This is a genomic window from Nocardioides flavus (ex Wang et al. 2016), from assembly GCF_014653115.1.
Taxonomy (GTDB): domain Bacteria; phylum Actinomycetota; class Actinomycetes; order Propionibacteriales; family Nocardioidaceae; genus Nocardioides; species Nocardioides flavus.
In genome coordinates this window covers 1-111,785 of record NZ_BNAD01000011.1, presented here as the reverse complement: position 1 = coordinate 111,785, position 111,785 = coordinate 1, and the positions used below count along the sequence as shown (strand labels likewise).

The 111,785-nt window shown below is 71.9% G+C and carries 106 protein-coding genes, 6 tRNA genes and 1 pseudogene (1 of these 113 running past the window's edge); 47 read left to right on the top strand and 66 right to left on the bottom strand.

What is annotated here, in order from left to right:
* The 3 genes in view from IE200_RS16165 to IE200_RS16155 are tightly spaced (at most 50 nt apart) and all read left to right on the top strand, a layout consistent with a single transcriptional unit that may run on beyond the window.
* Positions 1-312, top strand: partial view of a TetR/AcrR family transcriptional regulator gene (locus IE200_RS16165; RefSeq protein ID WP_229856663.1) — the 3' portion only. 291 nt of this gene lie to the left of the window's left edge; the window shows 312 of its 603 coding nt (coding positions 292-603); its start codon lies off the left edge, out of view; it ends in the stop codon at positions 310-312.
* 28 nt (positions 313-340) lie between these two features.
* Positions 341-1,960 carry an MFS transporter gene (locus IE200_RS16160; RefSeq protein ID WP_191280501.1) on the top strand — a complete coding sequence of 540 codons (1,620 nt, stop codon included), beginning with the start codon at positions 341-343 and terminating at the stop codon, positions 1,958-1,960.
* 50 nt (positions 1,961-2,010) lie between these two features.
* Positions 2,011-2,652, top strand: a complete 642-nt coding sequence (locus tag IE200_RS16155; protein ID WP_191280500.1) for an alpha/beta hydrolase — start codon at positions 2,011-2,013, stop codon at positions 2,650-2,652.
* A gap of 9 nt (positions 2,653-2,661) precedes the next feature.
* On the opposite strand, the gene IE200_RS16150 is transcribed toward IE200_RS16155, so the two are convergent.
* The 3 genes from IE200_RS16150 to IE200_RS16140 are packed head-to-tail and all read right to left on the bottom strand — an operon-like array spanning position 2,662 to position 5,944.
* The gene (locus IE200_RS16150) at positions 2,662-3,651 is read right to left on the bottom strand and encodes a uroporphyrinogen decarboxylase/cobalamine-independent methonine synthase family protein (RefSeq protein ID WP_191280499.1); all 990 of its coding nucleotides are present in this window, start codon (positions 3,649-3,651) and stop codon (positions 2,662-2,664) included.
* Positions 3,648-4,751 carry a tRNA 2-thiouridine(34) synthase MnmA gene (gene mnmA / locus IE200_RS16145; protein WP_191280498.1) on the bottom strand — a complete coding sequence of 368 codons (1,104 nt, stop codon included), beginning with the start codon at positions 4,749-4,751 and terminating at the stop codon, positions 3,648-3,650. The genes IE200_RS16150 and mnmA overlap by 4 nt, the downstream gene beginning before the upstream one ends.
* An 11-nt stretch (positions 4,752-4,762) precedes the next feature.
* Positions 4,763-5,944, bottom strand: a complete 1,182-nt coding sequence (locus tag IE200_RS16140) for a cysteine desulfurase family protein (protein WP_191280497.1) — start codon at positions 5,942-5,944, stop codon at positions 4,763-4,765.
* A gap of 72 nt (positions 5,945-6,016) precedes the next feature.
* Between IE200_RS16140 and IE200_RS16135 the strand changes: the two genes are divergently transcribed.
* The 3 genes from IE200_RS16135 to IE200_RS16125 are packed head-to-tail and all read left to right on the top strand — an operon-like array spanning position 6,017 to position 8,836.
* Positions 6,017-7,264: a gluzincin family metallopeptidase gene (locus IE200_RS16135; protein WP_191280496.1), complete on the top strand. Its 1,248-nt coding sequence runs from the start codon at positions 6,017-6,019 to the stop codon at positions 7,262-7,264.
* A 55-nt stretch (positions 7,265-7,319) separates the two neighbouring features.
* Entirely contained in the window at positions 7,320-7,637 is a 318-nt protein-coding gene (locus IE200_RS16130; protein ID WP_229856660.1) for a nucleoside triphosphate pyrophosphohydrolase family protein, read from the top strand.
* Positions 7,638-7,684: 47 nt separating this feature from the next.
* Positions 7,685-8,836: a hypothetical protein gene (locus tag IE200_RS16125; protein WP_191280495.1), complete on the top strand. Its 1,152-nt coding sequence runs from the start codon at positions 7,685-7,687 to the stop codon at positions 8,834-8,836.
* A 22-nt stretch (positions 8,837-8,858) separates the two neighbouring features.
* Here IE200_RS16125 and proB read toward each other — a convergent pair whose 3' ends face one another.
* From proB to IE200_RS16095, 6 genes and pseudogenes are all read right to left on the bottom strand, one after another.
* The gene (proB, locus tag IE200_RS16120) at positions 8,859-9,992 is read right to left on the bottom strand and encodes a glutamate 5-kinase (RefSeq protein WP_229856658.1); all 1,134 of its coding nucleotides are present in this window, start codon (positions 9,990-9,992) and stop codon (positions 8,859-8,861) included.
* Positions 9,982-11,547, bottom strand: coding sequence for a GTPase ObgE (gene obgE, locus IE200_RS16115; protein WP_191280494.1), 1,566 nt, complete (start codon positions 11,545-11,547; stop codon positions 9,982-9,984). Before obgE ends, proB begins: the two co-directional genes overlap by 11 nt.
* A gap of 87 nt (positions 11,548-11,634) precedes the next feature.
* Positions 11,635-11,889 carry a 50S ribosomal protein L27 gene (rpmA, locus tag IE200_RS16110; protein WP_056602771.1) on the bottom strand — a complete coding sequence of 85 codons (255 nt, stop codon included), beginning with the start codon at positions 11,887-11,889 and terminating at the stop codon, positions 11,635-11,637.
* 44 nt (positions 11,890-11,933) lie between these two features.
* Positions 11,934-12,233 carry a 50S ribosomal protein L21 gene (gene rplU, locus IE200_RS16105; RefSeq protein ID WP_056908626.1) on the bottom strand — a complete coding sequence of 100 codons (300 nt, stop codon included), beginning with the start codon at positions 12,231-12,233 and terminating at the stop codon, positions 11,934-11,936.
* A gap of 761 nt (positions 12,234-12,994) precedes the next feature.
* Positions 12,995-15,169: pseudogene (locus IE200_RS16100) on the bottom strand (Rne/Rng family ribonuclease); the annotation flags it as partial.
* Between the two features lie 819 nt (positions 15,170-15,988).
* Positions 15,989-16,717: a TIGR03936 family radical SAM-associated protein gene (locus IE200_RS16095; protein ID WP_191280492.1), complete on the bottom strand. Its 729-nt coding sequence runs from the start codon at positions 16,715-16,717 to the stop codon at positions 15,989-15,991.
* An 82-nt stretch (positions 16,718-16,799) separates the two neighbouring features.
* Here IE200_RS16095 and IE200_RS16090 point away from each other — a divergent pair, with 82 nt between their 5' ends.
* From IE200_RS16090 to IE200_RS16080, 3 genes are read left to right on the top strand one after another with little or no spacing between them, the layout of a single operon-like run.
* Positions 16,800-17,480 carry a glycosyltransferase family 2 protein gene (locus tag IE200_RS16090; protein ID WP_191280491.1) on the top strand — a complete coding sequence of 227 codons (681 nt, stop codon included), beginning with the start codon at positions 16,800-16,802 and terminating at the stop codon, positions 17,478-17,480.
* Positions 17,477-17,857 carry a DUF2304 domain-containing protein gene (locus tag IE200_RS16085; RefSeq protein ID WP_191280490.1) on the top strand — a complete coding sequence of 127 codons (381 nt, stop codon included), beginning with the start codon at positions 17,477-17,479 and terminating at the stop codon, positions 17,855-17,857. The genes IE200_RS16090 and IE200_RS16085 overlap by 4 nt, the downstream gene beginning before the upstream one ends.
* Positions 17,850-18,743, top strand: a complete 894-nt coding sequence (locus tag IE200_RS16080; RefSeq protein ID WP_191280489.1) for a glycosyltransferase family 2 protein — start codon at positions 17,850-17,852, stop codon at positions 18,741-18,743. Before IE200_RS16085 ends, IE200_RS16080 begins: the two co-directional genes overlap by 8 nt.
* Here the strand turns inward: IE200_RS16080 and IE200_RS16075 are convergent.
* Complete coding sequence (locus IE200_RS16075) at positions 18,719-19,492, bottom strand: glycosyltransferase (protein ID WP_229856656.1); 774 nt, start codon at positions 19,490-19,492, stop codon at positions 18,719-18,721. The genes IE200_RS16080 and IE200_RS16075 overlap by 25 nt on opposite strands.
* Complete coding sequence (locus IE200_RS16070; RefSeq protein ID WP_191280488.1) at positions 19,485-20,765, bottom strand: hypothetical protein; 1,281 nt, start codon at positions 20,763-20,765, stop codon at positions 19,485-19,487. Before IE200_RS16070 ends, IE200_RS16075 begins: the two co-directional genes overlap by 8 nt.
* Before the next feature lie 20 nt (positions 20,766-20,785).
* Between IE200_RS16070 and IE200_RS16065 the strand changes: the two genes are divergently transcribed.
* The 5 genes from IE200_RS16065 (at position 20,786) to IE200_RS16045 (ending at position 28,231) form a co-directional block, all read left to right on the top strand.
* Positions 20,786-21,724: a glycosyltransferase gene (locus IE200_RS16065; RefSeq protein WP_191280487.1), complete on the top strand. Its 939-nt coding sequence runs from the start codon at positions 20,786-20,788 to the stop codon at positions 21,722-21,724.
* A 69-nt stretch (positions 21,725-21,793) separates the two neighbouring features.
* Positions 21,794-23,131, top strand: coding sequence for a hypothetical protein (locus IE200_RS16060; protein ID WP_191280486.1), 1,338 nt, complete (start codon positions 21,794-21,796; stop codon positions 23,129-23,131).
* Entirely contained in the window at positions 23,113-25,221 is a 2,109-nt protein-coding gene (locus IE200_RS16055) for an acyltransferase family protein (RefSeq protein ID WP_191280485.1), read from the top strand. Before IE200_RS16060 ends, IE200_RS16055 begins: the two co-directional genes overlap by 19 nt.
* Positions 25,222-25,266: 45 nt before the next feature.
* A complete protein-coding gene (locus IE200_RS16050; RefSeq protein ID WP_191280484.1) occupies positions 25,267-27,051 on the top strand; it encodes a rhamnosyltransferase WsaF family glycosyltransferase in 1,785 nt (594 codons plus the stop codon).
* Positions 27,041-28,231, top strand: coding sequence for a glycosyltransferase (locus IE200_RS16045; protein WP_191280483.1), 1,191 nt, complete (start codon positions 27,041-27,043; stop codon positions 28,229-28,231). The genes IE200_RS16050 and IE200_RS16045 overlap by 11 nt, the downstream gene beginning before the upstream one ends.
* Before the next feature lie 5 nt (positions 28,232-28,236).
* Here the strand turns inward: IE200_RS16045 and IE200_RS16040 are convergent, their stop codons facing one another.
* From IE200_RS16040 to IE200_RS15975, 14 genes are all read right to left on the bottom strand, one after another.
* The gene (locus IE200_RS16040; RefSeq protein WP_191280482.1) at positions 28,237-29,865 is read right to left on the bottom strand and encodes a glycosyltransferase; all 1,629 of its coding nucleotides are present in this window, start codon (positions 29,863-29,865) and stop codon (positions 28,237-28,239) included.
* Complete coding sequence (locus IE200_RS16035) at positions 29,862-30,911, bottom strand: class I SAM-dependent methyltransferase (RefSeq protein WP_191280481.1); 1,050 nt, start codon at positions 30,909-30,911, stop codon at positions 29,862-29,864. The genes IE200_RS16040 and IE200_RS16035 overlap by 4 nt, the downstream gene beginning before the upstream one ends.
* Before the next feature lie 77 nt (positions 30,912-30,988).
* Positions 30,989-32,038 (bottom strand): glycosyltransferase domain-containing protein, encoded by a 1,050-nt coding sequence (locus IE200_RS16030; protein WP_191280480.1) that lies wholly within the window; start codon positions 32,036-32,038, stop codon positions 30,989-30,991.
* Entirely contained in the window at positions 32,035-32,808 is a 774-nt protein-coding gene (locus tag IE200_RS16025; protein WP_191280479.1) for an FkbM family methyltransferase, read from the bottom strand. The genes IE200_RS16030 and IE200_RS16025 overlap by 4 nt, the downstream gene beginning before the upstream one ends.
* Positions 32,809-32,849: 41 nt before the next feature.
* Positions 32,850-34,823 (bottom strand): TIGR03960 family B12-binding radical SAM protein, encoded by a 1,974-nt coding sequence (locus IE200_RS16020; protein WP_191280526.1) that lies wholly within the window; start codon positions 34,821-34,823, stop codon positions 32,850-32,852.
* 112 nt (positions 34,824-34,935) lie between these two features.
* Positions 34,936-36,144 (bottom strand): rod shape-determining protein RodA, encoded by a 1,209-nt coding sequence (rodA, locus tag IE200_RS16015; protein ID WP_191280478.1) that lies wholly within the window; start codon positions 36,142-36,144, stop codon positions 34,936-34,938.
* Positions 36,141-38,282 (bottom strand): penicillin-binding protein 2, encoded by a 2,142-nt coding sequence (mrdA, locus tag IE200_RS16010; RefSeq protein WP_229856654.1) that lies wholly within the window; start codon positions 38,280-38,282, stop codon positions 36,141-36,143. Before mrdA ends, rodA begins: the two co-directional genes overlap by 4 nt.
* Positions 38,267-38,779: a rod shape-determining protein MreD gene (gene mreD / locus IE200_RS16005; protein WP_191280477.1), complete on the bottom strand. Its 513-nt coding sequence runs from the start codon at positions 38,777-38,779 to the stop codon at positions 38,267-38,269. Before mreD ends, mrdA begins: the two co-directional genes overlap by 16 nt.
* Complete coding sequence (gene mreC / locus IE200_RS16000; protein ID WP_191280476.1) at positions 38,776-39,714, bottom strand: rod shape-determining protein MreC; 939 nt, start codon at positions 39,712-39,714, stop codon at positions 38,776-38,778. Before mreC ends, mreD begins: the two co-directional genes overlap by 4 nt.
* The gene (locus IE200_RS15995; RefSeq protein WP_407941016.1) at positions 39,714-40,757 is read right to left on the bottom strand and encodes a rod shape-determining protein; all 1,044 of its coding nucleotides are present in this window, start codon (positions 40,755-40,757) and stop codon (positions 39,714-39,716) included. Before IE200_RS15995 ends, mreC begins: the two co-directional genes overlap by 1 nt.
* A 288-nt stretch (positions 40,758-41,045) precedes the next feature.
* Positions 41,046-41,477 (bottom strand): nucleoside-diphosphate kinase, encoded by a 432-nt coding sequence (gene ndk / locus IE200_RS15990; RefSeq protein ID WP_191280474.1) that lies wholly within the window; start codon positions 41,475-41,477, stop codon positions 41,046-41,048.
* A gap of 22 nt (positions 41,478-41,499) precedes the next feature.
* Positions 41,500-41,904: a DUF4233 domain-containing protein gene (locus IE200_RS15985; RefSeq protein ID WP_229856652.1), complete on the bottom strand. Its 405-nt coding sequence runs from the start codon at positions 41,902-41,904 to the stop codon at positions 41,500-41,502.
* Positions 41,901-43,271 carry a bifunctional folylpolyglutamate synthase/dihydrofolate synthase gene (locus IE200_RS15980; protein ID WP_191280473.1) on the bottom strand — a complete coding sequence of 457 codons (1,371 nt, stop codon included), beginning with the start codon at positions 43,269-43,271 and terminating at the stop codon, positions 41,901-41,903. Before IE200_RS15980 ends, IE200_RS15985 begins: the two co-directional genes overlap by 4 nt.
* Positions 43,272-43,296: 25 nt before the next feature.
* Entirely contained in the window at positions 43,297-44,226 is a 930-nt protein-coding gene (locus IE200_RS15975) for a GNAT family N-acetyltransferase (RefSeq protein ID WP_191280472.1), read from the bottom strand.
* A 77-nt stretch (positions 44,227-44,303) separates the two neighbouring features.
* On the opposite strand from IE200_RS15975, the gene valS reads away from it, so the two are divergent.
* Entirely contained in the window at positions 44,304-46,937 is a 2,634-nt protein-coding gene (valS, locus tag IE200_RS15970) for a valine--tRNA ligase (protein ID WP_191280471.1), read from the top strand.
* A gap of 180 nt (positions 46,938-47,117) precedes the next feature.
* On the opposite strand, the gene IE200_RS15965 is transcribed toward valS, so the two are convergent.
* The 13 genes from IE200_RS15965 to metG form a co-directional block, all read right to left on the bottom strand.
* The gene (locus IE200_RS15965) at positions 47,118-47,768 is read right to left on the bottom strand and encodes a hypothetical protein (protein WP_191280470.1); all 651 of its coding nucleotides are present in this window, start codon (positions 47,766-47,768) and stop codon (positions 47,118-47,120) included.
* Between the two features lie 122 nt (positions 47,769-47,890).
* Positions 47,891-49,171, bottom strand: coding sequence for an ATP-dependent Clp protease ATP-binding subunit ClpX (gene clpX, locus IE200_RS15960; protein WP_191280469.1), 1,281 nt, complete (start codon positions 49,169-49,171; stop codon positions 47,891-47,893).
* 170 nt (positions 49,172-49,341) lie between these two features.
* Positions 49,342-49,950 (bottom strand): ATP-dependent Clp protease proteolytic subunit, encoded by a 609-nt coding sequence (locus IE200_RS15955; protein WP_191280468.1) that lies wholly within the window; start codon positions 49,948-49,950, stop codon positions 49,342-49,344.
* Positions 49,951-49,952: 2 nt separating this feature from the next.
* Positions 49,953-50,558: an ATP-dependent Clp protease proteolytic subunit gene (locus IE200_RS15950; RefSeq protein WP_191280523.1), complete on the bottom strand. Its 606-nt coding sequence runs from the start codon at positions 50,556-50,558 to the stop codon at positions 49,953-49,955.
* 173 nt (positions 50,559-50,731) lie between these two features.
* Entirely contained in the window at positions 50,732-52,144 is a 1,413-nt protein-coding gene (tig, locus tag IE200_RS15945; RefSeq protein ID WP_191280467.1) for a trigger factor, read from the bottom strand.
* 199 nt (positions 52,145-52,343) lie between these two features.
* Positions 52,344-52,416: transfer RNA gene (locus IE200_RS15940), tRNA-Pro, on the bottom strand.
* Positions 52,417-52,463: 47 nt separating this feature from the next.
* Positions 52,464-52,537, bottom strand: a tRNA-Gly gene (locus IE200_RS15935).
* 94 nt (positions 52,538-52,631) lie between these two features.
* Positions 52,632-53,687 (bottom strand): PP2C family protein-serine/threonine phosphatase, encoded by a 1,056-nt coding sequence (locus IE200_RS15930; protein WP_191280466.1) that lies wholly within the window; start codon positions 53,685-53,687, stop codon positions 52,632-52,634.
* Positions 53,684-54,583 (bottom strand): Fpg/Nei family DNA glycosylase, encoded by a 900-nt coding sequence (locus IE200_RS15925; protein WP_191280465.1) that lies wholly within the window; start codon positions 54,581-54,583, stop codon positions 53,684-53,686. Before IE200_RS15925 ends, IE200_RS15930 begins: the two co-directional genes overlap by 4 nt.
* Positions 54,576-55,082, bottom strand: a complete 507-nt coding sequence (locus IE200_RS15920) for a ribose-5-phosphate isomerase (RefSeq protein WP_191280464.1) — start codon at positions 55,080-55,082, stop codon at positions 54,576-54,578. Before IE200_RS15920 ends, IE200_RS15925 begins: the two co-directional genes overlap by 8 nt.
* Before the next feature lie 67 nt (positions 55,083-55,149).
* The gene (locus IE200_RS15915) at positions 55,150-56,043 is read right to left on the bottom strand and encodes an alpha/beta hydrolase (protein WP_191280522.1); all 894 of its coding nucleotides are present in this window, start codon (positions 56,041-56,043) and stop codon (positions 55,150-55,152) included.
* A 7-nt stretch (positions 56,044-56,050) separates the two neighbouring features.
* A complete protein-coding gene (locus IE200_RS15910; protein WP_229856649.1) occupies positions 56,051-56,632 on the bottom strand; it encodes an LURP-one-related/scramblase family protein in 582 nt (193 codons plus the stop codon).
* Positions 56,629-58,422 carry a methionine--tRNA ligase gene (gene metG, locus IE200_RS15905; protein WP_191280463.1) on the bottom strand — a complete coding sequence of 598 codons (1,794 nt, stop codon included), beginning with the start codon at positions 58,420-58,422 and terminating at the stop codon, positions 56,629-56,631. Before metG ends, IE200_RS15910 begins: the two co-directional genes overlap by 4 nt.
* A 103-nt stretch (positions 58,423-58,525) precedes the next feature.
* On the opposite strand from metG, the gene IE200_RS15900 reads away from it, so the two are divergent.
* Positions 58,526-60,103, top strand: a complete 1,578-nt coding sequence (locus IE200_RS15900) for a cation:proton antiporter domain-containing protein (protein WP_229856647.1) — start codon at positions 58,526-58,528, stop codon at positions 60,101-60,103.
* Here the strand turns inward: IE200_RS15900 and IE200_RS15895 are convergent.
* On the bottom strand, positions 60,096-60,695 hold the full coding sequence (locus tag IE200_RS15895) for a mycothiol-dependent nitroreductase Rv2466c family protein (protein ID WP_191280462.1): 600 nt from the start codon (positions 60,693-60,695) through the stop codon (positions 60,096-60,098). The two genes, IE200_RS15900 and IE200_RS15895, sit on opposite strands and share 8 nt — an antisense overlap.
* Before the next feature lie 79 nt (positions 60,696-60,774).
* On the opposite strand from IE200_RS15895, the gene pepN reads away from it, so the two are divergent.
* Positions 60,775-63,327, top strand: a complete 2,553-nt coding sequence (pepN, locus tag IE200_RS15890) for an aminopeptidase N (RefSeq protein ID WP_191280461.1) — start codon at positions 60,775-60,777, stop codon at positions 63,325-63,327.
* Positions 63,328-63,412: 85 nt separating this feature from the next.
* Here pepN and IE200_RS15885 read toward each other — a convergent pair whose 3' ends face one another.
* Positions 63,413-63,793 (bottom strand): DUF5130 family protein, encoded by a 381-nt coding sequence (locus IE200_RS15885; protein ID WP_191280460.1) that lies wholly within the window; start codon positions 63,791-63,793, stop codon positions 63,413-63,415.
* A complete protein-coding gene (locus IE200_RS15880; protein ID WP_191280459.1) occupies positions 63,780-64,181 on the bottom strand; it encodes a hypothetical protein in 402 nt (133 codons plus the stop codon). Before IE200_RS15880 ends, IE200_RS15885 begins: the two co-directional genes overlap by 14 nt.
* A gap of 30 nt (positions 64,182-64,211) precedes the next feature.
* Here IE200_RS15880 and IE200_RS15875 point away from each other — a divergent pair, with 30 nt between their 5' ends.
* Positions 64,212-65,348 (top strand): mechanosensitive ion channel family protein, encoded by a 1,137-nt coding sequence (locus tag IE200_RS15875; protein WP_229856645.1) that lies wholly within the window; start codon positions 64,212-64,214, stop codon positions 65,346-65,348.
* Positions 65,349-65,380: 32 nt separating this feature from the next.
* Positions 65,381-65,755 (top strand): globin, encoded by a 375-nt coding sequence (locus tag IE200_RS15870; protein ID WP_191280458.1) that lies wholly within the window; start codon positions 65,381-65,383, stop codon positions 65,753-65,755.
* Here the strand turns inward: IE200_RS15870 and IE200_RS15865 are convergent.
* Entirely contained in the window at positions 65,739-66,599 is an 861-nt protein-coding gene (locus IE200_RS15865) for an acyl-CoA thioesterase (RefSeq protein WP_191280457.1), read from the bottom strand. The two genes, IE200_RS15870 and IE200_RS15865, sit on opposite strands and share 17 nt — an antisense overlap.
* A 248-nt stretch (positions 66,600-66,847) precedes the next feature.
* Between IE200_RS15865 and IE200_RS15860 the strand changes: the two genes are divergently transcribed.
* A complete protein-coding gene (locus tag IE200_RS15860) occupies positions 66,848-68,062 on the top strand; it encodes an acetyl-CoA C-acetyltransferase (RefSeq protein ID WP_191280456.1) in 1,215 nt (404 codons plus the stop codon).
* Positions 68,063-68,114: 52 nt separating this feature from the next.
* On the top strand, positions 68,115-68,615 hold the full coding sequence (locus IE200_RS15855; RefSeq protein ID WP_191280455.1) for a MarR family winged helix-turn-helix transcriptional regulator: 501 nt from the start codon (positions 68,115-68,117) through the stop codon (positions 68,613-68,615).
* A gap of 51 nt (positions 68,616-68,666) precedes the next feature.
* Here the strand turns inward: IE200_RS15855 and ettA are convergent, their stop codons facing one another.
* The 5 genes from ettA to IE200_RS15830 form a co-directional block, all read right to left on the bottom strand.
* On the bottom strand, positions 68,667-70,349 hold the full coding sequence (ettA, locus tag IE200_RS15850; protein ID WP_191280454.1) for an energy-dependent translational throttle protein EttA: 1,683 nt from the start codon (positions 70,347-70,349) through the stop codon (positions 68,667-68,669).
* Positions 70,350-70,426: 77 nt separating this feature from the next.
* Positions 70,427-70,882, bottom strand: coding sequence for a single-stranded DNA-binding protein (locus IE200_RS15845; RefSeq protein WP_191280453.1), 456 nt, complete (start codon positions 70,880-70,882; stop codon positions 70,427-70,429).
* A gap of 170 nt (positions 70,883-71,052) precedes the next feature.
* Positions 71,053-72,708 (bottom strand): YfjP family GTPase, encoded by a 1,656-nt coding sequence (locus tag IE200_RS15840; protein WP_191280452.1) that lies wholly within the window; start codon positions 72,706-72,708, stop codon positions 71,053-71,055.
* A 40-nt stretch (positions 72,709-72,748) separates the two neighbouring features.
* Positions 72,749-74,539 carry a dynamin family protein gene (locus IE200_RS15835; RefSeq protein ID WP_229856643.1) on the bottom strand — a complete coding sequence of 597 codons (1,791 nt, stop codon included), beginning with the start codon at positions 74,537-74,539 and terminating at the stop codon, positions 72,749-72,751.
* The gene (locus tag IE200_RS15830; protein ID WP_191280451.1) at positions 74,536-75,654 is read right to left on the bottom strand and encodes a PrsW family intramembrane metalloprotease; all 1,119 of its coding nucleotides are present in this window, start codon (positions 75,652-75,654) and stop codon (positions 74,536-74,538) included. Before IE200_RS15830 ends, IE200_RS15835 begins: the two co-directional genes overlap by 4 nt.
* A 60-nt stretch (positions 75,655-75,714) precedes the next feature.
* Between IE200_RS15830 and IE200_RS15825 the strand changes: the two genes are divergently transcribed.
* From IE200_RS15825 to IE200_RS15810, 4 genes are all read left to right on the top strand, one after another.
* A complete protein-coding gene (locus tag IE200_RS15825; protein WP_229856641.1) occupies positions 75,715-77,085 on the top strand; it encodes an aminopeptidase P family protein in 1,371 nt (456 codons plus the stop codon).
* Position 77,086: 1 nt separating this feature from the next.
* Positions 77,087-78,202 carry a 23S rRNA (uracil(747)-C(5))-methyltransferase RlmC gene (gene rlmC / locus IE200_RS15820; protein ID WP_191280450.1) on the top strand — a complete coding sequence of 372 codons (1,116 nt, stop codon included), beginning with the start codon at positions 77,087-77,089 and terminating at the stop codon, positions 78,200-78,202.
* Positions 78,203-78,452: 250 nt separating this feature from the next.
* Complete coding sequence (locus IE200_RS15815; RefSeq protein ID WP_191280449.1) at positions 78,453-79,844, top strand: dicarboxylate/amino acid:cation symporter; 1,392 nt, start codon at positions 78,453-78,455, stop codon at positions 79,842-79,844.
* An 87-nt stretch (positions 79,845-79,931) separates the two neighbouring features.
* Positions 79,932-80,004, top strand: a tRNA-Arg gene (locus IE200_RS15810).
* Positions 80,005-80,280: 276 nt separating this feature from the next.
* On the opposite strand, the gene IE200_RS15805 is transcribed toward IE200_RS15810, so the two are convergent.
* Complete coding sequence (locus IE200_RS15805; RefSeq protein WP_191280448.1) at positions 80,281-80,898, bottom strand: ABC transporter substrate-binding protein; 618 nt, start codon at positions 80,896-80,898, stop codon at positions 80,281-80,283.
* Between the two features lie 236 nt (positions 80,899-81,134).
* Between IE200_RS15805 and IE200_RS20820 the strand changes: the two genes are divergently transcribed.
* Positions 81,135-81,281 carry a hypothetical protein gene (locus IE200_RS20820; protein ID WP_229856639.1) on the top strand — a complete coding sequence of 49 codons (147 nt, stop codon included), beginning with the start codon at positions 81,135-81,137 and terminating at the stop codon, positions 81,279-81,281.
* Between the two features lie 16 nt (positions 81,282-81,297).
* On the opposite strand, the gene add is transcribed toward IE200_RS20820, so the two are convergent.
* On the bottom strand, positions 81,298-82,410 hold the full coding sequence (add, locus tag IE200_RS15800) for an adenosine deaminase (RefSeq protein ID WP_308433015.1): 1,113 nt from the start codon (positions 82,408-82,410) through the stop codon (positions 81,298-81,300).
* Positions 82,352-83,134 (bottom strand): DsbA family protein, encoded by a 783-nt coding sequence (locus tag IE200_RS15795; RefSeq protein ID WP_191280447.1) that lies wholly within the window; start codon positions 83,132-83,134, stop codon positions 82,352-82,354. Before IE200_RS15795 ends, add begins: the two co-directional genes overlap by 59 nt.
* Before the next feature lie 107 nt (positions 83,135-83,241).
* On the opposite strand from IE200_RS15795, the gene orn reads away from it, so the two are divergent.
* Entirely contained in the window at positions 83,242-83,886 is a 645-nt protein-coding gene (orn, locus tag IE200_RS15790; RefSeq protein WP_191280446.1) for an oligoribonuclease, read from the top strand.
* Between the two features lie 47 nt (positions 83,887-83,933).
* Positions 83,934-84,006 (top strand) — tRNA-His (locus IE200_RS15785).
* A 48-nt stretch (positions 84,007-84,054) separates the two neighbouring features.
* Here IE200_RS15785 and IE200_RS15780 read toward each other — a convergent pair.
* From IE200_RS15780 to IE200_RS15770, 3 genes are all read right to left on the bottom strand, one after another.
* Complete coding sequence (locus IE200_RS15780; protein WP_191280445.1) at positions 84,055-85,173, bottom strand: FUSC family protein; 1,119 nt, start codon at positions 85,171-85,173, stop codon at positions 84,055-84,057.
* Between the two features lie 78 nt (positions 85,174-85,251).
* A complete protein-coding gene (locus IE200_RS15775) occupies positions 85,252-85,518 on the bottom strand; it encodes a metal-sensitive transcriptional regulator (protein WP_191280444.1) in 267 nt (88 codons plus the stop codon).
* Positions 85,518-85,937, bottom strand: coding sequence for a DUF302 domain-containing protein (locus IE200_RS15770; RefSeq protein WP_191280443.1), 420 nt, complete (start codon positions 85,935-85,937; stop codon positions 85,518-85,520). The genes IE200_RS15775 and IE200_RS15770 overlap by 1 nt, the downstream gene beginning before the upstream one ends.
* A gap of 99 nt (positions 85,938-86,036) precedes the next feature.
* Here IE200_RS15770 and IE200_RS15765 point away from each other — a divergent pair, with 99 nt between their 5' ends.
* From IE200_RS15765 to IE200_RS15750, 4 genes are read left to right on the top strand one after another with little or no spacing between them, the layout of a single operon-like run.
* On the top strand, positions 86,037-86,354 hold the full coding sequence (locus IE200_RS15765; RefSeq protein ID WP_191280442.1) for a rhodanese-like domain-containing protein: 318 nt from the start codon (positions 86,037-86,039) through the stop codon (positions 86,352-86,354).
* Positions 86,354-87,733: an MBL fold metallo-hydrolase gene (locus IE200_RS15760; protein ID WP_191280441.1), complete on the top strand. Its 1,380-nt coding sequence runs from the start codon at positions 86,354-86,356 to the stop codon at positions 87,731-87,733. Before IE200_RS15765 ends, IE200_RS15760 begins: the two co-directional genes overlap by 1 nt.
* A complete protein-coding gene (locus tag IE200_RS15755) occupies positions 87,730-88,566 on the top strand; it encodes a sulfite exporter TauE/SafE family protein (protein WP_191280440.1) in 837 nt (278 codons plus the stop codon). The genes IE200_RS15760 and IE200_RS15755 overlap by 4 nt, the downstream gene beginning before the upstream one ends.
* 33 nt (positions 88,567-88,599) lie before the next feature.
* Positions 88,600-88,785, top strand: a complete 186-nt coding sequence (locus tag IE200_RS15750; RefSeq protein ID WP_191280439.1) for a hypothetical protein — start codon at positions 88,600-88,602, stop codon at positions 88,783-88,785.
* Positions 88,786-88,801: 16 nt separating this feature from the next.
* Here the strand turns inward: IE200_RS15750 and IE200_RS15745 are convergent, their stop codons facing one another.
* Positions 88,802-89,707, bottom strand: a complete 906-nt coding sequence (locus tag IE200_RS15745; protein WP_191280438.1) for a universal stress protein — start codon at positions 89,705-89,707, stop codon at positions 88,802-88,804.
* A gap of 149 nt (positions 89,708-89,856) precedes the next feature.
* Here IE200_RS15745 and IE200_RS15740 point away from each other — a divergent pair, with 149 nt between their 5' ends.
* From IE200_RS15740 to IE200_RS15700, 9 genes are all read left to right on the top strand, one after another.
* Positions 89,857-90,921, top strand: a complete 1,065-nt coding sequence (locus IE200_RS15740; RefSeq protein WP_191280437.1) for an NAD(P)-dependent alcohol dehydrogenase — start codon at positions 89,857-89,859, stop codon at positions 90,919-90,921.
* Positions 90,922-90,972: 51 nt separating this feature from the next.
* Entirely contained in the window at positions 90,973-92,541 is a 1,569-nt protein-coding gene (locus IE200_RS15735) for a phytoene desaturase family protein (protein ID WP_191280436.1), read from the top strand.
* A 59-nt stretch (positions 92,542-92,600) separates the two neighbouring features.
* A tRNA-Lys gene (locus IE200_RS15730) sits at positions 92,601-92,676 on the top strand.
* 72 nt (positions 92,677-92,748) lie between these two features.
* A complete protein-coding gene (locus tag IE200_RS15725; RefSeq protein ID WP_191280435.1) occupies positions 92,749-93,708 on the top strand; it encodes a sugar-binding transcriptional regulator in 960 nt (319 codons plus the stop codon).
* A 144-nt stretch (positions 93,709-93,852) separates the two neighbouring features.
* Positions 93,853-94,635, top strand: a complete 783-nt coding sequence (locus tag IE200_RS15720; protein WP_191280434.1) for a nucleoside/nucleotide kinase family protein — start codon at positions 93,853-93,855, stop codon at positions 94,633-94,635.
* Entirely contained in the window at positions 94,635-96,128 is a 1,494-nt protein-coding gene (locus IE200_RS15715) for a PTS mannitol transporter subunit IICB (protein ID WP_191280433.1), read from the top strand. Before IE200_RS15720 ends, IE200_RS15715 begins: the two co-directional genes overlap by 1 nt.
* On the top strand, positions 96,115-97,413 hold the full coding sequence (locus IE200_RS15710) for a zinc-binding dehydrogenase (RefSeq protein WP_191280432.1): 1,299 nt from the start codon (positions 96,115-96,117) through the stop codon (positions 97,411-97,413). Before IE200_RS15715 ends, IE200_RS15710 begins: the two co-directional genes overlap by 14 nt.
* Positions 97,410-98,207, top strand: coding sequence for a PTS sugar transporter subunit IIA (locus IE200_RS15705; RefSeq protein ID WP_191280431.1), 798 nt, complete (start codon positions 97,410-97,412; stop codon positions 98,205-98,207). The genes IE200_RS15710 and IE200_RS15705 overlap by 4 nt, the downstream gene beginning before the upstream one ends.
* Before the next feature lie 45 nt (positions 98,208-98,252).
* On the top strand, positions 98,253-99,803 hold the full coding sequence (locus IE200_RS15700) for a PTS ascorbate transporter subunit IIC (RefSeq protein WP_191280430.1): 1,551 nt from the start codon (positions 98,253-98,255) through the stop codon (positions 99,801-99,803).
* 91 nt (positions 99,804-99,894) lie between these two features.
* Here IE200_RS15700 and IE200_RS15695 read toward each other — a convergent pair whose 3' ends face one another.
* From IE200_RS15695 to IE200_RS15655, 9 genes are all read right to left on the bottom strand, one after another.
* Positions 99,895-100,041, bottom strand: a complete 147-nt coding sequence (locus IE200_RS15695) for a GPGG-motif small membrane protein (RefSeq protein ID WP_191280429.1) — start codon at positions 100,039-100,041, stop codon at positions 99,895-99,897.
* A gap of 83 nt (positions 100,042-100,124) precedes the next feature.
* Complete coding sequence (locus IE200_RS15690; protein ID WP_229856637.1) at positions 100,125-100,685, bottom strand: 1-acyl-sn-glycerol-3-phosphate acyltransferase; 561 nt, start codon at positions 100,683-100,685, stop codon at positions 100,125-100,127.
* Positions 100,672-102,045: a flavin-containing monooxygenase gene (locus tag IE200_RS15685; RefSeq protein WP_191280428.1), complete on the bottom strand. Its 1,374-nt coding sequence runs from the start codon at positions 102,043-102,045 to the stop codon at positions 100,672-100,674. The genes IE200_RS15690 and IE200_RS15685 overlap by 14 nt, the downstream gene beginning before the upstream one ends.
* Before the next feature lie 17 nt (positions 102,046-102,062).
* On the bottom strand, positions 102,063-102,362 hold the full coding sequence (locus IE200_RS15680; RefSeq protein WP_191280515.1) for a GroES family chaperonin: 300 nt from the start codon (positions 102,360-102,362) through the stop codon (positions 102,063-102,065).
* 32 nt (positions 102,363-102,394) lie between these two features.
* Positions 102,395-102,643 (bottom strand): DUF3618 domain-containing protein, encoded by a 249-nt coding sequence (locus IE200_RS15675; protein ID WP_191280427.1) that lies wholly within the window; start codon positions 102,641-102,643, stop codon positions 102,395-102,397.
* Positions 102,640-103,395, bottom strand: coding sequence for an energy-coupling factor ABC transporter ATP-binding protein (locus IE200_RS15670; RefSeq protein WP_191280426.1), 756 nt, complete (start codon positions 103,393-103,395; stop codon positions 102,640-102,642). The genes IE200_RS15675 and IE200_RS15670 overlap by 4 nt, the downstream gene beginning before the upstream one ends.
* A complete protein-coding gene (gene cbiQ / locus IE200_RS15665) occupies positions 103,392-104,075 on the bottom strand; it encodes a cobalt ECF transporter T component CbiQ (RefSeq protein WP_191280425.1) in 684 nt (227 codons plus the stop codon). Before cbiQ ends, IE200_RS15670 begins: the two co-directional genes overlap by 4 nt.
* Positions 104,075-104,383, bottom strand: a complete 309-nt coding sequence (locus tag IE200_RS15660; RefSeq protein WP_191280424.1) for a PDGLE domain-containing protein — start codon at positions 104,381-104,383, stop codon at positions 104,075-104,077. Before IE200_RS15660 ends, cbiQ begins: the two co-directional genes overlap by 1 nt.
* Positions 104,380-105,069, bottom strand: coding sequence for an energy-coupling factor ABC transporter permease (locus IE200_RS15655; RefSeq protein WP_191280423.1), 690 nt, complete (start codon positions 105,067-105,069; stop codon positions 104,380-104,382). Before IE200_RS15655 ends, IE200_RS15660 begins: the two co-directional genes overlap by 4 nt.
* 153 nt (positions 105,070-105,222) lie before the next feature.
* On the opposite strand from IE200_RS15655, the gene bcp reads away from it, so the two are divergent.
* The 5 genes from bcp to IE200_RS15630 all read left to right on the top strand — a co-directional run bounded on the left by bcp (position 105,223) and on the right by IE200_RS15630 (position 107,776).
* Positions 105,223-105,696: a thioredoxin-dependent thiol peroxidase gene (gene bcp / locus IE200_RS15650; protein WP_191280422.1), complete on the top strand. Its 474-nt coding sequence runs from the start codon at positions 105,223-105,225 to the stop codon at positions 105,694-105,696.
* A gap of 10 nt (positions 105,697-105,706) precedes the next feature.
* Positions 105,707-105,779: transfer RNA gene (locus IE200_RS15645), tRNA-Leu, on the top strand.
* Between the two features lie 57 nt (positions 105,780-105,836).
* Positions 105,837-106,712 (top strand): bile acid:sodium symporter family protein, encoded by an 876-nt coding sequence (locus IE200_RS15640; protein ID WP_191280421.1) that lies wholly within the window; start codon positions 105,837-105,839, stop codon positions 106,710-106,712.
* Between the two features lie 75 nt (positions 106,713-106,787).
* A complete protein-coding gene (locus tag IE200_RS15635; RefSeq protein WP_191280420.1) occupies positions 106,788-107,123 on the top strand; it encodes a PadR family transcriptional regulator in 336 nt (111 codons plus the stop codon).
* The gene (locus tag IE200_RS15630) at positions 107,123-107,776 is read left to right on the top strand and encodes an HAAS signaling domain-containing protein (protein ID WP_191280419.1); all 654 of its coding nucleotides are present in this window, start codon (positions 107,123-107,125) and stop codon (positions 107,774-107,776) included. Before IE200_RS15635 ends, IE200_RS15630 begins: the two co-directional genes overlap by 1 nt.
* Here the strand turns inward: IE200_RS15630 and rdgB are convergent.
* Genes rdgB through IE200_RS15615 form a run of 3 tightly spaced genes read right to left on the bottom strand, consistent with a single transcriptional unit; the run spans position 107,760 to position 109,846 of the window.
* Positions 107,760-108,392: an RdgB/HAM1 family non-canonical purine NTP pyrophosphatase gene (gene rdgB / locus IE200_RS15625; protein WP_191280418.1), complete on the bottom strand. Its 633-nt coding sequence runs from the start codon at positions 108,390-108,392 to the stop codon at positions 107,760-107,762. The genes IE200_RS15630 and rdgB overlap by 17 nt on opposite strands.
* Positions 108,389-109,117, bottom strand: a complete 729-nt coding sequence (gene rph / locus IE200_RS15620; protein WP_191280417.1) for a ribonuclease PH — start codon at positions 109,115-109,117, stop codon at positions 108,389-108,391. The genes rdgB and rph overlap by 4 nt, the downstream gene beginning before the upstream one ends.
* 21 nt (positions 109,118-109,138) lie before the next feature.
* Positions 109,139-109,846 (bottom strand): helix-turn-helix domain-containing protein, encoded by a 708-nt coding sequence (locus IE200_RS15615; protein ID WP_191280416.1) that lies wholly within the window; start codon positions 109,844-109,846, stop codon positions 109,139-109,141.
* A gap of 85 nt (positions 109,847-109,931) precedes the next feature.
* Here IE200_RS15615 and IE200_RS15610 point away from each other — a divergent pair, with 85 nt between their 5' ends.
* The gene (locus IE200_RS15610) at positions 109,932-111,635 is read left to right on the top strand and encodes a hypothetical protein (protein ID WP_191280415.1); all 1,704 of its coding nucleotides are present in this window, start codon (positions 109,932-109,934) and stop codon (positions 111,633-111,635) included.
* Positions 111,636-111,785: the final 150 nt, after the last annotated feature.

The window sequence follows — 111,785 nt, the reverse complement described above, 5'->3', positions numbered from 1 at the left end:
GACCCGCTGGCGCAGTCCGTGCTCAGCGCGGTCGTCACCGCGATGGGCCGCGACCCCGAGTTCGCCGAGGTCTACCGGCGCGACTTCATCGGACCCAAGATCGCCTCCTCGCGCGCCATCTACGAGCGTGCCCGCGAGCGCGGCGAGGTCCACCCCGACGCGGACATCGACATGCTCGCCCCCTCGCTGGCCGGGATCGTCCTGCACCGGGCGTTCCTCCTCGGCGAGGCGGTCACCCCCGACCTCCTCGCTCGCGTCCTCGACGAGGTCGTCCTCCCGGCCGCCCTGCACGGCCCCGCCCGACCTGCCTGACCCAGCCCACACTCCTGAAGGAAGTCCCATGACCGACCTGGCCCCGGTTGCCGACGAGGTGACCCCCGAGCAGCACAGGCGCCTGCGCTGGGCGCTCGTGCTCATCTCGCTGGCCCAGCTGATGGTGGTGCTCGACAGCACCATCGCCAACATCGCCCTGCCCTACATCGGCACCGACCTCGACATCGACCAGGCCAACCTGTCCTGGATCGTGACCGGCTACGCGCTCACCTTCGGCGGCTTCCTGCTGCTCGGCGGGCGCCTGGCCGACCTCTACGGCCGCCGGCGCATCTTCATCGCGGGCGTGCTGGTCTTCGCGGTCGCCTCGCTGGTCGGCGGCTTCGCGCAGAACGAGGTGATGCTCCTCGGTGCCCGCGGCCTGCAGGGCCTCGGTGCGGCGATGGCCTCCCCCGCGGCGCTGGCGCTGATCACGACGACCTTCCCGGCCGGGCGCGAGCGCAACCGCGCGTTCGCGGTGTACGCCGCGATGGCGGGCGTCGGCGCCGCCGTCGGCCTCATCCTCGGTGGCTGGCTCACCGGCCTCGATCCCATCCTGGGGCTCGAGGGCTGGCGCTACACCTTCCTCATCGTGGTGCCGATCGGGCTCGCCGCCGCGTTCTTCGCGCCGCGCTTCTTCAACGAGTCCGAGCGGCACACCGGGTGGCTCGACGTCCCCGGCGCGATCACCGGGACCGGCGGCCTGCTGGCCATCGTCTACGGCCTCTCCCGCGCGGGCGACGAGCGCTACGGCTGGGGTGACACGACGACGGTCGCCAGCCTGGTCGTGGGCGTGGCCCTCCTCGGCCTCTTCCTGCTCGTGGAGTCCCGCGTCGAGCACCCCTTGATGCCGTTCCGGATCTTCCGCAGCCGGAACCGCGCGACCGCGTTCGCCGTGATGATGATCGTGCCGGCGGCGATGTTCGCGATGTTCTTCTTCCTCTCGCTGTTCATCCAGCTGGTCGTCGGCTACAGCCCGCTGGGCACGGGCGTGGCGTTCCTCCCGTTCTCCGTCGCGATGATCGTCTCGGCGACCCTCGCCTCGCGGCTCATCAGCCACGTGGACCCGCGCTACCTCTCCGGGGTGGGCACGCTGCTGTCCGCCACCGCGCTCTACGGCTTCAGCCGGATCACGGTGCCCGAGGACCCGGCGTCGATCCTGGCGTCGCTGCCGGAGGCCATGGGCGGCCAGGGCGTCGCCCTCGGCGACGGGGTGAGCTACTGGACGCAGGTCCTGCCGTTCGTGGTCCTCATGGCGTTCGGCATGGGTCTCAACTTCGTGCCGCTGACGCTGGTCGCCGTGCACCACCTCCGGATCCAGGACACGGGCATCGGCTCCGGCGTCCTCAACACCATGCAGCAGGTCGGCGGAGCGCTCGGTCTCGCGACCCTCAGCACGGTGTCGCTGCACTTCGCGCAGACCCGGGCCGACGAGCTCGCGCCGGCGATCGCGGCTGCCGCGCCCGAGCTCGACCCGGCCGCGCTCGGCCAGCTGGCGTCGCTCGGCGCGTTCACCGAGGGCGCCACGACGGCGTTCTTCGTGGGCTCGCTGATGATGCTCGCGGCCTCCGCGATCGTGTGGCTCTTCCTCGACGTCGAGCACGAGGAGCTCGCCAGCGAGTCCGCGCCCGAGGGAGTCGGGGTCCACTGACCTCCCCCGTCCGGCCCATCCGGGCACGCCGTCGCCTCCGAAGGAGAGCTGTGACCGACCCGCTCCTGACCCGCCACGACCCCGTGGCCGGACCCGCCCGCGCGCTGGTCCTGGTGCTCCACGGCGGCAAGCCGCGCTCCACCCAGTCGGTCGACGGCCGCAGCGCCTCCTGGCGCCGCGCCCTGTGGCTGCAGCGCGAGATCACCGACGAGGCGCACGCCGCGGGTGTCGGCGTGTGGTCGGCCCGCTACCGCACGCGCGGGTGGAACGGCGGCGGCGCTCCGACCGCGGATGCCCGGTGGGCCCTCGAGCAGGTGCGCACCGAGCTCGGTGAGGTTCCGGTGGTGCTGCTCGGCCACTCGATGGGCGCACGGGTCGCGGTGCACGTCGCCGACGACCCGTCCGTGGTGGGCGTGGTCGGGCTCGCGCCGTGGTGGTCCTCCGACGACCCGGTGCACACCCTCGCCGGCCGGACCCTCCGCGCGGCGCACGGTCGTCGCGACCGGATCACCTCGTTCCGCGAGACCGCCCGCTACGTCGATCGGGCCCGCGAGGTCGCCGACAGCGCCGACCTGCGCGACATGGGCGGGCTGGGCCACTACATGCTCGCCGGCTCGCGGCGCTGGCACGACGTGGCGATCTCCTCGTGCCTCGAGGTGCTGGATGCGCACGTCCCCCACCACCGCAGGTGAGACGGGACCTCAGAGGTTGCGCGCGACCGTCGCGGACAGGCGTACGGCGCGCGCCGCCCACTGCGGGGTCGCTCCCGCGAGTCCGCACGACGGGGTGACGGCCAGCCGAGCCCCCACGAGCTCCGGGTCGAGGCCGAGCATTTCGAGCCACCGCTGCACACGCTCGGTGAGCCGTGCGTCCGACACGTCAGTGGCCGGGTCGAGGGACGGTACGACGCCGAGCGCCGCGGTGCGACCGGCCTCCAGTGCCTCGGCGAAGACGTCGAGGTCGGCCGGGCCGAGCACGTCGAGGTCCGCCGAGAGGCCGTGCGCGCCGGTGCCTGCCACGAGCGACCAGGGCGTGCGCGGGGCGCAGGAGTGCACCCAGGCCTCGCCGCCGGCCTCGCTGATCGCGGTCACCACCCACTCCAGGTGGGCCGATGCCTCGGGAAGGTCGACGCTGCGGTGCCGCCCGTAGCCGCTCGCCGTGGGCACCTGCCCGTCGACGACGGCGGCGAGGGCCGGCTCGTCGACCTGGACGATCCAGCGGTCCACCCCGCCGAGCCGGCGGCGGAGGTCGGCGAGGTGCACCCGTACGCCCTCGGCCAGGGCCTGGGCCAGCTCGCGGCGGGCCCCGTGGTCGCTGAGGACCTTGTCGCCGCGCGGCTTCTCCACCGTGGCGGCCAGCGTCCACGGCCCGGCCACCTGGGTCTTGAAGGTGCCCGCGTATCCCTGCGCGAGCTCCTCCACCGTGTCGAGGTCCTGCGCGAGCAGCGACCTCGCGCGGCGGTGGTCGACGCCACTGACGTCGGTGAGCCGCCACCCGGCCGGCTGCAGGTCCGCCGCGAGCCCGTCGAGGACAGCCAGGCCCCGAGCCGTCATGGAGGCCCAGGCGCCACGCCCGGGCACCTCGGGGACGTGGGGCAGGTCGGGGAGCTCGCCGAGGACGAGCCGGACCGCCTCGGCGTGCGCGGCGTCGGTGTCGCCCGGCATCGAGCCGATGCCCGTCCCGGCGGTCATGCGCGGACCCCGGCCGGCCGGGTCGCCGAGATCGTCGCCGAGCCGACGACGCGGGTGCCGTCGTAGATCACCGCTGCCTGTCCGGGCGCGATGCCCTCGGCGGGGTCGAGCAGGTCGATCTCGACCCGGTCACCCGCCACCTCCACGACGGCTCGGTGCTCGGCGCCGTGCGCGCGCAGCTGGACGGTGCCCTCGACCCGCTCGGGCACCGTGCCGCACCAGCGCGGCCGGATCCCGGAGACGTGGTCGACCGCGAGCCGCTCGCGCGGGCCGACGGTGACGGTGCCGCTGACGGGCTCGATGTCCAGGACGAAGCGCGGCTTGCCGTCGGCCGCCGGCACCCCGAGCCGCAGGCCCCGACGCTGCCCGATGGTGAAGCCGTAGGTGCCGCCGTGGCTGCCGACCTTCTCCCCCGTCGTGACGTCGACGATGTCACCGCCGTGGTTGGGGGCGCGGTCGCCCAGCTTCTCGCGGAGCCAGCCGGCGTTGTCGCCGTCGGCGACGAAGCAGATGTCGTGCGAGTCGGGCTTGTCGGCGACCAGCAGCCCGCGGGCCTCGGCCTCGCGACGGACGGCCGGCTTGTCGGTGTCACCCAGGGGGAAGAGCGAGTGGCGCAGCTGCTCCTGGTCGAGGACGCCGAGGACGTAGGACTGGTCCTTGGCGTGGTCGGCGGCACGGTGCATCTCGATGAGGCCGTCGGCGCCGGTGCGCAGCTGCGCGTAGTGGCCCGTGGCGACGGCGTCGAAGCCGAGCGCCAGCGCGCGGTCGAGCACCGCGGCGAACTTGATCTTCTCGTTGCAGCGCAGGCACGGGTTCGGCGTGCGCCCGGCGGCGTACTCGTCCATGAAGTCCTCCACGACGTCCTCGTGGAAGCGGTCGGAGAGGTCCCACACGTAGAACGGGATGCCGATGACGTCGGCGGCGCGACGCGCGTCGTTGCTGTCCTCGATCGTGCAGCAGCCGCGGGCGCCGGAGCGGTACGACGCGGGGTTGCGGCTGAGCGCGAGGTGCACGCCGGTCACCTCGTGACCGGCCTCCACGGCACGGGCGGCGGCGACGGCGGAGTCCACCCCGCCGGACATGGCGGCGACCACCCTCATCGGGCGTCCCATCAGCGGGCCCGCGCGGCCCGGGCCCGCTCGACGACCGGTCCGATCGCCTCGACGAGGCGGTCGACGTCACCGGACGTGCTGGAGTGGCCGAGGGAGAACCTGAGCGAGTGGCGGGCCTGGTCGTCGTCGCAGCCCATGGCGAGCAGGACGTGGGAGGGCTGGGGCACCCCCGCCGAGCAGGCGGAGCCGGTCGAGCACTCGATGCCGCGTGCGTCGAGCAGCATCAGCAGCGAGTCGCCCTCGCAGCCGGGGAAGCCGAGGTGGGCGTTGCCGGGCAGCCGCAGCGGACCGGACGGCGTGCCGTGGAGGTGGGCGTCCGGGACGACCTCGACCACCCGGCGCACCAGGTCGTCGCGCAGCGCCGCCACCCGCACGGCGTGCTCGTGCTGGTGCTTGACCGACTCCTCGACCGCCGCCGCGAGGCTGGCGATCGCCGGGACGTCGAGGGTGCCGCTGCGGATGTCGCGCTCCTGGCCGCCGCCGTGGACGAGGGCGCTGACCGGCACGTCGCGGCGTACGACGAGGGCGCCCACGCCGTAGGGGCCGCCGACCTTGTGCCCGGTGAAGGTCAGGGCGTCGACGCCCGACGCGGCGAAGTCGACGGGCACCTGGCCGAGCGCCTGCACCGCGTCGGTGTGCACCGGGATCGCGTGCTCGGCGGCGATCGCGACGACCTCGTCGATCGGCTGCAGCGAGCCGACCTCGTTGTTGGCCCACATCACCGAGATCAGGGCCACCGAACCCGGGTCCCGGGACACCGCGTCCCTCAGCGACGCGACGTCCAGGACCCCCTCGGACGTGACCGGGAGCAGCTCGACGTCGGCACCGTCGCTCTCGGCCAGCCAGTGCAGCGGGTCGAGCACCGCGTGGTGCTCGACGGCCGTCGACAGGATGCGCGTACGGCGTGGGTCCTCCGCGCGCCGGGACCAGAAGATCCCCTTGACCGCGAGGTTGTCGGACTCGGTGCCGCCGGAGGTGAAGACCACGTCGCCCGGCCGGGCGCCGATGACACCGGCGATCGTCTCGCGCGACTCCTCCACCACCCGGCGCGCCGCGCGCCCGGAGGCGTGCAGCGAGCTCGCGTTGCCGACGCCGGCGAGGTGTCGCGTCATCGCGTCGACGGCGACCGGCAGCATCGGCGTGGTCGCGGCGTGGTCGAGGTAGACGAGCGGCTGGGTCATGACCTGCCAAGCCTACGCGGGCGCCCCGGCGAATCCGCCTCGCGGGCCGCGACGACCACCTAGGGTCGCGGCATGCGTGTGTCCCGGGCCTGGTTCGCCTGCCTCCTGCTGCTGCCGACCGCGTCGTGCTCGGGCGGCTCGGCTCCGTCGGGCGCGGCGCCGCAGCCGACCCTGCCCGAGCGCTCCGGACCCCCGGCCGGCATGGACGAGTCGCTCCGCGACGCCGCCCTCGAGCTGGTCGAGAAGCGCGAGGACGCGCTCGTGGCCGGCGACCGGGACGCGTTCCTGGCGACCGTCGACCCCGACGCGCTCACCTTCGCCGCGACCCAGGCCCGCTGGTTCGACAACATGGCGCAGCTGCCCCTCACCGACGTGTCCTACGAGCTCGGCGACGAGAGCTTCATGACGCAGGTCGCCGGCGCGGGCGACCTGCAGCTGCCCGTCGACTTCACGATGCGGCTGGAGGGCTTCGACGAACGACCCGTGACGCAGCAGATGGTGTGGACGTTCGCCCGCGACGGCGAGGACGCGCTGCTCGCCGACGACCGCAACGTCCAGGTCGAGGCCAGGTCCGGGTGGACGCCGGCGCCGTGGGACCTCGGGCACATCGAGGTGCGCCGCTCGGACGGCATCCTCGGGGTCTTCGACGAGGAGACCGTCGACCACGCCGACTACGTCATGCGCGACCTGGCCGACGCCCGCGCGGCGGTGCGTGCGCGGCTTCCACGCTGGTCCGGCAGGTTCGTGACCTACGGCACCTCGGACACGGCCGTGATGGACGAGATGAGCGCGATGAGCGTCGACGACACGGCCGCGGTGGCGTTCCCGGTGCTCTCGCGACCTCGAGGTCCGGTCGCTGCGTACCGCTTCATGGTCAACCCCGAGGTGGTCTCCGACGTGCTGTCGCGCGACCTGGTCTTCCGGCACGAGCTGGTCCACGTCGCGTTCGGCACCTCGGACGACCGCTCCCCCACGTGGCTCGCCGAAGGGATCGCCGAGTACGTCGCCCGCACGCCGTTCTCCGTGGACGAGCGCCGGCGGATCGCGTCCGCGCAGCTCGTGGCGGCACGGGCCCGCACGCTCGAGCCGACCCGGCGCTTCTACTCCCGAGACCCCCAGCTCAACTACGCGCTGTCCGCCCTGGTCTGCGACTTCCTCGCCACGACGCGCGGCGAGGACGTGCTGTGGGACCTCGTCCGCACGTTCGACGGCGCGCGGTTCAGCTTCTGGACCGAGACCGAGGACGTCGTACGTCGCGAGCTGGGCGTCTCGACCCGGGAGCTGAGCGCGCAGGCGCTCGCCTGGGCACGGTCCGCCTGACTCGAGAACCGCAGCGTCCCGGCGTGCACACCTTCGGCTGGGGCAGGATCCGGGCATGGACTTCCACGAGATGCAGGAGCGCGCCCGTACGGTCCGGGCGAGGTACGCCGAGGTCGAGGCCACGGCCTACGGCAGGTCGTGGACGACCGAGGAGATCATGCTCGGCTTCCTCGGCGACGTCGGCGACCTCGCCAAGCTCGTGCAGGGCAAGGCCGGCGTGCGCCCCCGCGAGGACCTCGACGAGGCGCTGGCCCACGAGCTCGCCGACTGCCTGTGGGCGGTCCTCACCCTCGCCGACGCCTACGACGTCGACCTGCTCGGCGCGTTCACCAGCACGATGGACGAGCTGGACGGAGCCCTCGCGGAGGACTGATCCGCCGCCGAAGGATTATGCCGCGGGCGAGTGGGCAGGCTGGGGCCATGACGATGCCCGGCCGTCGCGGCCCCAGCCCACTGCTCGCCGTGCTGCTCGCCACCGTGCTCCTCGCCGGCTGCACCGGCGGGTCGTCCGAGCCCTCCGGCGACGGGAGCGAGCCGACGAACGGGGCGTCGGAGTCCAGCGAGAGCCCCGACGAGACGACGGAGCCCGCCGAGCCCGAGCCGACCGTCGACGTCGCTGCGGTCGAGAACATCAACCCGTGCGAGAGCCTCGCCCCGCAGGAGTGGCGCCCCTTCGTCCCGCGGGCCCAGCGCGAATCGGTCCGCCTGCGCACCGAGCTGACCGGCCCCATCACCCTGCGCGACGCGATCGGCGCGCTCGTCCTGGACGACACCCCCAAGTACGGCTGCGTGGTGAGCTACCGCGACAAGGACGGTGACGAGGTCGACGTCGCGGCGTGGGGCTGGTTCCTCGGAGAGTTCGGACCCGACGACGTCAACAGGATCCTCGCCTCGGCCGGCGGCACGGCCACCAACCGCGGGTACGCCGCCATCACCACGTCGGACTTCACCACGGTCAATGGCTACGGCTTCCACGGCAACGAGGACGTGGGCTTCTGGGTGCTGGTCAAGGACAGTGTCGTGCGCCGCTTCGAGCAGGGGGACGCAGCCAAGCGGCAGAAGACCACCGACAAGCTGCTCGCCGTCCTCGACTCACTGTCGCTCGACCGCGACGACCAGCCGCGGGTGCTGCTGCCCGACGCGTGCCCCCGCAACGACGACTCCCGGGTCCGGGCCGTGATCGGCAGGGCGACCACCGCACGTGGCTTCGACGACGGGGCGGGCAGGATCCAGTGCCTCTACCGCAACCCCGAGCGTGACCGCACGCTCCGGCTGACCGCCGGCCCGATCCCGCAGGAGCAGGCCGATGCGCTGGCGGCGGACGCCGCCCGACCGGCCAAGCGCGAGTACGCCTTCCCCGTGGACGAGGGCGACACCGGGATCGCCGTCGCGGTCCGTGGCGGCGGAACGGCCAGCAGCGCGCTCGTCCGCTCCGAGGAGCTGCTGGCGACCTTCGCCGCCGTCGAGATCGGGAACCTGGGGGTCCGGGCGCCCGACGTCCCCCGTCAGGCGGTGATCGACCTGCTCACGTCGTTCGACGACACCCTGGCGGAAGCGCGCGACGGCGACTGAGCCGTTCGCGGCGCGGACGAGGCTAGAGGAGCACGAGGTCGTCGCGGTGGATGACCTCGCGCTCGTAGGCCGAGCCGAGCGCCGCCTTGAGCTCCTTGGTCGAGCGTCCGAGCAAGGCAGGCAGCTCGTCGGCGTCGAAGTTCACCAGACCGCGCGCCACCGGCGCGCCGGCCGGGTCCAGCACGTCGACGGCGTCGCCGGCCACGAACGAGCCGTCCACCGCGGTGATGCCGGCCGCGAGCAGCGACGCGCGGCGCTCCACCAGCGCCCGTACGGCTCCGGCGTCCAGGGTGAGGGTGCCCTGCCCGGAGGTCGCGTGGGCCAGCCACAGCAATCGGGTCGGGCGACGCTTGCCGGTCGCCTCGAACAGCGTCCCGACGTCCGCGCCCGCGAGCGCGGCCGCGGCCCGGTCTGCCGACGTCAGGACGACGTCGATGCCGGCGCCGGTGGCGATCCGGGCGGCCTCGACCTTGGTCGTCATCCCGCCCGTGCCGACGCCGGCTGCTCCGGCCGACCCGATGGTGACCGCCGCGAGGTCCTCCTCCGACCGTACGAGCGGCACGAGGCGCGCGCCGTGGCGCGACGGCGGGCCGTCGTAGAGGCCGTCGACGTCGGAGAGCAGCACGAGCAGGTCGGCGTGGACGAGGTGGGCGACGAGCGCCGCGAGCCGGTCGTTGTCGCCGAAGCGGATCTCGGACGTCGCGACGGTGTCGTTCTCGTTGACGATCGGCACGACCCCGAGCTCGAGCAGCTTGGCGAAGGTCTGGTGGGCGTTGCGGTAGTGCGCGCGACGCGTGACGTCGTCGACGGTGAGCAGCACCTGACCGGTGACGATGCCGTGCCGGGCGAACTCCTCCTGGTAGCGGTGGGCCAGCAGGCCCTGCCCGACCGACGCCGCCGCCTGCTGCGCGGCGAGCCCGCGCGGCCGGGAGGTCAGGCCGAGCGGCGCGAGACCGGCGGCGATGGCACCGGACGACACGAGGACGACCTCGGCGCCGCCGTCGCGGGCAGCAGCGAGGACCTCGACGAGCCGGCGCACGCGCGCGGGGTCGATGCCGCCGGCCGCAGTGGTCAGCGACGACGAGCCGACCTTGACGACGATGCGCCGGGCGGCCGCCACCAGGTCCGACCGGTTGGTCGAGCGGTCAGTCGTCACTGCCGTCCCAGTCGGGGTCGTCCTTGGTGCCGATCTCGTAGGCCATCGGTCCGACGCCGGAGCTGCCGGAGCTGCGGTTGGGGCCCTTCTTGCGACGCTGCTCGTCGAGGCGACGGGCGACGTCGGCGCGCGCCTCCTCCTCGCTCTTGGACTCCATCGCCTCGGCGATGTCGCGACGGCGCTCGCGGGCCGGGCGGGTCTCCCGGAGCCGCTCGTCCTCGCCACGGCGACCCAGCATCTCGGCGCCGGCCTCGATGCTGGGCTTGAAGTCGAAGACGACCGAGTTGTTCTCGGGGCCGATGATGACGGCGTCGCCCTCCTGGGCACCCATCTGCGCCAGCTTGACCTCCACGCCCAGCCGGTTGAGGCGGTCGGCGAGGAAGCCCACCGCCTCCTCGTTGCTGAAGTCGGTCTGGCGCACCCAGCGCTCGGGCTTGGTGCCCCGCACCCGCCAACCATCGTCGGTCGCGAGGACCTCGAAGTCGTCCCCGCCGTCGACCGCCTTGGGGCGCAGCACGATCCGCTCGGGCGCGGCGGTGGGCGCGACCTCGCGGGACGCCACGACGATCTCGGCCATGGCGAACGTGAGCTCACGCAGTCCCGCGCCGGACGCCGCGCTGACCTCGAAGACCCGCAGCCCTCGGTCGCGCAGCTCCTCGACCACCATGTCGGCGATCTCCTTGCCGTCCGGTACGTCGACCTTGTTCAGGGCGACCAGCCGGGGCCGGTCCTCCAGCCCGCCGTAGCGGGCGAGCTCACGCTCGATGACGTCCAGGTCGTCGACCGGGTTGCGACCGGGCTCGATGGAGGCCGTGTCGATGACATGGACCAGTGCCGCGCAGCGCTCGATGTGGCGCAGGAAGTCGTGGCCCAGTCCACGGCCGTCCGCAGCGCCCTCGATCAGCCCGGGCACGTCGGCGACCACGAAGGTCGTCTCGCCCGCAGTGACCACACCGAGGTTGGGGATCAGGGTGGTGAAGGGGTAGTCGGCGATCTTGGGCCGAGCCCGCGAGATCGCGGCGATCAGCGAGGACTTGCCGGCGCTCGGGAACCCCACCAGGCCGATGTCGGCGACGACCTTCAGCTCGAGGCGTACGACGAGCTCGTCGCCGGGCTCGCCGAGCAGCGCGAAGCCGGGGGCCTTGCGCTTGGAGGAGGCGAGGGCGGCGTTGCCGAGACCACCGCGCCCACCCTGGGCGATGACCATCGTCGTGCCGTGACCGACCAGGTCGGCCAGCACGTGCCCGTCGTCGTCCTTGACCAGGGTGCCGTCGGGGACGGTCAGGACGAGGTCCTTGCCGTTGCCGCCATTCTTGTGGTCACCGGCCCCCTGGCCGCCGTTCTCGGCACGCCGCCTGGGGCTGTGGTGGTAGTCGACGAGGGTCGTCACGCTCGTGTCGACCTGCAGGATGATCGACCCGCCCTGGCCGCCGTTGCCGCCGTCGGGCCCACCGAGCGGCTTGAACTTCTCCCTCTTGACGGAGGCCACGCCGTTGCCACCTCGTCCGGCCGCGAGGTGCAGCGTGACCTGGTCGACGAACGTGGGGATGGCCATCAGATTCCTTGCATCGGTGGGTGAAAGCACGAAGGGCGCCCCGGAAACGGGACGCCCTTCGCGGAAGTGCTCAGTGTCGCGGTGACGTCACTCGCCAGGGACGATGTTGACGACCTTGCGACCACGGCGGGTGCCGAACTCGACGGCGCCGGCCTGCAGGGCGAACAGGGTGTCGTCGCCGCCACGGCCCACACCGGTGCCCGGGTGGAAGTGGGTGCCACGCTGACGGACGATGATCTCGCCGGCGCCGACGACCTGGCCGCCGAAGCGCTTCACGCCGAGGCGCTGGGCGTTGGAGTCGCGACCGTTCTTGGTGCTCGCGGCACCCTTCTTGTGAGCCATTGTTCAGTCCTTCTGAAGAGACTTGGTCGACCTCGAGCGAGCGCTCAGAGGGAGATGTCGGTGACCTTGACCTGGGTGTACTTCTGGCGGTGACCCTGGCGCTTCTTGTAGCCGGTCTTGTTCTTGTACTTCTGGATGATGATCTTCGGGCCCTTGGTGCGGCCGGTCACCTCGACGGTGACGCTCGCCTTGTCGAGGCCGGTCGCGGTGACCTTGTCACCGTCGACCACCATCACCACGGGAAGGGTGAGGGTGTCGCCGGCGGCGGCCATCGCGTCGATCTCGATGACGTCGCCCACGGCAACCTTCTGCTGCTTGCTGCCACTGCGCACGACTGCGTACACGGCGAGTCACTCTCCTCGATACGGACTTCAGGTAGAAAACTTGCGGGGACTGCGCACGACACCGCCTGTTCGGGCGAGTACGCCGCGTGGCGGGCGCGCAGAATCGGTGTGTCGAACACCGAGGGTCAAGACTACGGGATCGGGTGCCGACCCGGCAAAACGAGGTCGGCACCCGATCCCCGGGCTCAGCGCTTGCGCGAGCCCCTCTTCTTGATCGGGACGTGCTCGACCACCGGCGCCTCGGCTGCCGGCTCCTCCGACGGCGACGGCTGGGTGCCGTCAGTGACACCAGCGCCGGGCTCGGCACCCTGCTCGACGGCGGCGGTGCCGGGCTCGACGAGGCCGGTGTCGGGCACCGTGCCGACCACGGCCGGCGGGCCGGCTGGCCGGCTGGCGGCACGGCGGCGCGTACGGGTCACGACCCGAGGCTTCTCGGGCTCCGCCGGCGCCTCTACCGCGGCGTCGGCAGCGGTCTCTGCCGGGATCTCGACAGCAGTCTCGACGGGCGTCTCCGCAGGGACCTCAGCAGCCGCCTCAGCAGGGACGGCCGCCGGCTCGACGGTGGACGGCTCCACGACGGGAGTCTCGGCCTCGGTCGCCGGCTCGTCCGTCGGCTCGTCCGCCGCCTCGTCCGAGGGCTTGTCGTGGCGCGCCATGGCGGCCACGTCCTTCGGCGACGGTGCGTGGTGCGCCTCCGCGGTCTTCCCGGCCGAGCCGCCGTTGCCGTTGCCGTTGCCGTTGCCGTTGCCGGCATCGTCACCGGAGCCCCGACGACCGCGACGGCGGCTGCCGCGACGACCCTCCCCGCCGTCGTCGGACGAGCTGGCGTGCGGGTCGACGGGCTGGTCCTTGATCACCACGCCGCGACCGTGGCAGTGCTCGCAGTTCTCGCTGAACGCCTCCACCAGGCCGGTGCCGATGCGCTTGCGCGTCATCTGGACGAGTCCGAGCGAGGTGACCTCTGCGACCTGGTGGCGGGTGCGGTCGCGGCCCAGGCACTCGACGAGCCTCCGTACGACGAGGTCCCGGTTGGACTCCAGGACCATGTCGATGAAGTCGACGACGATGATGCCGCCGATGTCGCGCAGCCGCAGCTGGCGCACGATCTCCTCGGCCGCCTCGAGGTTGTTCTTGGTGACGGTCTCCTCGAGGTTTCCGCCCGAGCCGGTGAACTTGCCGGTGTTGACGTCGACGACGGTCATCGCCTCGGTGCGGTCGATGATCAGCGAGCCGCCGGAGGGCAGCCAGACCTTGCGGTCCAGGCCCTTGCTGATCTGCTCGTCGATCCGGTAGGTCGAGAACACGTCACCGGCGCCGTTGCGCTCGTACTTCTCGACGCGCTCGGCGAGGTCGGGCGCCATCGACTCGACGTAGTCGGAGACGGTGCGCCACACGTCGTCACCCTCGATGACGAGCTTGGAGAAGTCCTCGGTGAACAGGTCGCGGACCACCTTGAGGGTCAGGTCGGGCTCCCCGTAGAGCAACTGCGGGCCCGACCCCTTGTGGGTGGCCTTCTTCTCGATGTCCTCCCAGCGCGCCTTGAGCCGCTCGACGTCGCGGGTGAGCTCCTCCTCGCTCGCGCCCTCGGCGGCCGTACGCACGATCACGCCGGCGGTGTCGGGAACGATCTCCTTCAGCAGGGCCTTGAGGCGGCTGCGCTCGGTGTCGGGCAGCTTGCGCGAGATGCCCGACGTGGTGCCGTCCGGGACGTAGACCAGGAACCGGCCCGCGAGGCTGACCTGGCTGGTGAGCCGCGCGCCCTTGTGCCCGACCGGGTCCTTGGTGACCTGCACCAGCACCATCTGGCCGCTGGAGAGCACCGACTCGATCTTGCGCGGCTGGCCCTCCTTGTGGCCCAGCGACTGCCAGTTGACCTCACCGGCGTAGAGCACGGCGTTGCGGCCCTTGCCGATGTCGATGAAGGCCGCCTCCATGGACGGCAGCACGTTCTGGACCCTGCCGAGGTAGACGTTGCCGATGAGCGAGGTCTGCGACTCACGCGCCACGTAGTGCTCGACGAGCACCTTGTCCTCGAGCACGGCGATCTGGGTGAGGTCCTCGCGCTGGCGGATCACCATGACCCGCTCGACGGACTCGCGCCGGGCCAGGAACTCGGCCTCGCTCACGATCGGGGCGCGGCGGCGGCCGGCCTCGCGGCCCTCGCGGCGACGCTGCTTCTTGGCCTCGAGCCGGGTCGAGCCTTGGACCGAGGTGATCTGGTCCTCGGCGGAGCGTGTCTTGCGGACCCGGGTCACGGTGTTGGGGTCGTCGTCGTCGGAGGACGACTCCTCACCCGCACGCCGGCGACGCCGACGACGACGCGAGGTGCCCTCGCCGTTGCCCTCGGAGCCGCCCTCGCCACCGGCCGGGCCCGACTCGCCTTCGGGCTCGTCGCCGGACTCGGACGCCCCGGCCTCGGCAGAACCGGACTCGGCGTCCTCGCCGGCGGCGTCGGACGACTTGCGACGGCGACGCCCACCGCGACGGCGGCGACGGCGCGCCGGGCCGCTCTCACCGTCGGTGTCGTCGTCGGCGGCGTCGCCATCGGCGGAGGTGTCGACGGAGGTCTCGGTGGAGGTCTCGGTGGAGGTCTCGGCGCTCGCGTCCGCGGCGGCGGCGGCGTCCTCGGCGGTCACCTCCTCGGCGGCCTCGTCCTCGACGACCGGCTCGGCGACCGGCTCCACGTCCTGGCCGGCCTTCGCGCGGCCGCTCCTCGCGCCGGTGGCCTTCTTGGCCGCCTTCTTCCTGGCGGCGGTCTTCTTGGCCGGCTTCTCGGTGACCTCGTCACCGGCCACGTCGACCTCGACTGAGGTGGAGGCGGAAATGGAGGTGGAGGTGGAGGCGTCCGCCGCCGGCTCGTCCTCGACTGGCACCGGCGTGGGCTTCTTGCGCGCCCGGCGGGTCGTCGTGGTCACCACCGGCGCCTGGAACAGCAGGGCGTGGCCCGCATCGGCGTCGGCCTCGACGACCTGGGCGGACTCCGCGGCGGGTTCCTCGACCGGCTGGGCAGCGGCCTGCTTGGCGGTCTTCCTCGCCGGCGCCTTCTTCGCGGTGCTCTTGCGCGCGGCGGCCTTGCGGGCCGGCGCAGCGGGCTCGTCGGCGCTTCCCTCGGCGGCCGGCTCGGGCGTCGCCCCGGTGTCGGACTCGCCGTCCGCGACCTCGGGAGCAGCGGCCTTCTTCGCGGTCGACCGGCGAGCGGTCGTCTTCTTCGCCGCCGCCCGCTTGGCGGGCGCTGCCGCTTCGACGGCGTCATTCTCTGCAGCGGGCTCCTGCGCGGCGACCGCCTTCTTGGCAGGTGCCTTGCGCGTGCGTCGCGTCACGACGGGAGCAGCTGGCGCCGACTCCGTCGTGCCGGAGGCCGGCTCGGAGCCCTGCGACTGGTCGCCCTGCAGCTGGTCGTTCTGGTCCTCATCGAGCATATGGTGCTCCTCGGGCACCGTGACGGTGCCGATACGGCGTCCGCCGCTCTCGCAGGACGATCACGGGGACGCAAAGCTTCTGTGGCGGCGACACCCTCCGCGTGTGCGTCTCCGGGCAGCCGATCCGTCACCCGCCGCGGTCGCCGGGCCACCGTGGAGCCGCTGTCACCGACTCGTGTGGCCGCGTCGCGGTCCGGTGACGTCCACCCACCCGGGGTGCCGGCCATCCCCAGTCTTCAGGGTGTGACCGGCGAGAACGTCGTCGGCTCGACGTGGTCCCGACGGGAGCCGGGGCGTCGAACGTGGCGAGTATCGCACACCGACGCAGCGGGATCGCTATGCCCGAGCCGCCAGCGGGTCGCCCACCTCGCCGGTGGCCAGCAGCGGCCCCTGGGCGACACGGGTCATCAGCGGGGCCTCCCCCGCCGCCAGTCCGGCGACGGCCTCGAGCCCCCGCAGCACGTCGTCCGGGCGTACGGCGGGGGTGCCGTGGCGCAGGACGACGTCCAGCGACGTACGCCCTCCCACTGCCGGGTCCTCGGGCAGCACGTCGAGCGAGACGACCGCGCCCCTCGCGTCGAACTCGCGCATGCCCTTCTTCGTCATCCGCTCCACCAGTGCCTCCTCTGCGGCGAGGAAGCGCGCGACGGCATCGGTCGTGGCAGCCCGGTCGGCCGCGAGGTCGATGCGCCACCGACTGCCCTCGAGCAGGTCGGCGAGCGAGCCGCCGGGTGACTGGACGACCTCGAGCACGTCGAGGCCGGGGGGCAGCGCCTCGTCGAGCATCGCGTGGACCTCGGCCGGCACCACCACCTCGGCGAGCGCCAGCTCGAGGTACTCGGCCTCGCTGGCGGAGCCGGTCGGGGCCGCGCCGGCGTAGGAGATGCGCGGGTGGGGGTTGAAGCCCGAGGAGTAGGCCATCGGGATGCGGGCACGGAAGACGGCGCGCTCGAAGGCCCGGCTGAAGTCGCGGTGGCTGGTGAAGCGGAGCCGGCCGCGCTTGGCGTAGCGCACGCGCAGGCGCTGGACGGGCGGGGCTTGCTGCTCGGGCTGGTCCTTGGGCACGCAGTCAGGTTAGGTGCGTGAGCGACCGATCGCACAGCCGCGAAGTCGGCGCCTCCGGGCTTGGCCGGTAGCATCGGCGCACGTGAATGATGTCGCCTTCGTCGTGCCCGTCTACAACGAAGCCTCGGTCATCGGCGACGTCATCGCGGACATCCGCACCGTGACTCCGCACGTCGTCTGCGTCAACGACGGAAGTCGCGACGGTTCGGCAGCCGCCATCGTGAGGGCCGGTGGCTATCTGGTCGACCATCCGATCAACATGGGGCAGGGCGCCGCACTGCAGACCGGGATCGAGTTCGCGCGGGCCCTGCCGCACATCCAGCGATTCGTCACCTTCGACGCCGACGGGCAGCACCTCGTCGCCGACGCCGTGCGGATGCTGGACCTGCTCGCGCGCGGTGACCTCGACATCGTCCTCGGCTCGCGGTTCCTCGGGGAGACGATCGGCGCCGCCCGCGGCAAGAAGGCGCTGCTGAAGGCGGCCGTGAAGTTCAGCAACGTCACGTCCGGCATCCGGCTCACGGACGCCCACAACGGGCTGAGGGCGTTCAACCGCCACGTCGCCGAGACGATGGAGATCACCGCCCCCGACATGACTCATGCCAGCGAGATCATCGAGCTCATCGCGGCCAACGACTACCGCTACCGCGAGGTCCCGGTGACCATCCACTACACCGACTACTCCACCAGCAAGGGCCAGGCGAGCGTCAACGCCATCAACATCGCGGTGGACACGCTCCTGCGAAGGGTGACCCGGCAGTGATCATCGTCCAGTTCCTCCTCATCGGCGCGTTCCTCTTCCTCTTCTACGTCGCCATCCGCAGTCGCACCGCGCACAGCGTGTCCGCCTCGAAGAAGCTTCTCTTCGTCCTGCTGATGGCCGTGCTCGTCGTGGCCGTGCTGGCGCCGGACCTCGTCACCGTCGTCGCGAATCTGGTCGGGGTGGGTCGCGGCACCGACCTCGTCCTCTACCTGATGGCGGTGTCGTTCGGCTTCTACGTCGTCAACGACTACCTGCGCGGCCAGGACAACCGGCAGCAGCTGCACAGGCTGGCGCGCCGGATCGCCGTGCTCGAGGCGCTGGAGCGCTACCACATCGACCACCGCGACGAAGCCGACCCGGAGGCGTCGGATGATTGAGATCTTCCTCCCGTTCTGGGGAGACCCGGACTACCTCTACGCCGCCGTCGACAGCGTTCGCGCCCAGACCGATCAGGACTGGCGGCTGGTCGTGGTCGACGACCACTACCCCGACCCGACCGTGGCCGACTTCTTCGACCGCCTCGATGACCCGCGCGTGAGGTATGTCCGCAACGACACCAACCTCGGGATCACCGACAACTACCGCCGCTGCCTGGAGCTGGCGACGGCGGAGTGGATGGTCTTCTTCGGCTGCGATGACCTGCTGCTCCCGACGTACGTCGAGACGGTGCGCGCCGCGATCGAGGGTGCGCCGGCCGGCGTCGACGTCGTCTCCCCGGGCGCCGAGGTGATCGACGAGACCGGGAGCGTCGCCGACCCGCTGGTCGACCGGGTCAAGCAGCGGCTCTTCGCCCCTCGCCTCTCAGGGCCGCGGGTGCTGGCGGGCGAGGCGATGGCGATCTCGCTCCTGCGCGGCAACTGGACGTACTGGCCCTCCCTGGCCTTCCGCGTGGATGCGGTCAGGCGGCAGGGCTTCATCGACGACTTCCCCCTCGTGCAGGACCTCGCTCTGCTCGTCGACCTGGCGCTGGCCGGCTCGGCGATGCTGGTCCTGCCGGACGTCGTGTTCGCCTACCGCCGCCACTCGCAGAGCGCGTCGTCGACGACCGTCGCCGACGGCGGACGGTTCCAGGGCGAGCGCGACTACTTCGCGATCGCGGCACGCCGGTGCGAGCAGGCGGGATGGAGCCGGGCCGCGCGTGCGGCACGGATGCACCTCGCGTCACGGCTGTACGCGGTGACCCAGCTGCCGGGTGCGGTGCGAAGCCGGTCGTGGGGGTCGGTGCGGACGCTCGCGCGTCACGCTGCGACCACGGGCCGCTGACGCACCCGCCGACGCAGCTCGAGCAGCGCGCGGACGAGTCGCGCTCGGGAGACGAGCACGGCGCGCGGCCCCCGCGGTCGGGCCGGGGTGGCGTTGTCGTCGTGCAGGCGCCGCGCCAGCGTACGGCGGTCGAGGTGGGTGATGCTGCCCGCCAGGTTGCCGTACATCGCCAGCCAGAGATCGTGTGACTCCACGAGGTGGCGGGGGAAGGGCAGGACCGTCGCGAGGGCGTCGCGGCGCACGCCCATCGCGCAACCGTAGTAGGGCTTCAGCCCGGCGATGATGCCGATCAGGTTGGCCAGCCGGCGGCCGTCGTCGTCCGGACCGAGCTTCCAATCGGTCTGCCCGAACGGCCCCTGCAGGGTGTCGGGCCCGCCCAGGGTGGTCAGGTTGGAAGCGACCACCTGGTGGTCGCGCAGCGCCGCCGCCATGGCGTCGCGACGCCCGGGCAGCCAGACATCGTCCTGGTCCGCGAGCAGCACGACGTCCGCCGTGGTCGCGGCGATCGCGGCCTCGAAGGCCCGGACGTAGCCTCGGTTGACACTGCTCCGGATCACCCGCAGCCGCGGGTCGGCGACGGTCTCGAGCACCGCCACGGTGTCGTCGGTCGACGCGTCGTCGACCACGACCACCTCGTCGCGCGGCCCGAGCTGGTCGAGGATCGAGCGGAGCTGCTCGACGACGTGCCGGGAGCCGTTGTAGGTCGCCATCGCGACCGAGACGGTCGTCGCGGCATGCGGCTCAGGCATCCGCGAGCTCCGATCGGTCCGCGCGCGCCGAGCGGCGGATCGTCATCAGCCCCGTGACGTGCACGACGAGGCCGACGAGGGGTGCCAGCCCGAGGGCCAGGCAGGACCGGGCCGCCATCGACCCCGGGGCCTGGAGCAGCAGGACACAGGCGACGAGCGCGACGACCCAGCCGGCGACGTACCAGCTGTGGGCGGTGAGCGCCTGGGCGCAGGCGCCGGTGAGGGTGAGGGCCGCGGTGCCGCCGGCGGCGAGGGTGAGCAGGGCCAGCACCATGGCGTCGACGGCGTAGTCCTGGCCGAACAGCAGCTGCATGAGCCACGGGCCGATGAGCCAGGCGGCGCCCGCGCCGGCGACGGCGACGGCCGCGACGAGTGCGAGGAGCCGCACCAGCAGTCGGCCCAGCCCCGTGCCGGCCCGGACGAGGTGTGACACGGCCACGCCCTGGAGGGCGTTGAGTGGCAGCAGCACGGGCGCCCGCGTGAGCGAGATGGCGAGGAGGAGGGGGGCCGCCGCGGCATACTCGACGCGATCCGTCGTCGAGGCCAGGAGGATCGGGAAGCCGACGACCAGCACGGCGCTCGATCCCTGCGCCACCAGTGCCGCAGCCATGCGGCGGGCCATGCTCATGGCGGGGGCATCGGTGCGGAGCGTGAGCGTACATCGGACGCGGCCCGAGGCGACTACGAGCAGGAGCCAGGCGAAGGCGCCGAGGGCACTGGCCACGCCCATGGACGTGACCGTTGCCCCCACCAGGACGACCCCGAGCGTCGCCACCAGCCGCAGCGTCACCTCACCGCTGATGACGACGGCGGCCTGCGACCACCAGCCGCGGCCCGCGGCCGCCCCGACCACCACCGAGTGGACGCCGTAGCCGCCGACGGCCGCCACGAGCGTCACGACGAGTGTGCCGTCCCCGCCGTGCAGCACCCCCTCGCGCCAGAGCGGTGTCAGGGCGAGGACCGCGACGGCGGCGCACAGCGAGACCACCGCGGCGACGCGCCACAGCTGAGGCCCGGATGCGTCGCCGTCACGGTCTGCTGCGGCGACCGCGCGGGTGGTCTCCAGGGCCACCCCGGACAGCACGCCGTAGACCGCGAACAGCAGCGCCAAGAAGGTCAGCAGGATCGTGGCCCGGTCCTGGGGCAGGGCCCAGGCCGCGACACTCATCACCACGTAGGTGACGAGCGCCGACCACAGGGAGGCAGCCGCGACCGAGGACGCTCCGACAGCGTCTCGTCGCGACCGTGTTGCGGGGCCCGGTGCCGAAGACATCGTGGACTACTCTACGCACGGTGCGCCGCCCCATCCCGTCACGGGACCCCGAGTCCTCACCCGATCACGGACCCGTCGGATCGGTCGCCGGTGTCGTCACGGCGTTCCAGCCGGAGGACGAGCTGACGAGGGCGGTCGAGGCCGTCCGGGCGCAGGTCGGGGTCGTGGTCGTCGTGCTCGACGAGGCAGATCCGTCGGCCACCACGCGCGCGGTGCTGGACGCCTGCCGCGCACTCGGCGCCGACGTGGTGCTGCACGGGGACAACCGGGGCATCGGTGCCGCGCTCAACACCGGGATCGCCCGCGCCCGGGAGCTGCTCCCGACCACGACGCACGTGCTCACGCTCGACCAGGACTCGGCCGTGCCCGCGGGCTACACCTCCGCCCTCCTGGCGGCCGGTGCGGCCGCCGACCGGGCCGGCGTGCCCGTGGGGATGCTCGCCCCCGACACCGTGGGATCGATCGTCCGCCTCCCGGGCCTCCGTCATCGACAGGCCCCCGGCGGCGTCGTGATCGGTGACGAGCCGATCCAGTCCGGCCTCCTCGTCCCAGTGACCGCGCTCGACGCCGTCGGCGGTTTCGACGAGGGGCTGTTCATCGACGGAGTCGACACCGACTTCTACCTGCGCGCCTCGGACCTCGGGCTGCGCTGCGTCGTCGCCCCGGGGATCCGCCTCGAGCACCGGCTGGGCCGGGCCATCACGCTGGGCTCGGGACGTGAGCTGCCGCTGCTGGTCGCAGCCACGTTCCGCTATCACTACCAGTGGCGGAACCTGGTCGCGCTCCTGAGCTCGCACGCCCGACGCCATCCCGTCTGGGCTGGGCGAGCGGTGGTGCGGTCGGTCAGGCACCTGGTGATCGTCACGGCGCTGGCACCGGGCCGGCTGGCGCGGCTGCGCGAGGCCGCGCGCGGCGCGGCGGCGGGCGTCAGGGGCGAGACCGGGAAGCGCCCGGACTGAGCACCGCCGGTGCGCGGAGGTTATGCTGCACGCCGCCAATCGACCGACCGCCCGGGGGAAGCGCCCTTCATGCCTGCACGTCCACGCGTCGCCATCATCCCCCTCCTGGCGGTGGTCGTACTCGGTTCCCTGCTCGCGATCATCCAGGTGCTCTCCTATCCGCGCCTGAGCCCGATCGACGAGCTGTCGCACCTGGATTACATGTACCGCTCGCCGACGCTGCTCGACCCGGGCGACAAGGTGGGACAGGAGGCGATGCACACCCAGGCCTGCCGAGGTGTCGACGCCGACGGCTTCGAGCCGCAGAGATGCCGGGCCGGCACGGTCTACGACCCGGACATCTACCAGGAGAACGGCTTCAACACGGCCGCCACCAACACCCCCCTCTACTACACGGCCGACCGGGTCGTCGCCGAGGTGATCCGGTGGGTGACACCCGCGGACGAGCTGTTCGTCGCCGGCCGCGCGGCCGGGGCGCTCTGGCTGGCCCTCGGCGTCCTCCTCACGGCGCTGGCGGGGCGCCGCCTCGGCGTACGTCCGCTCCCGTTGGCCGCGGTCCTCGGCGTCGTCGTCGCAGCGCCCGCGATGACCTACGCCAGTGCGACCGTCACCCCTGACGCGATGGGGCTCGCGATCGGCGCCGGCGTCCTGCTCGCCGCGCTGCGCTGGGAGGACCGCCCCTCGGCCAGAGGCCGGGCGGCGCTCCTGGTCGTCGTCGCGGCACTCGCCGCTCTCGTCAAGCTCACCAACTTCGTCGTCGTCGCCGGCGTGGCGCTCTACCTCCTGCTGCACCGCTCGCGGGGCGGGGACGAAGCACCCACGACCGCCGGTCACCGCAACCGCACGGTCGTCGCACTCGTCACCGGTGGGTTCGCCCTGTTCTGCGCGGGTGCCTGGACGCTGTTCAGCAACGCTCGATCGAGCTCCGACCCTGACGACGTACCGGACATGGCCACCCGCTTCACGGTGGATGCGTTCCCGTGGCGTGGACTCATCGACAACGCCCTGACGCTGGTGCAGCCGCTCCAGTCCCCCTGGGTGGCCGTGGGCGATCCCACGTTGATGTGGTTCAGCAACGGTGCGGCGCACCTCCTGATCACCGCCGGACTCCTCGGGGCCGCCCTCTTCCTCCCCGCCGGCAGCCGGGAGGCACTCCTCGCCCGGTGCCTCGTCGTGGCGGCGGTCGTCTTCTCGCTCGGGCTCGTCGTCCTCGGCTACGTCACCGCGCACATGTACTTCCCGCTCCCCAACCGGTACGGGCTCGCCCTGGTCGCGCCAGCAGCCGTCGTCACGGCGTCGATGCTCCGCACCCGTACGTCGGTGATCGCCGTGTCCGTGCTGGCACTGATCGCGGTCACGATGTCGCTCTTCCGCCTGATCGGGCTCCCGTGGGTCCCGCCGACGTGATCGGCGCGGTCCGGGACCGCGACGACGCGCGGGTCGAGCGCGACCGCCGACCCGGCCACCATCGGCCCGACATCCAGGCTCTGCGGGCGCTCGCCGTCACGCTCGTCGTGGTCTACCACTTCTGGCCTGACATGCTGCCCGGCGGCTTCATCGGGGTCGACGTCTTCTTCGTCATCTCCGGCTTCCTCATCACCGGCGCCCTGCTCCGACGACCTCCGACCGCCATCGGGGACCTCGGCGCGTTCTGGTCGCGCCGGATCCTTCGGCTCATCCCGGCCGCCACGCTGACGATCGTCGTGACGCTGGTCGTCATCTGGGTGTTCCGGCCGACACCCGAGTGGCCGCCCGCCGCCCGTCACGGGCTGACCTCGATGTTCTACGTCGAGAACTGGCGGCTGATCTCGGACGCCACCGACTACCTGCGCGCACACTCGGCGGCGTCGCCGTTCCAGCACTTCTGGTCGCTCTCGATCGAGGAGCAGTTCTACGTGCTGTGGCCACTGCTCGTCGCGCTCGGCGCCCTGCTCGACCGCCGGCTGCGCCGCAACGGGCTCGCGGTCGTCATGCTGCTCGGCGCCGTCAGCGTCGCCAGCCTCCTGTCGAGCTTCGCGCTGTCGTGGGAGCGTCCGGCGGAGGCCTACTTCGCCACCCCCGCACGCATGTGGCAGCTGGGTGCCGGAGGACTGCTGGCCTGGCTCGTCCTGCACCGGCCGGTGCGACTCAGCGCGTCCCTGCGCGGCGGGTCCGCGATCGTGGGCCTGGCCGTCGTCGTGGCCAGCGCATTCCTCATCGACGGCGACACCGTCTATCCCGGTTGGGCGGCGCTCCTGCCCACCGTTGCCGCCGCGATCCTCATCCATGCCGACGACCCTGACGGCCGCCTCGCGCTCCGGCGCCTCACCCACGCACGCCCGGTGCAGTTCGTCGGCGACTGCTCCTACGCGATCTACCTGTGGCACTGGCCCATCGTCGTGCTCGCGCCCGGGGTGCTCGGTGTCGAGCGTGGGCTGCTGCTCTCGCTGACGCTGATCGCGCTGACCTTGGCGCTGGCGTGGCTCTCCACGACGTACGTCGAGAACGTGCTGCGCCCGCGGTCCGGCGCCGAGCGGATCGGTCGACGTGCCGTGGTCGTCCTGATCACCTGCTCCGCAGTCGTCGTCGCGCTGTGCTGGGCGATCCTCCGCTCCGCCACCGCTGCGGTGGACGCCGCGGAGGACCGGGTCGAGCAACTGCTGCCGACTGCGCTCGAGCCGACCTGCGTCGGCGCGGGAGCCCTCGACGCCAGCCTCTCGTGCGACCAGCCCGACGAGCTCGTCACCGCCCCTGAGTTCACGAGGAGCGACCTGCCGCTGTCGGTCATCGTCGGTCAGTGCATCAACTGGCCCCCGTTCGGCGAGCTGATCAGCTGCTCGGTCGGCGACACCACGGCGCCGGTGAAGAAGGTCGCACTCTTCGGCAACTCCCACGCCGGGCACTGGGAGCCGGCGCTCGCTGCGATCGCCGAGGAGCACCAGTGGCAGGTCGACACCTACACGATCGGCGCGTGCCAGCCCGTCCGCGACGACGTCGCCGAACCCGTGACCGCCTCGCCGGACCCTGCGGCGTGCAACAGGATCGTGGGCGAGGCGATGGACCGCATCACCGCGGGCTACGACCTGGTGGTGATGTCCACGCTGGACCGCGACTCCGGCTCGTCCGAGATCTACCGGCCGACACTTCGCCGCTTCGCCGACGAGGGCATCCCCGTGCTGGTGATACGCGACACCCCCGCGCCCTTCGACCCCGACTACGACACCGTCTCGTGCGTCAGCGAGCGCCTCGCCGACACGTCCGCGTGCGACGGGGCGCCGGAGGACTGGATCGGCGCCGACCCGCTCACCGAGGAGGCGCAGTCCCTCGGCTCCGACCTGGTCGCGACCGTGGACCTCAACGATCGCATCTGTCGCGAGGACGTGTGCCCGGCCGTCATCGGCGGCGTGATCGTCTACGCCGACTTCAACCACCTGTCGGCGACCTTCTCCCGGACCTTGGCACCCTATCTGGAACCGGCTGTGCTCCGAGCGATGGCGACCACCGGCGCCGATGGCTGAACGACTATGCTCGCGGCTCACGTCACGGGACAGGAAGGTCAGGACTTGAGCGAGAAGAAGACCGACGCAGACCTGCTGCGGGAGTCGGAGCTCTTCGACACCGACTTCTACCTGAAGAAGAATCCGGACGTCCGCAAGGCGGGCATCGATCCCGTGCTCCACTACCTCCGGCAGGGAGCCCGTGACGGGCGCAACCCGTCGAAGGCCTTCTCCACCAACGCCTACCTCCGGCGCAACAGCGACGTGGCGGCGTCCGGGATGAATCCGCTCGTCCACTACCTGCGCACGGGCAGGGCCGAGGGCCGGGTGCTCAACCCCGCCGAGGACGACGCGCGCCTGGTGCGCGAGTCCGGTTTCTTCGACGAGGACTACTACCGCCACTTCCGGCCCGACCTCCCTGCGGACCGTGACGTCGTCAAGCACTTCATCCGGTTCGGCGCCCGCGAGGGCCTCGACCCCAGCGAGAAGTTCTCCACCTCCGGTTACCTCCGGCAGAACCCCGACGTCGCCAAGACGCACTGGAACCCGCTCGTGCACTACCTGCGTCACGGCCGCGCCGAGGGCCGCATCGCCCCGCGGGGGGCGCTGCGCGAGCCGTACGTCGACGCGCTCTACGCCGAGCGGTGGCAGGCGATCCAGCCGATGCCGGTCACCAGGCTGCCGGCGGGCGAGCACCGGATCAGCATCGTCACCGACAGCGTCGCTCCCCACAGCCTCTTCGGCGGTGTCGGCACCGCGATCATCCTGGGCGTGCAGCTGGCGAACCGGCTCGGCAACGGCACCCTGCGACTCGTCACCCGCACGGACGCCCCCGACGGACAGGTGATCAGCCTGCTCGAGGAGGCGACCGGGATCCACCTCGACGGCATCCTGGAGCTCGAGCAGGTGTCGGTCGACGGCAGTCAGCGCCTGCAGTTCACCGACCGCGACGTGGTCATGACCACCTCGTGGTGGACCACGCGGGCGGTCCTCGACAGCGACATCCCCCGCGAGCAGGTGCTCTATCTCCTGCAGGAGGACGAGCGGATGTTCTACGCCTACGGCGACGAGCGGCTGCTGTGCTCGGAGACCCTGGCCGAACCCGACCTCGCCGTCGTGGTCAACACGTCCCGCCTGCTGGAGCACCTGTCCGGTCCCGGTGGGCTCCCCCACCTGCGCGAGAGCGCCATCGCGCTCGAGCCCGCCTTCCCGACCCGCGATGCCTCCGTCGTGCCGGCCGGGTCCGGCAGCGCGAAGCGCAACCTGTTCTTCTACTCGCGCCCGCTGAACGCCCGCAACCTGTTCTGGCGCGGCGTCCAGGTGATCGCGCGCGCCGTCGAGTCCCGGGTCCTCGACCCCGACGAGTGGGAGTTCCACTTCGTGGGCCGCGGCACCCCCGACCTCACGCTGCCGCGCAACGTCCGTGTCAACATCATCGAGGGCCTCGGCTGGACCGACTACCAGGACCTCGTCGCCCGGATGGACGCCGCCGTGGTGCTGATGGACACCCCACACCCGTCCTACCCGCCCTACGACCTCGCGTCCGTGGGCGCCGCGGTGCTCACCAACTCCCACGGCATCAAGACCGACCTGTCGGACATCTCCGACAACATCATCGTGGCCCCCTCGACGGTCGACGGGCTGCTCGAGGGCCTGCGCGACCTGGTCGACCTGGCCCGCGACCCCGAGAGGCGGGCCGCGAACGTCGCTGCCGACCACATCCGCCGCGACTGGGAGACCACGCTCGTGCCGGTCGTCGACTGGGTGCTGGACCGGTTCCGGGGCACGCTCGGGCCGGGCGGCGTCGACGCGGCCACCAGCGAAGAGAGCATCGTCCCGGATGTTCACTGACCTCCCCGACGTCCCCCGCGACGTCTCGGACCTCTGGGACAGCTCGATGGCCGATCGCGTCGGGACGATGCTCGACGGCCAGCACCGCGTGGCCTTCGTCTATCGCACGCCCGACACCAGCACGTTCCGCTACCGGGTCGCCAACACCGTCGACGCCCTCAACCACGTCCCCGGCGCACGCCTGCGCGCCGGGTGGTTCTGCGACGACGAGCTGCGTGCGCTCGCGCGGCTCGTGCCGCAGCTCGACGCGATCGTGGTGGCGCGCTACCCCTACAACGCCGCGCTGCGCGAACTGATCCAGAAGGCCCAGGCCCACGACGTCCCGTTGATCTTCGACTGTGACGACCTCGTGTTCGACGTGGGCTTCGCCGAGCTGGTGATGAGCTCGCTGGGCAAGGACCAGGAGGTCAACGCCGAGTGGGACGTCTGGTTCGCCTACATGGGACGTCTCAACGCCTCCCTCGCCGCCTGCCGCGGGGCCATGACCACCAACTCGCTCCTGGCGAGCCGGCTCTCGGCCTACGTCGAGGACGGCACCGCGATCGTGCCCAACGTGATGAACCGGACCCAGCAGGACTACTCGCGCGAGCTGCTCGACGCCAAGGTCGCTGCCGGGTTCCGCCGCGAAGGACCGGTCACGATCGGGTACTTCAGCGGCACCCCGTCGCACGTGCGCGACTTCGCCGTCGCCAGCACGTCCCTCGCGCGGCTGCTCGACGAGGACGACGACGTGTCGGTGCGCATCGTCGGCTACCTCGACGACCTCGGGGCGCTCGAGCCGCACCGCGAGCGCGTGGAGTTCCAGAAGTTCATGCACTACGTCGAGCTGCAGCGCTCCATCGCGGAGGTCGAGGTCAACATCGCGCCGCTGTCGCACACCGCGTTCAACATCTGCAAGTCCGACCTCAAGTTCTTCGAGGCCGCCGCCGTCGGCACGTGGACCGTGGCGTCGCACACCCCGTCGCTCGACGAGGCGATCGAGGACGGCGTCACGGGCCGGCTCGCCAAGGCGCACGAGTGGGACGCAGCGCTGCGCGAGGGTGTCGAGCTCGCCCGCGACCGCCAGGCGTACGCCGCCCGTGTCGCGCCCGCCGCAGAGAAGGCCCATGCCCGCTGGGCGTGGGACTCGGTGGCCGAGCCGCTGACCCGCGCGCTCGAGCCGTACCTGCGCGCGCGCTGATCCTCTCAGGCGCCGTCGAACAGGTCGACGGGAAGTTCCTTCACGCGGCGCAGGTTGGGCATGGCGAGCTCGCTGCGGAGGTAGGCGTCCTCGGTCGGCGTGCCCCACCGGGAGACGACGGCGAGCCGCTCCTGCTCGGCCACTTCGGCGACCCGGGTCTGGGACTCGTAGTGGTAGAGCTCGCTGTTGGCGATGAAGAGGGTGCGCAGGCCGGCCGCCGCGACCTTGTAGCAGAGGTCCACGTCGTTGAAGTTGCCCGGCAGCGTCTCGGTGAACCCGCCGACCTCGAAGTAGGTCTCCCGCCGCATCGCGGCGCATGCGGCCGTCACGCCCGTCACCTCCCGGCTGACGAACAGCTCGCCGAAGGGGCCCGCCTCGTCCCGGGTCCGGAACCGGAACGGGTGGTGGTAGCCGGCGTTGAAGTAGGCGTGCCCGGCGTGCTGGACGGTCTGGTCGGCGTAGTAGAGCTTCGCTCCGGTCAGCCCCACGTCGGGCTCGTCGAGCGGGGCGACGAGCTGCTCGAGCCAGCCGTGCGAGATCGCCTCGACGTCGTCGTTGAGGAACACGATGCGCTCACCGGAGGCGTGGCTGACGCCGAGGTTCATCTTGGTGCTGAAGTTGAAGGGGGCGTCGAACGGCACGAGCACCAGCCGGTCCCCCGCGACCTCGCGCAGCTGGTCGAGGACGCCCGCAGGAGTCGGGGCGTCGTGCACGACCACGACCTCCACGTCCTCGTGGTCGGTGCACTCCAGCGCGGAGCGCACGGCGTCGACGACCAGGAAGCGGGACGCACCGTGGATCACCGCGGACTGGCCCATCGTGGGGATGACCAGGGAGACCCGCCGCGCCGGGTCTAGGTCGCGCTCGACGGTGTAGCGGCCGGGCTCGGCGCCGGCCACGGTCCGCCCTGCGATGCCGACGCGGTCGAGGTGCTCCTGCACGGCTCGGAGACCCGCGTCGTTGGCGTAGGGCTTGGCCTCGATGTCGACGGCTGTCGAGCCCTCCACGGCGCGCCAGTGGTAGAGCACCTCCGGGACGTGCACGACCCGACGAGCGCGCTCGGTCACGCGGAGGACGAGGTCGTGGTCCTGCGAGCCCTCGAAGCCCTCCCTGAACCCGCCGACCTCGCGCACCAGCTCGGTGCGCAGGACCGAGAGGTGGGAGGTGTACATCTGGCCGCGCAACCGCTCGGGCGACCAGTCGGGCTTGTGGAAGGCGCCGTAGGTCCGACCGTCCTCGCCGACCTTGTCCTCGTCGGTGTAGACGTAGTCGACGTCGTCGTGCTCGGCGATCACCGAGGCCACCCGCGAGAGGGCGGTGGGTGCGAGCAGGTCGTCGTGGTCGAGCAGGGCGATGAACTCGCCCTGCGCGAGCTCGACGCCGTCGTTGGAGGCGACCACGATGTGGCCGTTGGTGTCACGTTCGACCAGTCGGATCCGCGCGTCCTGCCGGGAGTACTGGTTGATCACGGTCGGCACCGCCGCCGAGGGCGAGAAGTCGTCGACCAGGATCATCTCCCAGCCGTCGAAGTCCTGCGCCAGCACCGACTCGATGCACTCCTTGAGCACGTCGAGCGGCGGGTCGTAGACGGGGGTGACGATGCTGAACAGCGGAGCCGGACGACGAGGGCTCACGCGAACGTCCTGCGGACGCGGCGGGCCACGCGACGGGTCAGCGACGCCTGCGGTGCGGGCGGCGCCTCCAGCTGCGCCACGCGCTTGCGGTTGCGCTCGAGCCGCTGGCGGGTGTCCTGGAGCTTGGCCGTCAGCTCCTCGCGTCGCTTGGTGAGCACGGTGACCCGCCGCTGCAGCTTCCTGAGCTCGGGGAGGACGACGCTGAGGTCGCGCTGCAACCGTCCGTTCTCGGCCTCCAGGCCGATCACGTGGTCACGGCTGACGAGCACGGCGTGACGGTGCTGCGCGACCTCGGCGCGCAGGCGCTCGACCTCCTCGGCGTCGGCGGGACCCTCGTCGAGCCGTTCGCGCAGGCTGTTGACGGCGCGGTCGGCGTCCAGCAGCGCGCGGCGCTTGTCCAGCAGCTCGGTGCGCACCCGGGCGTACTGCTGCTCGTAGCGCCTGACGATCTCGTGGGGCGTCAGCTCTCCGCGTTCGAAGACGACCGCCCACGGCGTGATCATGCTGAGGTCGACATCGGTGCGACGGAAGAACCCGCGCTCGGCGAACCAGGCCGCCCACGCCTCACCGGGCTGCGTGTTGACGTGAGTCGGCTCGCCGTGAGGGTCCGGGCTCGAGGAGAACAGCACCCGGTCGGTGACCGCCGTGAGGCGATCGATCGCGAGCTGGGCGTCGGTGGCTGACATGTGCTCCAGCACCTCGATGCACGTGACGAGGTCGTAGCGACCCTCGATCGGAGCGGTGGCCGAGGCCACCGCCAGGCGGTCACGGACGTCCGCGTGGGCGGTCGCGACGGCGTGCTCGGAGATGTCGAGCCCGCTCGCGTCGACGCCCTGCACGGTGAGTGCCTGGACCAGGAGCCCGCGACCGCACCCGACGTCGAGGACCGACGCCGGGGCGAATGCGCCGATCAGCCTGTCGGCGACCGACATGAAGAAGTCGCGCCAGTGCTCGTCGTCCCAGGAGTAGTCACCGCGGCCGTCCAGGTGCGCCTGGTCGTAGTAGCCGCGGCCATGGTCGACCGAGGTCGTTCCCTCGTGGGTCATCTGGCTCCTTCGTCGCGTTGTCGGCCGGCAGGCAGGTTATCCCACGTCCACGTGCAGGACTCCCCCGCCGGCACGACTCAACCGCGACGTCGCACGCGGCGCCGGAGGCGCCGCCAGACCCGTTCGGAACGGCTGGGTCGGCCCTTCGCCTGCTGCTTGAGCCGACGGATGCGGCGCCGGGCCTCGTTGAGCTCCCTCGCGGTGAGGTTGCGCTGGTGCCGTACGGTGTCGAGCTCGACCTGTGTGTCGTGGGCACGCTGGTTGGCCTCGGCCAGGGACTCGTGCAGCGAGGTGATCGTCACGTCGTGCTGGGCGATGATCTCCTCGCGGTGGGTGACGCTCACCGCCAGGGTGCGAGTCGCTTCGTCGAGCGCCTGCTCCAGCACCCCGATCCGCGCAGCGGGCGGCCGGAGCACCTCCCGCAGGCCGGAGCCGCTCCGGGAACGGTCGCGGCCCTCGGCGCACGGCCACTCGTGCCACCGTGACCCGTGCGCCTCGATCGGCACGGACGACAGGCGAACACCGTGACGACGCATGGCAGGGAGGAACGAGACCTGGTCGCGCCGGGAGTACCGCAGGACGTCCTCCCACCATCCGGTCATGGCAGCGAGCGAGGCGGGCGTACGGCGACGCGCGAGCATGCCGGTCCAGTGCGGGTTCTCGTCGAGGACTTCCGCGTCGGCGGTGAGGTAGTGCGTCAGCTGCTCGTACACCCGGGAGTAGTCGTCCAGCCCCGCGTCGAGGACCGCTTCGGCCTCGGCCAGCACCGACGACCGGTGGGAGTGCAGCGGAGCGGCGACGTCGCCCTCGGCGAGCCACTCGTCGAACAGGCCGTCGGGCGGCTCCAGCAGCGCGACCGTGTTGTCCACCCAGAGCGTCTCGTCGTAGTCGTCGAGCAGCGGGTGGCCGAGGATCTTGAGGGCCCGTGCGCTGCGGGTGGCATCGCGGGGGAACCGGGCCTCGACGAGCTCGACCTGCCAAGTGGTGCTGGTCAGCGTCGGATCGTCGGTGAAGCAGATGAACGGCAGGTCGGAGTCGCGGGCGACGTCCTCCTCGCGCAGCTGCTCGTAGCCGCCGATCAGGGCACGGAAGACCGCCCTGCGCGGTGCTGCGGTGGGGCTTGTCACGCGGCCTCCCGAGAGGTGAGCACGGCATCCTGGGAGTGGAGCCACTCCCCGGCGAGGAGCTCGGTCAGCACGTCGGCGCTGGCCGGTGGAACGACCACGAGGTCGCCGGTGCGGCGGTCCATCACGTGCATCCGGTAGTCGGCGGCCAGGCGCGCCTTCTCGAACGGGTCCATGTGCAGCACCTCCATCATGATGGCCCAGGGTCGCGAGCTCGCCGTGAGTGCTCGCGCGCCTTCGAGCACGTCGAACTCCGCACCCTCGACGTCCACCTTGACGCACACCGCGTCGCCCTCGGAGAGGGCCAGCTCGGAGTCGAGCGTACGGACCGGCACCACGACGGCCTCCAGGGCGTGCTCGGAGTCGGTGCGGTGCGTGTCGGCGAGGCCGGAACGTCCGGACCACACCGTGTCCATGACGAACGACGCCTCGGTGACCGCAGCACCGACCGCCACCTCGCGGAGGTCGATGGGCAGGCCCGACTCCGTGATCGAGCGGCGCAGGTACGGCAGGACACGGGGGCTCGGCTCGAAGCAGATGATCCTCGCGTCGGCCGGGATGCTGGCCCCGAGGACCATCTCACCGTAGTTGGCCCCGATGTCGACGACGACGTCCCACGGCTGGAGGGCGAGAACCGCGTCCCAGAGACGGTTGGACCCCGGTGTGAGGGTGCCGTCGTTGCGGACGAGCTGATGGGCCCGTTCGTCGTCGGGGTCAACGTACAAGCGGCGCCCGGTGGCGCCCACGACGAAGGGGTCGGTGTCTGCGGGCAAAGGCCCTCCTCTGGTGATCAGGGAGACGCTATCGCGACCTGTCAGACCACCGACAGCGGCAGCAGCTTCTGCCCCGTCGGACCGACCTGGATCTCGGTGCCCATCTCCGGGCACACGCCGCAGTCGTAGCACGGCGTCCAGCGGCAGTCCTCGATCTCGATGTCGGCGCCGTCGGCAGCCGCGAGGGCGTCCTCCCAGTCACCCCACAGCCAGTCCTTGTCGAGACCCGAGTCGAGGTGCTCCCAGGGCAGCACCTCGTCGTAGTCGCGCTCGCGGGTGGTGTACCAGTCGACGTCGACGCCGGTGCCGGCCAGGGCGGTCGCGGCCGACTCCATCCAGCGGTCGTAGGAGAAGTGCTCGCTCCAGCCGTCGAATCGGCCACCGTCACGCCACACCTGCTCGATGATCCGGCCGACGCGGCGGTCGCCGCGCGAGAGGAGTCCCTCGACGATGCCGGGCTTGCCGTCGTGGTAGCGGAAGCCGATCGCGCGGGCGTACTTCTTGTCCTCGCGCACGGTGTCGCGCAGCTTCTTCAGCCGCTCGTCGGTGGCCTCGTGGTCGAGCTGGGCGGCCCACTGGAACGGGGTGTGCGGCTTGGGCACGAAGCCGCCGATGGACACGGTGCAGCGGATGTCGTTGCGGCCCGAGACCTCGCGGCCGGTCGCGATGACGCGCTTGGCGAGGTCGGCGACCTGGAGCACGTCCTCGTCGGTCTCGGTCGGCAGGCCGACCATGAAGTAGAGCTTCACCTGGCGCCAGCCGTGCGAGTAGGCCGCCGCGACCGTACGGATCAGGTCCTCCTCGCTGACCATCTTGTTGATGACCTTGCGCATCCGCTCGGAGCCGCCCTCGGGCGCGAAGGTGAGGCCCGAGCGCCGGCCGTTGCGGGAGAACTCGTTGGCGAGGGTGATGTTGAAGGCGTCGACGCGGGTGCTGGGCAGCGAGAGGGAGACGTTGGAGCCCTCGTAGCGGTCGGCGAGGCCCTTGGCGACCTCGCCGATCTCGGTGTGGTCGGCGCTCGACAGCGACAGGAGCCCGACCTCCTCGAAGCCTGACTTGCGGATGCCGTTCTCGACCATGTCACCGATGGTCTTGATCGAGCGCTCGCGCACCGGGCGCGTGATCATGCCGGCCTGGCAGAAGCGGCAGCCGCGGGTGCAGCCGCGGAAGATCTCCACGGAGAAGCGCTCGTGGACGGTCTCGGCGAGCGGGACCAGCGGGTTCTGCGGGTACGGCCACTGGTCGAGGTCCATCAGGGTGTGCTTGCGCACCCGGAAGGGGATGCCGGGACGGTTGGGGACGACCGCCTCGATCGCGCCGTCCTCGCCGTAGGCCACGTCGTAGAACCGCGGGACGTAGATGTTGCCGGTCACCGCGAGGCGGCGCAGGAGCTCCTCGCGGCCGCCGGGCCGGTCCTCGAGCTTCCACTCGCGCACGATGTCGGAGATCGCGAGCACGACCTCCTCGCCGTCGCCGAGCACGGCCGCGTCGACGAAGTCCGCGATGGGCTCGGGGTTGAACGCCGCGTGGCCGCCCGCGATGACGACCGGGTCGTCCTCGCCGCGGTCGACCGCGTGCAGCGGGATCCCGGCGAGGTCGAGGGCGTTGAGCATGTTGGTGTAGCCGAGCTCGGTGGAGAAGCTCAGGCCGAACAGGTCGAAGGCGCCGACCGGGCGGTGGCTGTCCACGGTGAACTGCGGGATCGGGCCGTGCTCGTCGCCCTCGCGCATCACCTTCTCCATGTCGGGCCACACCGAGTAGGTGCGCTCGGCGAGGATCCAGTCACGCTCGTTGAGCACCTCGTAGAGGATCTGCACGCCCTGGTTGGGCAGGCCCACCTCGTAGGCGTCGGGGTACATCAGGGCCCAGCGGACCGTGGGGCCGCCGGTCTCCGACGCCTCGGCGCAGTCCCAGTCCTTCACGACGGAGTTGAGCTCGCCACCGACGTACTGGATGGGCTTCTGCACCGACGGCAGCCTGGCCTCCAGACGCGGGAACACCGACGCGACGGACATGTTGAGCTTCACCTCGACTGGGCTGGGGACGTGGACCGGGACGGGGGTGCGGCGACGCCGCCGACCCCCAAGGGTACGTCCCGGGCGGTGGTGCGACCTACTCAGCGAGCAGTCAGCGACGGACCTGGCCGGCCGCGCGGAGGTGGATGTTCTGCAGCAGGCCGAGGGCGAGCATGCCGGCGAACAGCGAGCTGCCGCCGTAGGAGACGAAGGGCAGCGGCACGCCGGTGACCGGCATGATGCCCAGGCACATGCCGATGTTCTGGAAGGCCTGGAAGCCCCACCAGCAGGCGATGCCGGCCGCGGCCACGCGACCGAAGAGGTCGCCGGCCTGCGCCGAGATGGCCAGGGCCCGCCAGATGACCACGGCGAGCAGCAGGATGAGCACGCCCGCGCCGACGAGCCCGAGCTCCTCCCCCGCGACCGTGAAGATGAAGTCGGTGTGCTGCTCGGGAACGAATCCCGAGCGCGTCTGGGACCCGTCGAACAGGCCTTGGCCGAACAGGCCGCCGTTGCCGACCGCGATGCGGGCCTGCTCGGTGTTGTAGCCGGCACCGCGCGGGTCGAGGCCCGGATTGGTGAAGGCGAGGAACCGGTCGACCTGGTAGGGCTTCAGCACGCCCATCGACACCGCGCCGACGGCTCCGCCGATGCCGGCCAGGGTGAGCCCGGCGAGCCACGCCCGTCCGGCGCCGGCGATCGCGAGGACCCCGAAGACCGTGGCGGTGAGCACGAGCATGGTGCCGAGGTCGGGCTGGAGCAGGATCAGCACGGCCGGGAGCGCGGCGATCGCCAGCATCGCGACCACCTCGAGGCTGCCCACCCCGCGGCCCCAGCGCCGCTCGGTGCGCTCGGCGACGACGAGCGCCATCCCGACGACCACCGCGAGCTTGGCGAGCTCGGCCGGCTGGATCGACATCCCGCCGACCTGGATCCAGGAGCGCGAGCCGTTGATCGTGCTGCCGGCGACCAGCACCATCACCAGCCCGGCGACGCTCGCGACGTAGGCCAGCGGGGTGAGGATGCGCACCCAGCGGTGGTCGGTGGCGAGCACGGCGACCATCAGCACCAGGCCGATCGCGACGTTGACCAGCTGCTTGCGCAGGTAGGCGTTGGGGTCGCCGCCGGTCAGGTCCGCCCGGGTCGACGTCGCCGACCACACGAGCAACGTCCCCAGCGTCACGAGCGCGAGCGTCGCCACCATCAGCACCCAGTCCAGCCCGGGTGCGCGCAGGACCGTCGCGCGGCCGGTGGGGCGTGCGCCGGGCCGGCCGGCGGGGCGGCCGGCGGGGCGGTTCGACAGGACGGTCACGATGCTCATCCCGCCTTGTCCGGCACCGGCGGCATGATCGACCCGTCCTCGAGGAACTGGGGCAGCCGCGCCGGCGGCACGGTCCCGGGGATGGCGGCCCTCGCGGGGCGTACGGTCTCGCCCTCGATGCCGTAGAGCGCCTCCCAGATCGCGCGGATGCCCTCGCCGGTGGAGCCCGAGCCGGTGCCTCCCTGGCTGATCATCATCACGACCACGTAGTCCTCGGAGTAGGACGCGACCCAGCCGGTCGACTGCTTGCCGTAGACCTCCGCGGAGCCGGTCTTGGCCCGGATGGTCACGTCGTCGATCGGGAAGCCGACGAGCTTCCATGCCATGGTGCCGACGCGCGACACGTTCTCGAGCGCCCCGTCGATGTAGTCGAGGTACTTCTTCGGCACGTCGACCCGGCCGACCTTGCGCGGCGCGATGCGGCGCAGGACCTCGCCGTCGGGGCTCACGATCGCCTTCGCGACGGTCGGAGCCCACAGCGTGCCGCCGTTGCTGAGCGCCGCGTAGCCGCGGGCGAGCTGCAGCGGGGTGACGATGGTGTCGCCCTGCCCGATGGAGAAGTTCACCGCGTCGCCCGCGCGGTAGAGGTTGCCCTCGAGGCAGAACTCACGGGCGAACTTGTAGACGAAGTCGCTCGTGTCGGCGGTCTGGGGCTTCTCGCTGAGCTCGCAGTAGTAGTCCTTCTGCGACTCGTAGTAGGCCTGCTTCCACTGGCGGTCCGCGATCCGTCCGGGCGCCTCGCCGGGCAGGTCGATCCCGGTGCGGGAGCCGAACCCGAACTCCTTGGCCTCCTCGACGAGCGGGTCGCGGGCGTCGATGTCGGCGGGGTCGCTGCCGTATCGCTGCCAGAAGTCGTAGCCGATGCGGTAGAAGAACGTGTTGCAGGAGACCTCGAGCGCCTTGGCGAAGCCGATGCTGCCGTAGGCGCCGGACTCGTAGTTCTTGAAGACCCGGTTGCCGACCTGGAACCCCGACGAGCACGGGAGGGCGGTGTCCAGGGAGTAGCCGTTGGTCAGCGCGCCGGCGGTCATGAACGGCTTCCAGGTCGAGCCCGGCGCGAACTGGCCCTGGGTGGCGCGCGAGAGCAGCGGCGTGCCCGCCCTCTCGGAGTAGAGGCGGGTCAGCTGCGTCTCGCTGATACCGCCGGTCCACACGTCCGGGTCGTACGTCGGCTGGCTGGCCATGGCGATGACGCGACCGGTCTTCGCGTCGAGGACGACGGCGGCGCCCGAGTCCGCGGCGAACTTCCGGCCGGTGACCTTGTCGAGCTGGGTGCGCTGGAAGGCGATCCGCTGGGCGAGCTGGCGCTCCACCACCGACTGGACCTTGGCGTCGATCGACGTGACCAGGGTGTCGCCGGGCGTGCTCTCGACGATCGAGTCGTCGCCGAGCACCCGGCCCATGGAGTCCACGGCCACGCGGTGGTAGCCGGGCAGGCCGCGCAGCCACTGGTCGTACTCCTTCTCCACGCCGGCCCGGCCGACGACCGAGGCGCCGTTGAGCGAGCGGTCGTCGCGCTCGGCCGCGAGGTCGTACTCGTCCTCGGTGACGGGGCTGAGGTAGCCCAGCACGTGCGCGAGGTTGATGCCGTAGGGGCGCGGGTAGGAGCGGACGCTCTGCTGCTCCGCGAGAACGCCGGGGTAGTCCTCCGGCTGCTCGAGGATGCGCAGCGCGACGTCCTTGCGGACGTCGGTGGCGACGGGCACGGGCTGGTAGGGCGAGCCGTTCCAGCAGACCTCGCGGACGCTGCCCGGGTCGCCGCAGGTGACGAGTCGGGCCTCGACATCCTCGGGCGTGGCGTCGACGACGACCGCGACCCGGCGGACGAGCTCGGCGCGCTGGCGGTCCTCGAGCTTGCCGAGGAGGGTGCGGTCGACCGCGATCACCCACGACGTGCGGTTGGCCACGAGCGGACGGCCCTGGCTGTCGACGATGAGCCCGCGCTGGGGCTGCACGACGATGTCGCGCACCGACTGGTCGGCGGCCTGCGCCTGGTAGGACTCGCCGCCGATCACCTGGAGGTAGTAGAGGCGCACGAAGAGGGTGGCGAAGAGCGAGAACACCAGGGCCTGCACGACCACCAGGCGCAGCCGGCTCTTGGCTGCGGCGCTGCCCGAGCGGCTCACGTGGTCGCCCACTGGGGGCTGGTGCGGCTGAAGAGCCGCATCAGCGGGGGCAGCACGAACGGCGTGAGGAGCACGTCCCACACGACGGCGACCAGGACGACCTCGAGCAGACCGGCGATGGACATCGACGGGTCCTTGAGGAGCACGCCGGAGAGCGCGAAGAGCGAGGTGGCGACGAAGGAGGCGGCGGCGACCGTGCCCACCACGGCCAGCGCGCCGGGCTTCTGGTCCTGGCGCACCCTCGCTGCGAGGAAGGCCGCGATCGTGAGGGCCAGCGCCCACCGTCCCGCGACGTGGTCGGCCGGAGGCGCGAGGTCGAGGGTGAGCCCGGCGGCGAAGCCGAGGAGCAGCGCGAAGGGCGCCTCGACGGTCAGCGCGGCGGCCACCACGACGAGCAGGCACAGGTTGGGCACGACGCCGTGCCAGGCGACGTGCGGGAAGAGCGTGACCTGCACGACGAGGGCGACGACGACCGCCGCGATCGCCACGACCCAGCGCAGCTGGCTCATCGCAGGGTCCCGTCGGCCTCGACGAGCGCGCGGTCGCTGGGCGAGCCGCTGGGCACCATGACCCCCACCACGTCGAGGGCGGAGAAGTCGACGAAGGGCTTCACCACGGCGCGCTGGGAGGCCTCGCGCAGCGAGCTGTAGACCTCGGTGATCGTGCCGATCGGCACCCCCGGGGCGTACGGGCCGGTCGCGCTACCCCACGTGACGACGGTGTCGTCGCGGGCCGGGACGGACGCGTCGTCGACCAGGCGCAGGTCGAGGCCGGACTCCTGGCGCAGCGACCCGCTGCCGGTCACGAAGCCGATCTCCATGCTGGAGCCCACGCGCCCGCCGACGGTCGAGTCGGGGTCGATGACCAGCAGGACCGTGGCGGTGCTGCGGGTCACCCTCAGCACCCGCCCGACGAGGCCGTCGTTGTTGACGACCGTCATGTCGGGGCCGACGCCGGCCTCCGAGCCCGCGTCGATGGTCACGGTGAAGCTCTGCGACTGCCGCGACCCGAGCGCCACGACACGGGCCGGCACAAGGGCGGAGCCCAGGTCCTCCGCTGCGGTGGTGAGCCCGTCGTACTGCTCGAGGCGGTTGCGGTCGAACCCGGCCAGCTCGACCTGGCCGCGCAGCTCGGCGTTGCTCGCCTCGAGGTCACGGACCTGGTCGGCGAGGTCGCCCTTGCTGCGGAACCAGGCGGGCACGGCGGTGAAGGGGCGCACGGCCGCGGCGACGCCTGCCTCGGCCGGTCCCAGCGCCTCGCCGACGACGCGGCGGGCGGGGTCGAGCGGCGATGCCCCGTCGCCGGACACGTCGAGCGTGACCAGCGTGATGCTCGCGAGCACCAGCGCGACGAGCAGCGACCGCGGAGGGCGGTTGCGCGACTCGAGGCGGTCCAGGCCCCGCCAGCGGCGCTCGCGGCCGTCGTGTCCCCCGAAGGCCCCCATCAGAAGCGCCTCGGGTCCGAGACGAGGACCTGCTGGAGCGCCTCGAACTCCTCCACGCACCTGCCGGCCCCGTAGGCCACCGAGGACAGCGGGTCCTCCGCGACGTGCACCGGCATGCCGGTCTCGTGGCGCAGCCGCTCGTCGAGGCCGCGCAGCATCGCGCCGCCGCCGGTGAGGACGATCCCGCGGTCCATGATGTCGCCGGCCAGCTCGGGGGGCGTCTGGTCGAGGGTGCTGCGGACGGCGTCGATGATGTTGTGGAGCGGCTCCTCCAGCGCCTGGCGCAGCTCGGAGCTGGACACCACGACGGTGCGCGGCAGGCCGGAGACCATGTCGCGGCCGCGGATCTCCGCGTCGGGCTCGGTGGGGAGCGGGAAGGCCGACCCGAGGGTCATCTTCATCTCCTCGGCAGTGCGCTCCCCCAGCATGAGGGAGTACTCCTTCTTCATCCACGCGATGATGGCCTGGTCGAGGTCGTCGCCCGCGGTGCGCACCGACAGGCTGGTCACGATGCCGCCGAGGCTGATCACCGCGACCTCCGTGGTGCCGCCGCCGACGTCGACGACCATGTTGCCGGTCGCCTCGTGGACCGGGAGCCCCGCTCCGATCGCGGCCGCCATCGGCTCCTCGACGATGTAGACGCGACGCGCGCCCGCCTGGTAGCCGGCCTCCTTGACCGCGCGCTGCTCGACCGCGGTGATGCCGCTCGGCACGCAGATGACCATGCGGGGCTTGGCGAAGTAGCGGCGGCGGTGCACCTGGTGGATGAAGTAGCGCAGCATCTGCTCGGTCGCCTCGAAGTCGGCGATCACGCCGTCCTTGAGCGGCCGGATCGCGGCGATGTTGTCGGGCGTGCGCCCGATCATCCGCTTGGCCTCGTGGCCGACGGCGAGGACCTCGCCGGTGCTGGTGTTCATCGCGACGACCGACGGCTCGTCGAGCACGACGCCCTTGCCGCGGACATAGACCAGTGTGTTGGCGGTGCCGAGGTCGACGGCCATGTCCCGGCCGATGATGCCCCTGGTCATGCTGTTCAGTGCCATTGCCGCTGCTGCCCCTGCAGGTCGGGTCGTACGTGGGAAGAGGGGTCCACGTGGCGTCGACCCACGCTCAGGTTAAGGAGCGGTCAGGCCTCTTCCCGGCAGGACACGCGCGGGGGTGTGTGGCTCCTGTGACGTGTGTGGTGCGGCTCGGGCCCCGGTAGTCCACCGGCAGCTGGCCGGGAAGCTCACACATCGACAACCGCATCCCGGTGGACTACCCCGGCGTACGGGGCGGCCGGGGTCCACGGACGCCTCGCTCGGCGCGTGGCGCACGAGCGAGCTCGCGGGCTACGCGCCGAGCTCGGGGAACCAGATCCCGATCTCGCGGGCGGCCGACTCCGGCGAGTCGGAGCCGTGCACGAGGTTCTGCTGGACCGCCACGCCCCAGTCCCGGCCGAGGTCGCCGCGGATGGTGCCCGGGGCGGCGACGGTCGGGTCGGTGGCGCCGGCGAGCGAGCGGAAGCCCTCGATGCAGCGCTCACCCTCGATGACGACGGCGAGCACGGGACCGGAGAGCATGAACTCGACGAGGGGCCCGTAGAACGGCTTGCCCTCGTGCTCGGCGTAGTGCGCGGCGAGGAGCTCGGGGGTCGCGGTGCGCAGCTCGACGGCCGCGAGCGTGTAGCCCTTGGCCTCGATCCGGCGCAGGACCTCGCCCGAGAGGCCGCGGCGCACGCCGTCGGGCTTGACGAGGACGAGGGAACGCTGGACGTCGGTCATGGGCGCAGCCTAGCGAGGCCGGTCAGCCCTGCTCCGCGCGGTACGCCGCCCAGGCGGCCGCGCGCTCGCGCTCGATCTTGCGCCCGAGCAGGTCCGCCGCCGTCCACAGCGCCGCGAAGATCAGCCCGAGGGCGAACATGACGGGCAGGACGAACCCGAGCGCGACGGCCGCGACCTGGACGACGTAGCCGGCGAGGTAGGCCCACTCGGCACGCAGCATGCCCGCCAGCAGCAGGCACACCACGGCGAGCCCGAGCCCGACGGACAACGCCAGCGAGGTGTCGACGCCGGCGATGGTGATCATCACCGGCGTGGTCAGGCCGAGGGTGACGGCCTCGAGGCTCAGGACCGCGGCGGCCATCCCGCGGCGCGGCGAGCGCTCGGTGTTGGTGGGCACCTGCCCGGGGTCGGGCGCGGGGGCGGTCATCGGCGGCCCTTGAGCAGTCCGCGGGCCTCGCCCACGGTCACCACCGACCCGGTGACCAGCACGGCACCGGCACCGATCGAGACGTCGATCGCCTCGCCGGCCTCGGCGAGGGTGGCCGCGCGGTCGATGGCCTCGGCGAGGTCGGGCACGACGCTCACCCGGTCCTCGCCGAAGACCTCGGTCGCGACGCGTCCGAGAGCCGCGGCCGACATCGAGCGCGGGGTCGAGTTCTGCGTGCAGACGACGAAGGTGAGGTGCGGCTCGAGGACGGCCAGCACGCCCTCGGCATCCTTGTCCTCCATCACGCCGACCACGCCGACGAGCGGGCTGAACGAGAACGAGTCCTCGAGCGCGGCCGCGACGGCCTCCGCGCCGTGCGGGTTGTGGGCGGCGTCGAGCACGATCGTGGGGCTGCGGCGGATGATCTCGAGCCGTCCGGGCGAGGTGACCTCGGCGAACGCGGCCCGCACCAGGTCGTCGTCGAGGGTGCCGCTGGTGAACGCCTCGACGGCGGCGAGCGCGACGGCGGCGTTCTGCGCCTGGTGCGCACCGTAGAGCGGCAGGAACACGTCGTCATAGCGGCCGCGAAGGCCCTGCAGCGACACGACCTGGCCACCGACGGCGGGCGTGCGGGAGGACACACCGAACTCGATCCCCTCGCGGGCGACGGTGGCGCCGACCTCGGCGGCACGCTCGAGCAGGACGGCGGCCACCTCGGGGGTCTGCTGGGCCAGGACCGCGACGGCACCCGGCTTGATGATCCCGGCCTTCTCGGCCGCGATCGTGGCGGGGTCCTCGCCGAGGTACTTGGCGTGGTCGACGGCGATCGGCAGCACGACCGCGACGTCGGCGTCGATGACGTTGGTGGCGTCCCAGCTGCCGCCCATGCCGACCTCTACCACGGCCGCGTCGACGGGTGCGTCGGCGAAGGCGGCGTAGGCCATGCCGACCATGGTCTCGAAGAAGCTGAGGGGGTGCTCCTGCTCGGCGTCGACGAGGTGCGTGTAGTGCGCGACGTCGTTGAAGGCACGGACGAACGCCTCGTCGTCGAGCGGCTCGCCGTCGACGCTGATCCGCTCGCTCATCTTCTCCAGGTGCGGGGAGGTGAAGCGCCCGGTGCGCAGGTCGAGCGCGCGCAGCAGCGTCTCGATCATCCGGCTGGTGCTGGTCTTGCCGTTGGTCCCGGTGAGGTGCACCGAGCGGAACGAGCGTTGTGGCGAGCCGAGGAGCTCGGTGAACGCCTCGATGCGGTCGAGGCTGGGCTCGAGCCTGGTCTCGGGCCACCGCGACAGCAGCGCGTCCTCGACCTCGGCGAAGGTCTCGGCGAGTCGAGGAGCGTCCTGGGGGGCGGCGGAGGCGTCAGTCATGGCGCCACGAGTCTAGGGACAGGGGCTAGCGGGTGACGAGGTGCTCGGCCATGTCGACCACGGGCTCGTTGCCGAGACCGGCGTAGATCTTGTTGGACGTGGGGTTGTCGCGGTCGGTGAACAGGCACATCCGGTGGCCGGCCTCGAGACCGCGCCGGGTGAGCTCGCCCACGACGTACGACGCGATGCCGCGCCCGCGGTGCTCGCGCGGCGTGTAGACGGGGCCGATCCGGGAGACGCCGTACGACGGCAGGCCCGCGCCGCTCAGGTGCGCGACCGTCCCGTCGGGCAGCTCCCAGAGCCACTCCACGCCCTCGCGGATCCGCACCAGCACGCTGTCGATCGTGTTGTGCTCCCCCGACGTCGGGTCCGGCTCCCGGCCGGCCTGCTCGTCGGCCTCGGCGTGGAAGGCGGTGAACCAGGCCAGCACGAGCGGGGCGTCGGCCTCCGTCGCGAGCCGGAGGCGCCCCTCGGGCGCAGGCGGGACCTCGACGCGCGTGCACTCCCAGAGCCGGGTCGCCTTGTCGACGACCATCTCGCCGCCCAGCAGATCCGCAGTGGCCCTGGCCAGCACCTCCGCGCCCGGCAGCGCCCCGTTGGCACCGCCGAGCACCTCCCCGCGCTCGTGCAGGGCGCGAGCCAGCGCGCGTGCCGCTGCGTCCGGCATCGGCATGGCGAAGGTCGGGTAGGGCTTGAACGTCGCGGTCCGCATGACGGCGCTGACGACCTCGCCTACCCCGTCGCGCACCACGAGCCACCAGCGGTCGAACGGCGCGCCGACCTCGGCCCACGAGTCGTGGCCGGCGGCGAGCTCGCGGGCGGTCCGCTCGCTCACGCTGGCGATCACGCTGCCGAGCACCGGGTCGGCGCACAGGAGCGGGCTCGCGACGTGGAGGAAGGGCTCCGGGGCGTCGAAGAACTCGAGGGTGAACGCGCTGCCGAGGTCCGGGTCCATGGTCGAACGCTAGAGCGCCCGCGCGCCGCGCCGATACTCGTTTTCGCAGGCCCGAGGGCCGTCAATAGACTCGGCGCATGACTGAGAACCCCAGCACCCAGGCCACGGACACTGGTCCGACGACAGCGAGCACCGACCAGCGTGCCGTCGTCGTACCGGAGCGTCCGGCCCTCGAGGGTCTGGAGGACAAGTGGTCGCGGGCGTGGGCCGAGAACGACACGTACGCCTTCGACCGCACCCAGCCGCGGGAGAACGTCTACTCGATCGACACTCCCCCGCCCACCGTCAGCGGTTCGCTGCACGTCGGCCACGTCTACTCCTACAGCCACACCGACCTCATCGCCCGCTACCAGCGGATGCAGGGCAAGGCCGTCTTCTACCCGATCGGCTGGGACGACAACGGCCTGCCGACCGAGCGGCGCGTGCAGAACTACTTCGGCGTCCGCTGCGACCCGACGCTGCCCTACGACCCCGACTTCACCCCGCCGGAGAAGCCGGACCCCAAGAAGCAGGTGCCGGTCAGCCGCCCCAACTTCATCGAGCTGTGCGAGCAGCTGGTCGTCGAGGACGAGAAGGCCTTCGAGGCGCTCTGGCGCCAGCTCGGCCTGTCGGTCCAGTGGAACCCGACCTACACCACCATCGGCGACCACTCGCGCACCGTCAGCCAGCGGGCCTTCCTGCGCAACTACGCGCGCGGTGAGGCGTACCTCTCCGAGGCGCCCACGCTGTGGGACGTCACCTTCCAGACCGCCGTCGCGCAGGCCGAGCTCGAGGCCCGCGACTACCCCGGCGCCTATCACCGCGTCGCCTTCCACCGGCCCGACGGCAGCCCGCTGCACATCGAGACCACCCGCCCGGAGCTGATCCCGAGCGTCGTCGCCCTCATCGCCCACCCCGACGACGAGCGCTACCAGGCCCTGTTCGGCACCACGGTGACCTCGCCGGTCTTCGGCGTCGAGATCCCGGTGCTCGCCCACCCGGCCGCCGAGCCCGACAAGGGCGCCGGCATCGCGATGTGCTGCACCTTCGGCGACCTCACCGACGTGATGTGGTGGCGCGAGCTCAGCCTGCCGATCCGTACGGTCGTGGGCCGCGACGGCCGGCTGACCCGCGAGATCCCCGAGTGGCTCTCCAGCGACGCCGCCGCGACGGCGTACGCCGAGATGGCGGGCAAGACCACCTTCAGCGCCCGCGAGGCGATGGTCGCGCTGCTGCGCGAGTCGGGCGACCTCGACGGCGAGCCGAAGCCGACCCAGCGCATGGCGAACTTCTACGAGAAGGGCGACAAGCCCCTCGAGATCGTCGCCACCCGCCAGTGGTACATCAAGAACGGCGGCAAGGACGCGGCGCTGCGCAAGGAGATGCTGGTCCGCGGTGAGGAGATCACCTGGATCCCCGCCCACATGAAGCACCGCTACGACAACTGGGTCGGCGGCCTCAACGGCGACTGGCTCATCTCGCGCCAGCGCTTCTTCGGCATCCCCTTCCCCGTCTGGTACCCCCTCGACGCCGACGGCGAGCCCGACCACGACCACCCGCTGATGCCGAGCGAGGACCAGCTCCCGGTCGACCCGTCGACCCAGGCGCCCGAGGGCTACACCGAGGACCAGCGCGGCAAGCCCGGCGGATTCGTCGGCGACCCCGACGTGATGGACACGTGGGCGACGTCGTCGCTCACGCCGCAGATCGCGGGCATGTGGGAGGTCGACGACGACCTGTTCTCGCGGGTCTTCCCCTACGACCTGGCCACGCAGGCCCACGACATCATCCGCACCTGGCTGTTCTCCCGCGTGGTCCGCGCCGACTACGAGCACCAGGTCGTGCCGTGGTCGCACGCCATGATCTCCGGCTTCATCGTCGACCCCGACCGCAAGAAGATGTCGAAGTCCAAGGGCAACGTCGTCGTCCCGACCGACATCCTCGACAAGTACGGCGCCGACGCCGTGCGATGGCGCGCCGCGATCGGCCGCCCCGGGCTGGACTCGCCCTTCGACGAGTCGCAGATGAAGGTCGGGCGCCGCCTGGCGATGAAGGTCCTCAACGCCTCGAAGTTCGTCCTCGGCAACGTCGGCGCCACCGAGCTCAGCCCGGCCGCCGTCAGTGCCCCGGTCGACTGCGCGCTGCTGGGGCGCCTCGAGGTGGTGGTCCGCAAGGCCACCGAGGCCTTCGACGCCTACGACTACACCACCGCGCTCGAGGTCACGGAGAAGTTCTTCTGGGAGTTCTGCGACGACTACCTCGAGCTGGTCAAGGAGCGGGCCTACAGCACCGAGGGGGGCGCCGGGACCGACTCGGCCCGCGCCACGCTGGCCATCGCCCTCCACGTCCAGCTGCGACTGCTCGCGCCCTTCCTGCCGTACGCGACCGAGGAGGTCTGGTCGTGGTGGCAGGACGGCTCGATCCACCACGCAGCCTGGCCGACCGCTGCCGACCTGGGCTCGGCCGCGGCCTCGCAGCCGCTGGTCCTCGACGCGGTGGCCGCGGCCCTGACCGGCATCCGCGGCGCGAAGTCGCAGGCGAAGGCCAAGATGCGCGCCCCGCTCTCCCGCGTGGAGATCACCGGGCCGGCGTCGCTGGTGGAGGCCGCGCAGCAGGCGCAGGACGACCTGCGCGCCGTGGGGACCATCGTCGGTGACCTCGACTTCGTCGCCGACGAGTCCTCGACCGAGCTGCGGGTGACCGCCGCCGAGCTGGCACCCACGGAGGACTGAGCTCGACCGATCCCCTTCCCGCGCCGGCGAGCGGCGGGAGGGGGATCGTCGCGTTGCCCGCCGGACGTCGCCGCAGGCGCGTCGGACGACCAGAAGTCTTCGGGCCAGGCCCGCGGCACGCTCAGGCTGGACCGGGCGCGTCAGGTTGTGGTCGTCCGGCGCGCCGGGGGGCGGGCGGCCTCAGCCCTTGCCGTTCCTGTTTCCGTGCCCGTTGTCATGCCCGTGGCTCGCGCCGCGCTCCGCCTTGCGGGCCGCCTTCGCGGCCTCACGCTCGGCCGTGCGGGCCGCCTTGGCAGCCTCACGCTCCGCCTTGCGGGCCGCCTTGGCAGCCTGACGCTCGGCCGTACGGGCCGCCTTCGCGGCCTGACGGTCGGCCTTGCGGGCCGCCTTCGCCGCCTCACGGTCGGCCTTGCGGGCCGCCTTCGCCGCCTCACGGTCGGCCTTGCGGGCCGCCTTCGAGGGATCGTCGGTGCCCACCGGGCGACCGGTGGACGGGCCTGCCGAGCTCTGCGTGGACTGCTCGCTGCCCGCTGACGCGGACCGGCCGTCGCCCGTGACCTCGGCAGCCGGTGCCGACGGCGGCGCCGCGGCGACGATCAGGGCGAGGGGCTGAGTGCTCAGCTCGGCGGGGATGCTGACGGGCGACTCCTCGGCGACCACGTCGACGGTCGGCGCCGCGGCACGCGGCTCGTCGGGTGCGGCGATGGGCTTGCCGGGCTGGACGAGGTCGTCGAGGCCGAAGCCGCGCTCGACCGACACCGACATCAGGACGGCGCAGAGCACCGCCACGAAGGCGAACCCCATCAGCGGCCGCTTCTGGTCAACCCCCACCGGGTCCCCTTCCCACATGCAGACGAGACGCCAGTCTCCCCGGGCCATGACGCGTAACCCACGTCCATGGCCCGGAATAGTCCGAAATGACTAGACCGCCATGGTCAGACAGGGCCAGTCGGTCAGGCGGACTTCTTCTTCCGGCCCTCGGCCTCGCGCAGGACCAGGGTCGGTGCGACATCGTCCTCGACGACCTCGCGCGTCACGACCACCTTGGCGACGTCACCGCGCGACGGCACGTCGTACATCACGTAGAGGAGGACCTCCTCGATGATCGCGCGCAGGCCGCGGGCACCCGTGCCGCGCTCGAGCGCCGCCTCGGCGATGGCGTCGATGGCGTCGTCGGTGAACTCGAGCTCGACGCCGTCGAGGTCGAAGAGCTTCTGGTACTGCTTGACCAAGGCGTTGCGGGGCTCGGTGAGGATCTGCACGAGCGCCTCGCGGTCCAGCTTGCTCACGCTGGCGATCAGCGGCAGGCGACCGATGAACTCGGGGATCAGCCCGAACTTGGTCAGGTCCTCGGGGCGGACCTGCGCGAGCAGGTCGTCGGCCTCGCGCTCGGCGGCCCCACGCACCTCGGCGGTGAAGCCGAGGGACTTCTTGCCGACGCGCTGCTCGATGATCTGCTCGAGCCCGGCGAAGGCACCACCCACGATGAACAGGATGTTGGTGGTGTCGATCTGGATGAACTCCTGGTGCGGGTGCTTGCGACCACCCTGCGGCGGCACCGAGGCGGTGGTGCCCTCCAGCATCTTGAGCAGCGCCTGCTGCACGCCCTCGCCGGACACGTCGCGCGTGATCGAGGGGTTCTCGGCCTTGCGGGCCACCTTGTCGATCTCGTCGATGTAGATGATGCCGGTCTCGGCCTTCTTGACGTCGTAGTCGGCGGCCTGGATGAGCTTGAGGAGGATGTTCTCGACGTCCTCGCCGACGTAGCCCGCCTCTGTCAACGCCGTGGCGTCCGCGATCGCGAAGGGGACGTTGAGCATCCGGGCGAGGGTCTGGGCGAGGTAGGTCTTGCCGCAGCCCGTGGGGCCGATGACGAGGATGTTGGACTTCGCGACCTCGACGACGTCGTCCTTGGCCTTGCCGGTGACCGGCTGCAGACCCGCCTGGACGCGCTTGTAGTGGTTGTAGACCGCGACGGCCAAGGACTTCTTGGCGTGCTCCTGGCCGATGACGTAGGAGTTGAGGAACTCGAAGATCTCGCGGGGCTTGGGGAGCTCCTCGAGGCTCACCTCGGCGCCCTCGGCGAGCTCCTCCTCGATGATCTCGTTGCAGAGCTCGATGCACTCGTCGCAGATGTAGACGTTGGGGCCAGCGATGAGCTTCTTGACCTGCTTCTGGCTCTTGCCGCAGAAGTTGCACTTGAGCAGGTCGCCACCGTCACCGATACGTGCCACGAGTCGTGTCCTCCAATTTCGCCGGGAAAGGGCCCCGGCACTCCACACCTTGCGCTGTGCTGTCTTGCAGTGGGCCGTACGACGGTACCCCGTGCCGGCCCCCGACGGGTGCCGGACACGGGATGTCGTCGGCCATCATTCTCGAGCCTCGGACCTGCGGCCGACCCTCGTCAGGTGAGGGCGGGGGCACCCTTGCGCGACTCGATCACCTGGTCGATGAGGCCGTACTCGACGGCCTGCTCGGCGGTGAGGATCTTGTCGCGCTCGATGTCGCGGCTGACCTGGTCGATGTCCTTGCCGCTGGAGTCGGCGATCATCCGCTCGAGGAGCTCGCGCATGCGCAGGATCTCGTTGGCCTGGATCTCGATGTCGGAGGTCTGGCCGAACGTGCCCTCGGTGTAGGGCTGGTGGATCAGGATGCGGCTGTTGGGCAGCGCCATCCGCTTGCCCTTGGCGCCGGCGCCGAGCAGGATCGCCGCCGCCGAGGCCGCCTGGCCCAGGCACACCGTCTGCACGTCGGGCTTGATGAAGCGCATCGTGTCGTAGATCGCCGTCAGCGCGGTGAACGAGCCGCCGGGGCTGTTGATGTAGATGCTGATGTCGGTGTCGGGGTTCATCGTCTCCAGGCACATCAGCTGGGCGATGACCGCGTTGGCCACGTCGTCGCTGATCGGGGTGCCGAGGTAGATGATGCGCTCCTCGAAGAGCTTGGCGTAGGGGTCGATCCGCCGGAAGCCGTAGGAGGTGCGCTCTTCCCACTGGGGGATGTAGTAGTTCATGTTCAGTCCTTCATCCGGGCCGGGCGGCCCTCGTCGGCGGCTTCGCGGGCGCTGGTGATGACCTGGTCGACGAGGCCGTACTCGACGGCCTGCTCAGCGGTGAACCACCGGTCGCGGTCGGCGTCGGCGACGACCTGCTCGACGCTCTGGCCGGTGTGCTCGGCGATGAGGTCGAGGAGCACCTTCTTGATGTGGAGCGACTGCTGGGCCTGGATCTTGATGTCGGAGGCCGAGCCGCCCATGCCCGAGGAGGGCTGGTGCATCATGATGCGCGCGTGGGGCAGGGCGTACCGCTTGCCCTTGGTCCCCGCGCAGAGCAGGAACTGGCCCATCGACGCGGCCAGGCCCATGCCGACCGTCGCGACGTCGTTGGGGATGTAGTTCATCGTGTCGTAGATCGCCATGCCGGCGTCCACGGAGCCACCGGGGCTGTTGATGTGCAGGAAGATGTCGGCCTCCGGGTCCTCCGCCGACAGCAGGAGGAGCTGCGCGCAGATCGCGTTCGCGTTCTGGTCGCGCACCTCCGAGCCGAGGAAGACGATGCGCTCACGGAGGAGGCGCTGGTAGATGTGGTCGTCGAGGCCATACATCCCACCGGCGCCGTTCATCTCGGGCGAGAGGGCTGGGCTGGAGTTCTGGTTCACGCTGGCGACACTAGCCGGAAGGTCGGACACTTCCACGCGAGAACCCACCCTGTTCGCCCACAGCGGATTCCGCCAGTGCACGGACGACGAACGGCGCCCGCCCCCGGAGGGGACGGACGCCGTCGCGTACGTGCGGCTCAGGCCTTCTCGGAGTCCTCGGCGGAGTCCTCGGTGGCCTCGTCGGCAGCCTCGGGGTCCGCGGGCGCCTCGTCGACGGGCTCGCCGATGGTGCCGTCGGGGCGCAGGTTCTTGAGCTCGACCACGTTGCCCGAGGCGTCCTTGACGGTCGCGGCCTCCACGATCGTCGCGAGCGCCTTGCCGCGCAGGATCTCCTGCACGAGCTCGGGGATGTGGTTGTGCTCGAACATGTGGTTGGCGAACTCCTGCGGGTCCTGCCCGGACTGCTGGGCGCGCCGCACGAGGTGCTCGGAGAGCTCGGCCTGGTCGATGCCGAACTCCTCCTTCTTGGCGATCTTGTCGAGGATGAACTGGGCGGCGACGGCGTCGCGGACCCGGCGCTCGAGGTCGGCCTCGAACTCCTCCTGGGTCTGCCCCTCGTCCTCGAGGTACTTCTCCATCGAGATCCCGGCGAAGCCGAGCTGCTGCTCGACGTTCTGGCGGCGCGCGTTGAGCTCGTCGGTGACCATCACCTCGGGCAGCGGGATCGAGACCTTCTCCAGCAGGGCCTCGAGCACCGCGTCGCGGGCGGCGGCGGCCTGCTCGAGGCGCTTGCCGCGACCCAGGCGCTCGCGCACGTCGGCGGTGAGCTCCTCGGCGGTGTCGAACTCGGAGGCGAGCTGAGCGAACTCGTCGTCGTACTCGGGCAGCTGCTGCTCCTGCACCGCGGTCACCTTGACGGTCACCTGGACCGGCTCGCCGACCAGGTCGCCGCCGACGAGCTCGGAGTCGAAGGTCTTGTCGTCGCCCGCGGACAGGCCGACGAGGGCCTCGTCGAGGCCGTCGATCATGCCGCCACGGCCGACCTTGTAGGACATGCCGGTGACCTCGCCGCCCTCGACGGTCTCGCCGTCACGGGCCGCGACCAGGTCGATGGTCACGAAGTCGCCGTCGGCAGCCGCACGCTCGACGGGGACCAGGGTGCCGAAGCGCTCGCGCAGCGCCTCGACCTGCTCGTCGACGTCGGCGTCGGAGATCTCGATGTCCTCGACCGTGGCCTCGAGCCCGTCGTAGGAGGGGAGCTCGAAGTCGGGCTTGACGTCGACCTCGGCGGTGAACTCGAGGGACTCGTTGTCCTCGAACTTCGTCACCTCGATCTCCGGCTGGGCCAGCGGCTCGAGGTCGTGCTCCTGCAGCGCAGCCATGTACTGCTGCGGCACGACCGCGTTGATCGCCTCGTCGAGGACGGGCCCGCGACCGATCTGCCGGTCGATGACCGCCGGCGGGACCTTGCCGCGGCGGAAGCCCGGGACGTTGATCTGCTTCGCGATCTTCTGGTACGCCGCGTCGAGGCTCGGCTTGAGCTCCTCGAAGGGCACCTCGACGGTCAGCTTGGCCCGGGTCGGGCTCAAGGTCTCGACGGCGCTCTTCACAAATGTCTCCTGGTGCTGAGGTCAGTGGGTGGAACGAGGGGTGGAACGTAGGGATGGAACGTTGGGGGCACGCCGAAGGCGCGGCAGCCGCAAACCCGAAGAGTCTATCGACGCGTCGGGCACAGGCCGAATCACGCCCGCCCGACGATCGCGTCGCACACGTACGTGTGGGGAGGCTGCGACCCGTGGGACCAGTGGGTCGGGGCGACAGGACTCGAACCTGCGGTCTCCTGCTCCCAAAGCAGGCGCGCTAGCCACTACGCTACGCCCCGCCAAACCGGCCCCCGGTGCTCCCGGACGGGAGGCACGAGGGCCTGCTTGGAGCGGATGACGGGAATCGAACCCGCGTAGCCAGTTTGGAAGACTGGGGCTCTACCATTGAGCTACATCCGCGCGTCCCGGCGGCGTCGTGGCCGCCGGTGCGGGTGTCATGGTGCCACACCTGCGGGCGAGCGCCGCAACCGGCCGGCGGCAGGTCAGCGGCGGCTCAGCGGCGATGGACGAGCAGCAGGGCGCGGTCGTCGTTGCGGGAGCCCAGGGCCTCGATGAGCCGCGTCGCGCCGCCCTCGAACTGCCCACGCAGGAGTCGCTCGGCCTGGCCGAGCATCCGGTCGATGCCGAGGGCGATGTCGCGGGTGCGTGTCTCGACCATGCCGTCGGTGTAGAGCAGCAGGGCGTCGCCGTGGCGCATCTCCCCCGAGACCGCCGGGAACTCGGCGCCGTCGATGAGGCCCAGGATCGGGCCCTCCGACTGGAGGACCTGCCACCGTCCGGACCCGGCGTGGCGCAGCGCGGCGGGCGGGTGGCCGGCGCTGCGGATGTCGTAGCGACCCGACGCGAGGTCGAGCGAGAGGTGGATCGCGGTGGCGAACCCCTCGTCCCAGTCCTGCTGGAGCAGGAACCGGTTGGCGCCGGCGAGGAACTCGCTCGGCGGCAGCGCGCTCAGCAGGCCGCCGAGCGCGCCACAGAGCAGCAGCGCCCGAGTGCCGGCGCCCTGGCCCTTGCCCGACACGTCCACGACCGCCACCTCGAGGCGTCCCTCGACGCGCGCCGCGACGACGAAGTCGCCCGCGAACGGGGTGCCCCCGGCGGAGCGCAGCTCGGAGGCGGCGTACCAGCCGTCCGGGAGGTCGGGGATCCCGCCCTGGCTCAGGATGCGGTCGCGCAGGTCCACGAACATCTGCTCGCCCTGGATGCCGGCGACGCCCAGGCGCGTGCGCCGGAAGGACGACAGCAGCACCATGAAGCCGAGACCGAAGATGATCACCACCGTGAGGGCGATGCGGAGGCTGAGGTCGTCCTGCGTCGGCACGACGAGCGCGAGCACCAGCAGGACGAACACGACGAACCACGGCAGCTGCCGCGGGCCCAGGACGAGGCTCGACACGACGAGCGGCACGAGGAGCGTGACGAGCGGGAGGCTCGCGTCGAAGCGCCAGATCGCGAGGCCGATCAGGATCGTGGAGACCACGAGCGCCACGAGCACGCGGGAGCCCCGTGGGACGACGCGTCCCACGGCTGAGCCCAGCGAAGGCGAACTCATGGCCGAGCTCCTCCCGCCGCGCCAGGCCCCTTGCCGGGAGATCGTACGGCCCGCGAGCGGAACTTCGGCTGACATCGCGGGCACCAGAACGTGTTGCGTCCGGCGAGCTCCCCGGTCCTGACGGCCGCGCCGCAGACCAGGCACGGCATCGAGGTGCGCCGGTAGACGTACACCTCGCCGCCGTGGTCGTCGCGACGCGGCTCGCGCCCCATCGCCTCCGGGGTGTGCTCGGGGCGCACCGTGTCGATGCGGCCGGTGCGCACCCCCTCGGCCATCAGCTCGACGAGGTCGGCCCACATGGCCTGCCACTGTCCGACGCGCAGGGTGTTGCCGGGTCGCAGCGGGTGGATGCGGTGCCGGAAGAGCACCTCGGCCCGGTAGACGTTGCCGACCCCGGCGAGGACCTTCTGGTCCATCAGCAGGTCGCCGATCGCACGGGGGCTCCGCGAGATCCGCCGCCAGGCCAGGTCGGGTTCGGCGTAGGCGCGCAGCGGGTCCGGCCCCAGCCCGGCGAGCACCTGCTCCCGCCTGGCCGCACCGACCAGGTCGCAGAGGATCGCGCCGCGCAGGTCGGCGTACGCCGTGCCGCGCGGATCGTCCGGCGGCAGGCTGACCAGGCGCAGCCGGACGGCCCCGACGGGGTCCGGCACGTCGTCGACCGCCGGGTGCACGTCGAACTGCCCGATCAGGCCGAGGTGCACGTGGATCCAGCGCTCGCCCTCGAGCTCGACGAACAGGTGCTTGCCGGCGGACTCGGCACCGACGAGGCGCGAGCCGTCGACCTGCTCCGCGTCGGCGGCGAAGCGACCCTGCGGCGAGGTCACCCGGACCGTACGGCCGGCGAACGCGGCGGCGAGGTCGTCCGCCAGCTTGCGGAGGGTGTGCCCCTCAGGCATCCGGGCCGCGGAGGGCGGACTCCGGCAGCGGCGGGAGCTCGCGCGTCTCGTCGTAGGTCGTCAGCTGGCCGATGCGGCGCACGTGCCGCTCGTCGCCGGAGAACGGCGTGGTGAGGAACACCTCGACGAAGCGGGTCATGTCGTCGAGCGAGTGCATGCGGCCGCCGACCGAGACCACGTTGGCGTCGTTGTGCTCGCGGGCGAGCGTGGCCGTCTCCTCGGACCACACCAGCGCGCAGCGGATGCCGGTGACCTTGTTGGCGGCCATCTGCTCCCCGTTGCCCGAGCCGCCGATGACGACCCCGAGGCTGTCCAGCCCCTCGGCGCGGTCCGCCGCGACGCCCTCACCCGCACGCAGGCAGAAGACCGGGTAGTCGTCGAGGGCGTCGTGGACGAACGGGCCGTGGTCGACGACCTCGTAGCCGTGGTCGACCAGCCAGGTGACGAGGTGGTCCTTGAGGTCGAGGCCGGCGTGGTCGGAACCGAGGTGAACGCGCATGGGCAGATCCTCTCAAGCCCCCTCGCCGCAAGCGGCTGCGGGGCTTCGCGCGCCGGATCCGCCCCGGCTACGACGGGTCGGAGGCGACGCGCTGGAGGTGCTGGTCGAGCCAGCCCGCGACCTGTCGGACCAGCGGCTCGGACGCGGTGAAGTGCGCGTGCCGCCAGAACCCGTGGGTCTGGCCCAGGCAGCGGATGCCCACCGTCTCCACACCGGCCTCCGCGACGCGGCGCGCGAGCTCCTCGCCCTCGTCGCGCAGCGGGTCGGCCTCCGCGGTCGCGACGAAGGTCGGCGGCAGCGTGTGCAGGCGGTCGGAGAGCAGCGGTGCGAGGTCGGGGTCCTCGAGGTCGGCCTCGGTGCGGGCGTACTGCTCCCAGTACCAGGTGGCCTCGGCGGGGTCGAAGCCCGTCGCCGCGCCGAGCTCCCAGGACGGGAAGCTGCTGTGCGGGTCGAGGAAGGGGTAGACCAGGGCGACTGCGCGGAAGAATCCCGGGTTGCGCAGCGCCGCGACCAGCGCGAGGTTGCCCCCGGCCGAGTCGCCGTGCGCGGCGTACGGTCCCTGCGGCCCACGACCCTCGCGCAGCCAGCGCACGACCGCGTCCATGTCGTCGGGAGCAGCGGGGAACGGGTGCTCCGGCGGGCGGCGGTAGTCCACGCTGAGCACCCGGCGACGCGCGCGGTTGGCGAAGCGCCGGCAGATGCCGTCGTGCACGTCGACGTCGTTGAGCACGAAGCCGCCGCCGTGGGCGTGCACGACCAGTCCGGGCAGCGGGTCCTCGGGCGTGAAGAGCCGGCACGGCACGCCGCCCGCGTCGAGGTCCTCGACGGCGGCGACCTCCTCGCGGGGCTGGGCCAGGTTGGCCAGGCGCACCTCCTCGCGGTGCGCGGCGAGGTCGAAACCCGGCGCACGGAGGTCCGGGCCGGCGTCGGCCTCGACCGCGGCGCGGACCTCGGGGTACATCACGGGCTCACCGCGACATCAGCGCGTCCAGGGCGACGGCCACGGCGGCCGCCACGCGGAAGTCGACCCGCTGGTCGGGGACGCTGACGCGGTAGCGGTCGCCGATGGACATCTTGCGCTCCACGGAGAACAGCGGGCTGCCCGCGGAGTCGACGAAGTCGAAGTGGACCGGGATGAAGTCGAGCTCGGTGAAGCGGCGCAGCAGACCGACGAGCTGGTTGCGCTCCTGCCCGGTGCCGGCGTAGCCCGGGCCCTCGACGTGGAAGGTGGAGCGCAGGAGGGAGGCGCCGAAGTCCTTCCTGAAGAACCCGATCTGGGCACCGGACTCGTCGGTGATGTCGTAGCCGGCGTTGAGGTCGAGCCTCTTGCGGGCCTTGAACCCGAACACGGCCCGCGACCGGCTCGCGTCGGTGAAGAAGGTGACCTGCTCCTTGAACGCCATCCGCTTCTGCTCGGCGAACGCCATCAGCCGCGTGGGGTTGCCGGCCTCGTCCGACTCGGAGACCTCGTAGCGGTTGACCATCATGGTGAGCTTCTGCTTGACCACGAAGTGGGGCAGGTACATCTCGGCGGCGGGCCCGGCAGTCATCGCGCCAGCTCCTCCTCGATGATCGACGGGTCGAGCTTGGTGAAGACCGGCGTCGGCTTGGCGACCTTCGCGCCGACGGTGACGGGACGCGACTCCCACGCGGGCGTGGAGGTGTACTCGCCGGTGATGATCGAGTACGACGTGTGGCCCGCACCGTTGCCGGGCTCGAGCTCTTCGACCTGCTCGACGCGCGGCATCGGCATGAACTCTCCCTCGCCACCGAGGACCGCGTGCACCTTGTTGGCCGAGTGCGGCAGGAACGGCGACAGCAGTGTGTTGCAGTCGCTCACGCACTGCGCGGCGACGTGCAGGACGGTGCCGAGGCGCTCGCGCTGCGACTCGTCCTTCATCTTGTAGGGCTCGGTGACGGTGAGGTACTTGTTCACCTCGCCGACCACGCGCATCGCCTCGGCGATCGCGGCGCGCAGCCGGTGCTTCTCGACGAGGTCGCCGACGCTGGCGAAGCCGCCGCGCACGGTCGCGAGCACCTGCTCGTCGACCTGCTCGAGGGGGCCGGCAGCCGGGATCTCGCCGAAGCTCTTCGCGATCATCGTCGCGGTGCGGTTGACCAGGTTGCCCCAGCCCGCCACCAGCTCGGAGTTGTTGCGGGTGACGAAGTCGGCCCACGTGAAGGCGGCGTCGGACGTCTCCGGACCGGCGGCGCAGATGTAGTAGCGCAGCGGGTCGGGGCCGTAGCGGGCGAGGAAGTCGCCGACGTAGATGACGTTGCCGCGGCTGGTGGAGAACTGCGAGTCGCCGAAGGTCAGGAACTCGCTGGAGACCACCTCGGTCGGCAGGTTGAGGGTGCCGAACGTCCCGGGTTCGCCGCCGCGCGCGCCCGCGCCGTTGTAGGCGAGCAGCTCGGCCGGCCAGATCTGGGAGTGGAAGACGATGTTGTCCTTGCCCATGAAGTAGTAGGACTCGGCATCGGCGTCGTTCCACCACTCGCGCCACTTGTCGGGCTCGCCGAGGCGGCGCGCCCACTCGATGGAGGCCGACAGGTAGCCGATGACCGCGTCGAACCAGACGTACAGGCGCTTGGTGGGCTGGTCCTCCCAGCCCGGCACCGGGATGCCCCAGTCGATGTCGCGCGTCATCGCGCGCGGACGGATCTCCTTGAGGATGTTCTGGCTGAACTTGATGACGTTGGGCCGCCACAGGCCGGTGGCCTCGCGCTGGTCGAGCCACTCCCCCAGCGCGTCGGCAAGCGCGGGCAGGTCGAGGAACCAGTGCTGGGTGTCGCGGAACTCGGGCGTCTCCCCGTTGATCCTCGAGCGCGGCTCGATCAGGTCGGTCGGGTCGAGCTGGTTGCCGCAGTTGTCGCACTGGTCGCCGCGCGCCTCGGCGTACTTGCAGATCGGGCAGGTGCCCTCGATGTAGCGGTCGGGCAGCGTGCGCCCGGTCGAGGGGCTGATCGCGGTCTTCGTGGTCTCCTCGACCATGTAGCCGTTGCGGCGGCAGGTCTCGAACATCTCCTGCACCACCGAGTAGTGGTTGCCGGTGGTCGTGCGGGTGAAGAGGTCGTAGGACAGCCCGAGCCCGCATAGGTCGTCGACGATGACCTGGTTGTACTTGTCGACGAGCTCGCGCGCGGGCAGGCCCTCGTTGTCGGCGAGCACCAGGATCGGCGTGCCGTGCTCGTCGGTGCCGCTGACCATCAGGACGTCGTGGCCCGCCATCCGCATGAACCGGCTGAAGACGTCGGAGGGCACGCCGAAACCGGCGACGTGGCCGATGTGGCGCGGGCCGTTGGTGTACGGCCAGGCGACGGCGGACAGGACACGAGTCATGGGCGCAAGCCTAGTGACCTGCCGCCACCCGGTTCGGAGCCGGTACGGGCACCGGCCCGGCAGTGCGCCTAGGGTGGCGCCCGACCCGGCGGTGGGAGGTGCCGTGACGCTCAACCTGGTGCTCATGCTGTCCCTCGCCGCCGTGGGCGGCCTGCTCGCCCATGCGGTGCGGCTGCCGCCGATGGTGGGTTTCCTGGGCGCCGGCTTCGTGCTGGCCGGGACAGGGGTCGACCGCACGCCCGCCCTGGACGCCGTGGCGGACCTCGGGGTGGTGCTGCTGCTCTTCGCCATCGGCCTCAAGCTCGACGTACGGGTGCTCGGGAGGCGCGAGGTGCTGGGCGTCAGCGTGGTGCACGCCGTCCTGACCGGGGTGCTGGCCCTGACGCTCCTGGCCGGCGCGGGAGCCGTCGGTGTCGGCCTGCTGGCCGACGCCGAGCCCGCCGACCTGGTCCTCGTGGCGCTGGCGCTGTCGTTCTCCAGCACGGTCGTGGCCGTGAAGGTGCTCGAGGAGCACAACGCCACGCGGGCGCTGCACGGGCGCACCACGATCGGGATCCTGGTGGTGCAGGACCTCGTCGCCGTGGTCCTGATGTCGGCGGTCGGCGGCGAGGCACCGCACTGGTGGGCGCCCGCTCTCCTGCTCCTGGTGCCGGCCTCGTGGCCGGCTCGACGCCTGCTCGACCGCCTCGACCACGGCGAGCTGCTGACGCTGGTGGGCGTGGGCCTCGCGGTCGTCCCGGGCTACGCCCTCTTCGACGCCGCCGGGCTCGGGGGCGACGTGGGAGCGCTGGCGGTCGGGCTGCTGCTGTCACCGTCGGGCCGGGCCGAGGAGCTCGCGAAGTCCGTCTTCTCGGTCAAGGAGCTGCTCCTCGTCGCGTTCTTCCTCTCCGTGGGCCTGAACGGCGCACCTGACGCCTCCGGCATCGTCCTCGCCCTCGCGCTGGTGGCGCTGGTGCCGGTGAAGACCGCCCTGTACGGGGTGCTGCTGCGGGCAAGCGGCTTCCGGGTCCGTACGGCGACCCGCTCGGCCCTGTCCCTGGCGAGCTTCTCCGAGTTCGCGCTGATCGTCGTCGCGGCGGGGGTCGCCGCCGGTGGCCTCGCCCCGGACTGGCTCGTCGTGGTCTCGACGGCCGTCGCCGTCAGCTTCGTGGTCACCACGGTGGCGAGCGCGGCTGTCGACCGCGTGTCGACGGTGGTCACGCGGCGCGTGCCGGACCCCGCCCGTCTCCACCCCGAGGAGCAGCCGGTCGACCTCCGGCACGCCGACGCGCTGGTGCTCGGGATGGGACGGCTCGGACGCGCGGCGACCCGGCGGCTGGTCGACGAGTACGGCCTGCGCGTCACCGGCGTCGACTCGGACTCGGCGCGGGCCGGGGACCTGTTCGCCGAGGGGCTGCACGTCGTGGAGGGCGACGCCACCGACCCGTTGTTCTGGGCGCGCGTCACCGACGAGGGCACCGTACGACTGGTGCTGCTGGCGATGCCCTTCCACGGCAGCAACCTCGCCGCGCTCGAGCAGCTGCAGCGCAGCGGGTTCGGCGGGTCGGTCACTGCGGTGACCCGCTACGACGAGGAGATCTCCCAGCTGGTGGAGCGTGCGGCCGTCGTCGGCCTCTACGACGCGGCCGGGGCCGAGCTGGCCGACCGTGCGGTGCGCACGGCCGGCCCCGGGCTCAGCTGAAGTCGAGGTCGCCGGTCCGCGAGCGCTTGAGCTCGTAGAAGTAGGGGAACTTCGCCACCGCGACGGCGCCGTCCCAGAGCTCGCCGGCCTCCTCGCCGCGCGGGATCTTCGACAGCACCGGACCGAAGAAGGCCGACCCGTTGATGTGGATCGTCGGCGTGCCGACGTCGTCGCCGACCGGGTCCATGCCCTCGTGGTGGCTCTTCGCCACGGCGTCGTCGAGGGACGCGTCGTCCCAGGCCTCGATCAGCTCGGCGGGCAGGCCCACGTCGGCCAGCGACGCGGCGACGGTCTCGCGCGTCAGCTCCTCGCCGTTGTTGTGGCGCCGGGTGCCGATCGCGGTGTACCAGTCGCCGAGGGTCTTGTTGTCGTGCTGCTCCGCGATGCGGATCGCGACCCGGACCGGCTTCTCGGTGCCCTGGAGCATCTCGCGGTACTCGGCCGGGATGTCCTTGTCCTTGTTGAGGTAGGCCAGCGACATCACGTGCCACTGCACCTCGATGTCGCGGACCTGCTCGACCTCGCGGATCCAGCGCGAGGTGATCCAGGCGAACGGGCAGAGCGGGTCGAACCAGAGGTCAGCGGTAGCCATGTCCACATCAATCCCTCTCCCTGGCCACCTATTCCCCACCGGTGTGGGTCGGGCCACATCCCGGTGGCAGGATGCCCGCATGCCTGGAACCAACCTCACCCGGGACGAGGCCGCCACCCGCGCCGCCCTCCTGGACGTCTCGACCTACACCGTCGACCTGGACCTGACGTCAGCCACCCTCCCCGAGGAGACCACCTTCGTCTCCACCACCACCCTCGAGTTCACCTGCCGTGAGCCCGGCGCCGGCACCTTCGCCGACCTCGTCGCGCCCACCGTCCGCGAGATCACCCTCAACGGACGCAGCCTCGACCCCGCCACGGCGTACGCCGACGGCCGCATCACCCTCGACGACCTCGAGGCGACCAACACGCTCGTCGTCACCGCCGACTGCGCCTACTCCAACACCGGCGAGGGCCTGCACCGGTTCGTCGACCCGGCGGACGACAAGGTCTACCTCTACAGCCAGTTCGAGGTGCCCGACGCCCGCCGCGTCTTCACCACCTTCGAGCAGCCCGACCTCAAGGCCGTCTTCACCTTCAACGTCACGGCTCCCTCGCACTGGGTCGTCGTCTCCAACGCGGCCACGCCCGAGCCGGCCGACCTCGGCGACGGCTCCTCCGTCTGGCGCTTCCCGGCCACCAAGCGGATGTCGACCTACATCACCGCGATCGTCGCCGGCGAGTACCACGGCGAGTTCGACACCTACGAGGGCAAGTTCGGCACGATCCCGCTGGGCCACTACTGCCGCCAGTCGCTCACGGAGCACATGGACACCGCCGAGCTGGTCAAGCTCACCAAGCAGAGCTTCGCGTGGTTCGAGGAGCAGTTCGACTACCCCTACCCGTTCGGCAAGTACGACCAGCTCTACGTCCCCGAGTACAACGCCGGCGCGATGGAGAACGCCGGCTGCGTGACGCTGCGCGACGAGTACCTCCCCCGCAGCCGCCAGCCGCGGTCGTTCTTCGAGTTCCGCGCCTCGGTGATCACCCACGAGATGGCGCACATGTGGTTCGGCGACCTGGTCACCATGAAGTGGTGGGACGACCTGTGGCTCAACGAGTCGTTCGCCGAGTGGGCCTGCTACTGGTGCGAGGCCAACGCCACGGAGTTCGACGACGCGTGGACGGGCTTCGCCAACGCCCGCAAGCAGACCGGCTACCGCGCCGACCAGCTGCCCTCGACGCACCCGATCGCGGCCGACAACGTCGACCTGCACGCGGTCGAGGTCAACTTCGACATGATCACCTACGCCAAGGGCGCCTCGGTGCTCAAGCAGCTGGTCGCGTGGGTCGGCATCGACCCGTTCCTCGAGGGGCTGCGCGCCTACTTCAAGGAGTGGGAGTACGGGAACCCCGAGTTCAAGGACCTGCTCGCCACGCTCGAGAAGGCGTCGGGTCGTGAGCTGCAGGGCTGGGCGCAGGAGTGGCTCCAGACCGCCGGTGTCAACACCCTCGCCCCGTCGTTCGAGCTCGACGGCGCGGGCGCGTACTCGTCCTTCTCGGTCAGCCAGACGGCCCACGAGGACTGGCCGACGCTGCGTCGCCACCGTCTCGGCATCGGCCTGTACGACGAGGTGGACGGCCGGCTCGTCCGGCGCGACTACCTCGAGATCGACGTCGAGGGCGCCAGCACCGAGGTGCCCGAGCTCGTCGGCGTGAAGCAGCCGGCGCTGCTGCTGCTCAACGACGAGGACCACGCCTACGCCAAGATCCGCCTCGACGAGCGCTCGATGGCGACCGCCATCTCGGCGCTGTCGACCTTCGCGGACTCGCTCCCGCGTGCGCTCGTGTGGGGCGCCGCGTGGGACATGACCCGCGACGGCGAGATGCGTACGCGTGACTGGGCGGACCTGGTGCTCGCCAACATCGGCGAGGAGACCGACGCGTGGGCGGTGACCCGGATTCCGGCGTCCACCGCGCTGGCGATCAACTTCTACTCCGACCCCGCCCACCGTCCCGAGCTCCAGGCACGGTGGGAGAAGGGGCTGCGTGAGCTGCTGCTCGCCGCGGAGCCGGGCAGCGACCACCAGCTCACCTTCGCCCGCTCGTACGCCGGCGCCGCCCACAGCGACCCCGCGCTGGACGACCTCATCGGGCTGCTCGACGGCTCCTTCGCCGTCGAGGGCCTCGCGATCGACCAGGACATGCGGTGGGCGCTGATCACGGCGCTGGCCAAGCGGGGTCGGTTCGGTGACGCCGAGATCGATGCGGAGCTCGAGGTCGACAAGACGATCTCCGGCAAGGAGCAGGCAGCCGCCGCCCGTGCGGCGCAGCCGACCGCGGAGGCCAAGGCTGCCGCCTGGGCCGCGCTCGTCGACCCGGCGACCCCGAACGAGACGTCGCGCGAGATCGCCTTCTCGATCTTCCGGTTCGGCCAGGAGGACGTCCTCGAGCCCTACCTCGAGAAGTTCCTGAGCGCGTCGGAGACGCTCGTCGACACCCTCGGCTTCCACAAGGCCTCGACGATCCTCGAGTACGGCTTCCCCTTGCCCCTCGGCTCGGAGGCCACGCTCGCCCGTCTCGACGAGTGGCTGGTCGACAACACCGCACCCAAGCAGGCCCAGCGCTACGTCGGCGAGGCGCGCGCCGAGATCGCCCGGGCCCTGACGGCCCAGCGCTACGACGCCCGCTGAGCAAGCCGACCGGGCACTTCGTGCCGGCCCGCGTCACCGACCGGGCACTTCGTTCGCTCACATGGGCACGAAGTGCCCGGTCGGCTCAGGCGTGGAGCGTGTTCTGCGGGCGCGCGTGCTCGGCGAGCATCGCGATGCCGCGTTGCAGGCCGGTCGCGAGGTTGCCGGCGGCGAACTCCGACGACATCGCCAGCACCGCCAGCTCGACCTCGGCGTCGGTCAGGTGCCGGCGCACGTCGCCGCCCGTGACGACCTCGACGACGCGTCGCCGGGGGTCGACGAGGACGAGCACGCTGCGCGCGGGCGCCACGAGCCGGTTGTGCAGCCGGGTCGCCCACGCGCGGGTGTCGTCACCCTCGGCCGGGCCGACGTAGACGGAGAACTCGAAGCGGCATGCCTGCTCGGCGAGACGGATGGCCTTGTCGAGCGACAGGCGGTCGGTCTCGCTCAGCTCACCAGCTGCCACTGGCGCCACCCGCCCGGGAGTCCTCGCCGTCGGGGGCGGGGAGCTCGGCGACGCCCTGGCGGGGGCCGCCGATCCACTGGGCCTCGCCGGCGGAGTGGTCGGGGAGCAGCTTCTCGCCGCGGATCATGGCCGGGATGTAGACCGCGAGGCCGATGACCACGAACAGCAGCAGCGGCGCGCCGACGAACAGCGCGAGGGCGTCCAGCGCCTCGAGCCCCTGGTGCTCGGTCTGCCCGCCCCAGCCCGCCGGTACGTCGGCGTGGGCGGGAGCTGCGAGCAGAGCCAGCGCGGGCGCGCCGGCGAGGACGACGGCGCGTCCGGCCCAGCGGGCGTACGCGCTGCGCGACGATCGGGAGGGGCTGACGTGCAGGCTGACGTGCGTGGTCACGGCTACAAGGCTATCGCCATACTGGCGGGCATGCCTCACCCCCTCACCACCCCGATCATCAACGTGACCGAGGTCTCCGGGAGCGAGACCACCCCCCTCAACCCGATGGCCGCCTGCGGGCCCGACGAGAACATCTGCGGATGGGTCTACGACTGGACCGGCAACCAGCAGCTGGCCAACGTCGCGGACTGGATCATCGGCAAGCCGTCGGCCCTCCTGGGACTGATCCTGATCGGACTGGTCGTCCGGTGGCTGCTCCACCGGCTCATCGACCGCGTCGTGCAGAAGGCCGAGCACGGCGTGCTGCCCAACCGGGTCAGCCGTGCCATCTCCGGCGGCCGGATGGGTCACGCGCTCAACCTGACCGAGGACCCCGGCTACACCCGCCGCGTCCAGCGGGCGGCGACGATGGGCTCGCTGCTCAAGAGCATCGTGACCGGCGTGGTCCTCACCGTGATCACCCTGATGTTCATCGCCGAGCTCGGCTACGACATCGGCCCGCTGATCGCGAGCGCCGGCATCATCGGCGTCGCCATCGGCTTCGGCTCGCAGGCGCTGGTGAAGGACTTCCTGTCCGGCATCTTCATGATCTTCGAGGACCAGTACGGCGTCGGCGACGAGGTCGACCTCGGCGAGGCCGTCGGCACCGTGGAGGCGGTGAGCCTGCGGGTCACCCGCCTGCGCGACGTCAACGGGACCGTCTGGTACGTCCGCAACGGCGAGATCCTGCGCGTCGGCAACATGAGCCAGAACTGGGCGCGCACCGTGCTGGACGTGAGCGTCGGCTACGGCGAAGACCTCGCCCGGGTGCGCCAGGTGCTGGCCGACGTCGCGCACGACCTCTGGGAGGACGAGGACTTCAAGGGCCGCATCATCGAGGAGCCGTCGGTGTGGGGCGTGCAGGACCTCGGCCCGGACGCAGTCGTCGTCAGGGTGGCACTCAAGACCGCGCCCCTCGAGCAGTGGGCCGTGGCCCGCGAGATGCGCCAGCGCATCAAGTACCGCTTCGACCACGAGGGCATCGAGATCCCCTTCGCGCAGCGCGTGCTGTGGATGCGCGACGGCGACCCGCGTCACCCCGACGGCGACGCGGCGGACGCTCCCGCGGAGCCGCCCGCCGGCACCCCGCCCGCCGAAGGGCCGGCGCGCGCCGAGGGACCCGCCTGAGCAGGCGATCGGCGACCGGACACAATGGCCGGGTGAGCACGTTCTACGACGAGATCGGCGGCGAGGAGACGATCCGCACGATCGTCCACCGCTTCTACGAGGGCGTGGCCCACGACGAGCTGCTCCGCCCGATGTACCCCGAGGAGGACCTGGGGCCGGCGGAGGAGCGCTTCGCCCTGTTCCTCATGCAGTACTGGGGCGGGCCCACGACGTACGGCGACACGCGCGGCCACCCGCGGCTGCGGATGCGCCACGCGCCGTTCCGCGTGACGCCCGACGCGGCGCAGCGCTGGCTGGTGCACTTCCGCGCGGGCCTGGACGAGGCCGACCTCACCGCGGAGCAGGACGCTCGCTTCTGGGACTACGTGACCCACGCAGCCCAGTTCATGGTCAACTCGATGGAGTAGCGGCCGCGACGACCTCGCGGAACTCCTCCGGGACAGGGGCCGGGCGCCCGGTGGCGCTGTCGATGCAGACACCCACGACGCGGGCGCGGGCGAGGACGTCGTCACCGTCGCGGACCACGGACTCGAAGACCACCGACGTGCTGCCCAGGTGCGAGACCCACGTACGGCAGTCGTACGGCTCGGCGCGGAACAGGATCGGGCGCCGGTAGTCGACGTCGGTCCGCGCCACGACGAGGTGGAGGCCGGCGGCGAGCTCGCCGCCCCCGGCCGCCATCAGCTGGATCCGCGCCTCCTGGAAGTACTCGAAGTACTTCACGTTGTTGACGTGGCCGTACACGTCCACGTCGCTGAAGCGGACGTGCACGGGGTAGCGACCGCCCGGCACGTCGACGACCTCGGGCGCCGACCGCGGGCGGACCGGCTCGTCCGGCTCGAGGAGCCGCGACAGCGACTCGCGCTCCTCGTCGTGCAGGCGCCGCGGGCGCTCGGTGGCGAAGACGTAGGGCGTCAGCACCGTTCGCGCGCGGAGGAAGACAGTCCGCTCCCCAGCCTCGTCCTCCTCGAAGACCTCGTAGGCCAGCGTGAAGCTCGCCGCACGGATCTCGGTGACCCAGCACTCGATCGACACCGGCTCGAAGCCGAAGGTGAGCGAGGACACGTACGTCACCTCGTGCCGGACCACCACGACGCCCTCGGCGAGGTCCTCGGCGCGGCTCCCCGGGACGTGGGTGCGGAACATGTCGACCCGCGCCTCCTGGAGGTAGTCGACGTAGGTGACGTTGTTGACGTGCCCGAGCAGGTCGAGGTCGGCCCACCTCAGCGGGCAGCGGTACAGATGGCGCACGGACCGATCGTCGCAGATCCGGGCCGGCTCCCCGCGCGGGCCGTCCGAGCGTGGATCAGGACGCCGCGGAACGCAAGGCTTCCAGCCCCTTCCGTACGGTTCCAGCCCGTTGCAACGGGCTGGAAGCTCGGGAACCACCGGTTCACCGGTGGTCCCGACGGTTCCGCGCCCCGGGGCCCACGGAGGACTGACCCCGCCCGACGCTAGGGTGCGAGGCAGACCCAACCGACGAGTAACCGGAGTTCTCCATGCCTGAAGCAGTGATCGTTTCCGCAGCCCGCTCCCCCATCGGACGGGCCAACAAGGGGTCGCTCAAGGACTTCCGGCCCGACGACCTCACGGCGCTCGTCGTCCAGGCCGCGCTCGACAAGATCCCCGACCTCGACCCCACCACCATCGAGGACCTCCTCCTCGGCTGCGGCCTTCCGGGCGGCGAGTCCGGCAACAACATGGCGCGGGTCGTGACCACCCTCCTCGGCCTCGAGGTCCCCGGCGCCACGGTCACCCGCTACTGCTCCTCCTCGGTGCAGACCACGCGCATGGCGTTCCACGCCATCAAGGCCGGCGAGGGCGACATCTTCGTCTCCGCCGGCGTCGAGACCGTCTCCCGCTTCGCGAAGGGCACCTCCGACCACATCCCCGGCACCCGCAACCCGCTCTTCGACGAGGCGGGCGCCCGCACCGACGAGATGGCCAAGGGCGGCCAGGACTGGCATGACCCGCGCGAGGACGGCCTGCTGCCCGACATCTACATCGCGATGGGCCAGACCGCCGAGAACGTCGCCCGGCTGCGCGGGCTCGACCGCAAGGAGCTCGACGAGTTCGCCGTACGCTCGCAGAACCTCGCCGAGAAGGCGATCGCCGACGGCTTCTGGGAGCGCGAGATCACTCCGGTGACGACCCCCGACGGCACCGTGGTGACCAAGGACGACGGGCCGCGCGCCGGAGTGACGTACGACGCGATCGCCGGCCTCGACCCGGTCTTCCGCCCCGACGGCGTGGTCACCGCCGGCAACTGCTGCGCGCTCAACGACGGCGCCGCCGCGGTCGTCATCATGTCCGACACCAAGGCCGCCGAGCTCGGGCTCACCCCGCTCGCGCGCATCGTGTCGACCGGGGTCTCGGGCCTCTCCCCGGAGATCATGGGCCTCGGCCCCGTCGAGGCGACGAAGAACGCGCTCAAGCACGCCGGGATGAGCATCGGCGACATCGACCTCGTCGAGATCAACGAGGCCTTCGCCGCCCAGGTCGTGCCGTCCTACCAGGACCTCGGCATCGACCTCGACCGGCTCAACGTCAACGGCGGCGCCATCGCCGTCGGCCACCCCTTCGGCATGACCGGCGCCCGCCTGCAGAACACCATGCTCAACAGCCTGGACTGGCACGACAAGTCCACCGGCCTCATCACCATGTGCGTCGGCGGCGGCCAGGGCATGGCGATGATCCTCGAGCGGCTCTCCTGAGTCAGGCCCGAACCTGCCCGCGTCACGGTCGTGGCGGCACTAGGCTGCCGTCATGACCGTGACGGGGGAACCGCGCTGGCTCGACGCCGAGCAGCAGCACTCATGGCGTGCCCTGATGATGGGGATCACGCTGCTCGAGGAGCGCCTGGACGACGACCTGCGTCGTGAGTTCGGCATGTCGCTCACGGAGTACGAGGTGCTGGTGCGCCTCTCGGAGCGACCCGGCCGCGCGATGCGGATGGCCCAGCTCGCCGACGCCATGGCGCACTCGCGCAGCCGGGTGACGCACACGGTCGCGCGGATGGAGTCCGCAGGCTACGTCGCCCGCGGGACGACGCCGGAGGACGGCCGGGGGGTGGTGGCGACCATGACCGAGGCCGGCTACGACCTGCTGGTCAAGGCGGCGCCGTGCCACGTCGAGAGCGTGCGGCGCAACATCGTCGACCTCGTCTCCGAGGAGGACTTCGCCGCGGTCGGGCGGGTCTTCGACCGCGTGTCCGACCACCTCGTCACCCGGCACCCGGAGAGCGAGATCCGCGGCACCGCGGGCTGACGTCGGGCCCACGCCGGCCGCTCGTTCCTTCGCGGCCGGCTGCCCGTCTCATCAGTCGCGGGTGAGGCGGCGGTGCGTCACGCGGTGCGGGCGGGCCGCCTCGATGCCGAGGCGCTCGATCTTGTTCTCCTCGTACGACGCGAAGTTGCCCTCGAACCAGAACCACTTGGCCGGGTCCTCGTCGTCGCCCTCCCACGCGAGGATGTGGGTGGCGACGCGGTCGAGGAACCACCGGTCGTGGGAGGTGACCACGGCGCAGCCGGGGAAGTCGAGCAGCGCGTCCTCGAGCGAGGACAGCGTCTCCACGTCGAGGTCGTTGGTGGGCTCGTCGAGGAGCAGCAGGTTGCCGCCCATCTTCAGCGTGAGCGCGAGGTTGAGGCGGTTGCGCTCACCACCGGACAGCACGCCGGCCTTCTTCTGCTGGTCGGGGCCCTTGAAGCCGAACGAGGCGACGTAGGCGCGGCTGTTCATCTCGAAGTTGGCGACCTTGATGAAGTCGAGGCCGTCGGAGACGACCTCCCAGACGTTCTTGTTGGGGTCGATGCCGCCGCGGCTCTGGTCGACGTAGGACAGCTTGACCGTCTGGCCGACCGTGAGCGTGCCCTCGTCGGGCTCCTCCGAACCGGTGATCATCCGGAACAGCGTCGTCTTGCCGACGCCGTTGGGGCCGATGACGCCGACGATGCCGGCGCGGGGCAGCTTGAAGGACAGGTCGTGCATCAGGGTGCGGCCCTCGAAGCCCTTGCCCAGCTTCTCCGCCTCGAGCACGATGTCACCGAGCCGCGGACCGGCCGGGATGTTGATCTCGGAGGTGTCGATCTTGCGCATCCGGTCGGCCTCGGCCGCCATCTCCTCGTAGCGCGCGAGACGCGACTTGCTCTTGGCCTGCCGCGCCTTGGGGTTGGAGCGGACCCACTCGAGCTCCTTCTCCAGCATCTTCGCGCGCTTGGCGTCCTTCTGCCCCTCGACCTTGAGACGGTCCTTCTTGGTCTCCAGGTAGGTCGTGTAGTTGCCCTCGTAGGGGTGGGCCTTGCCACGGTCGAGCTCGAGGATCCACTGCGCGACGTTGTCGAGGAAGTAGCGGTCGTGGGTCACGGCCAGGACGGCGCCGGGGTAGGACGCGAGGTGTCCCTCGAGCCACTGGACGGACTCGGCGTCGAGGTGGTTGGTGGGCTCGTCGAGGAGCAGCAGGTCGGGCTGCTGGAGCAGCAGCTTGCACAGCGCGACGCGACGTCGCTCACCACCGGAGAGGTTGTCGACGAGCACGTCCGGCGGCGGGCAGCGCAGGGCGTCCATCGCCTGGTCCAGGCGGCTGTCGAGGTCCCACGCGTTGGCGTTGTCGAGCTCGGTCTGGAGGTCCCCGGTCTCCTGCATCAGGGCGTCCTGGTCGGCGTCGGGCTCGCCCATCTCCATGTAGGCGTCCTCGAGGCGCTTCATCTTCGCCTTGAGGTCGCCGACGGCCTCCTCGACGTTCTCCAGGACGGTCTTGCCCTCGCTGAGCGGCGGCTCCTGCTGCAGCATGCCGACGGTGGCCTCGGGGTCGAGGATCGCGTCGCCGTTGTTGGCGTGGTCGAGCTGCGCCATGATCTTGAGCAGCGAGGACTTGCCCGTGCCGTTGGGTCCGACGACGCCGATCTTGGCGCCGTGGAGGAACGAGAGGGTGACGTTGTCGAGGACGACCTTGTCACCGTGGGCCTTGCGCACGTTGCGCAGCGTGAAGACGTACTCAGCCATGCGGGCGAGCCTACGGGGAAGTGCGCCCGCGCCGACAATCGCACCGGTGCTCCGCCCGACGCGCGCCCCGGCGCCGTCTATGCCGCTCGGGGGGTAGCCGTCACGTCGGCGCTCCCGGCCGCGTCGACGGCGTGCTCGACGGCCTGCTCCTCGACCCCGCCGACCGACGGCTCGGCGGCGGCCGCTGCCTTGGTGAACGCCGTCGTGCCGTGCGTCAGGTCGTGCCCGACCGACGACGCGACGACCTCGAAGGACGTCTGCTGCTTGCCCTCGCGCTCCCACACGTCGGCCACCAGACGTCCGTGCACCACCACGGGGTCCCCGTTGCGGAGCGAGGCGGCGACGTGGCGTCCGAGCCGGTTCCACGCCTTGACCGTGTGCCAGGACGTGGTGCCCTTGACCCACTCCCCGTCGCGGTAGCGGGTCGGGGTGCAGGCGAGACGGAACGAGGCCACCGCGCGCCCCTCGGCGACCTCGCGGAGGGTGACGTCACCGCCGATCCAGCCGGCGAGGGTGATGTGGGTGTCGTGCATGGGGTGCTCCTGGTGTCGGGCGGCGGTGGTCCGCCGCGGTGACCCAAGGCTCCGCACCCCGACCGACAGCACGCACGCCGACGGCCGCAGCCCTGTGGACGACGGCTCGACCGGTGCGCCTGTGGACGCACGGTGGCCCGCGACCGGCGCGGGGAGGCAGTGCGGCGCGGTCAGCGCAGGGCCGCGGTGAGTCCCTCACGCACCGTGGCGTACGACGCCAGCTCGGCCTCGATGGGGGCCACGACGAGCTCGGCGGACACCTCGGAGATCGCGTCGCGCAGCCGCTTGTCGGCCGTACGGGCGCGCTTGCGGGCGGTGGCCGCGACCAACCACCGGCACACCAGGGCGAGGAGGATGCCGAGCACGAGGCCGCCGAGGAGCAGCAGCGTCGGCAGCGGGAAGGCGCCGATCTCCGGCGTCGGGGGCTCGGGGAGCCGGGCGTAGGAGCCGAGGGCGAGCAGCGCCAGCCAGCCGGCACCCACGATCGCCGAGATGATCAGGACGTACTGGAGGACGCGGACGAGGCCTGCCCAGGCAGGGATCCGCGCAGCACCGAGATCGGTGGTCGCGACGGCCCGGTCGAGCCGGTCGTTGACGTCGGGCAGCCGGGAGACCGAGGCGGCCCGGACGGCTCCCGCCCACGAGGCAGCCATTCCCTCACCGACCTGGTCGGCGAGGGCGCGCACCTCGGTGTCGACGCGGGCGCGCTGCACGCCGGTGGCCTGGGGCACGGAGGTGCGGGCGGCGCTGGTGAGCTCCTTGCCGGCCGCACCGAGGTCGAGGTGCAGTCGCTTGAGCGGGTCGGGCTTGAGCCGGGAGAACCAGGCCGTGACCGGCCAGCCGGTGGCGTGGTTGGCGCGCAGCCGGGTGGAGTCGGCGACGGCCTTGACGACGGTCGGCACCCCGGCGGCGTCGGCGAGCGCGTCATTGAGCGCGGCGACGCGCTCCTTCGACAGCGTCGGCGCCTTGCCGGTGCCGACGGCCTGCTCGAGCCGCTCGGCGGCGGAGCGCACGTCGGCCTCGAGCCTGGAGCGGGTGACCTTCTTCTCCGCCACACGCTTGGCGACCATGCCGCGCAGCTCGTCGATGCCCCAGCCGTGCCGGGCGCTGACCGGCACCACCGGGACGCCGGCCAGGCCGTCGGCCTCGAGGAGGCGGCGTACGTCCTCCACCATGCCGGCGCGACGGCCCTCGGGGACGGTGTCGATGTGGTTGAGCACGACGAGCATCACGTCGCGGTGGCCGGCGAGCGGCTTGAGGAAGCGGTCGTGGATCGCGGCGTCGGCGTACTTCTGCGGGTCGAGGACCCACACCATCATGTCGGCGAGCTGGACGAGCCGCTCGACCTCGAGGTGGTGCGAGACCTCGGTGGAGTCGTGGTCGGGCAGGTCGAGCAGCACCACGCCACGCATCTCGCCGTCCTCGTCGGCCTCCGAGAGCATCGAGTCCCGGGTGACCTGGTGGCGGGCGGGGATGCCGAGCCACTCCAGCAGCTCCTCGGCACCGTGCTTGCCCCACACCACGGCCGTCGCCCACGACGTGGTGGGGCGTCGTACGCCGACCGCGGCGAGCTCGAGCCCGCTGAGCGCGTTGAAGGTGGAGGACTTGCCCGAGCCGGTGGCTCCGGCGAGCGCGACCACCGTGTGGTCGGCCGAGAGCCTGAGGCGACCCGCGGCACGGGCCGCGACGGTCGCCGCCTCGTCGACGACGGCGTCGTCCACACGGCCCCGGGCGGCCTCGGCGGCCCGCTCGAGACCCTCGACGCGAGCGCCGATGTCAGAGCTCCTGGTGACCAGCTTCTTGGCCCCTTCGAGCAACGACGTCATGACTCCCTCACGGCTTGGACGGACTGCTTCTCCCCCAACCCTAGGGCGCGGCCTCGCCGGTGTCCGAAACCACAGGCGTGTGCGTTGCGGCATAGCGCAGGTCGTCGACCTTGCGGGCCGCGGCCCGCATCCGCTCGGGGCTCTCCGGGGAGATCTGGAGGCTGTCGAGCAGGTCGGTGTAGCGGCGGCGCTCGGCGTCGAGCAGCTCGCCCATCGAGACCTCCAGCTGACGCCGCGCGCGCTCGGCGAGCGAGCGGACAGCCTGGTCGCCGAAGACGGCCTCGAGGAGCTTCTGGCCCAGGACCGCGGAGCCGCCGGCGATGCCCGCCTCGGCGCCGGTGACCCCGGCGGTGTGGGCGAAGACGACGACCATCAGCGCGACGGACAGCCCGTTGACGCCGAAGGCCAGGAAGCGAGCGGTCGAGCGCTTGTCGGCACCCTCGCTGCGGACCATCTCGAGCACGTCGCCCTGCCAGTCGCGCACGGCCCGCTCGGCGCGGCGCCGGAAGTCGCGCGAGGCGCGGCCGAGGTCCTCGCCCGCGTCGCGCAGCAGGACCTGCCCGGCCGCGGTGCTGCGCCACGACGCCTCCGCACGCTCGGCGGCGGCCTCCGCGTGCTCGAGGATCAGCGTCTCGAGGCCGGACTCCACCGCCACGCTCACCCGCTCGGCCTGCTGGGGCTTGCCCTTGACGGCGTTGACCACGCGGTCGCGCAGCCAGCCGACGCGGGTCTCCAGGCTGCGGAGCAGCTCGCCGGTGCCGACGAACTCCTGCCACCGGGCGAGCACCTCGCCGCGCAGCAGCGAGCCGTCGGCCGAGGCCTCGCCGACCGCGGTGATCGCGCGGTCGTAGGCCTCGTTGGCGTCCTCGCGGAGCCGGCGCACGGCGTCGACCTGCTCGGTGGCCGCGTCGGCGACGGTGTGCGTACGTCGCCCGAGGGTGCGGATCGCGCCGTCGAGGGTCTGCTGGACGACGGAGCTGCGGGCCTCCTGGTCGTCGGCAAGCGCCCGGAGCCACTGCCGGATCTCGAGGATGGACGACGCGGGCAGGAGGCCCAGCTCGGAGACCTCGCCCTCCTCGACCACGAAGAGCGGCGAGTCCTTCAGCCCCCGGCTCGCGAGCATCCGGGCGAGGTGGGTGGAGATGGTGTCGACCGCGTCGGGCGCGGTGCGGTCGAGGACGATGGCGACGGCGGCCGAGCGCTCCGCGGCCTTGCGGAGGAACTCCCACGGCACCTGGTCGGCGTAGCGGGCGGCCGAGGTGACGAACAGCCACAGGTCGGCCGCGGCGAGGAGCTGGGCGGCGAGGACGCGGTTCTGCTCCTCGACGGAGTCGATGTCGGGGGCGTCGAGGATCGCGAGCCCGGGCGCCATCGCCGGCGACGGCACCAGCTGGAGCGCGCCGGGGTCGTTGGTCTGGCGGTCCACCCGCTCGAGCTCGGGGAGCAGCCGGTCCTGGCCGAACCACTTGGCGTCGTCGGGGTGGTGCACGAGGACCGGCGAGCGGGTGGTCGGGCGCAGCACGCCGGGGGTGGTCACGCGGGTGCCGACGAGCGAGTTGACCAGCGTCGACTTGCCTGCACCGGTGGACCCGCCGACGACGGCGAGCAACGGCGCGTCGAGGGTCATCAGCCGCGGGATGACGTAGTCCTCGAGCTGGTCGACCATCTCCGAGCGCGACGCGCGCTGCTCGGCCGCACCAGGGAGCTCGAGCGGCAGCCGCGCCTCCTGGAGAGCGCCGCGCAGCCGCACCAGCGCGGTCACCATCGCGGTGGTCGTGTCAGCCGTACGCCGCCCCGGGAAGGGGGTCTGGTCGGGGCTCGACTCGGTCATCGGGTGGGTACCACCTGTCCGGGGAAGGAGATGTAGGGGCGGATCCGGCGCAGCTCCTCGACGTGCTCCTGGCCGCGCACGGCGAAGTCGTCGGGCGCGGTGCCGCGCAGGTAGCGGTGGTGCAGGTAACCGAGCTCGATCGCGACGGCCTGGTACTCGCGCATCCCGCGCTCGGCCTGGGGGCCGCCGTGGTGGCGGGCCCAGCGCCGGGCGTGGCGGCGGGCCGGCAGGTCGACTAGCCACGGGATGTCGGTGGCCGGCAGCAGGCCGCGGTCGGCGGCGTCGCGGAGGGCCTCGGTGAGGAGCGGGCGCTCCGAGCGGCGCCGGTAGACCGCGAACGCGACCACGCCGACGAACGCCGGGAACATCAGCGTGCCGTAGACCACGAGGAAGCTGCCGGTCCCCGAGAGCGTCGAGGAGTTCCAGACGCCGTGGAGGAGCGCAGCGAGCGCGAAGCCGACGAGCGGCGCGAGCAGCCGCACGCTCGTCCGGCGCGAGGCGATGGCGAGCCCCACACCGATGCCGATGAACGCGGTGAAGAACGGGTGGGCGAACGGGCTGACCAGGCACCGCAGGACGAAGGTGACGGTCAGCGCCTCGGTGCCACCGGGGCCGAGGCCGTCGGTCCCGTCGTAGGCGGCGGCGAGGTAGAGGATGTTCTCGGTGAAGGCGAACCCGACGCCCACCATGCCGGCGTACACGATGCCGTCGAGCACGCCGTCCAGCTCGTGGCGCCGCCACCACAGCAGGAGCATGAGGAACGCGCCCTTGGTGAGCTCCTCGGTGACCGGGGCGACGACGGCGAGGCTGTCGCGCTCGCTGGCGCCACCGACCAGGCCGAGCCCCTGGAAGACGAGTGCGGCTCCCGTCGCGGCGAACGCGCCCCACAGCAGCCCGGCGACGAGCAGGTTGCGCGGCTCGGGCTCGTAGCGGTCGAGCCACATGAAGCAGCCGACGAGCGGCCCGACGGGGACCGCGGCGACCAGCGCCGCGAGGGCGAGGCTGCCGGGTGCACCAGACAAGGCGACGACGAACGCCATGACCAGGCCGCCGAGGAGCACCAGGGCCGCCACGACCACGGTGAACGCGACACTGTCGCGGCGGCCTCTGTGCATGGGTCCGACCCTAACGGAGCGGGCCCGCTGCCCCCGCGTCGCCGGGCGTACAGTGACCGCGTGAGCGAGCAGACGACCCCCGAGAGCACCGAGCCGAAGACAGAGTCGCACGACCCCGCAGTGCCGGCGGCCTACGCCGCGTTCATGCGCCAGGGCTGGGGCGACCGCGAGCTCGACGTGCCGCGCCACCCGGTCGCCGACCTCGCCGCGACGCGTCGGGCGAGGCTCGCCGAGGCCTTCCCCGAGGACCGGCTGGTGCTGCCCGCCGGCACCTACAAGGTGCGCGCCAACGACACTGACTACCGGTTCCGGCCCGACACCGCCCACACCTACTTCTCGGGCAACCAGACCTCCGACGCGGTCCTGGTCATCGAGGACGGCGAGTCGGTCCTCTACGCGCGCCCACGCTCGGAGCGCGACACCGACGAGTTCTTCCGCGACCGCCAGTACGGCGAGCTGTGGGCCGGGCGGCGCCCGTCGGCGCAGGAGATCTCCGACTCGCTCGGCATCGAGGTGCGCCACGTCAAGGACCTGCCGTCCTTCGACGACGACCGCAAGACCCGCGACCTGACCCGCGACGAGGACCTCGCCCGCGTCGCCGACGAGCTCCGGCTCGTGAAGGACGACTGGGAGGTCGGCGAGCTGCAGCAGGCGTGCGACATCACCGCCCTCGGCTTCGAGGACTCCGTGCGCGAGTGGGACCGCGTCCTCGAGTTCGGCGAGCGCTGGATCGAGGGCACGTTCTTCCGCCGCGCCCGCGCCATGGGCAACGACATCGGCTACGACTCGATCTGCGCCGGAGGCTCGCACGCCACGACGCTGCACTGGATCGACAACACCGGCTCCATCGAGCCCGGCAAGCTGGTGCTGCTCGACATGGGCGTCGAGGGCCACAACCTCTACACCGCCGACGTCACCCGCACCCTGCCCGTCGACGGCACCTTCACCCCGCTCCAGCGCGATCTCTACGACCTGGTCCACCAGGCCCAGCAGGCCGGCATCGACGCCGTACGCCCGGGCGTCCCGTTCCTCGCCGCCCACCACGCGGCGATGGAGGTGCTCGCCCACGGCCTCGCCGACCTGCAGCTGCTGCCGGTCTCTCCGGAGGAGGCGCTCGACCCGGAGTCGAAGGTCTACGCCCGCTGGACCCTCCACGGCACCTCGCACATGCTCGGCATGGACGTCCACGACTGCGGTCGCTCCTCGGCCGACATCTACCCGAAGGGTGACCTCGCCGAGGGCATGGTGCTGACGGTCGAGCCGGGTCTCTACTTCCAGGAGGACGACCTGCTGGTGCCCGAGGAGCTGCGCGGCATCGGCATCCGCATCGAGGACGACATCCTCGTCACGGCCGACGGCCACCGGAACCTCTCGGCGTCGCTCCCCCGCACGTCGGCCGACGTCGAGGAGTGGATGGGCCGGCTCCGCTGAGGTGGACTGCCACCACTACGACGCCTTCCGGTGCCGCTCCTGCACGCTGCTGGAGGTCTCGCGCACCCGGCAGCTGAGCGACAAGGAGCAGCACGCCCGGTCGCTCGTCGACGCGCCCACGTGGCTGCCCACGGTCGCGGGACCCGACGCCGGCTTCCGCAACAAGGCCAAGATGGCGGTCGGCGGCACGGTCGAGGCCCCGACCCTCGGCATCCTCGACCGCGACCTGGCGGGGGTCGACCTGCGCGACTGCGGGCTGCACTCCCCCGCCATGACGATCGCCCTCGACCGGATCGCCGCCTGGGTCAGTGACGCCGGGCTCGTGCCCTACCACGTCGCGACTCGCTCGGGCGAGCTCAAGCACGTCCTGCTCACCGAGTCGCCCGACGGCGAGATGCTGCTGCGGCTGGTGATGCGCTCGACCGCCCTCGAGGCACGCGTACGGTCCCGGCTCCCTGCGCTGCTCGAGGCCGTGCCGGGACTGCGGGTGGTGACGGTCAACGTGCAGCCCGAGCACAAGGCGGTGCTCGAGGGTGAGCGGGAGATCGTGCTCACCGAGCACGCGACACTGCCGATGCGCCTCGCCACCGGGGTGACGCTCCGGCTCGGGCCGCGGTCGTTCTTCCAGACCAACACGCTCGTCGCCGAGGCGTTGTACGACCAGGCGCGGGCGTGGGTGGACGCGCTCCCCGATGTCCGCACCGTGTGGGACCTCTACTGCGGCGTCGGCGGGTTCGCGCTCCACCTCGCGGCACCGGGTCGAGACGTCCTCGGGGTCGAGGTGTCGGCCGACGCGGTCGACGCGGCGACGCGTACGGCGGCCGACCTCGGCGTCGAGGCGCGCTTCGTCGCGGCGGACGCGACCGCGTACGCCCGTGCCTCCAACCAGGTGCCCGACCTGGTGGTGGTGAACCCGCCCCGGCGCGGGATCGGCGCGGACCTCGCCGGGTGGCTGGAGGAGTCCGGCGTGCGGCACGTCGTCTACTCCTCGTGCAACGCCGAGTCGCTGGCGCGCGACCTCGCGGTCATGCCCTCGCTGCGCCCGGTCGAGGCGAGGGTGCTCGACATGTTCCCGCACACGGCCCACTACGAGGTCATGGTGCTGCTGGCGCGGTGAGCCGCGGCGCTGTGACCCGAACCACGGAATGGGTGCCGACCACGTTCGGTTGTGCCGGACGTGCGCGCACCCTGCTCTGCCCCGACGAGCCGGCCCACCACCGTGGGCGAGCTGCTGACGCAGCGCCGCGCCGTCGACCTCGCCCGCACCGAGAGCGCGCTGTGTCGCCTCGGACGCACACTCGACTGACCTCGAACCTCCTGCGTCCCCGCCCGGTCGCGACCGGGCGGTCCCGAAAGGCTGCCATTCCATGAGTACCCCTGTCACCGCGGACGAGAAGCGCACCCGCTTCCGCCTGCCCTCCTTCGGCGTCCAGGTCCTGGCCGGCCTGGTGCTCGGCGTCGCGCTCGGCCTGGTCGCGCGCAGCATGGGCGCCGACGGCGTCGACGCCACGACCGGCGAGATCGACCCCAACTGGCTCACCGAGGCCCTCGCCACCATCGGCAGCACGTTCGTGACGCTGCTGCGCGCCGTGGTCCCGCCGCTCGTCTTCCTCGCGATCGTCGCCTCGATCGCCAACCTGCGTGACGTCACGGGCGCCGCCCGCCTCGCCGGGCGGACGCTCGCCTGGTTCGCGATCACCGCCCTCATCGCCGTCGTCATCGGCATCGTCCTGGGCCTGGTGCTGCAGCCGGGCGACCACACCAGCGTCACCTCCGATGCGGCGTCCGCGCCCTCGACGACCGGGTCGTGGCTCGACTTCCTCACCGGTCTGGTCCCGGCCAACGTGCTCGGCCTCGAGGGCTCCGCGAGCAGCGACGGCTCCGTGGGCCTGTCGTTCAACGTGCTGCAGATCCTCGTCGTGTCCATCGCCGTCGGCATCGCGACGCTCCAGGTCGGCGAGGCGGCCGAGCCGTTCCTGGCCTTCGTGCGCTCTGCGCTCGCGGTCGTGCAGAAGGTGCTGTGGTGGATCATCCTGCTCGCCCCGGTCGCGACCGTCGGCCTGCTCGGCAACGCCGTGGCGAGCTACGGCTGGGACGCCCTCGGCTCCCTGGGCATGTTCACGGTGGCGGTCTACGCCGGGCTGGCCCTCGTGATCGCCGGCGTCTACCCGGCGCTGCTGCGCCTCAACGGCCTGTCCGTGCGGCAGTTCTTCTCCGGAGCGTGGCCCGCCATCTCGCTGGCCTTCGTGTCCCGCTCGTCGGTGGGCACGATGCCGCTGACGGAGTCGGTGACCGAGCGCAACCTCGGTGTCCCGCGCTCGTACGCCTCCTTCGCGGTGCCGCTCGGCGCGACGACCAAGATGGACGGCTGCGCCTCGATCTACCCCGCGATCTCGGCGATCTTCGTCGCGCAGTTCTTCGGCCTCGACCTGTCGGTCACCGACTACGTGCTGATCGCCTTCGTCTCGGTGATCGGCTCGGCGGCCACCGCGGGCGTCACCGGCGCGACGGTCATGCTCACCCTGACGCTGTCCACCCTCGGGCTGCCGCTCGAGGGCGTCGGGCTCCTGCTCGCCATCGACCCGATCCTCGACATGGGTCGCACGGCGGTCAACGTGACCGGCCAGGCGCTGGTGCCGACGATCGTCGCCAAGCGCGAGGGCATCCTCGACCAGGAGGTGTACGACGCCCCGCGCGGGCGCACCGTGTGGCGCGAGGAGTCCGGGTCGTCGACGGACGCCCAGCCGGCCACCGCCTGACGATCTCCGCCCTTGCGACGCCGGGCCCGCGCCTCACGACGACCTCGTGGGCCGTGGGCCCGGCCGGTGCTGGGATACTGGACACCGGCCCCCGTGGCGCAACGGATAGCGCAACGGCCTTCTAATCCGTGGGTTGCAGGTTCGAGTCCTGCCGGGGGCGCTGACGTCGGATCCGCTCACCACCGCATCATGCAGGCAGTTCGCAACCCCGTGCTGCCTGCCGAGCGTGACATCCTCGGTAACCGGCATGAACTGCCTTCATGGTGCGGCTCGACACGCCCGTAGACCTCCGACGAGGCCGAGCCGCGCGCCGTCAGGATGTCGTCAGGCCCCGTCACGTATGAGGTAGCGGGGCCGCACACCGCGTACGGGCGACGGCCCGGGCCGGAGGACTCGTCCCCCGGCCCGGGCCGTCACTGCGTACGGGCGCCGAGTGTCAGACGCCGAGGTTGAGCAGGCCCAGGATCTGGTTGAGCAGGGTCTGCAGCTGGCCGAGGAGCCCGGCCAGCGGTCCGCCGTCCAGGAGACCGGCGACGGCGCAGAGCAGGTTGCCGAGCAGGTTGCCGGCCCCGGGCACCGCGATGATGTCGAGCACGACGCGCTTGAGGTTGATCTCGAGACCGAGCAGGTTGAGGTCGAGGGGGCCCAGCACCAGGTTGAGCACGTCGCAAGCGGCGGCGCCGGCGGCAGCGCGCTCGCTGGTGACCGACTGGCCGTTGATCTTCTTGACCGGGATGAGCTCGACGCCCGAGAACCTGGTGTCGGGCCCGGCGTCCTTGATGCGACCCTCGAGGAAGCCCTTCATGTAGAGCACACCGTCGCGGTTGACGGTCTTGATCGGGGTGAACGTGCCGGTGACCCGGTCGCCCTCCGACGTGCGACCCACGACCTTGCTCGTGATCTTGCCGGCGTCGGACTTCCCGACCACCGAGCGGCTCGTGACCTCGGCCGCGGCCGCGGAACCGGTCGTGAACGAGACGAGCCCGACGGACATCGCGAGCGCGATGACGAATCCTCCGACGAGCCGCTGCGCTGCATGCGTGACGTGTGACATGTTCTGTTTCCCTCCGAGTGGACGCCTCCCGCAGGGCAGCTGGTGCCACCCCCTGCTCCCGACCGTCACACGACGTCGACGCCCTGGTCATACCCCTTCGGGTACGACACGTGTCCGACTCCCGTTTACCCCCGTGAAGCCCAGCCCTGGGGGTGGAGGGCGCTCATGCGCCTCCCCCGTACGGGTACCGACGTGGAGATCCCCCGCCCGATCACCCGAGAACACCGAGGTACTCGATGTCGTACGACATGAGCTCGTCCCTGCTGACCGTGATCGGCGTCCTCGCCGGGATCGGCGCGCTCCTGTACGTCATGGCCGCGCTCGACCCCACCAGCACGCCGAAGCCGACCCACCGCGCCGAGCGGCGCAACGCGGAGTCCTGACCAGGGAGATTCCGCGTCAGCGGCCCTCCTGCCACGTCACGACGTGGGCGTCGATCTCGGCGGCGACCCGCGCCTTGACGTCGTCGGGGGCGAACGACGCGTCGACGGCCGCGCGGGCCAGGTGGGCCACTCCCTGCTCGTCGAGGTCGAGCAGCCCGGCGGCCACCTCGTAGTCCTGGTTGAGCGACGTCGCGAACATCGGCGGGTCGTCGGAGTTGATCGTGACGCGCACGCCCGCCTCGACGAACGTGCGGAGCGGGTGCTCCTCGATCCGGTCGACGGCCCGGGTCGCGATGTTGGACGTCGGGCACACCTCGAGCACCACTCCGCTGTCGGCGAGGTGGGCGAGCAGCTCCGGGTCCTGGGCGGCCGACACGCCGTGGCCGATGCGCTCCGCGCCGAGCAGGCGCAAGGAGTCCCAGACCGTCTCCGGACCGGTGGTCTCTCCCGCGTGCGGCACCGACCGCAGTCCGGCGGCGCGCGCTCGGGTGAAGTGCTCCTCGAACTGGGCGCGCGGCACCCCGACCTCGGGGCCCCCGAGCCCGAAGCCCACCAGCGCGTCGGTGCGGTGCTCCAGCGCGTACGAGAGGGTCGCGTCGGCGGCCGGGACGCCCGACTCGCCGGGGATGTCGTAGATCCACCGCAGCACGAGCCCGAAGTCACGCTCGGCGGCCACGCGGGCGTCCTCGATCGCCTCCGTGTAGGCCTCGATCGCGATGCCGCGCACCACCGAGGTGTAGGGGGTGCAGGTGAGCTCGGCGTAGCGGAGTCGTTGCCCCTCGGCCATCTCGCGGGCCACCTCGTAGGTCAGCAGCCGGACGTCCTCGGGCGTGCGGACGAGGTCGACCACGGCGAGGTAGACGTCGATGAAGTGCGCGAAGTCGCGGAAGGTGAAGAAGCGCCGCAGCTCGTCGAGGTCCGACGGGACACCGCGTCGGGGTGGCGCGCCGCGAGCTCGGAGACGATCCGCGGCGACGCCGACCCGACGTGGTGCACGTGCAGCTCGGCCTTGGGCAGGCCGGCGATGAAGGACTGGAGGCTCACGCCCCGCAGTGTCCCAGAGCAGGGCGTCAGCCCGTCGGCCCGACCATCGCCTCGGCGATCTCGGCGAGGGTCTCGCCCTCGACACGCTCGCCGTCGATGAGCACGGTCGGGGTCGAGTCGATGCCCGCGTCCGACGCTGCGTCGCCCGCCGCGTCGACCCAGCCCTCGAACGTCATGTCCTCGATGCCGGGGCGTACGGCGTCCTCCTCGGCGCCTGCCTCGACAGCCCACTCGACGAGCTGGTCCTCGTCGGGGAACGGGCCGGACTCGGACGGCTGGTTGTCGAAGAGCAGGTCGTGGAACGCCTTGGCGACCTCCGGTCCGGACTCGTCGAGCACCACCGCGAAGGCGTTGGCGGCCTCGGGCGAGTAGTCGCTGATACGCGACAGGAACGGCAGCGGCCGGTACTCGACGTTCACCTCGCCGGCCTCGACCTGCTCGTCGAGCTGGTCGCCGACGGTCTGCTCGAGCTGCCCGCAGAAGGGGCAGAGGAAGTCCTCGTAGATGACGATCGACTTCGGGGCGTCGGCCTCACCCACGACCAGGCCGTAGTCGTCGCTCGCGCCCGCCGGCGGGGTGTCCGGCTTGTCGGAGCCGAGGTTGGTGAAGAGGAAGTAGCCGCCCACGACGAGCACGAGCACCCCGACGATGAGGCCGTAGCGGGTGAGCTGCTCCTTGCGCTTGGCCTTCTTGCGCCGTTCCTCGGCCTGCGCGCGGGCGCGCTCCGTGCGCGCGCGCCGAGCCTCCCGCTTGGCGGCGGTCGCCGCCTTCTCCTCGGCGGTCCGGTGCGAGCTCTTCTTCTGCGCCATCGAGGCTTCCTTCGTCGATCGGTGTGCTGACCTGCAAGTGCTGCACCCCTGACCCTAGGAGGTCAGGCTGAGCCGAGGCTGAGAGCACCCCAGTAGGGTGGCCCGTCGTGAACGACAGACTGGTGTGGATCGACTGCGAGATGACCGGCCTCGACCTGGGCGCGGACGCGCTCATCGAGGTGGCGGCCCTCGTGACGGACTTCGAGCTCAACGTGCTGGGTGAGGGCATCGACGTCATCGTCAAGCCGCCGCAGGAGTCGCTGGACCAGATGGTCGAGTTCGTCCGGTCGATGCACGAGAAGTCCGGCCTCCTCGACGAGCTGGCCACCGGTACGACGCTTGCCGAGGCCGAGGAGCAGGTGCTCGCCTACGTCAAGGAGCATTGCCCCGACGGCAGCCGGCCCCCGCTGGCCGGCAACACCGTCGCCACCGACCGCGCCTTCCTCGCCCGGGACATGCCCGGCCTGGAGTCGTTCCTGCACTACCGCATCGTCGACGTCTCCTCGATCAAGGAGCTCTCGCGGCGGTGGTATCCCCGCGCCTACTTCGCGGCTCCGACCAAGCGCGGCAACCACCGGGCGCTCGCCGACATCCAGGAGAGCATCGAGGAGCTGCGCTACTACCGCGAGGCCGTCTTCGTGCCGCAGCCCGGCCCGGACAGCGCCCGGGCCAAGGACATCGCGGCCCGCCACGGCGGCCAGCTCACCGGTCTCGGCGAGGACGCGGCTCCCGATTCCGGGTCCGCGGACTGAGTGCCCTACACTTCTCGTCGTCCACGGCGCGAGCGCCGCGGGACATGGTGGGTATAGCTCAGCTGGTAGAGCGCCGCCTTGTGGTGGCGGATGTCGCGGGTTCGAGTCCCGTTACTCACCCTGGAGAGATCGAGCCCCCGACCGCACCGGTCGGGGGCTCGATCCGTCTCAGGATGTTCCGCGCCGGCGTACGGGCACGCGCAGCGGCAGACCCGGACCGCCAATCGGCTGCGCCTCCGCGACCCGGTCCATCGAGTCGATGATGTTGCGCAGGTTGATGATCAGCGCGCCGTAGACCGGCCACTCGGCCGAGCGCTCGGTGGAGCGCAGCGCGTCGGTGAGCCCCTCGAGCCGGGCCCGTACGTCGAGCAGGGCGTCGGGGTCGGCGTCCCCGGTCGCGCGACCGGCGTCGTGGAGCATCGAGATCCACGGATCGGCGAAGCCCTCGCCCCACGTCTCCCGGTGCGAGCGCTGGCCACCGAGCGTGCGGGCGAGGCTGCGGGTCTCGGCGACCGCCTGCTCCAGGCGGCGCAGCAGGCCGTGCCACTGCTCCGGGTTGCGCATCGCCCGCGCCTGCCGCCTCGGGTTGAGCCGGGCGCTCTCCTGCGCCTGGCGCACCAGCGCCCAGGCCTGGTCGAGGTCGGCGTCGATGTCGCGGGTGCGCTCGATCCAGCCGGCCACGTCCTCGTCCTGGCACCCGTCGCCCAGGCCGCCGGCCATGTCAACGAGCAGCTCGCCGATCTGGTCGTCGATCCGGTCCAGTGCCTTGGCGGCCGTGTGCCGGCGCAGCGGAGGCCACACGATCACGTTGACCAGCAGGCCCACGCCGACGCCGATCGCGGTGTCCAGGAGGCGCGAGATGATCAGGACGTCACTCTCGAACCCCGTGGTGAGGACCACCAACGCCGTCGTGGCGATGGTGGTGGCCTCCGCACCCAGCCACGGGACGGCCCCCAGCACCAGCGCGATCGCGAGCAGCACCGTCAGCGCCCAGGCGTCCAGCCCGAGCGCCCGCCCCACGACGCTCGCCAGCACCACCGCGACCACCGTCGCGGCGACCTGCTGCATGCCCTTGGAGAACGTGCGGTAGACCGTGGCGTGCACCACCAGCAGCGCCGCCCAGGGCGCTAGGAACGGCTGCGGCAGCTCCAGCAGGCTCGCCGCGATGACCCATGCGGCCACAGCGGCGAGCACCGTCTTGACCAGCTGCAGGACGTCGTTCCACCAGATCGGGTCACCGAGCCGTTCGTCGACGCGCTGGCGCCACCTCTGCATCCACTCCCTCATGCGTGCTCCTCTCCCTCAGCGACCGACACTACGGTCGCGCCCGGGCGACGGCACCAGCGCCGGGGACCCGGCAGCCGTTCAGGCCAGGGAGAGGAAGAGCTTCTCCATCTTCTTCACGTCGAGGCTGTCCATCTCACCGTCGCCGGCGACCAGGCACTGCTGCAGGCCGGAGGCGACGATCGCGAAGCCGGCGCGGTCGAGCGCCTTGGAGACGGCCGCCAGCTGCATGACGACGTCCTCGCACTCGCGCCCCTCCTCCAGCAGGCGCAGCACGCCCGCGAGCTGGCCCTGGGCGCGCTTGATGCGGTTGATGACCGGCGTCATCTCGTCGGGGTCGAGCTGCATCAGTCCTCCTGGACGGGGTCGGTGGGTGCGTCCAGCGCGGCGAGTGCCGCACGGAGCCGCTGCTTGGCGTCAGCGGCGACGGAGTCGAGCGCGCCCGAGTCGGCCAGGCCCATCATCGCGTCGGGGTCGAAGGCCTCCACCAGCGTGGTGGCCTCGTCGAGGGAGCGTACGACGACGTTGCACGGCAGCACGGCCGCGATCGACGGGTCGACCTGGATCGCCTCGTAGGCCAGCGGCGGCCGGCAGGCGCCGAGGATGACCTGCGGGGGCAGGTCGACGCCGAGCTTGGCCTTCATCGTGGCGGCGAGGTCGATCTCGGTGAGGATCCCGAACCCTTGGTCGGCGAGGGCGGCGCGGGCGGCGTCCAGCGCCTCCGCGTAGGGGCGGTCGACCTCGACGGACAGCGTGTAGGTGGCCATGGGAACAAGCATACCCCCCGGGGTGTTTTTGCATTGTCCCGATATACCCCCTAGGGTATCCAGCGACAGGATCGACGTCCCCACCCGGAGAGGATTCGCATGTCACAGCCCACGCCCGAGATCACCATCGAGGAGTTCGCCGCGGCGCGCGAGGACGGCACCACCGTCGACGTCCGCGAGCGCGCCGAGTACGCCCAGGGCCACGTGCCCGGCGCCGTCCTGGTGCCGATGGGCCAGCTGGCGTCCCGCCTCGGCGAGCTCGACCGCTCGAGCCGGGTCCACGTCATCTGCGCCTCGGGCAACCGCTCCAAGGCGATGACCGACCTGCTCGTCGCCCAGGGCTTCGACGCCGTCTCCGTCGCCGGGGGCACCCGGGGCTGGATCGCCTCCGGCCGCGCGGTGAAGGTGGGCCTGTGATGACCGACCTGACCGTCCTCGTGATCGAGACGCCGACGCTCGGCGACCGCAGCTACCTCGTCCACGACGGGGAGGTCGCGCTCGTGGTCGACCCGCAGCGCGACATCGACCGGGTCCTGTCCCTGCTCGAGGAGCACGGCGTACGCCTGACGCACGTCTTCGAGACCCACATCCACAACGACTACGTCACCGGCGGCCTCGCGCTCGCGCAGCGCGCCGGTGCCCAGTACCTCGTCAACGGCGAGGACGACGTCTCCTTCTCCCGCACCCCCGTAGCGGACGGAGACGTCATCGAGGTGGGTGGACGTATGCGCATCACCGCGCTGGCAACCCCCGGCCACACGTTCACCCACCTCTCCTACCTCCTCAGCGACGGCGCTGCCGACGGCGACGGACACATCGGCGTCTTCTCCGGCGGGTCCCTGCTCTACGGCGCGACCGGACGTCCCGACCTGCTCGGGCCCGAGCACACCCAGGCGCTCGTGCACCACCAGCACGCTTCGGCCCACCGGCTCGTCGACCTGCTGTCCGACGAGGCGGAGGTCTACCCCACCCACGGCTTCGGGTCGTTCTGCTCGGCCACCCAGTCGGACGCCACGTCGTCGACCATCGGTCGCGAGAAGCAGTCCAACCCGGTCCTCACCCAGGACGAGCAGACCTACGTGGAGGAGCTGCTGGCCGGCCTCGGACCCTGGCCGACCTACTACGCCCACATGGCGCCGGCCAACGCCGCCGGACCGTCCGAGCCGGACCTGTCTCCCCCGGCGGTGGCCGACGCCGCCGAGCTCCGCCGTCGCATCGAGGCCGGCGAGTGGGTGGTCGACCTGCGCAACCGCACGGCGTTCGCCGCCGGGCACGCGCCCGGCACGCTGAACTTCGGCCTCGACGGCGGCTTCGCGACCTACCTCGGCTGGCTCGTCGCCTGGGGCACGCCGATCACGCTGCTCGGCGAGACCCCCGAGGACGTCGCCGAGGCGCAGCGCGAGCTGGTGCGCATCGGCATCGACCGTCCCGCGGCCCAGGCGACCGGGGGCCCCGCGGACTGGAGCGACGGCGAGCTCCGCTCGTTCGCGACGGCGACCTTCGCCGACCTGGCCCAGGTCCGCCACCACCGCGAGGTCGTCGTCCTCGACGTGCGCCGGGCGGACGAGCACGACGACGCCCGCATCGACGGCGCGGTCAACGTCCCGCTGCACGAGCTGTGGGACCGCATGGACGACGTCCCCTCCGGCGAGGTGTGGGTGCACTGCGCCGGCGGCTACCGCGCGTCGGTCGCCGCCTCGATGCTCGACGCCGCGGGCCGCACGCTCGTGGCCATCGACGACTCGTTCGACAACGCCGAGCAGGTCGGGCTGCACCTGGTGGGACCCGAGGCGTGACCCTGCCGGTCCTGGTCGCCCTCGCTGTCGTCGCCGGCGCGCTCATCGGGCTCAGCCTGGGCGCGCTGGGCGGCGGGGGCTCCATCCTCGCGGTCCCGGTGCTCGTGGCCCTCGGCCAGGGGCCGGCGCAGGCCACCACCGGCTCGCTCGTGGTGGTGGCGGTGACCTCGCTCGCCGGTGCCGTGACCGCGCACCGCGCCGGCAACGTCCTGCTCGGACGCGGCGTGGCCTTCGGTCTCGTCGCCACCGGCGGCGCGGTCGCCGGCGCCCGGGCCTCGAGCGCTGTGCCCGAGGCGGTGCTGCTGGCCGCCTTCGCCGTGCTCATGCTGGTCGTCGGCGGGGTGCTCGCCGTACGCCAGTGGCGTGGCCGGCACGCGGCGCCGGCCCACAGGAGCGCCGGCCGCCTGGTCATCGACGACCCGATCATCACCTTCAGCCCGACCTTCGCGTGCCAGTGCCCGCGCGCCCTGAAGGTCCTCGTGACGGCGACGGTGGTCGGACTGCTCACCGGCTTCCTCGGCGTCGGTGGCGGCTTCCTCGTCGTGCCGGCCCTGCTGCTGGCACTGAGCCTGCCCATCGACTTCGCCGCCGGCACGTCGCTGGTGGTCATCGCGATCACCAGCGCCGTCGCCCTCGCGGCGCGCGCCGGCGCCGGGGTCTCGCCCGACTGGACGCTGGTGGCCGCGCTCACCGTGGCGTCCACGGTGACCGCCGTCGCCGGAGCACGCCTGGCCGACCGCCTCGACACCCGGCTGCTCTCGACCGCCTTCGCCGCCCTCGTGCTGGCCGTCGCGGCCTACACCGCGGCCCTCGCACTGCACGCCCTCGTCTGACGATCCCCCACCCACACCAGAAGGAGCTCCACCATGTGCCGAGCTGTTCGATGCAAGACCTGCGGCAAGACCACCTGGGCCGGCTGCGGCCAGCACATCGGTCAGGTCAAGGCCGGCGTGCCCGCGAAGGAGTGGTGCAACGGCCAGCACACCGCGGCGGAGAAGTCGGCCGCCGGCTCCGGCGGCGGCCTGCTGTCGCGGCTCCTCGGTCGCGGCTGAGGCGTCCGCCGACGCCTCACGGGTGGTACGCCGCCCGGTGCGGCCGCGGGCTCGCGAGCAGCACCGGGCAGCTGGCCTCCCTGAGGACCGCCCGAGCCACGGGTCCGACGTGCGACCCGATGGGCACGAGGGGGTCGTGGCGTCCGATGACCAGCAGCTCCGCGTCGGCGGACGCCTCGACCAGGGCCTCGGCGACGCGTCCGCGGACGACCTCGACCTCGGCGTCCATCGCTGCGGACAGGTCGCCGAGGGCGTCGAGCGCGGCGCGTACCTCGGCCCTCGACCGCTCGGACCAGCGGTGGCCCTCCTCGGGCGGGATCGCCTCCTCGTAGGGGCCCGGCAGCGACCAGGAGTGCACGACCCGCAGTCGGGCACCCCGGGCGTGTGCCTCGGCCAGCGCGGCGCGCAGCACCTCCTCCGAGCGCTCCGGCACGTCCACGCCCGCCACGACGACGCCCCGGCGCTCCCGGTCGTGCCAACCGCTCGGCACGGCGACGACCGGCACCCGCAGGTGGGCGGCCACGCCGCCTGCGACCGTGCGGTTCACGATGCGCGAGAGCCGGGACAGGTGCCGGTGCTCGAGGACGACCATGCGGGCGGAGCGACCCGCCTCGACGAGCGCGCCCACGGGCGTGCCGCGGCAGATCTCGTGGGTGACGGGCACGGCGCGCTCGACGAGGTCGTCGGCCTCCTTGACGGCGTCGGCGAGCCGCTCGGCACCCCACGTCTCGAGATCGCTGGAGGGCAGGAGCACGGTGTCGGGACCGGGCGGGACGAGGCTGACGGCGTGCACGAGGTGCAGCCCGCAGCCGGCGCGCACGGCCTCCTCGGCCGCGAAGGCCAGCGCCGACTCGACCTCCTCGGGCCCCACCCCGACGACGATCCGCGGTCGTTCGGTGGCGGTGGCGGTCTGCTCGGTCATGACGTCCTCCTCGGGTGCTCCTGGTGCCTCCACTCTTCGCTCGCAGCGGCCCGGGACGAAGGGCCGTAGGGCCCGGGCGGCCACGGCAAAGGGCCCTGCTCCGTCCCTGTCCCCCTGAGCAGACTGGGAGCGAGCCTGAGGAGGTCGACATGCGCGCGTTGCGTTTGAAGGAGTGGAAGAGCGAGCCCGTCCTCGAGGAGGTGCCGCGCCCCGAGCCCGGTCCCGGCGAGGTGCTGGTGCAGGTGGGCGCCGCAGGGGCGTGCCACTCCGACCTGCACCTGATGCACGAGTTCGAGCCCGGGACCCTCCCGTGGAGCCCGCCGTTCACCCTCGGCCACGAGAACGCCGGCTGGGTGCACACCCTCGGCGAGGGCGTCACCAGCCTGACCGTCGGCCAGGCCGTGGCGGTCGTCGGCGCCTGGGGCTGCGGCACCTGCGAGCGCTGCCTGGACGGCCTCGAGACCTACTGCGAGCGTCCCGACCTGGCACCCGTGCCGGGCGGCGGGGGCGGCCTGGGCCTCGACGGTGGCATGGCCGACTACCTGCTCGTCCCCTCGGCGCGCCACCTGGTCCCGATCCCCGACGGGCTCGAGGTCGTCGACGCAGCGCCGCTGACCGACGCCGCGCTGACGCCCTACCACGCCGTACGCCGGTCGCTGGGCAAGCTCGGCCCCGGCTCGACCGCCGTCGTCATCGGCGTGGGCGGCCTCGGCCACCTCGGGCTCCAGGTCGTCAAGGCGATCACTGCCGCCCGCGTCATCGCCGTCGACGGTCGCGAGAGCGCCCGTGCCCAGGCCTCCGCGCTCGGCGCCGACCTGGTGCTGGCCCCCGGACCCGACACCGCCACCCGGATCCGGGAGGCCTGCGGCGGTCGGGGAGCCGACGTGGTGCTCGACTTCGTCGGCTCCGACGAGACGCTGGCGACCGGCGCCGCGTGCGTGCGCCAGCTGGGCGACGTCACCATCGTCGGCCTCGGCGGCGGCACCCTGCCCGTCTCCTTCTTCGGGCTGCCCTACGAGGCCAGCGTCCAGACGACCTACTGGGGCAACCGGCGCGAGCTGGTGGAGGTCCTCGACCTCGCCTCGCGCGGCCTCCTGCACGCGGAGACGACGATCTACCCGCTGGAGGACGCCGTCTCCGCCTACCGGGACCTGGCCCACGGCGAGGTCACCGGACGAGCCGTCGTCGTGCCCAACGACACGTTCACCGCCTGAGCCCCGGAGGCGTCGCCCGTCCGCACCGCCCCGAGGGTCTACGTTGGCCCGGTGACTCCCGGCAACAGCAGCTATGACGTCGTCGTGGTCGGCGGCGGCCACAACGCCCTGGTCAGCGCCGCCTACCTCGCGCGCGCCGGACTCTCCGTCGTCGTCCTCGAGCGCCTCGGCCACACCGGGGGCGCAGCCGTCTCGGTCGAGCCCTTCGCCGGCCAGCCCGCCCGGCTCTCGCGCTACTCCTACCTCGTCAGCCTGATGCCCGAGCAGCTGATGGCCGACCTCGGGCTCGACGTCCGGCTCGCCTCGCGCACCACCGCGTCCTACACGCCGTGGACGCGTGGCGACCGGACCGGCGGCCTGCTCGTGGAGCGCCCGGAGGGCGAGGCGACGCGGGCGTCCTTCCGCGAGCTCACCGGCGCCGACGACGAGTACGCCGCATGGCAGGACTTCTACGCCGAGGTCGGGCGGCTGGCCGAGGCGGTGGCACCGACGCTGATGCAACCGCTGCCCCTCGAGCGCGACGTACGCGCCCTGGTGGACCCGCGGACCTGGACCGACGTGGTCGAGCGACCGCTGGGACAGGCCATCCTCGACCGGTTCTCCGACGACACCGTGCGCGGCGTGGTCGCCACCGACGCGCTGATCGGCACCTTCGCCTCGATGCAGGACCCGTCCCTGGTCCAGAACCGCTGCTTCCTCTACCACCTGGTCGGCAACGGCACCGGCGAGTGGCGGGTGCCCGTGGGCGGCATGGGGGCAGTGACCGACGCGCTCGCCCGGGCGGCGGTCGAGGCCGGTGCGAAGATCGTCACCGGCGCCGGTGTCAGCGCGATCACCCCCGGTCCCGACGGGGCCGAGGTCGTGTGGCACGACGGCGAGCGGCAGCACTCGGCCACCGGACGGAGGGTGCTGTCCGGCGTGGCGCCGTGGGTGCTGCGGATCCTGCTCGGGGAGGGCGAGGACGCCGAGACCAAGCCGGCCGGCTCCCAGCTCAAGATCAACTTCCTGCTCGACCGGCTCCCGGCCCTGCGCTCCGGCGCCGACCCGGCCGTGGCGTTCGCCGGCACCCTCCACCTCGCGGAGGACTACACCCAGCTCGAGCAGGCGTACGCCTCCGCCGCGGCGGGCGCGGTGCCCGACCCCGTGCCGGGCGAGGTCTACTGCCACTCGCTCACCGACCCCTCGATCCTGGGCGAGCGGGCCGGGTCGGCGCACACCCTGACCTACTTCGGCCTGCACACCCCGGCCGGGCTCTTCGACGCCGACCCCGGCGCCAAGGACCTCGCCGTGCAGCGTGCCCTGGCCTCGATCGACGCCGTCCTGGCCGAGCCGCTCGCCGACTGCCTGGCCACCGACGCCGAGGGCCGGCCCTGCATCGAGGCCAAGGTCCCCCAGGACGTCGAGCGCGACCTCGCCATGCCCGGCGGCCACATCTTCCACGGCGACCTCGAGTGGCCGTGGGCACCGAACCGCTCCCGCCTCGACACCCCCGCCCAGCAGTGGGGCGTGCAGACCGGCCACGACACGGTCCTGCTCTGCGGCTCGGGCGCGCGCCGTGGCGGCGCGGTGTCGGGTCTCGGCGGTCACAACGCCGCCCAGGCCGTCCTCGCGGAGCTCTGAGGGACCTCGATTTCGCGTGCCGCGGACGAGGCGGTAGAGTTCTACTCGCTTCACCGCCTGCGCCATTAGCTCAATTGGCAGAGCAGCTGACTCTTAATCAGCGGGTTCGGGGTTCGAGTCCCTGATGGCGTACCACTCGAGAAGGCCAGGCCCCACCGGGGACCTGGCCTTCTGCTGTCGCGACGACGTACGAGCCGAGGGGGCGGGATGGACGAGGCGCAGTGGCGGCTGCTGTCGTCGATCGCCCGGCGCTTCTACCTCGAGGACGCCTCCAAGACCGAGCTCGCCGACGAGTTCAAGATCAGCCGGTTCCGCGTCGCGCGGCTCCTGCAGCAGGCGCGCGAGCAGGGCGTGGTGACCATCGAGATCCACGACCGTGACGAGCCGCGCGACGACCTGTCGGCCGAGCTCGCCCACCACCTCGGCATCGCCGAGTGCGTGGTCGTCAAGGCGGGCGACACCGGCGACGACAACCGGCGCCGGCTGGCCAGGGCCGCCGCGCCCCGGATCGCCCGGACCATCCGCGACGGCGACGTCCTCGGCCTCACCTGGGGCCGGACGCTCGTCGCGATCGGCGAGGAGCTCCCGGCCCTCCCGCCCTGCACCGTCATCCAGCTCACCGGCATCGTCGGCAACGACCTGCGCCAGTCCCCGGTGGAGGTCATCCGCCGGATCAGCGGTCGCTCGAGCGTCGAAGCGGTCGCCGTCTTCGCACCGCTCTTCGCCGCCTCCGAGAGCGCGGCTGCCACGTTCCGCAGCGACCCGTCGATCGAGGCAGCCCTCAGCCGCTACGAGCAGCTCGCCCTCGCGGTCGTGGCCGTCGGGTCCTGGGACCCGCCGATCACCCAGCTCGGGCCGTTGCTGAGGGACGAGGAACGCGCCGAGCTCGAGCGCGAGGGCGTCGTCGCCGAGATCGCCGGGATCTTCTTCCGCGCGGACGGCTCCGTGATCGAGACCGACGTGACCCGCCGACGCATCTCGGTGACCGCCGACGAGCTGCGGCGCACGCCCCGCGTGATGGCCGTCGCCGGCTCGTCGGAGAAGGCCGACGCCATCGCCGCCGTGAGCCGTTCGGGGATCCTGAGCTGCTTGGTCACCGACGACCGTGCGGCCACTGCGCTGCTGCGCCTGCCACCCGCAGAACGGGCCGTCCCGGCCGAACTCTGACCGGGTCGACGGACCGCCCCGCCGCATCCCCGCACCCGCGTGCCGACGCCGCGGGCCCTTGACGTGCCCGCACGACGGTGCTGTAATCCCTGTCACTACTCAAACGTGCAGTTTTGCTCACATGAGCGCATGGAGGTGCCGATGGTGTCGACCCCGACCCCGTCCCCGGGTCCGACGGCCGAGGCCGTCCGGCTGCTGGTGAACGGCTTCGAGGTCGAGGTCGACGTAGACCAGCAGCTCCTCGGGTCCACGCTTGTCCCTGCACTGGCCGAGGCCGCGGCACGACCGCGTACGGCACGGCGGGGCTTCGTCTTCCTCGTGGGACCTCCCGGTGTGGGCAAGTCGACGCTGGCCGCCCTCCTGGCCGAGGCCGGTCGCCAGCTGCGGCCTGAGCCGCTGGAGGTCGACGTCGTCGGCATCGACGGCTTCCACCTGCCGCACGAGCACCTCGTGTCCCACCACGTCAGCACGCCGCAGGGCACGGTCCCGCTCAGCGCGGTCAAGGGCGCGCCGGAGACCTTCGACGTCGAGGGTCTCGCCCGCCACCTCGCCGCCTCCGGGGACGAGGACGTGGTCTGGCCGACGTACGACCGCCGCCTCCACGACGTCGTGCCGGGCACGACCCCGCTCGGCGCCGACCTCGTGGTCGTCGAGGGCAACTGGCTGCTGCTCGACGAGCCCGGCTGGCGCGACCTCGCGGCGCACGCCCAGTACGTCGTGCTCCTCACCGCCGACCCGCCGCTGCTGCGCGAACGCCTCGTGGCGCGCAAGGTCCGTGGCGGACTGACCCCGGCCGAGGCCGAGGCCTTCTACGAGCGCAGCGACCGGCTCAACGTCGAGCGGGTCATGGCCTCCTCCGACTTCAGCAAGGTCGACCTGACGCTGGTGGTCCAGGCCGACGGAACCATCCAGCAAGGAGAGAAGTGATGAGTCAACCGATCCAAGGTGCCCTCCCGGCCGAGACCGGGCCCGGCCTGCGCGCACGCATCCAGGCGTTCGGCGGCTTCCTGACCGCGATGGTGATCCCCAACGTGGGCGCGTTCATCGCGTGGGGCCTGCTCACCGCCCTGTTCATCCCGACCGGCTGGCTGCCCAACGAGGACCTGGCCGCCCCCGTCGAACCGATGATCGTCTATCTCCTGCCGCTGCTCCTCGCCTTCACCGGCGGACGGCTGGTGCACGGGCACCGCGGCGGCGTCGCCGGCGCCGTCGGCACGATCGGCCTGATCGTCGGCGCTGACATCCCGATGTTCCTGGGCGCGATGATCATGGGCCCGCTCAGCGCCTGGCTCATCAAGCAGGTCGACCGGGTCCTCGAGCCCAAGATCCGCTCCGGCTTCGAGATGGTCGTCAACAACTTCACCCTCGGCTTCCTGGGGCTGGGCCTGATCGTGACCTCCTACAAGGTCATCGGCCCGGTCATCAGCGCCCTCAACGACCAGCTCCTCCGCGCGATCAACGCGCTCGTCGACACCGGCGCCCTGCCCCTGCTCTCGGTCCTCAACGAGCCCGCCAAGGTGCTCTTCCTCAACAACGTCATCGACCAGGGCATCTACTACCCGCTCGGCCTGCAGGTCGCCGCCGACGAGGGCAAGTCGATCTTCTTCATGGTCGCCTCGAACCCCGGCCCGGGCCTCGGCCTGCTGCTGGCCTTCTGGATGTTCGGCCACAACCGGGTGATCCGCGACAGCGCCCCGGGAGCCGTGATCATCCACTTCCTCGGCGGCATCCACGAGATCTACTTCCCCTACGTGCTCATGAAGCCGCTGACCATCCTCGCGATGATCGCCGGCGGAGCCTCCGGCATCGCGACGTTCATGCTGTTCGACGTGGGCCTGACCGCGGGACCGAGCCCGGGCTCGATCTTCGCCTACCTCGCGCTCACCCCGCCCGGCAACCACGTCGGCGTGATCGCGGGCGTGCTCGTCGCCGCCGCGGTGAGCTTCGTGATCACCGCCGCGATCCTCAAGCTCAGCCGCACCACCGGCGACGAGGACGAGTCGGGCCTGGAGGAGCACGCCGAGCGCTCGCGCGCCATGAAGGCCGAGGGCAGCGCGGTGCTGACCGGGGTCATGGGCGGCGCGGGCGGCACGGGCGGCACCGACCGCACCGCGGCCGACGTACGCCGGATCGTCTTCGCCTGCGACGCCGGGATGGGCAGCAGCGCCATGGGCGCCAGCGCCTTCGGCAAGCGGCTGCGCAGCGCGGGGCGCGACGACGTACGCGTGACCCACGCCGCGATCGAGTCCGTCCCGGTCGACGCCGACCTGGTCGTCGTCCACCAGGACCTCGCCCACCGGGCACGGGCCGCACGACCGGGCGTGGAGATCGTCACCATCCAGAGCTACCTGGGCGACCCGGCACTCGACGCCCTCAGCGAGCGCCTCACCGAGAGGACCACCACCGATGCCGAGCAGTGACACCAGCGGTCGGACACCGGAGCGCCTGACCCGCGCGGCGCGCATCCACGGGACCCACAAGGTGGCCGTGGGCGAATTCGAGCTCCCCGAGATCGGGCCGGACGAGCTCCTGCTCCGGGTCGTGAGCAGCAGCATGTGCCTCTCGACCTACAAGGCGATGTCCCTGGGCAGCGACCACAAGCGCGTCCCCGACACGATCTCCTCCGAGCCCGTCATCACCGGCCACGAGTTCGCCGGTGTGCTCGAGGAGGTCGGGGACGAGCTCGCCGACAGGTTCAGCGTCGGCCAGAGCGTGGCGATCCTGCCCACGATGGGCCTGCCCAGCGGCTACTCCCCCGGCTACAGCTATCCCTACTTCGGCGGCGACGCGACCTACTGCATCGTCCCGGCGATCGCCGTCGAGAAGGGGTGCGTGCTGCCGTACGACGACGGCTACTACGCCAACGGGTCGCTGGCCGAGCCGATGTCGTGCATCATCGGCGCCTTCCGGTCCAACTACCACACCGAGCCCCTCGTGTGGGAGCACCACATGGGGCTCAAGCCGGGCGGGCGGCTCGCGCTCCTCGGCGCCGGCGGGGCGATGGGCATCGGGGCGCTGGACTACGCGCTCCACGGCCCGTTCACCCCGAGCGTCGTGGTGGCCGTCGACGTCGACGCGGAGCGGCTCGAGCGCCTGCGCACCCTCTTCCCCGCGGAGGAGGCCGCCCGGCGGGGCTGCCGCCTCGAGATCGTGGACGCGAGCGGCAGGGACCCCGTGGAGGCGCTGCGAGCGATCTCCCCCGACGGCTTCGACGACGTCGTGGTGTTCGCCGCGATCAAGCAGCTCGTCGAGGCCGGCGACGCCGTCCTCGCCCACGACGGCTGCCTCAACTTCTTCGCCGGCCCGACCGACAAGACGTTCTCCGCCTCGCTCAACCTCTACAACATCCACTACGAGAGCACCCACCTCGTGGGCACCTCCGGCGGGTCGCGCAGCGACATGGAGGAGAGCCTCGAGCTGTCCGCGTCGGGCGCGATCAACCCCTCGCGGATGGTGACGCACGTCGGCGGGCTCGACGCCGTGCCCGACGCGCTGTCGGACCTGCCGACCTTCACCGGCGGCAAGATCCTGATCTACCCGCACGTCGACATGGACCTCACGGCCATCGCCGACTTCGAGGCGCTCGGGCAGGAGGACCCGCGGTTCGCCCGGCTCGCGGAGATCTGCGCCGAGCACCACCACATCTGGAACCAGGCCGCCGAGGAGTACGCGCTGGGCGCGTTCGCGGCCGGAAGGAACCCATGACGGCACTCAGTGACCTGCTCACCCACGAGACGATCGCCCTCGACCAGGAGGCCGAGGACTGGCAGGACGCCATCCGCCTGGCAGGCCGCCTGCTCGAGTCGGCCGGCGTCTCCGCCCCCGCCTACACCCAGGCGATGGTCGACAGCGTGCACAAGAACGGCCCCTACATCGTGCTCGCGCCGGGGTTCGCGTTCCCGCACGCCCGGCCCTCCGAGGCCGTGCACCGCACCGGCATGTCGTGGGTGCGCCTGGCGTCGCCGGTCGAGTTCGGGAGCCGCGCCAACGATCCCGTCACCCTCGTGGTGGCACTGGCGGCGACCGACAGCTCGACCCACCAGCAGGCGATGGCCTCGCTCGCCACGGTCCTCACCGACACCGAGCTGCGGGCCTCGCTCGACGAGGCGTCCTCGGCGGAGGAGGTGCACGCCATCCTCCGCGGTGACGCGGTCGGCGACAGCGCTCCCCCGTCGCAGCCGGAGCGGGCCCGTCCCGAGGGCGGGGGCCGTACGCGCGACCACATCCTGACCGTGTGCGGCAACGGCCTCGGCACGAGCCTGTTCCTCAAGAACACCCTCGAGCAGGTCCTCGACACCTGGGGCTGGGGCGGGCTGATCAGCGTCGAGGCGACCGACACCGTCTCGGCCCGCGGCAAGGCCAAGGACGCCGACCTGATCCTCACCTCGGGCGAGATCGCCCGCGCGCTCGGGGACGTCGGCGTCCCCCTCGTCGTGATCGAGAACTTCACCAGCCAGCGCGAGATCGACGCCGCACTCCGCGCGTCGTACGACATCTAGAGGCACGCTCCCGGGGACCGCTCGGGGGCCGAAGGAGAGATCGACATGGACTGGCTTCTGACAGTGGCGCAATTCCTCGTCAACGAGGTGCTGAGCGTCCCGGCCTTCCTCATCGGCATCATCACCGCCGTGGGACTGATGGCGCTGCGCCGTCCGGTCGGGCAGGTCGTCGGAGGTGCCCTCAAGGCCACCTTGGGCTTCCTCCTGATCGGCGCCGGCGCCACGCTCGTGGTCGCCTCGCTCGCCCCGCTGGGGGTGATGATCCAGGGCGCGACCGGTGCGCAGGGCGTCGTGCCGACCAACGAGGCGATCGCCGGCATCGCCCAGGCGGAGTACGGCGCCCAGGTCTCGTGGCTGATGATCCTCGGCTTCGCGGTGAGCCTCGTGCTCGCCCGGTTCACGCCGCTGCGCTACGTGTTCCTCACCGGCCACCACATGCTCTTCATGGCGACCCTGCTCACCATCGTGCTCGCCTCCGCCGACTACGCGCCCGCCGTGGTGGTCGGGCTCGGCGGGCTGGTGCTCGGGATCCTGATGGTCTCCCTGCCCGCCTTCGCGCACCCGTGGACCCGCCGGGTCACCGGCGACGACAGCATCGCGATCGGTCACTTCGGCACCGCGGCCTACGTCGCGGCCGGCGCGGTCGGCAGCAAGGTCGGGCGCAACAGCCGCTCCACCGAGGACCTCCGACTCCCGGAGTCGCTGCGGTTCCTGCGCGACTCCATGGTCGCTACGGCCCTGTCCATGGTGATCATGTACGTCGTGCTCGCGGTGGCCTTCCTGGCCCGTCGCGGGAGCGAGACCGCCTTCGAGGCATTCGACGGCGGCGCCACGGGCGTCGGCGACTACGTCATGCAGTCGGTGACCCAGGGACTCCAGTTCGGTGTCGCGGTCGCGGTCATCCTCTTCGGCGTGCGGACCATCCTGGCCGAGCTCGTGCCGGCGTTCCAGGGCATCGCGGCCAAGGCCGTCCCGGGCGCCATCCCGGCTCTCGACGCGCCGATCGTGTTCCCCTACGCCCAGAACGCGGTGCTCATCGGCTTCCTCTCGAGCTTCACCGGAGGCCTCGTCGGCCTGGCCGTGCTCTCGGTGTGGCTCAACCCGTGGCTCGGCCTGGCGCTGATCCTCCCCGGCCTCGTGCCGCACTTCTTCACCGGCGGCGCGGCCGGCGTGTACGGCAACGCCTCGGGCGGACGGGTCGGCGCGGTGACGGGCGGCTTCCTCAACGGCCTGATGATCACGTTCCTGCCGGCCCTGCTGCTGCAGGTGCTGGGCGACTTCGGAGACGCCAACACCACCTTCGGCGACACCGACTTCGGCTGGGTCGGCATCGCGACCGGATACCCGGCGATGCTCGGGGCGCCCGGCATCGCGCTCATCGTCCTCGTCGGTGCCGCCATCCTCGGCGCTGCGATCATGTGGCAGAAGCGCGTGGTCGACACCGGCTGGGACCCGGCTCCGCACCGCGAGCGCGCGGGTGCAGCGGCCGGGACCGGCGGTTCAGGTGCTGGAGGGGCCGCGCCGCAGCCGGCCATGGCGGCGAAGATCGCACCTCCCCGGGGCGCGCCGACGCCCCCGCCTCCGCCGACCGCCTGAGGTCCCGCCCTGAGGTCCGCCTGGTCGTGGCCCGAGACGCGAGGAGCCGGTCCGCACGGACCGGCTCCTCGACGTCTCCCTCTGGGTGCAGCTACTTCGTGAAGAGGCTGACACCACCCGGGCCGACGAGCAGCCCGACGATGATGAGCACGATGCCCCAGAGCATCTGGCCCCTGATCAACGAGACGATGCCGGACACCACGAGGATGACGGCGAGGATCCACAGCAGAAATGCCATTGCATGCTCCCTTCGGTTGAACCCTCAACCTAGCCTTCACGGTTGCCGAGCGACACCGAGCCACACCCCGATGGATGGAGGGGTCACCCCTCCTCGCGCAACCTCGGTGGCGTGAAGCCCTCGGGCCGGAAGCCCGTCTTGTCGGCGTAGAACTCGCGCAGCACGTCCATGTCGGCGCTGACGTCGCCGGTCGGGTGGAACGTCGGCCCCCACCCGACGGTGCGCGAGGGCACGTCGAGGAAGGCGAGCGTGATCGGCAGGCCCGTCTGGCGCGCGATGCGGTAGAAGCCGGACTTCCAGTACTCCCCGCGCGAGCGGGTGCCCTCGGCCGCGATGCCGATCAGCCAGGGGTCGTCGCCCTCGGCCTCGGCGAGCAGCTCCTTGATGGTCCGCGCCGGGTTCTTGCGGTCGAGCTCGACGGCACCCGTGCGGCGCAGGAGCCAGCCCAGCGGGCCGACGAAGAGCTCCTGCTTGACCAGCAGCCGGATGGAGATGCCGTACCTCCAGGCCAGGAGCATCGTCAGCACCCAGTCCCAGTTGGAGGTGTGGGGCGCGCCGACGAGCACGCCGCGCTGCGGCACCTCGCCGACGGCCTTCCACCGGGCGGCTCGCAGCAGCAGGCCGGCGACCTTACGACGCAGCACGGGATCGTCCTTTCCTGCGCTCGCGCGCGAGGTCCCACAGGTAGTGGTCGAAGTCGACCTCCATCGTGTGGCGTGGGGAGTCGTAGAACCGCTTCTTGCCGCGCATGTGCTCGGCCGCCATCTGCCGCCGCACCGCCGCCTCGGGCGGCGGGACGTAGCGTCCGGCGAGCGTCTCGGCGATCCACGCCGCCTGGGCCTCGGCCAGCGGCATCACGGCACCGAGCGGCTGGAGCAGGCCGAGGAAGTAGAGCCCCGGGAGGTCCGGGTGCACCGTGCGCTTCCACAGCGGCAGGTCGTTGTCCTCGACCGGGACGAGGTCGGGCGCGAGGAACGGGAAGCTCACCCGGTAGCCGGTGGCCCACACGACGAGGTCGGCCGGCGCGCTCGAGCCGTCGACGAAGACGACACGGTCGCCGTCGAGACGCTCGATGCCCGTCCGGGCGATGACGGCGCCGGCCGCGAGCCGCTCGCGGATCCGCTCCGACTGCACGGGGTGTGACTGCCCCGGCTTGTGGGCGGGCGCGGGCAGGCCGTACTTCGTCATGCTGCCCGCGGCCAGCGCGCCGATGCGCAGCCGCGTGGCGGTCACCCACCACGGCACCCACCCCGGGGGGAGCAGGCCCTGGTCGCTCGGCTTGCCGAGGAAGAACTTGCGCAGCACCCACTCCGTGCGCCGCACCGACCACGTCGTCGTACGGGCCGCGAAGGAAGCCTCGACGGCGATGTCCATCGCGGAGTTCCCGGCACCGACGACGACCACGTCGCGCCCGGCGAGCTGCTCGGCAGAGCGGTAGTCGTGGGAGTGGATCTGCTCGCCGTCGAAGGTGCCGGGGTAGGCCGGCTCGGGCCAGCGCGGGTCCCAGTGGTGGCCGTTGGCGACCAGGACCGCGTCGTAGGTGCGGGTCTCGACACCGCCGGGGCCGCTGACCCGGACGTCCCAGCGTCCGTCGGGCGTGCGCGAGACGTCCTCCACCGTCGTGTCGAAGGTGATGGTGTGCCGGAAGCCGAAGTGGTCGACGTAGGCCTGGAAGTAGGCCGCGACCTGGTCGTGCCGGGCGTAGGGCGGGTAGTCCTCCGGCATCGGGAAGTCGGAGTAGGCCATGCGGGGGCACGAGGTGTTGATCTCGAGGGTGTCGTAGCACGCCGACTGTTCGTTGGAGTTGTCGAGCACCCACGTGCCGCCGATGTCGCTGCCCTTCTCGAAGCAGTCGAAGCCGATGCCGGCGAGCCAGAGGTGCTTGGCCGCCGCGATGCCCGACGAGCCGGCACCGATCACGCACGCGCGGGGCAGGGACTCGTCGACCGGCACCGGCGCCGTGACGGCGGGTGCGCGGTGCGACTGCTTGACGAGGTAGCCCACGGGGAGGTCCGGGCGCCTCAGAGGTAGAGCCCGGTCGAGCCGCCCTCGAGGCGTTCGGCGGCCACCGCGTGGACGTCACGCTCGCGCATGACGACGTAGACCTCTCCGTGCACCTCGACCTCGGCCTTGTCCTCGGGGTCGAACAGCACCCGGTCGCCGACCTCGACGGCGCGGGCGTGCGGGCCGACCGCGATCACGCGCGACCACGCGAGCCGGCGAGCGCCCATCGCCGCCGTGGCGGGGATGACGATGCCGCCGGTGGAGCGCCGCTCGCCGGCCTCCTGGTCGACCTCGACGAGGAGCCGGTCATGCAGCATCTTGATCGGGGCACTGCCCCCGGTCACGGAGCTCAGCGCGCGACCTTGCGGACGACGGCGAAGAGCACCACGACCCCGAGGACCGCGCCGGCGGCCTTGAGGATGTTGTCGGTGCGCGGGGCGCCGGTGTCGAGCTCGACGAAGTGGGACTTCACCGTGGTCACCTGGCGCCCGACGATGGTCTTGGGGTGGGCGCGGTGGGCGAGCTGGTCGATCGTCGAGGCGAGCCGCTCGCGCGTCTCCTCGATCTCGCGCTCGAGCGCGCTCATGTCCTGGGTCACCGGGGCAGGCTATCAATGCGCCGGGGATCGAATCCCCACGGCAGCTCCAGCCGGTGCGCGGCCATCAGCGCCTCGTCGGTGAGCACGTCGAAGGTCGGCCGGTCCGCCACCACCCCCCCCTCGCTGAGCACCACGCTGCGGGGGCAGAGCTCGAGGGCGTAGGGCAGGTCGTGGGTCACCATCAGGACCGTGACGTCGAGTCCCCGCAGGATCTCGGCGAGCTCGCGCCGCGAGGCGGGGTCGAGGTTGGACGACGGCTCGTCGAGCACCAGGACCTCGGGCTCCATCGCGAGCACGGTGGCGACCGCGACGCGGCGACGCTGGCCGTACGAGAGGTGGTGCGGCGGCCGGTCGGCGAAGTCGGCCATGCCGACCCGGTCCAGTGCCTCCATCACCCGCTGCTCGAGGGCGGCGCCCTTGAGGCCCAGGTTGGCGGGTCCGAAGGCCACGTCCTGGCGGACCGTGCCGAGGAACAGCTGGTCGTCGGGGTCCTGGAAGACGATCCCGACGCGGCGCCGGATCTCCTGGAGGTGCTCCTTGGCGACCTGGAGGCCGCTCACCGAGACCGAGCCCCGGCCGGCGGTGAGGATGCCGTTGAGGTGCAGCACGAGCGTGGTCTTGCCGGCGCCGTTGGGCCCGAGCAGGGCGACCCGCTCGCCGCGGTGGACGTGGAGGTCGACGCCGAAGAGCGCCTGGTGGCCGTCGGGGTAGGCGAAGGCGAGGTCGCGGACGTCGAGCACCGGGCTGCTCACGAGGTCTTCTCCAGCTGCGGGAGCTTCCCGTCGTACCCGCGCGAGAGCATCGCCAGGTGCACGCGCTCGCCGCGCTCGTAGGACCGGATGAACAGCGCCCCCAGCGAGCGCGCCAGCACCGGCCAGTGCCGCGGCGAGCGGGGGTCGCAGCCGCGCGAGCGCAGCGCGGTCATCATGCGGCCGAGCTCGGCGGTCACGACGTCGAGGTAGCGGATCATGAAGCCCATGATCTGGACGACCAGCTCCGGCATCCGCAGCCGTTGGAGCCCGCGCAGCAGGTCCTGCGGCTCGGTCGTCGAGGCCAGCGTGAGCGCAGCGAGCACGCCGATGCTGCCCTTGACGAGCAGGGCGATGCCGGCGACTAGCCCGGGCTCGGACACGCTCACCCCGAGCACGTCGGTGCGCGGGCCGTGGGAGATGAAGGGCATCAGCACCGCGAAAACGGCGAACGGCAGCTCGATCACCATGCGCGGCAGCAGGTAGCGCAACGGCACGCGCGAGACGACGATCACCGCGAGCAGCACGAGCGCCTCGACCGCGAAGACTCCGTACGCCTGGCGCGGGGTCGCGACGACCACGAGCATGAAGCCCAGCAGCGCCAGCACCTTGACGTGGGCGGGCGCGCGGTGGATCGGGCCGTGGCCGTGGAAGAACAGCCGGTGCCCGTGTCCCGCGCCCATCAGTCCCTGCCGTCGGCCGGCTCGCGGCGTCGCACCAGCCAGAAGAGACCGGTGCTCAGGACGAGCATCACCAGCACGCCGATCACCCCGGCGAGGCCACCGCTGAGCCGGGGGTCGTCCACGCCGGAGGTCTGGTAGTCGGCGAGCGGGCTGTCGGCGGTGGCGGAGTCCTTCGCGGAGTCGATGAACCCGGTCTGCTCGGCGACGTACTCGAGGCCGTCGGGGTGCGAGCTGGCGTAGTAGCTCGCGACCCCGGCGACGAGCAGGCTGACCACCAGGGCCACGGCGAGGAAGCGGCGTGTGCTCACGACGGCACGACCTTCCGGGTCACGAGCTCGCGCTCGGCGATCAGCGGCCGCGCCCCGTGGACGAGGTCGGGGCGGGTCGCGACGACGCTGGCGACGACAAGGCCGGTGATGACCGCCTCACCGATGCCGATCACGGTGTGCCAGCCGAACATCGCGGTGGCGACCGCGGCGAGGTCCACGGGGGCGTTGCCGCCGATGGCGAACAACCCGGTGAACAGCAGGGCGGCGACCGGCACGCTGGCCAGGGCACCGGCCGCGGCGGCGGGCGCGACCATCTCGAGGCGCTTGGGCAGGACGCGGCGCAGGAGCACGAAGACCGCCCATCCCACGGCGACGGTGACGATGCCGATGAGGGTGATGTTGGTGCCGAGCGCGGTGATGCCACCGTCCGCCATGAGCAGTGCCTGCACGAGCAGCACGACCGCGAGGCACAGCACGGCGGTCCACGGCCCGGCGAGGACCGCGGCGAGCGCCCCGCCCATGAGGTGCCCGCTCGTGCCCGCGCCGACCGGGAAGTTGATCATCTGCGCGGCGAACACGAAGGTCGCGACCAGCCCCGCCCTGGGAGCCGTACGGTCGTCGAGCTCGTGGCGCGCAGCGCGGAGCGCCACCGCCACTGCTGCTGCCGCCACGACGCCGGTGGCCACCGAGGTGGGGGCGTCGAGGAAGCCGTCGGGCACGTGCACGCGTCGCTCCTCGGTGGGCTGGTTGGATGTCTGGTGGCCGGCACGGACCCCCCGGTACCGCGCCGGCACTCCTCGACCTTATTGCAATGATGTTGCAACAACCACTCGGCACCAGCCATTCCCGACCGCTCACGACCCGCACCAGGAGACCCCATGGCCGACGACCGCCTCGCCCCCGGCGACACCGCCCCCGACTTCACCCTCGCCAGCGACACCGGGGAGCAGGTCAGCCTGGCCGACCTGCGCGGCCGGAAGGTGATCCTCTACTTCTACCCCGCCGCGATGACGCCCGGTTGCACCAAGCAGGCCTGCGACTTCTCCGAGTCCCTCGACTCGCTGCGCGGCGCCGGCTACGAGGTCCTCGGCGTCTCCAAGGACAAGCCCGCCAAGCTCGCGAAGTTCCGCGAGCGCGACGCACTCACGCTGACGCTGCTCTCCGACGAGGACCTCGCGGTGCACCGGGCCTACGGCGCGTACGGCACGAAGAAGCTCTACGGCAAGGAGGTCGAGGGCGTGATCCGCTCGACCTTCGTCATCGACGAGGACGGGACGGTCGAGCTCGCCCAGTACAACGTGAAGGCCACCGGACACGTCGCCAAGCTGCGCCGGGACCTAGGGTTGGACTGATCCCCCGCCCGCGCTCGTAGCCCAACGGCAGAGGCACCACGTTTAGGTCGTGGCCAGTGAGAGTTCGAATCTCTCCGAGCGCACCCCTGTTCCACAGCGAGTCCCCTCCGTGTGACGCCTGTCACCACTAGGGTCCGCGCATGGACTCCGCGCTGACCACCGTCGGACTGCCCCTCGCCCTCGCGATCATCATGTTCGGCCTCGGCCTCGACCTGACCCTCGCCGACTTCCGGCGCGTGGGCCGCGCCCCGAAGGCCGTCGCGATCGCGCTGGGCTGCCAGATCGTCCTGCTGCCCGCGATCTGCTTCGGCCTCGTGCTGCTCTTCGACCTGCCGGCGCTGCTCGGGATCGGCATGCTGCTGCTGGCGGCGTCCCCCGGCGGGACGACGGCAAACCTGTTCAGCCACCTGTTCCGCGGCGACGTCGCGCTGAACATCACGCTCACCGCGATCAACACGGTCATCGCGGTGGTCACACTGCCGCTCATCACCGGCCTGGCGATCGCCTGGTACGACCGGCAGGACGACGTCTCGATGCCCCTGGTCGAGATCGTCAAAGTGTTCGCGCTGATCCTGCTGCCCGTCGGCATCGGGATGGTCGTCAACCGGCGCGCCCCCGGATTCGCCCGACGCATGGACAAGCCCGTGCGCATCGGGTCCGCGGTGATCCTGGCGATCCTCGTGCTCGGCATCCTGCTCGACCAGCGCGAGAACGTCGGCGACTACCTCGCCGACGTCGGCCTCATCGCCGCGCTCTTCTGCGCGATCAGCCTGGCGGTCGGCTACTACGTGCCGCGGGCGCTCGGCGTCACCGGCCCGCAGGCCATCGCCTCGTCCATGGAGGTCGGGGTCCACAACGCGACGCTCGCGATCTTCGTCGCGGTCGAGGTGCTCGACGAGGTCGAGATCTCCGTGCCCGCGGCCGTCTACTCGCTCGTCATGTTCCTCTTCGCGGCGCTGTGGGGCATGTGGGTCAGTCGGCAGGTCGCCGCTCGCGAGCAAGCGCCGGCCGCCTGAGCCCTCGCTCCCGGCCGCAGCGCTCCCGGACCAGGTACCTTGCCGCGCAAGGTACCTTGCGGCTAGCCTCACCTCATGACGACCGGAGACGCCGCTCGCACCCAGCTGCGGCGCGGCGTCCTCGAGCACTGCGTGCTCGCGCTCCTGCAGTCCGGGGAGCGCTACGGCTACGACCTGGTGTCCGAGCTCTCCGGCGCAGGGCTCCTGGCGAGCGAGGGCACGCTCTACCCGCTGCTCAGCCGCCTGCGGCGCGACGAGCTCGTCGAGTCGGCCTGGCGGGAGTCACCCTCGGGGCCGCCCCGCCGCTACTACGCCCTGACCGACTCCGGCCGGGCAGCGCTCGACTCGTTCCGCCACTCGTGGGCCCAGTTCGCGGGGTCCGTCGACCAGCTGCTCCAGAAGGGGGCGTGATGACCACCCACACCGACCTGCACCCGCTCGCCCGGTCGTACCTCGACCGCCTGGCCGACGCCGCGCGCGTGCTCCCGCCCGAGGACGCGCGCGAGCTGGTCGCCGACATCACCGACCACCTGGCCCAGGCGCTTCCCGTCACCGCGGGTGAGGCCGAGGCGCGTACGGCGCTCGACCGCCTCGGCACCCCGCAGGAGCTGGTGACCGCTGCCGGTGGGCCGGTCCCGACGCCGGCGGGCCGAGCCCGCACCTCGTACGGGTGGCTCGCACTGGCGATGCTGGTCGGCGCGGAGCTGCTCTTCGTGATCTGGTTCGTGGCCGTGCCGATGTGGCTCGCCGGGCTCGTGCTGCTCAGCCTGTCGGCGTGGAGCGCTCGCGAGAAGCTCCTCGGGCTGCTGGTCCTGGGCACGGGGTTCCCCGTGGTCCTGCTGACGACGGCCTACGCGTCCTTCGCCGCGTACGAGTGCACGGGCGGGGCGCAGGAGACGGTGGTGCAGGCAGACGGCACCGCGACCACGACCACGCTCGATGCCACCTGCTCGTCGCTGGGAGCGGTGCCGCCTGCGTGGCTGCAAGCGGTCTTCATCGCCCTGGCGCTGGCCTACCTCGCCCTCCAGGCGTGGACCGTCTGGCGGCTCAGCCGGCAGCGCTGAGGTCCGCGGCGACGTACGGCGCGAGCTCGCGCAGCGCCCGACCCCGGTGGGAGATCGGGTCCTTCTCCCCCGGTCCGAGCTCGGCGGAGGTGAGGTCCTCGGCGTCGTGCTCGACCGCGACGAAGACCACGTCGTAGCCGAAGCCGCCGGTGCCGCGCGCCTCGCGGATGATCCGGCCGTCCATCCGGCCCTCGACGACGCGTTCGCGCCCGTCGGGCAGCACCCACGCGACCGCGCAGGTGAAGTGCGCTCCACGACGCTCGTCGGGCACGTCGTGGAGCTGGTCGAGCAGCAGCTCGTTGTTGCGGGCGTCGCGCCCACCCTCGACGGCCTTCGAGCTGCCCGACCACCGCGCCGAGAGCACGCCCGGCATGCCGTTGAGCGCGTCGACGCACAGCCCGCTGTCGTCGGCCACCGACGGCAGCCCGGTGGCCGCGACCCCGGCGCGTGCCTTGAGCAGCGCGTTGCCCTCGAACGTCGGCTCGTCCTCGACGGGCTCGACGTAGCCCTCGACGTCGTCGATGCCGAGCACCTCGATGCCGGGCACGTGCTCGGCGAGGATGCGCTGCATCTCGAGGATCTTCTTGGCGTTGGCCGAGGCCAGGAAGATCCTCATCGGGCGAGGGCCTCCTGCTGCAGCCGGGTGAGGTCGGCGCAGCCCTTCTCCGCGAGGGCGAGCAGCGCGTCGAGCTCGGCGCGGTCGAAGGCGGCGCCCTCGGCGGTGCCCTGCACCTCGACGAACTTCCCGTCGCCGGTCATCACGACGTTCATGTCGGTCTCGGCGCGGACGTCCTCGACGTAGGGGAGGTCGAGGCGCGGGACGCCGTCGACGATCCCGACGCTGACGGCGGCCACGGAGCCCGTGAGCGGCTCGCCGGCGAGGGCACCGCTGGAGCGCAGGTGGGCGACGGCGTCGGCGAGGGCGACGTACGCCCCGGTGATCGCCGCGGTGCGGGTGCCGCCGTCGGCCTGGAGGACGTCGCAGTCGAGGACGATCGTGTTCTCGCCGAGCGCCTGGTAGTCGATGACGGCGCGCAGCGAGCGGCCGATCAGGCGCGAGATCTCGTGGGTGCGGCCACCGATGCGGCCCTTGACCGACTCGCGGTCGGAGCGGGTGTTGGTCGCGGCGGGGAGCATCGCGTACTCCGCGGTGACCCACCCGAGCCCGGACCCCTTGCGCCAGCGCGGGACGCCCTCCGAGGCCGACGCCGCGCACAGCACGCGGGTGCCGCCGAACTCGACGAGCACGGACCCGGCGGCGTGGTCGAGCCAGTTGCGGGTGATGGTGATCGGTCGGAGCTCGTCGTCGGCGCGGCCGTCGGCACGGGGGGTCGCAGTCATGGCCACGACCCTAACGAGGACCTAACGAGCAGGCGCGACGGCCTCACTCAGCACCCGGACGAGCTCGTCGAGCCGGAGGGACACCCTCGACGTCGGGCCCACCACGGCCAGCGCCCCGGGTGCGGGCCCCAGGTCCGGCCAGGGCACCGCCACGCACGCGAGGCCCGGAGCGGTCCAGCCGTGCTCCACCGCGGCCGCGCCCGCTCGTACGCGTGCGACGAGGCCCTCGGCATCCGCCGGGCCGCGCGGTCCGTCCCCGCCGAGCGCGGGCCACGGGTCCAGCGACAGGTGCGATCGCACCGCGTCGTCCGGCAGCTGGGCGAGCAGCGCGATCCCCGCCGCGGTGCACACGAGGTGCTCGAACGCGTCGTCGGCCTCCCGCAGCGGTCCTGCGTCGACGGCCTCGTGGAGGGCGAGCGGCTGCACCCCGGTCCCGGCGACGCGGAGGGCCACGACCGTGAGGTCGACCCGCCGCCCGACCCGGTGGACGACCTCGCCCGCCCGGGCCAGGACTGCCCCGTCGGCCACGCCGCCGAGGACCAACGCCCGGGGTCCGAGCACGCACCGCCGGCCGGTGCGGTCGACCCAGCCCTCGCGCTGCAGCGCGGCCACGGTGCGGGACACGCCTGCCTTGTCGACGCCCAGGCGACGGGCGAGCTCGCTGACCCCCAACGGCTCGTCAGCAAGCATCTCGAGGATCCGCAGTCCTCGCAGCAGGCTGGCCGACATGGGGACACCTTCGCACGTTTCCGCAATTCGTTGATCAGGAGTCAACGAAAGCCCTAGGCTCAGCCCACCACTGCAAGGGGGAACCATGGGATCTCATCGCCGCACCGGCCTGCTCACCGTCGCGGGGACCGCCCTGTCGGTCACGGCGGCAGCCGCCCTCGCCCACCTGACGACCGGTCCCGTGGGGGCCGAGCCCGCGTCCGGGCTCACCGGCTGGGTTGACATCCCGGACGCCGCCACGGTGGTCGACGCGGACGCGAGCCCCGCGCGCACCACCCTGGCCGTCCTCTACACCGTTCCCGGCGCGACCGACGACAACCTCCGCGAGACCTGGCTCCTCATGCGCACGAACGGCGTGTGGGGACCACCCGCCCTAATCAGCGACCCCAACCGCGACAGCTACCAGCAGCACCTCGACGTGGGCGCCGACGGAGCCGCCGAGGTCGTCTGGGGCGAGGACGTGCCCGGCACCACCGACGACCAGATGGTCGTCCGTCGCGCGACCGCGTCCGGCGTCGGAGCACGCCGTGAGATCCCGGTCGAGCCGTTCGGCAACCCCTTGGTGGCCAACGGCCAGGACCGCACGGTCGTGGCCTGGGACCAGTATGACGGCGGCAGCTACCTGAGGGTCAAGGCCGCCATCGACAACGGCTCCGGCTTCGGCGCGCCGGAGACGGTCACCGGCACCACCTCGGCCTGGGACGGCGACTCGCAGCTGGCCGACGTCACTGCCGACGCAGGGATCCACGTGGTGATGCAGCGCGACAGCTCCGGCTTCCACCACGCGGCCTGGGCGACCCGCAACCTCGACGGCTCCTGGACCCGGGTCGAGGAGCTGCCCGAGACGTACACCGGTGCAGCCGACTCCCTGCCCCACGTGGTCGCCGAAACGTCGTCAGGGGACGCCCTGATCCTGCACAACCACCGCGTGGGCGACGTGCTCCACCACAAGGCGACCGTCTTCGACGCCGACCCGACGGCCATCGGTCCCGTCGAGGAGCGACTCACGGCTGCAGTGGACCTCGGGCCCACCGGCAACCTCGCCAGTCGCGGCGCCGTCCTCGACGGAACGACCCTCGTCGGCGTGCTGGGCACGGCGCTCGCGTCCGTGTCGGCTGTCCAGGGCGTGGCATCGGCGTCCCTGCGCTCCCCCTCTGCCGCCCAGTGCGCCGACCACACCTGGCTGCTCACCGAGGAGCTGCAGTTCGTCTGCCTGCTGCGCTCGGACCCGGCCGGGTCGTGGGTGCAGCTGTGGTCGGGCGACGGCGACCTGCTGGGTGAGGTCACCCCCGGCCCCGGAGCCACCAAGGTGAGTCTCGGCGTCATCGACGCCACCGTGCCGGTCCTGCGGGTGACCGAGACGACGGGGGCGAGCCCCGCCCCCAAGGCCCTCGTGTACGTGGGCACGACCGTTGCGGAGCCGCCGACGAGCGACCCCGAGCCCACGGCTCCCCCGGCGCCGGCGCCCGCGCCCGCGCCGGCACCTGCCCCCACCACCACGCCCACGCCCGCCCCCACGGCCTTCAGCCAGGTCACCGCGCCGCGGGTCAAGGGCAAGGCCCGGGTCGGCACGACCCTGCGCGCGTTCCCCGGCACGTGGTCGCCGGCCCCGTCACGGACGACCTACCGCTGGTTCGCCAACGGGAGGAAGATCCGCAAGGCCACCCGCGCGCGGCTGCCGGTGACACGGGCGCTGCGCGGCAAGCGGCTGCAGGTCCGGATCACGCTCGCGGCCGACGGGATCACCACCCGCACCGTGACGGTCAAGGTCCCGCGACGGGTGCGCTGAACGGGCCCGCGGAACCACCGGTTAACCGGCTCTCCTGACACATCTGTGGGTAGGTGAGCGCGCCTGTCGTGGCGGCACGCCGCTCCCTGCCTAGGTTTCTGAGCTGTCGAAGAACAGGAACCGGTGACAGGAGAACGGCGTGCCTGGGGT

What these genes read in the sequence shown, in the direction of transcription:
- IE200_RS15925 (WP_191280465.1), bottom strand. Translation starts at nt 54,583, where the DNA reads ATGCCTGAGGGGCACACCCTCCGCAAGCTGGCGGACGACCTCGCCGCC.
- IE200_RS15915 (WP_191280522.1), bottom strand. Translation starts at nt 56,043, where the DNA reads ATGTACCCCGAGGTCCGCGCCGCGGTCGAGGCCGACGCCGGCCCGGAC.
- IE200_RS15780 (WP_191280445.1), bottom strand. Translation starts at nt 85,173, where the DNA reads ATGAGGGAGTGGATGCAGAGGTGGCGCCAGCGCGTCGACGAACGGCTC.
- IE200_RS15995 (WP_407941016.1), bottom strand. Translation starts at nt 40,757, where the DNA reads ATGGCACTGAACAGCATGACCAGGGGCATCATCGGCCGGGACATGGCC.
- rdgB (WP_191280418.1), bottom strand. Translation starts at nt 108,392, where the DNA reads ATGAGGATCTTCCTGGCCTCGGCCAACGCCAAGAAGATCCTCGAGATG.
- IE200_RS15980 (WP_191280473.1), bottom strand. Translation starts at nt 43,271, where the DNA reads ATGACTGACGCCTCCGCCGCCCCCCAGGACGCTCCTCGACTCGCCGAG.
- IE200_RS15765 (WP_191280442.1), top strand. Translation starts at nt 86,037, where the DNA reads ATGTCACAGCCCACGCCCGAGATCACCATCGAGGAGTTCGCCGCGGCG.
- IE200_RS15910 (WP_229856649.1), bottom strand. Translation starts at nt 56,632, where the DNA reads ATGACTGCCGGGCCCGCCGCCGAGATGTACCTGCCCCACTTCGTGGTC.
- IE200_RS15640 (WP_191280421.1), top strand. Translation starts at nt 105,837, where the DNA reads ATGGACTCCGCGCTGACCACCGTCGGACTGCCCCTCGCCCTCGCGATC.
- IE200_RS15750 (WP_191280439.1), top strand. Translation starts at nt 88,600, where the DNA reads ATGTGCCGAGCTGTTCGATGCAAGACCTGCGGCAAGACCACCTGGGCC.
- IE200_RS15695 (WP_191280429.1), bottom strand. Translation starts at nt 100,041, where the DNA reads ATGGCATTTCTGCTGTGGATCCTCGCCGTCATCCTCGTGGTGTCCGGC.
- IE200_RS16070 (WP_191280488.1), bottom strand. Translation starts at nt 20,765, where the DNA reads ATGTCTTCGGCACCGGGCCCCGCAACACGGTCGCGACGAGACGCTGTC.
- IE200_RS16060 (WP_191280486.1), top strand. Translation starts at nt 21,794, where the DNA reads ATGCCTGCACGTCCACGCGTCGCCATCATCCCCCTCCTGGCGGTGGTC.
- IE200_RS15745 (WP_191280438.1), bottom strand. Translation starts at nt 89,707, where the DNA reads ATGACCGAGCAGACCGCCACCGCCACCGAACGACCGCGGATCGTCGTC.
- IE200_RS16035 (WP_191280481.1), bottom strand. Translation starts at nt 30,911, where the DNA reads ATGACCCACGAGGGAACGACCTCGGTCGACCATGGCCGCGGCTACTAC.
- IE200_RS15760 (WP_191280441.1), top strand. Translation starts at nt 86,354, where the DNA reads ATGACCGACCTGACCGTCCTCGTGATCGAGACGCCGACGCTCGGCGAC.
- IE200_RS15700 (WP_191280430.1), top strand. Translation starts at nt 98,253, where the DNA reads ATGGACTGGCTTCTGACAGTGGCGCAATTCCTCGTCAACGAGGTGCTG.
- IE200_RS16125 (WP_191280495.1), top strand. Translation starts at nt 7,685, where the DNA reads ATGACGATGCCCGGCCGTCGCGGCCCCAGCCCACTGCTCGCCGTGCTG.
- IE200_RS15855 (WP_191280455.1), top strand. Translation starts at nt 68,115, where the DNA reads ATGACCGTGACGGGGGAACCGCGCTGGCTCGACGCCGAGCAGCAGCAC.
- IE200_RS15795 (WP_191280447.1), bottom strand. Translation starts at nt 83,134, where the DNA reads ATGGCGCAGAAGAAGAGCTCGCACCGGACCGCCGAGGAGAAGGCGGCG.
- IE200_RS16140 (WP_191280497.1), bottom strand. Translation starts at nt 5,944, where the DNA reads ATGACCCAGCCGCTCGTCTACCTCGACCACGCCGCGACCACGCCGATG.
- rodA (WP_191280478.1), bottom strand. Translation starts at nt 36,144, where the DNA reads ATGAGCATCGTGACCGTCCTGTCGAACCGCCCCGCCGGCCGCCCCGCC.
- IE200_RS15740 (WP_191280437.1), top strand. Translation starts at nt 89,857, where the DNA reads ATGCGCGCGTTGCGTTTGAAGGAGTGGAAGAGCGAGCCCGTCCTCGAG.
- IE200_RS15920 (WP_191280464.1), bottom strand. Translation starts at nt 55,082, where the DNA reads ATGCGCGTTCACCTCGGTTCCGACCACGCCGGCCTCGACCTCAAGGAC.
- IE200_RS16020 (WP_191280526.1), bottom strand. Translation starts at nt 34,823, where the DNA reads ATGTCCGTCGCGTCGGTGTTCCCGCGTCTGGAGGCCAGGCTGCCGTCG.
- IE200_RS15705 (WP_191280431.1), top strand. Translation starts at nt 97,410, where the DNA reads ATGACGGCACTCAGTGACCTGCTCACCCACGAGACGATCGCCCTCGAC.
- IE200_RS15805 (WP_191280448.1), bottom strand. Translation starts at nt 80,898, where the DNA reads ATGTCACACGTCACGCATGCAGCGCAGCGGCTCGTCGGAGGATTCGTC.
- IE200_RS16080 (WP_191280489.1), top strand. Translation starts at nt 17,850, where the DNA reads ATGATTGAGATCTTCCTCCCGTTCTGGGGAGACCCGGACTACCTCTAC.
- IE200_RS15860 (WP_191280456.1), top strand. Translation starts at nt 66,848, where the DNA reads ATGCCTGAAGCAGTGATCGTTTCCGCAGCCCGCTCCCCCATCGGACGG.
- IE200_RS15815 (WP_191280449.1), top strand. Translation starts at nt 78,453, where the DNA reads ATGAGTACCCCTGTCACCGCGGACGAGAAGCGCACCCGCTTCCGCCTG.
- IE200_RS16045 (WP_191280483.1), top strand. Translation starts at nt 27,041, where the DNA reads ATGTTCACTGACCTCCCCGACGTCCCCCGCGACGTCTCGGACCTCTGG.
- IE200_RS15950 (WP_191280523.1), bottom strand. Translation starts at nt 50,558, where the DNA reads ATGAACGGCGCCGGTGGGATGTATGGCCTCGACGACCACATCTACCAG.
- IE200_RS16135 (WP_191280496.1), top strand. Translation starts at nt 6,017, where the DNA reads ATGCGTGTGTCCCGGGCCTGGTTCGCCTGCCTCCTGCTGCTGCCGACC.
- IE200_RS15715 (WP_191280433.1), top strand. Translation starts at nt 94,635, where the DNA reads ATGAGTCAACCGATCCAAGGTGCCCTCCCGGCCGAGACCGGGCCCGGC.
- rpmA (WP_056602771.1), bottom strand. Translation starts at nt 11,889, where the DNA reads ATGGCTCACAAGAAGGGTGCCGCGAGCACCAAGAACGGTCGCGACTCC.
- IE200_RS16075 (WP_229856656.1), bottom strand. Translation starts at nt 19,492, where the DNA reads ATGCCTGAGCCGCATGCCGCGACGACCGTCTCGGTCGCGATGGCGACC.
- IE200_RS15895 (WP_191280462.1), bottom strand. Translation starts at nt 60,695, where the DNA reads ATGGCTACCGCTGACCTCTGGTTCGACCCGCTCTGCCCGTTCGCCTGG.
- IE200_RS16160 (WP_191280501.1), top strand. Translation starts at nt 341, where the DNA reads ATGACCGACCTGGCCCCGGTTGCCGACGAGGTGACCCCCGAGCAGCAC.
- IE200_RS15835 (WP_229856643.1), bottom strand. Translation starts at nt 74,539, where the DNA reads ATGACCGAGTCGAGCCCCGACCAGACCCCCTTCCCGGGGCGGCGTACG.
- mnmA (WP_191280498.1), bottom strand. Translation starts at nt 4,751, where the DNA reads ATGAGGGTGGTCGCCGCCATGTCCGGCGGGGTGGACTCCGCCGTCGCC.
- bcp (WP_191280422.1), top strand. Translation starts at nt 105,223, where the DNA reads ATGGCCGACGACCGCCTCGCCCCCGGCGACACCGCCCCCGACTTCACC.
- IE200_RS15680 (WP_191280515.1), bottom strand. Translation starts at nt 102,362, where the DNA reads ATGCTGCATGACCGGCTCCTCGTCGAGGTCGACCAGGAGGCCGGCGAG.
- IE200_RS15930 (WP_191280466.1), bottom strand. Translation starts at nt 53,687, where the DNA reads ATGAGTTCGCCTTCGCTGGGCTCAGCCGTGGGACGCGTCGTCCCACGG.
- mreD (WP_191280477.1), bottom strand. Translation starts at nt 38,779, where the DNA reads ATGAGCCAGCTGCGCTGGGTCGTGGCGATCGCGGCGGTCGTCGTCGCC.
- IE200_RS15775 (WP_191280444.1), bottom strand. Translation starts at nt 85,518, where the DNA reads ATGCAGCTCGACCCCGACGAGATGACGCCGGTCATCAACCGCATCAAG.
- IE200_RS15610 (WP_191280415.1), top strand. Translation starts at nt 109,932, where the DNA reads ATGGGATCTCATCGCCGCACCGGCCTGCTCACCGTCGCGGGGACCGCC.
- metG (WP_191280463.1), bottom strand. Translation starts at nt 58,422, where the DNA reads ATGACTCGTGTCCTGTCCGCCGTCGCCTGGCCGTACACCAACGGCCCG.
- valS (WP_191280471.1), top strand. Translation starts at nt 44,304, where the DNA reads ATGACTGAGAACCCCAGCACCCAGGCCACGGACACTGGTCCGACGACA.
- pepN (WP_191280461.1), top strand. Translation starts at nt 60,775, where the DNA reads ATGCCTGGAACCAACCTCACCCGGGACGAGGCCGCCACCCGCGCCGCC.
- cbiQ (WP_191280425.1), bottom strand. Translation starts at nt 104,075, where the DNA reads ATGGGCGCGGGACACGGGCACCGGCTGTTCTTCCACGGCCACGGCCCG.
- IE200_RS15955 (WP_191280468.1), bottom strand. Translation starts at nt 49,950, where the DNA reads ATGAACTACTACATCCCCCAGTGGGAAGAGCGCACCTCCTACGGCTTC.
- ndk (WP_191280474.1), bottom strand. Translation starts at nt 41,477, where the DNA reads ATGACCGACGTCCAGCGTTCCCTCGTCCTCGTCAAGCCCGACGGCGTG.
- IE200_RS15845 (WP_191280453.1), bottom strand. Translation starts at nt 70,882, where the DNA reads ATGCACGACACCCACATCACCCTCGCCGGCTGGATCGGCGGTGACGTC.
- IE200_RS16130 (WP_229856660.1), top strand. Translation starts at nt 7,320, where the DNA reads ATGGACTTCCACGAGATGCAGGAGCGCGCCCGTACGGTCCGGGCGAGG.
- IE200_RS15635 (WP_191280420.1), top strand. Translation starts at nt 106,788, where the DNA reads ATGACGACCGGAGACGCCGCTCGCACCCAGCTGCGGCGCGGCGTCCTC.
- IE200_RS16150 (WP_191280499.1), bottom strand. Translation starts at nt 3,651, where the DNA reads ATGACCGCCGGGACGGGCATCGGCTCGATGCCGGGCGACACCGACGCC.
- IE200_RS15770 (WP_191280443.1), bottom strand. Translation starts at nt 85,937, where the DNA reads ATGGCCACCTACACGCTGTCCGTCGAGGTCGACCGCCCCTACGCGGAG.
- IE200_RS15830 (WP_191280451.1), bottom strand. Translation starts at nt 75,654, where the DNA reads ATGCACAGAGGCCGCCGCGACAGTGTCGCGTTCACCGTGGTCGTGGCG.
- IE200_RS15985 (WP_229856652.1), bottom strand. Translation starts at nt 41,904, where the DNA reads ATGACCGCCCCCGCGCCCGACCCCGGGCAGGTGCCCACCAACACCGAG.
- mreC (WP_191280476.1), bottom strand. Translation starts at nt 39,714, where the DNA reads ATGGGGGCCTTCGGGGGACACGACGGCCGCGAGCGCCGCTGGCGGGGC.
- IE200_RS15615 (WP_191280416.1), bottom strand. Translation starts at nt 109,846, where the DNA reads ATGTCGGCCAGCCTGCTGCGAGGACTGCGGATCCTCGAGATGCTTGCT.
- IE200_RS15630 (WP_191280419.1), top strand. Translation starts at nt 107,123, where the DNA reads ATGACCACCCACACCGACCTGCACCCGCTCGCCCGGTCGTACCTCGAC.
- obgE (WP_191280494.1), bottom strand. Translation starts at nt 11,547, where the DNA reads ATGGCCATCCCCACGTTCGTCGACCAGGTCACGCTGCACCTCGCGGCC.
- IE200_RS20820 (WP_229856639.1), top strand. Translation starts at nt 81,135, where the DNA reads ATGTCGTACGACATGAGCTCGTCCCTGCTGACCGTGATCGGCGTCCTC.
- IE200_RS15725 (WP_191280435.1), top strand. Translation starts at nt 92,749, where the DNA reads ATGGACGAGGCGCAGTGGCGGCTGCTGTCGTCGATCGCCCGGCGCTTC.
- IE200_RS15875 (WP_229856645.1), top strand. Translation starts at nt 64,212, where the DNA reads ATGCCTCACCCCCTCACCACCCCGATCATCAACGTGACCGAGGTCTCC.
- IE200_RS15840 (WP_191280452.1), bottom strand. Translation starts at nt 72,708, where the DNA reads ATGACGTCGTTGCTCGAAGGGGCCAAGAAGCTGGTCACCAGGAGCTCT.
- IE200_RS15975 (WP_191280472.1), bottom strand. Translation starts at nt 44,226, where the DNA reads ATGGACCCGGACCTCGGCAGCGCGTTCACCCTCGAGTTCTTCGACGCC.
- IE200_RS15710 (WP_191280432.1), top strand. Translation starts at nt 96,115, where the DNA reads ATGCCGAGCAGTGACACCAGCGGTCGGACACCGGAGCGCCTGACCCGC.
- ettA (WP_191280454.1), bottom strand. Translation starts at nt 70,349, where the DNA reads ATGGCTGAGTACGTCTTCACGCTGCGCAACGTGCGCAAGGCCCACGGT.
- rph (WP_191280417.1), bottom strand. Translation starts at nt 109,117, where the DNA reads ATGACTGCGACCCCCCGTGCCGACGGCCGCGCCGACGACGAGCTCCGA.